Annotated in this window: 102 protein-coding genes and 1 pseudogene (1 of these 103 running past the window's edge); 60 read left to right on the plus strand and 43 right to left on the minus strand. The window is 71.3% G+C overall.

Annotated elements, in window-relative coordinates:
• Positions 1-126 precede the first annotated feature (126 nt).
• The 3 genes from MZC64_RS35385 to MZC64_RS35395 all read left to right on the plus strand — a co-directional run bounded on the left by MZC64_RS35385 (position 127) and on the right by MZC64_RS35395 (position 2,094).
• The gene (locus tag MZC64_RS35385) at positions 127-426 is read left to right on the plus strand and encodes a DUF503 domain-containing protein (protein ID WP_247760428.1); all 300 of its coding nucleotides are present in this window, start codon (positions 127-129) and stop codon (positions 424-426) included.
• 36 nt (positions 427-462) lie between these two features.
• A complete protein-coding gene (gene rbfA, locus MZC64_RS35390) occupies positions 463-972 on the plus strand; it encodes a 30S ribosome-binding factor RbfA (protein ID WP_247760427.1) in 510 nt (169 codons plus the stop codon).
• A gap of 126 nt (positions 973-1,098) precedes the next feature.
• Positions 1,099-2,094, plus strand: coding sequence for a bifunctional oligoribonuclease/PAP phosphatase NrnA (locus MZC64_RS35395; protein WP_247760426.1), 996 nt, complete (start codon positions 1,099-1,101; stop codon positions 2,092-2,094).
• Between the two features lie 516 nt (positions 2,095-2,610).
• On the opposite strand, the gene MZC64_RS35400 is transcribed toward MZC64_RS35395, so the two are convergent.
• On the minus strand, positions 2,611-3,135 hold the full coding sequence (locus MZC64_RS35400; RefSeq protein WP_247760425.1) for a CGNR zinc finger domain-containing protein: 525 nt from the start codon (positions 3,133-3,135) through the stop codon (positions 2,611-2,613).
• Positions 3,136-3,207: 72 nt separating this feature from the next.
• Between MZC64_RS35400 and MZC64_RS35405 the strand changes: the two genes are divergently transcribed.
• From MZC64_RS35405 to MZC64_RS35455, 11 genes are all read left to right on the plus strand, one after another.
• Positions 3,208-4,521: an MATE family efflux transporter gene (locus tag MZC64_RS35405; RefSeq protein ID WP_247760424.1), complete on the plus strand. Its 1,314-nt coding sequence runs from the start codon at positions 3,208-3,210 to the stop codon at positions 4,519-4,521.
• Between the two features lie 180 nt (positions 4,522-4,701).
• Positions 4,702-6,039 (plus strand): nitrate/nitrite transporter, encoded by a 1,338-nt coding sequence (locus MZC64_RS35410; RefSeq protein WP_247760423.1) that lies wholly within the window; start codon positions 4,702-4,704, stop codon positions 6,037-6,039.
• Between the two features lie 11 nt (positions 6,040-6,050).
• Complete coding sequence (truB, locus tag MZC64_RS35415; RefSeq protein WP_308301103.1) at positions 6,051-6,959, plus strand: tRNA pseudouridine(55) synthase TruB; 909 nt, start codon at positions 6,051-6,053, stop codon at positions 6,957-6,959.
• Positions 6,960-7,007: 48 nt separating this feature from the next.
• A complete protein-coding gene (locus tag MZC64_RS35420) occupies positions 7,008-7,967 on the plus strand; it encodes a bifunctional riboflavin kinase/FAD synthetase (RefSeq protein ID WP_247760422.1) in 960 nt (319 codons plus the stop codon).
• A 125-nt stretch (positions 7,968-8,092) separates the two neighbouring features.
• On the plus strand, positions 8,093-8,572 hold the full coding sequence (locus MZC64_RS35425) for a helix-turn-helix transcriptional regulator (protein WP_247760421.1): 480 nt from the start codon (positions 8,093-8,095) through the stop codon (positions 8,570-8,572).
• A gap of 41 nt (positions 8,573-8,613) precedes the next feature.
• Positions 8,614-9,093: a 2'-5' RNA ligase family protein gene (locus MZC64_RS35430; protein ID WP_247760420.1), complete on the plus strand. Its 480-nt coding sequence runs from the start codon at positions 8,614-8,616 to the stop codon at positions 9,091-9,093.
• Positions 9,094-9,226: 133 nt separating this feature from the next.
• Positions 9,227-9,496, plus strand: a complete 270-nt coding sequence (gene rpsO, locus MZC64_RS35435) for a 30S ribosomal protein S15 (protein ID WP_185008807.1) — start codon at positions 9,227-9,229, stop codon at positions 9,494-9,496.
• Positions 9,497-9,780: 284 nt separating this feature from the next.
• Positions 9,781-12,036: a polyribonucleotide nucleotidyltransferase gene (locus MZC64_RS35440; RefSeq protein WP_247760419.1), complete on the plus strand. Its 2,256-nt coding sequence runs from the start codon at positions 9,781-9,783 to the stop codon at positions 12,034-12,036.
• Positions 12,037-12,149: 113 nt separating this feature from the next.
• Complete coding sequence (locus tag MZC64_RS35445; protein WP_247760882.1) at positions 12,150-13,412, plus strand: pitrilysin family protein; 1,263 nt, start codon at positions 12,150-12,152, stop codon at positions 13,410-13,412.
• Positions 13,409-14,194, plus strand: a complete 786-nt coding sequence (gene dapB, locus MZC64_RS35450; RefSeq protein ID WP_247760418.1) for a 4-hydroxy-tetrahydrodipicolinate reductase — start codon at positions 13,409-13,411, stop codon at positions 14,192-14,194. Before MZC64_RS35445 ends, dapB begins: the two co-directional genes overlap by 4 nt.
• Complete coding sequence (locus tag MZC64_RS35455) at positions 14,191-14,631, plus strand: hypothetical protein (RefSeq protein ID WP_247760417.1); 441 nt, start codon at positions 14,191-14,193, stop codon at positions 14,629-14,631. The genes dapB and MZC64_RS35455 overlap by 4 nt, the downstream gene beginning before the upstream one ends.
• 48 nt (positions 14,632-14,679) lie before the next feature.
• Here MZC64_RS35455 and MZC64_RS35460 read toward each other — a convergent pair whose 3' ends face one another.
• Entirely contained in the window at positions 14,680-15,159 is a 480-nt protein-coding gene (locus MZC64_RS35460; RefSeq protein ID WP_247760880.1) for a VTT domain-containing protein, read from the minus strand.
• A gap of 56 nt (positions 15,160-15,215) precedes the next feature.
• A complete protein-coding gene (locus MZC64_RS35465) occupies positions 15,216-15,776 on the minus strand; it encodes a GNAT family N-acetyltransferase (protein ID WP_247760416.1) in 561 nt (186 codons plus the stop codon).
• A 91-nt stretch (positions 15,777-15,867) separates the two neighbouring features.
• Between MZC64_RS35465 and MZC64_RS35470 the strand changes: the two genes are divergently transcribed.
• A complete protein-coding gene (locus MZC64_RS35470) occupies positions 15,868-16,911 on the plus strand; it encodes a methyltransferase (protein WP_247760878.1) in 1,044 nt (347 codons plus the stop codon).
• Positions 16,912-16,969: 58 nt separating this feature from the next.
• Here the strand turns inward: MZC64_RS35470 and MZC64_RS35475 are convergent, their stop codons facing one another.
• Positions 16,970-17,845 (minus strand): trypsin-like serine protease, encoded by an 876-nt coding sequence (locus tag MZC64_RS35475; protein WP_247760415.1) that lies wholly within the window; start codon positions 17,843-17,845, stop codon positions 16,970-16,972.
• A gap of 250 nt (positions 17,846-18,095) precedes the next feature.
• Positions 18,096-18,857, minus strand: a complete 762-nt coding sequence (locus MZC64_RS35480) for a trypsin-like serine protease (RefSeq protein ID WP_247760414.1) — start codon at positions 18,855-18,857, stop codon at positions 18,096-18,098.
• Between the two features lie 181 nt (positions 18,858-19,038).
• Here MZC64_RS35480 and MZC64_RS35485 point away from each other — a divergent pair, with 181 nt between their 5' ends.
• Positions 19,039-20,274 carry a winged helix-turn-helix domain-containing protein gene (locus MZC64_RS35485; RefSeq protein ID WP_247760413.1) on the plus strand — a complete coding sequence of 412 codons (1,236 nt, stop codon included), beginning with the start codon at positions 19,039-19,041 and terminating at the stop codon, positions 20,272-20,274.
• A gap of 46 nt (positions 20,275-20,320) precedes the next feature.
• Here MZC64_RS35485 and MZC64_RS35490 read toward each other — a convergent pair whose 3' ends face one another.
• Positions 20,321-21,229, minus strand: coding sequence for a DUF4097 family beta strand repeat-containing protein (locus tag MZC64_RS35490; protein WP_247760412.1), 909 nt, complete (start codon positions 21,227-21,229; stop codon positions 20,321-20,323).
• Between the two features lie 22 nt (positions 21,230-21,251).
• Positions 21,252-21,812, minus strand: a complete 561-nt coding sequence (locus MZC64_RS35495) for a toxin-antitoxin system HicB family antitoxin (RefSeq protein ID WP_247760411.1) — start codon at positions 21,810-21,812, stop codon at positions 21,252-21,254.
• Between the two features lie 109 nt (positions 21,813-21,921).
• Here MZC64_RS35495 and thyX point away from each other — a divergent pair, with 109 nt between their 5' ends.
• The 5 genes from thyX to MZC64_RS35520 all read left to right on the plus strand — a co-directional run bounded on the left by thyX (position 21,922) and on the right by MZC64_RS35520 (position 26,581).
• A complete protein-coding gene (gene thyX, locus MZC64_RS35500) occupies positions 21,922-22,674 on the plus strand; it encodes an FAD-dependent thymidylate synthase (RefSeq protein ID WP_247760410.1) in 753 nt (250 codons plus the stop codon).
• A gap of 10 nt (positions 22,675-22,684) precedes the next feature.
• Positions 22,685-23,233 carry a GNAT family N-acetyltransferase gene (locus MZC64_RS35505; protein WP_247760409.1) on the plus strand — a complete coding sequence of 183 codons (549 nt, stop codon included), beginning with the start codon at positions 22,685-22,687 and terminating at the stop codon, positions 23,231-23,233.
• A 31-nt stretch (positions 23,234-23,264) separates the two neighbouring features.
• Positions 23,265-23,882 carry a TIGR03085 family metal-binding protein gene (locus tag MZC64_RS35510; RefSeq protein ID WP_247760408.1) on the plus strand — a complete coding sequence of 206 codons (618 nt, stop codon included), beginning with the start codon at positions 23,265-23,267 and terminating at the stop codon, positions 23,880-23,882.
• Between the two features lie 93 nt (positions 23,883-23,975).
• A complete protein-coding gene (dapA, locus tag MZC64_RS35515; protein ID WP_247760407.1) occupies positions 23,976-24,887 on the plus strand; it encodes a 4-hydroxy-tetrahydrodipicolinate synthase in 912 nt (303 codons plus the stop codon).
• A complete protein-coding gene (locus tag MZC64_RS35520) occupies positions 24,887-26,581 on the plus strand; it encodes a ribonuclease J (RefSeq protein WP_374205820.1) in 1,695 nt (564 codons plus the stop codon). The genes dapA and MZC64_RS35520 overlap by 1 nt, the downstream gene beginning before the upstream one ends.
• 229 nt (positions 26,582-26,810) lie before the next feature.
• On the opposite strand, the gene MZC64_RS35525 is transcribed toward MZC64_RS35520, so the two are convergent.
• A complete protein-coding gene (locus MZC64_RS35525) occupies positions 26,811-27,641 on the minus strand; it encodes a 1-acyl-sn-glycerol-3-phosphate acyltransferase (RefSeq protein WP_247760406.1) in 831 nt (276 codons plus the stop codon).
• A 126-nt stretch (positions 27,642-27,767) separates the two neighbouring features.
• Here MZC64_RS35525 and MZC64_RS35530 point away from each other — a divergent pair, with 126 nt between their 5' ends.
• Positions 27,768-30,251: a DNA translocase FtsK gene (locus MZC64_RS35530; RefSeq protein ID WP_247760405.1), complete on the plus strand. Its 2,484-nt coding sequence runs from the start codon at positions 27,768-27,770 to the stop codon at positions 30,249-30,251.
• A gap of 107 nt (positions 30,252-30,358) precedes the next feature.
• On the opposite strand, the gene MZC64_RS35535 is transcribed toward MZC64_RS35530, so the two are convergent.
• On the minus strand, positions 30,359-30,802 hold the full coding sequence (locus MZC64_RS35535) for a phospholipase (protein ID WP_247760404.1): 444 nt from the start codon (positions 30,800-30,802) through the stop codon (positions 30,359-30,361).
• A gap of 140 nt (positions 30,803-30,942) precedes the next feature.
• A complete protein-coding gene (locus MZC64_RS35540; protein ID WP_308301104.1) occupies positions 30,943-31,446 on the minus strand; it encodes an amino-acid N-acetyltransferase in 504 nt (167 codons plus the stop codon).
• 393 nt (positions 31,447-31,839) lie between these two features.
• On the opposite strand from MZC64_RS35540, the gene rimO reads away from it, so the two are divergent.
• From rimO to MZC64_RS35575, 7 genes are all read left to right on the plus strand, one after another.
• A complete protein-coding gene (gene rimO, locus MZC64_RS35545; RefSeq protein WP_247760403.1) occupies positions 31,840-33,285 on the plus strand; it encodes a 30S ribosomal protein S12 methylthiotransferase RimO in 1,446 nt (481 codons plus the stop codon).
• A complete protein-coding gene (pgsA, locus tag MZC64_RS35550) occupies positions 33,282-33,890 on the plus strand; it encodes a CDP-diacylglycerol--glycerol-3-phosphate 3-phosphatidyltransferase (RefSeq protein WP_374205821.1) in 609 nt (202 codons plus the stop codon). Before rimO ends, pgsA begins: the two co-directional genes overlap by 4 nt.
• Positions 33,887-34,378 carry a CinA family protein gene (locus MZC64_RS35555; protein ID WP_247760402.1) on the plus strand — a complete coding sequence of 164 codons (492 nt, stop codon included), beginning with the start codon at positions 33,887-33,889 and terminating at the stop codon, positions 34,376-34,378. Before pgsA ends, MZC64_RS35555 begins: the two co-directional genes overlap by 4 nt.
• 111 nt (positions 34,379-34,489) lie before the next feature.
• Positions 34,490-34,945 carry a helix-turn-helix domain-containing protein gene (locus MZC64_RS35560; RefSeq protein WP_247760401.1) on the plus strand — a complete coding sequence of 152 codons (456 nt, stop codon included), beginning with the start codon at positions 34,490-34,492 and terminating at the stop codon, positions 34,943-34,945.
• Positions 34,946-35,232: 287 nt separating this feature from the next.
• Positions 35,233-36,057: a PspA/IM30 family protein gene (locus MZC64_RS35565; protein ID WP_247760400.1), complete on the plus strand. Its 825-nt coding sequence runs from the start codon at positions 35,233-35,235 to the stop codon at positions 36,055-36,057.
• An 8-nt stretch (positions 36,058-36,065) separates the two neighbouring features.
• Positions 36,066-36,863, plus strand: coding sequence for a hypothetical protein (locus MZC64_RS35570; protein WP_247760399.1), 798 nt, complete (start codon positions 36,066-36,068; stop codon positions 36,861-36,863).
• A gap of 93 nt (positions 36,864-36,956) precedes the next feature.
• Positions 36,957-38,408 carry a uracil-xanthine permease family protein gene (locus MZC64_RS35575; RefSeq protein WP_282106424.1) on the plus strand — a complete coding sequence of 484 codons (1,452 nt, stop codon included), beginning with the start codon at positions 36,957-36,959 and terminating at the stop codon, positions 38,406-38,408.
• Here the strand turns inward: MZC64_RS35575 and MZC64_RS35580 are convergent.
• The 4 genes from MZC64_RS35580 to MZC64_RS35595 are packed head-to-tail and all read right to left on the minus strand — an operon-like array spanning position 38,405 to position 41,333.
• A complete protein-coding gene (locus MZC64_RS35580) occupies positions 38,405-38,986 on the minus strand; it encodes a Uma2 family endonuclease (RefSeq protein ID WP_247760398.1) in 582 nt (193 codons plus the stop codon). The two genes, MZC64_RS35575 and MZC64_RS35580, sit on opposite strands and share 4 nt — an antisense overlap.
• Positions 38,983-39,813: a DNA-formamidopyrimidine glycosylase family protein gene (locus MZC64_RS35585; protein ID WP_247760397.1), complete on the minus strand. Its 831-nt coding sequence runs from the start codon at positions 39,811-39,813 to the stop codon at positions 38,983-38,985. The genes MZC64_RS35580 and MZC64_RS35585 overlap by 4 nt, the downstream gene beginning before the upstream one ends.
• A complete protein-coding gene (locus MZC64_RS35590; protein ID WP_247760396.1) occupies positions 39,814-40,452 on the minus strand; it encodes a LysE family translocator in 639 nt (212 codons plus the stop codon).
• Complete coding sequence (locus MZC64_RS35595; protein ID WP_247760395.1) at positions 40,449-41,333, minus strand: ParA family protein; 885 nt, start codon at positions 41,331-41,333, stop codon at positions 40,449-40,451. Before MZC64_RS35595 ends, MZC64_RS35590 begins: the two co-directional genes overlap by 4 nt.
• Positions 41,334-41,414: 81 nt before the next feature.
• Here MZC64_RS35595 and MZC64_RS35600 point away from each other — a divergent pair, with 81 nt between their 5' ends.
• Complete coding sequence (locus tag MZC64_RS35600) at positions 41,415-42,134, plus strand: bifunctional 2-polyprenyl-6-hydroxyphenol methylase/3-demethylubiquinol 3-O-methyltransferase UbiG (protein WP_247760394.1); 720 nt, start codon at positions 41,415-41,417, stop codon at positions 42,132-42,134.
• 150 nt (positions 42,135-42,284) lie between these two features.
• On the opposite strand, the gene MZC64_RS35605 is transcribed toward MZC64_RS35600, so the two are convergent.
• From MZC64_RS35605 to MZC64_RS35630, 6 genes are all read right to left on the minus strand, one after another.
• Positions 42,285-42,881 (minus strand): DUF3455 domain-containing protein, encoded by a 597-nt coding sequence (locus MZC64_RS35605; RefSeq protein WP_247760393.1) that lies wholly within the window; start codon positions 42,879-42,881, stop codon positions 42,285-42,287.
• Positions 42,882-43,088: 207 nt separating this feature from the next.
• Positions 43,089-44,297: a histidine kinase gene (locus tag MZC64_RS35610; RefSeq protein WP_247760392.1), complete on the minus strand. Its 1,209-nt coding sequence runs from the start codon at positions 44,295-44,297 to the stop codon at positions 43,089-43,091.
• Positions 44,294-46,006, minus strand: coding sequence for a cation acetate symporter (locus MZC64_RS35615; protein WP_247760391.1), 1,713 nt, complete (start codon positions 46,004-46,006; stop codon positions 44,294-44,296). The genes MZC64_RS35610 and MZC64_RS35615 overlap by 4 nt, the downstream gene beginning before the upstream one ends.
• A complete protein-coding gene (locus MZC64_RS35620; RefSeq protein WP_247760390.1) occupies positions 46,003-46,383 on the minus strand; it encodes a hypothetical protein in 381 nt (126 codons plus the stop codon). Before MZC64_RS35620 ends, MZC64_RS35615 begins: the two co-directional genes overlap by 4 nt.
• 168 nt (positions 46,384-46,551) lie before the next feature.
• Positions 46,552-47,364 carry a LytTR family DNA-binding domain-containing protein gene (locus tag MZC64_RS35625; protein WP_247760389.1) on the minus strand — a complete coding sequence of 271 codons (813 nt, stop codon included), beginning with the start codon at positions 47,362-47,364 and terminating at the stop codon, positions 46,552-46,554.
• 22 nt (positions 47,365-47,386) lie between these two features.
• Positions 47,387-48,670, minus strand: coding sequence for an FAD-dependent oxidoreductase (locus MZC64_RS35630; RefSeq protein WP_247760388.1), 1,284 nt, complete (start codon positions 48,668-48,670; stop codon positions 47,387-47,389).
• A gap of 596 nt (positions 48,671-49,266) precedes the next feature.
• On the opposite strand from MZC64_RS35630, the gene MZC64_RS35635 reads away from it, so the two are divergent.
• From MZC64_RS35635 to MZC64_RS35645, 3 genes are read left to right on the plus strand one after another with little or no spacing between them, the layout of a single operon-like run.
• Positions 49,267-50,766, plus strand: coding sequence for a diguanylate cyclase (locus tag MZC64_RS35635; RefSeq protein ID WP_247760387.1), 1,500 nt, complete (start codon positions 49,267-49,269; stop codon positions 50,764-50,766).
• 53 nt (positions 50,767-50,819) lie between these two features.
• Positions 50,820-51,956: a methyltransferase domain-containing protein gene (locus MZC64_RS35640; protein WP_247760386.1), complete on the plus strand. Its 1,137-nt coding sequence runs from the start codon at positions 50,820-50,822 to the stop codon at positions 51,954-51,956.
• 29 nt (positions 51,957-51,985) lie between these two features.
• Positions 51,986-52,645, plus strand: coding sequence for a hypothetical protein (locus MZC64_RS35645; protein ID WP_247760385.1), 660 nt, complete (start codon positions 51,986-51,988; stop codon positions 52,643-52,645).
• 20 nt (positions 52,646-52,665) lie between these two features.
• On the opposite strand, the gene MZC64_RS35650 is transcribed toward MZC64_RS35645, so the two are convergent.
• The 4 genes from MZC64_RS35650 to MZC64_RS35665 are packed head-to-tail and all read right to left on the minus strand — an operon-like array spanning position 52,666 to position 56,777.
• Complete coding sequence (locus tag MZC64_RS35650; protein WP_374205830.1) at positions 52,666-53,214, minus strand: ATP/GTP-binding protein; 549 nt, start codon at positions 53,212-53,214, stop codon at positions 52,666-52,668.
• A gap of 46 nt (positions 53,215-53,260) precedes the next feature.
• On the minus strand, positions 53,261-53,710 hold the full coding sequence (locus MZC64_RS35655) for a DUF742 domain-containing protein (protein WP_247760384.1): 450 nt from the start codon (positions 53,708-53,710) through the stop codon (positions 53,261-53,263).
• Entirely contained in the window at positions 53,707-54,132 is a 426-nt protein-coding gene (locus MZC64_RS35660) for a roadblock/LC7 domain-containing protein (protein WP_185008738.1), read from the minus strand. Before MZC64_RS35660 ends, MZC64_RS35655 begins: the two co-directional genes overlap by 4 nt.
• Positions 54,129-56,777, minus strand: a complete 2,649-nt coding sequence (locus tag MZC64_RS35665; protein WP_247760383.1) for a nitrate- and nitrite sensing domain-containing protein — start codon at positions 56,775-56,777, stop codon at positions 54,129-54,131. Before MZC64_RS35665 ends, MZC64_RS35660 begins: the two co-directional genes overlap by 4 nt.
• Before the next feature lie 418 nt (positions 56,778-57,195).
• Here MZC64_RS35665 and MZC64_RS35670 point away from each other — a divergent pair.
• From MZC64_RS35670 to MZC64_RS35680, 3 genes and pseudogenes are all read left to right on the plus strand, one after another.
• Positions 57,196-58,629 (plus strand): annotated as a pseudogene (locus tag MZC64_RS35670) (FAD-dependent oxidoreductase); the annotation flags it as partial.
• A gap of 511 nt (positions 58,630-59,140) precedes the next feature.
• Positions 59,141-60,466, plus strand: coding sequence for an MFS transporter (locus tag MZC64_RS35675; RefSeq protein WP_247760382.1), 1,326 nt, complete (start codon positions 59,141-59,143; stop codon positions 60,464-60,466).
• 202 nt (positions 60,467-60,668) lie between these two features.
• Positions 60,669-61,952 carry a DNA polymerase IV gene (locus tag MZC64_RS35680; RefSeq protein WP_247760381.1) on the plus strand — a complete coding sequence of 428 codons (1,284 nt, stop codon included), beginning with the start codon at positions 60,669-60,671 and terminating at the stop codon, positions 61,950-61,952.
• A 13-nt stretch (positions 61,953-61,965) separates the two neighbouring features.
• Here MZC64_RS35680 and MZC64_RS35685 read toward each other — a convergent pair whose 3' ends face one another.
• Positions 61,966-62,856 carry a universal stress protein gene (locus MZC64_RS35685; protein WP_247760380.1) on the minus strand — a complete coding sequence of 297 codons (891 nt, stop codon included), beginning with the start codon at positions 62,854-62,856 and terminating at the stop codon, positions 61,966-61,968.
• A gap of 100 nt (positions 62,857-62,956) precedes the next feature.
• Here MZC64_RS35685 and MZC64_RS35690 point away from each other — a divergent pair, with 100 nt between their 5' ends.
• From MZC64_RS35690 to MZC64_RS35700, 3 genes are all read left to right on the plus strand, one after another.
• Positions 62,957-64,000: an agmatine/peptidylarginine deiminase gene (locus MZC64_RS35690; protein WP_247760379.1), complete on the plus strand. Its 1,044-nt coding sequence runs from the start codon at positions 62,957-62,959 to the stop codon at positions 63,998-64,000.
• A gap of 4 nt (positions 64,001-64,004) precedes the next feature.
• Positions 64,005-64,622: a TetR/AcrR family transcriptional regulator gene (locus MZC64_RS35695; protein ID WP_247760378.1), complete on the plus strand. Its 618-nt coding sequence runs from the start codon at positions 64,005-64,007 to the stop codon at positions 64,620-64,622.
• Between the two features lie 341 nt (positions 64,623-64,963).
• Entirely contained in the window at positions 64,964-65,371 is a 408-nt protein-coding gene (locus tag MZC64_RS35700) for a DUF3040 domain-containing protein (protein WP_185008604.1), read from the plus strand.
• A gap of 507 nt (positions 65,372-65,878) precedes the next feature.
• On the opposite strand, the gene MZC64_RS35705 is transcribed toward MZC64_RS35700, so the two are convergent.
• The 4 genes from MZC64_RS35705 to MZC64_RS35720 are packed head-to-tail and all read right to left on the minus strand — an operon-like array spanning position 65,879 to position 73,847.
• Complete coding sequence (locus MZC64_RS35705) at positions 65,879-69,169, minus strand: NACHT domain-containing NTPase (RefSeq protein ID WP_247760926.1); 3,291 nt, start codon at positions 69,167-69,169, stop codon at positions 65,879-65,881.
• Between the two features lie 3 nt (positions 69,170-69,172).
• Positions 69,173-72,151, minus strand: a complete 2,979-nt coding sequence (locus tag MZC64_RS35710) for an NACHT domain-containing NTPase (protein WP_247760377.1) — start codon at positions 72,149-72,151, stop codon at positions 69,173-69,175.
• A gap of 29 nt (positions 72,152-72,180) precedes the next feature.
• Complete coding sequence (locus tag MZC64_RS35715; RefSeq protein WP_247760376.1) at positions 72,181-72,921, minus strand: ABC transporter permease; 741 nt, start codon at positions 72,919-72,921, stop codon at positions 72,181-72,183.
• Positions 72,918-73,847 carry an ABC transporter ATP-binding protein gene (locus tag MZC64_RS35720; protein WP_247760375.1) on the minus strand — a complete coding sequence of 310 codons (930 nt, stop codon included), beginning with the start codon at positions 73,845-73,847 and terminating at the stop codon, positions 72,918-72,920. Before MZC64_RS35720 ends, MZC64_RS35715 begins: the two co-directional genes overlap by 4 nt.
• 185 nt (positions 73,848-74,032) lie before the next feature.
• Here MZC64_RS35720 and MZC64_RS35725 point away from each other — a divergent pair, with 185 nt between their 5' ends.
• Entirely contained in the window at positions 74,033-75,904 is a 1,872-nt protein-coding gene (locus MZC64_RS35725; RefSeq protein ID WP_247760374.1) for a sensor histidine kinase, read from the plus strand.
• Complete coding sequence (locus MZC64_RS35730) at positions 75,856-76,512, plus strand: response regulator transcription factor (protein ID WP_247760373.1); 657 nt, start codon at positions 75,856-75,858, stop codon at positions 76,510-76,512. The genes MZC64_RS35725 and MZC64_RS35730 overlap by 49 nt, the downstream gene beginning before the upstream one ends.
• Positions 76,513-76,644: 132 nt before the next feature.
• Here MZC64_RS35730 and MZC64_RS35735 read toward each other — a convergent pair whose 3' ends face one another.
• From MZC64_RS35735 to MZC64_RS35745, 3 genes are read right to left on the minus strand one after another with little or no spacing between them, the layout of a single operon-like run.
• On the minus strand, positions 76,645-79,116 hold the full coding sequence (locus tag MZC64_RS35735) for a DUF3488 and transglutaminase-like domain-containing protein (RefSeq protein WP_247760372.1): 2,472 nt from the start codon (positions 79,114-79,116) through the stop codon (positions 76,645-76,647).
• Positions 79,117-79,129: 13 nt separating this feature from the next.
• Positions 79,130-80,401 carry a DUF58 domain-containing protein gene (locus MZC64_RS35740; RefSeq protein ID WP_247760371.1) on the minus strand — a complete coding sequence of 424 codons (1,272 nt, stop codon included), beginning with the start codon at positions 80,399-80,401 and terminating at the stop codon, positions 79,130-79,132.
• A 3-nt stretch (positions 80,402-80,404) separates the two neighbouring features.
• On the minus strand, positions 80,405-81,484 hold the full coding sequence (locus tag MZC64_RS35745) for an AAA family ATPase (protein ID WP_374205824.1): 1,080 nt from the start codon (positions 81,482-81,484) through the stop codon (positions 80,405-80,407).
• Between the two features lie 451 nt (positions 81,485-81,935).
• Here MZC64_RS35745 and mraZ point away from each other — a divergent pair, with 451 nt between their 5' ends.
• The 4 genes from mraZ (at position 81,936) to MZC64_RS35765 (ending at position 86,162) form a co-directional block, all read left to right on the plus strand.
• The gene (gene mraZ / locus MZC64_RS35750; RefSeq protein WP_247760370.1) at positions 81,936-82,367 is read left to right on the plus strand and encodes a division/cell wall cluster transcriptional repressor MraZ; all 432 of its coding nucleotides are present in this window, start codon (positions 81,936-81,938) and stop codon (positions 82,365-82,367) included.
• A gap of 167 nt (positions 82,368-82,534) precedes the next feature.
• On the plus strand, positions 82,535-83,491 hold the full coding sequence (rsmH, locus tag MZC64_RS35755; protein WP_247760871.1) for a 16S rRNA (cytosine(1402)-N(4))-methyltransferase RsmH: 957 nt from the start codon (positions 82,535-82,537) through the stop codon (positions 83,489-83,491).
• Entirely contained in the window at positions 83,488-84,231 is a 744-nt protein-coding gene (locus MZC64_RS35760) for a hypothetical protein (protein WP_247760369.1), read from the plus strand. Before rsmH ends, MZC64_RS35760 begins: the two co-directional genes overlap by 4 nt.
• A complete protein-coding gene (locus tag MZC64_RS35765; RefSeq protein ID WP_247760368.1) occupies positions 84,231-86,162 on the plus strand; it encodes a penicillin-binding protein 2 in 1,932 nt (643 codons plus the stop codon). The genes MZC64_RS35760 and MZC64_RS35765 overlap by 1 nt, the downstream gene beginning before the upstream one ends.
• Positions 86,163-86,226: 64 nt before the next feature.
• Here the strand turns inward: MZC64_RS35765 and lexA are convergent, their stop codons facing one another.
• Positions 86,227-86,973, minus strand: coding sequence for a transcriptional repressor LexA (lexA, locus tag MZC64_RS35770; RefSeq protein ID WP_374205825.1), 747 nt, complete (start codon positions 86,971-86,973; stop codon positions 86,227-86,229).
• 202 nt (positions 86,974-87,175) lie between these two features.
• Between lexA and MZC64_RS35775 the strand changes: the two genes are divergently transcribed.
• From MZC64_RS35775 to MZC64_RS35785, 3 genes are all read left to right on the plus strand, one after another.
• The gene (locus tag MZC64_RS35775) at positions 87,176-87,676 is read left to right on the plus strand and encodes a hypothetical protein (RefSeq protein WP_247760367.1); all 501 of its coding nucleotides are present in this window, start codon (positions 87,176-87,178) and stop codon (positions 87,674-87,676) included.
• A gap of 212 nt (positions 87,677-87,888) precedes the next feature.
• Positions 87,889-88,377 carry a transcriptional regulator NrdR gene (gene nrdR, locus MZC64_RS35780; protein ID WP_247760366.1) on the plus strand — a complete coding sequence of 163 codons (489 nt, stop codon included), beginning with the start codon at positions 87,889-87,891 and terminating at the stop codon, positions 88,375-88,377.
• A gap of 155 nt (positions 88,378-88,532) precedes the next feature.
• Entirely contained in the window at positions 88,533-91,340 is a 2,808-nt protein-coding gene (locus MZC64_RS35785; RefSeq protein ID WP_247760365.1) for a vitamin B12-dependent ribonucleotide reductase, read from the plus strand.
• A 110-nt stretch (positions 91,341-91,450) separates the two neighbouring features.
• Here MZC64_RS35785 and MZC64_RS35790 read toward each other — a convergent pair whose 3' ends face one another.
• Positions 91,451-92,542: a hypothetical protein gene (locus MZC64_RS35790; RefSeq protein ID WP_247760364.1), complete on the minus strand. Its 1,092-nt coding sequence runs from the start codon at positions 92,540-92,542 to the stop codon at positions 91,451-91,453.
• Positions 92,543-92,779: 237 nt separating this feature from the next.
• Here MZC64_RS35790 and MZC64_RS35795 point away from each other — a divergent pair, with 237 nt between their 5' ends.
• Complete coding sequence (locus MZC64_RS35795) at positions 92,780-94,594, plus strand: serine hydrolase domain-containing protein (protein WP_247760363.1); 1,815 nt, start codon at positions 92,780-92,782, stop codon at positions 94,592-94,594.
• On the opposite strand, the gene MZC64_RS35800 is transcribed toward MZC64_RS35795, so the two are convergent.
• Both MZC64_RS35800 and MZC64_RS35805 read right to left on the minus strand, forming a co-directional pair.
• Entirely contained in the window at positions 94,524-95,246 is a 723-nt protein-coding gene (locus MZC64_RS35800; protein ID WP_247760362.1) for a response regulator transcription factor, read from the minus strand. The two genes, MZC64_RS35795 and MZC64_RS35800, sit on opposite strands and share 71 nt — an antisense overlap.
• Positions 95,247-95,355: 109 nt before the next feature.
• Complete coding sequence (locus MZC64_RS35805) at positions 95,356-96,501, minus strand: sensor histidine kinase (protein ID WP_308301105.1); 1,146 nt, start codon at positions 96,499-96,501, stop codon at positions 95,356-95,358.
• A gap of 497 nt (positions 96,502-96,998) precedes the next feature.
• On the opposite strand from MZC64_RS35805, the gene MZC64_RS35810 reads away from it, so the two are divergent.
• Both MZC64_RS35810 and MZC64_RS35815 read left to right on the plus strand, forming a co-directional pair.
• Entirely contained in the window at positions 96,999-97,379 is a 381-nt protein-coding gene (locus MZC64_RS35810; RefSeq protein WP_247760361.1) for a hypothetical protein, read from the plus strand.
• A gap of 79 nt (positions 97,380-97,458) precedes the next feature.
• Positions 97,459-98,235: an SDR family oxidoreductase gene (locus MZC64_RS35815; protein WP_247760360.1), complete on the plus strand. Its 777-nt coding sequence runs from the start codon at positions 97,459-97,461 to the stop codon at positions 98,233-98,235.
• 27 nt (positions 98,236-98,262) lie between these two features.
• On the opposite strand, the gene MZC64_RS35820 is transcribed toward MZC64_RS35815, so the two are convergent.
• Positions 98,263-99,021: a DUF4239 domain-containing protein gene (locus tag MZC64_RS35820; protein ID WP_247760359.1), complete on the minus strand. Its 759-nt coding sequence runs from the start codon at positions 99,019-99,021 to the stop codon at positions 98,263-98,265.
• A gap of 170 nt (positions 99,022-99,191) precedes the next feature.
• On the opposite strand from MZC64_RS35820, the gene MZC64_RS35825 reads away from it, so the two are divergent.
• Complete coding sequence (locus MZC64_RS35825; RefSeq protein ID WP_247760925.1) at positions 99,192-100,346, plus strand: hypothetical protein; 1,155 nt, start codon at positions 99,192-99,194, stop codon at positions 100,344-100,346.
• A gap of 424 nt (positions 100,347-100,770) precedes the next feature.
• Positions 100,771-101,709 (plus strand): GNAT family N-acetyltransferase, encoded by a 939-nt coding sequence (locus MZC64_RS35830; protein WP_247760358.1) that lies wholly within the window; start codon positions 100,771-100,773, stop codon positions 101,707-101,709.
• Here the strand turns inward: MZC64_RS35830 and MZC64_RS35835 are convergent.
• On the minus strand, positions 101,693-102,757 hold the full coding sequence (locus MZC64_RS35835; RefSeq protein ID WP_247760357.1) for a DUF2293 domain-containing protein: 1,065 nt from the start codon (positions 102,755-102,757) through the stop codon (positions 101,693-101,695). The two genes, MZC64_RS35830 and MZC64_RS35835, sit on opposite strands and share 17 nt — an antisense overlap.
• A 952-nt stretch (positions 102,758-103,709) precedes the next feature.
• The gene (locus tag MZC64_RS35840) at positions 103,710-104,114 is read right to left on the minus strand and encodes a RidA family protein (protein ID WP_247760356.1); all 405 of its coding nucleotides are present in this window, start codon (positions 104,112-104,114) and stop codon (positions 103,710-103,712) included.
• A gap of 618 nt (positions 104,115-104,732) precedes the next feature.
• Between MZC64_RS35840 and MZC64_RS35845 the strand changes: the two genes are divergently transcribed.
• Positions 104,733-105,716, plus strand: a complete 984-nt coding sequence (locus MZC64_RS35845) for a YafY family protein (protein WP_247760355.1) — start codon at positions 104,733-104,735, stop codon at positions 105,714-105,716.
• A gap of 533 nt (positions 105,717-106,249) precedes the next feature.
• Here MZC64_RS35845 and MZC64_RS35850 read toward each other — a convergent pair.
• Positions 106,250-106,948 carry a DJ-1/PfpI family protein gene (locus MZC64_RS35850; protein WP_247760354.1) on the minus strand — a complete coding sequence of 233 codons (699 nt, stop codon included), beginning with the start codon at positions 106,946-106,948 and terminating at the stop codon, positions 106,250-106,252.
• A gap of 95 nt (positions 106,949-107,043) precedes the next feature.
• On the opposite strand from MZC64_RS35850, the gene MZC64_RS35855 reads away from it, so the two are divergent.
• The 3 genes from MZC64_RS35855 (at position 107,044) to MZC64_RS35865 (ending at position 109,591) form a co-directional block, all read left to right on the plus strand.
• Entirely contained in the window at positions 107,044-108,024 is a 981-nt protein-coding gene (locus MZC64_RS35855) for a GlxA family transcriptional regulator (protein ID WP_247760353.1), read from the plus strand.
• Positions 108,025-108,259: 235 nt separating this feature from the next.
• Positions 108,260-108,691 carry a CBS domain-containing protein gene (locus MZC64_RS35860; RefSeq protein WP_247760352.1) on the plus strand — a complete coding sequence of 144 codons (432 nt, stop codon included), beginning with the start codon at positions 108,260-108,262 and terminating at the stop codon, positions 108,689-108,691.
• A 48-nt stretch (positions 108,692-108,739) separates the two neighbouring features.
• Positions 108,740-109,591, plus strand: coding sequence for an NAD(P)-dependent oxidoreductase (locus MZC64_RS35865; protein WP_247760351.1), 852 nt, complete (start codon positions 108,740-108,742; stop codon positions 109,589-109,591).
• 42 nt (positions 109,592-109,633) lie between these two features.
• On the opposite strand, the gene MZC64_RS35870 is transcribed toward MZC64_RS35865, so the two are convergent.
• On the minus strand, positions 109,634-110,308 hold the full coding sequence (locus tag MZC64_RS35870; protein ID WP_247760350.1) for an LON peptidase substrate-binding domain-containing protein: 675 nt from the start codon (positions 110,306-110,308) through the stop codon (positions 109,634-109,636).
• A 9-nt stretch (positions 110,309-110,317) separates the two neighbouring features.
• Positions 110,318-111,043: an NUDIX domain-containing protein gene (locus MZC64_RS35875; protein ID WP_282106428.1), complete on the minus strand. Its 726-nt coding sequence runs from the start codon at positions 111,041-111,043 to the stop codon at positions 110,318-110,320.
• Between the two features lie 71 nt (positions 111,044-111,114).
• Here MZC64_RS35875 and nadA point away from each other — a divergent pair, with 71 nt between their 5' ends.
• Genes nadA through nadC form a run of 3 tightly spaced genes read left to right on the plus strand, consistent with a single transcriptional unit; the run spans position 111,115 to position 114,696 of the window.
• Positions 111,115-112,134 carry a quinolinate synthase NadA gene (gene nadA, locus MZC64_RS35880; RefSeq protein WP_247760348.1) on the plus strand — a complete coding sequence of 340 codons (1,020 nt, stop codon included), beginning with the start codon at positions 111,115-111,117 and terminating at the stop codon, positions 112,132-112,134.
• A gap of 1 nt (position 112,135) precedes the next feature.
• Complete coding sequence (locus MZC64_RS35885; RefSeq protein ID WP_247760347.1) at positions 112,136-113,785, plus strand: L-aspartate oxidase; 1,650 nt, start codon at positions 112,136-112,138, stop codon at positions 113,783-113,785.
• Between the two features lie 56 nt (positions 113,786-113,841).
• A complete protein-coding gene (nadC, locus tag MZC64_RS35890) occupies positions 113,842-114,696 on the plus strand; it encodes a carboxylating nicotinate-nucleotide diphosphorylase (RefSeq protein ID WP_247760866.1) in 855 nt (284 codons plus the stop codon).
• Between the two features lie 116 nt (positions 114,697-114,812).
• On the opposite strand, the gene MZC64_RS35895 is transcribed toward nadC, so the two are convergent.
• On the minus strand, positions 114,813-115,343 hold the 3' portion of the coding sequence (locus MZC64_RS35895) for a carbon-nitrogen hydrolase family protein (protein WP_247760346.1). Its footprint extends 264 nt past the window's final position; 531 of the gene's 795 nt are visible here — the last part of the coding sequence; its start codon lies beyond the right edge, outside the window — the gene reads right to left on this strand; its stop codon occupies positions 114,813-114,815.

Genomic DNA, 115,343 nt, shown 5'->3' on the forward strand with positions numbered 1-115,343 from the left:
GGGCGCGCAACCCCTGGCCCCTTTGGGGGGGGGGGCCCCGCGGCCCGGGGGGGGGGGGGGGGGCCCGGCCCCCCCCCCGGGGGGGCCGGGGCCCGCGCCCATCGACTTACCCACTGGTGATGCCATTTGTACGTCGGGTCGCTGGAACTCGACATCCTGCTCGGCGACGTGCAGTCGCTGAAGCAGAAGCGGTCGCTGGTCCGTCCGGTGATCGCGGAGATCCGCCGCAAGTTCGAGGTGTCCGCCGCTGAGGCCGGACATCTGGACCTGCATCGCCGTGCCCTCGTCGGGGTGGCCGTGGTGGCCGCGGACGCGGGGCACATTCGGGATGTGCTCGACGCCTGTGAGCGGATGGTCGCCGGGCGCCCCGAGCTGGAGCTGCTGTCGGCGCGCCGGCGCGTGCATGGACCGGACGACGACGAGTAACAAGACAGGCAAGACCCGAGAAAGGGAGTGAGCGCCGTGGCCGACCAGGCCCGCGCCCGCAGGCTGGCCAAGCGGATCGCCCAGATCGTGGCCTCCGCGATCGAGCACCAGATCAAGGATCCGCGACTGGCGAAGGTGACCATCACCGACGCCAAGGTGACCGGAGACCTGCGCGACGCCACCGTGTACTACACCGTCCTCGGCGACACCGTGGACGCACCGCCGGACCTCGCCGCCGCGGCGGCCGCCCTGGCCAGCGCGACCGGTGTGCTCCGGTCGCTGGTCGGGCAAGGCACCGGGGTGCGGTTCACCCCGACCCTGGCCTTCATCGCCGACACCGTGCCGGACACCGCACGGCAGATGGACGAGCTGCTGGCCAAGGCCAGGGAAGCCGACGCCGAGGTCGCGCGCATCGCCTCCGGCGCCAGCCCCGCCGGTGACGCCGACCCGTACCGCGCACCGCGCGAGGCGGACGAGGACGAAGCCGAGGGCCCGGCCGAGGCGGCTGCCGCCGAGCCGGCCGACGGTGAGCTTCGCCACCGCTGAACAGCCCGGATATCGCCGGAAGGCATGGACGTGACCTGGGGTTGTGGGCGAGGCTGACCCCTTGAGGTCAGCTACAACAGCAGGATTGTCGCGGAGGTGAGCGCCCTGGCCGGCGAACGTGGAGCGGTGGCCCCACTCGAGTTCGAGGTGGCGGCGGCCGCCCGGCTGCTGGCTGAGGCCACCGACGTCACCCTGCTCGGACATGTCAACCCGGACGCCGACGCCCTGGGCAGCGCCCTGGCCCTCGGTCTTGCCCTGCACCGCCTGGGCAAGACCGTCCGGGTGTCCTTCTCCACCCCGGACCGCGCACCAGACGCGTTGGTCGCACTGGACACCGAGCAGCTGCTGGTCCCGCCATCGCAGGTGCCCGAGTCACCACCGGTGCTGGTCGCCATGGACACCGGCAGTCTCGCCCGCCTCGGCTGGCTGGGCGAACGGGTCCCGAAGATCATCGCCGCGGGTGGCCAGGTCGTGGTCATCGACCACCACGCCTCCAACACCCGCTACGGCACCCATCACATCGTCGACGACCGAGCCGAGTCCACCACAGTCCTGGTCCTGCGCCTCCTGGACGAAATGGGCATCGCCCCGGACCCCGACATCGCCCGCTGCCTCTACGCCGGCCTGGTGACCGACACCAGCTCATTCCGCCGCGCCCGCCCGCACACCCACGAACTGGCCGCCCGCCTGCTCGCGGCAGGAGTGGACGCCGAAGCCACAGCCCGCCCGTTGATGGACAACCACCCCTTCGCCTGGCTGGGCATGCTCTCGACGGTCCTGGGCGGTGCCCGGCTGGAACCCGACGGCGCCCGCGGGTTCGGGCTGGTGCACGCGGCGGTGCGGTTGCGCGACGTGGCCGGCCTGCGCAGCGAGGACGTGGACAGCGTCGTCGACGTGGTGCGCAGCACCGCGGAAGCCGAGGTGGCGGTCGTGTTCAAGGAGATCGGCGACCAGGAGTGGTCGCTGTCCATGCGCGCGGTCGGCCGGGTCAACGTGGGCGCGGCGGCCCAAGCACTGGGCGGCGGCGGACACCGGCTGGCGGCCGGCTGCACGATGCGAGGCGCACTGGACGAGGTGCTCGACGAGGTGCGCGCGGCGCTCAACGCGGCCCCGCTGCTGTAGCCGGCCCAGGCACGCCCAGTTCAGCGGCGACCAGGCCCGGTCGCGACGGGGCCCAGTCGCGACCGGGACGGACGCGGCGAGCGAGAAGGCCGGGACCTGGCTGCCGCCGTGGTTTGTGGAGCCGAACGCGAGAACGCCACTGTGGGACACAGCGTGTCGTGTGGACGAGCGGAAGGCAGGAATTACGCCGAGCTAGGGCAGGTTGCCTCCAGTCGGTGCGCGGTGCGCGGTGCGCGGTGCGCGGTGCGCGGTGCGCGGTGCGCGGTGCGCGGTGCGCGGTGCGCGGTGCGCGGTGGCGGAGTGCGCTCGAACGTGGGTGCGACTGTGGTGCCTGCACGGATCGCACGCTCAGTGGCAGTCGCTTCGACCACGTTGCCGCCGTACGCCCGATGTTGATGCGGACCAGGACCGCTGGACGTGGGTGCGAGCGGTACCCAACTTGGCGCGATTGGCAAGCCGAAACCCGATTGGACGAGATGGCTCACTGACCAACCGCAGCTCGGGTGTCCACGCTGTTCAGGTGCGTTGCCGTGCGCGGAACGCGGCCACGTGAACCCGGTTGGCGCAGCGAGCCGAGCAGAAGCGTTTGGCGCGATTCGTCGAAGTGTCGACGAAGTACGTGGCGCAGTCCTGGGCGGCGCAGTGGCCCCAGCGGTCCAGGCCGTGGCGGACGACTGCTTGGGCCAGGCCCCAGGCCGCGGCCGCGGCTACTTCCTGGGCGGGTGGGGCGTCGGGTTCGGCTACGTGGATGTGCCAGTTGGGGGCTTCGCCACTGCTGTGGCCGGACAGGCGGGGGCGGGGCGGGTGGGTGGCCAGCAGGGTGTTCACGGTGGTCAGGACGGCGTCCGCGTCGTCGTTGACCGCGGCGTCCAGGGCCTGGCGGAGGGTGGTGGCGACGGTGCGGAGGGCATCCAGGTCCGTCTCGGTGGTGCGGTCGGCCCACCAGGGCTCGTCGTGCAGGGCGGCGCGGAGGTCGGCTAGGTCGGCCAAGCTCGCGTTGGCCAGGCGGAGGGCTACGTCGAGGTAATCGGCGTTGTCCATTGTCGGTCCTTACGTCTACGCTGCCATGCGTCAGGGGTCAAATAGCTAACAGCACCTTACCGGGAGGTTGCCGTGGACCAGGTGCCGTTGCGGCGGGTGCTCTCGCTGGCGTTGCCCGCGTTGCTGGTGCTCGCCGCGGAACCGCTGTACCTCCTGGTCGACACGGCGGTGGTCGGGCGGCTCGGCGCGGTGCCGCTGGCCGCGCTCGCGGTGGGTGGCGTGGTGCTCGCGCAGGTCTCGACGCAGCTGACCTTCCTCTCCTACGGGACCACCGCGCGCGCCGCCCGGTTGCACGGCGCGGGGCGGCGGGCGGACGCGGTCGCCGAGGGGGTGCAGGCGACCTGGCTGGCGTTGTTGCTGGGTGCGGGGCTGGTGCTGGTCGGGCAGGTGTTCGCGGGGCCGGTGGCGCGAGTGCTGGCGGGGGAGGGGCCGGTCGCGGATTCCGCCGTCTCCTGGTTGCGGATCGCGTTGTTCGGGGCGCCGTTGATCCTGGTCACGATGTCCGGCAACGGGTGGATGCGCGGGGTGCAGGAGACCGCGCGGCCGATGCGGTACGTGCTGTTCGGCAACGCGCTCTCCGCCGTGATCTGCCCGGTGTTCGTGCACGGACTCGGCGAGTTCGAAGGGTGGGGGCTGGAGGGCTCAGCGATCGCCAACGTGCTCGCCCAGGCCATCTCGGCCGTGCTGTTCCTGCGGGCGCTGGCGGTGGAGCGGGTGCCGTTGCGGCCGCACTGGCGGGGCATGCTCGCGCAGCTCGGGCTGGGACGTGACCTGGTGTTGCGCAGTCTCGCCTTCCAGGCGTGTTTCGTCTCCGCGGCTGCGGTGGCGGCGCGGACCTCGGCGGCGACCGCAGCGGCGCACCAGGTGGTGTTGCAGCTGTGGACGTTCCTGGCGTTGGTGCTGGACTCACTGGCCATCGCGGCGCAGTCGCTGGTCGGGGCCGAGCTGGGGGCGGGGCGGGCGGAGCGGGCGAAGGCGCTGGCGGGGCAGATGATCCGCTACGGGCTGGTGTTCGGGATCGCGCTCGGGGTGCTGTTCGCGTCTGTGTCCGGGGTGCTGCCGGGGGTGTTCACGCCGGATGCCGGAGTGCTCGCCGAGGTGCCGCACGCGTGGTGGTTCTTCGTGGCGTTGCAGCCGGTGGCGGGCGTGGTGTTCGCGCTGGACGGGGTGCTGCTAGGGGCGGGGGACGCGGCGTTCCTGCGGACCGCGACCCTGTTGTCGGCGGCGCTCGGTTTCCTGCCGTTGGTGTGGGCGTCGATGGTCTTCGGCTGGGGGCTGCTCGGAATCTGGACCGGGCTCAGCGCGTTCATGGTGTTGCGGCTCGTCGCGGTGTTGTGGCGGGCGGGCAGCGGGCGCTGGGCAGTGGTGGGCGCCGTGCGGGACTGACACGTCGCTGACCTGTGGCGGAGCCGTTCCGGGCCGGTTCGCGCATGCCTGTGGGCCAGGCCACGTCTCGGGTTGATAACGCTTACGGGTGATCATCCGATGTCTAAGGTGGGCCAGCGTCGGCCGCACCCTTTCCGACCTCATATCTCACTGTTTTCTGCTGTTCTTTGGAGGGTTTCCTTGTCGGCCGAGCGTGCCCGCCGTCAGGCGTGGCTGGTCTGGTCCATCGCGGTAATCGTTTACGTGGCGGCGGTCTTCCACCGCACCTCGCTCGGGGTCGCCGGACCCCAGGCCGCCGAGCGCTTCGGCGTCGGTCCGGCCGCGCTCGGTGTCTTCACCGTGCTGCAGATCGGCGTCTACGCCGCCATGCAGATCCCCACCGGCCTGCTGGTCGACCGCTTCGGGCCGCGACGGGTGCTCACCGCGGCAGCGATGCTCATCGGCGCCGGACAGATGCTGTTCGCGCTCGCCGACTCCTACCCGCTCGCGCTCTCCGCCCGCGCCGTGCTCGGCTGCGGTGACGCGATGACCTGGGTCAGCCTGCTCCGCCTGATCGCCGGGCACTTCCCCGCGCGCAAGTACGCCGTGGTCGTCTCGATCTCCGCCGCGCTCGGTGGAGCCGGCAACCTGGCCTCGACCATGCCGCTGACCATGCTGCTGGACAACGTTGGCTGGACCCTGACCTTCCTCATCGGCGGCGGCCTGACCACCGCCTACGCCGCGCTGGCCGGCACCAGGCTGCGGGATGTGCCCGAGGGTGCGCCCGTCCCGGCCGCCGACCCGGTGCCGCTGCGCTCGGTCGGTCGCTCGGTGGCCGCGGCCTGGCGGATCCCGGGCACCCGGCTCGGCTTCTGGGTGCACTTCTCCACCATGTTCGCCCCGGCCGTGCTCGGCCTGCTCTGGGGTTTCCCGTACCTGACCGAGGCGCAGGGGCTGAGCCCGCACGTGGCCAGCGCGATGCTCGGGGTGCTGGTGATCGGCGCGATCGTCGGCGGGCCGTTGTTCGGCGCGCTCATCGGCCGCCGTCCCGAACTGCGCATGCCGCTGGTCGTCGGCTTCCTCGCCGCCGCCGTGCTGACCTGGGTGGTGCTGCTGGGCTGGCCCGGTGGGCAACCGCCGATCGCGCTGGTCGTGATCGCGCTGGTGGTGCTCTCGCTGGGCGGACCGGCCTCCACGGTCGCCTTCGCGCTGGCCCGCGACTACAACTCGCTGCGCACCGTCGGCACCGCGACCGGGCTGGTCAACGTGGGTGGCTTCAGCGCGACCACGGTCGCCGCGCTCAGCGTCGGACTGCTGCTGGAGGTGGCCGCGCCACTGGGTCCGGCGGCCAAGTTCCAGGTCGCGTTGTCGGCGATTCTGCTGGTGCTGCTCTTCGGCACCTGGCGGACCGCGGTGTGGTGGCGACGTGCCCGCGCGGTCGTGCTCGCCGCCGCGGCCAGGGGCGAGGAGGTGCCGGTCCAGCTGCGCGCGCGGCGCTGGGACGACCTCGCCGCCGTGCCCGTGCCCGCCGCTGCCTAGGATCGCGCCTCGTGACCCGAGCTGAACGCGCCTCACGTCCCCCCGTGCCACCCGGTCTCGTCGTGGTGGACAAGCCGAGCGGGATGACCTCCCACGACGTCGTCGCGCGGGTGCGCCGGATCATGGGCACCCGCAAGGTCGGGCATGCCGGCACGCTGGACCCGATGGCCACCGGCGTGCTCGTGCTCGGCATCGAACGCGCCACCAAGCTGCTCGGCCACCTGGCCCTGGACACCAAGGCCTACCTCGCCTGCATCCGCCTCGGCGCCGCCACCACCACCGACGACGCCGAGGGCGAGGTGACCTCGGCCGCCGACGCCAGTGCGGTGGCCGAGGACGCGGTGCGCGCGGAGATCGCCAAGCTCACCGGCGACATCCTGCAGGTGCCCAGCTCGGTCAGCGCGGTCAAGATCGACGGCCAGCGGGCCTACGCGCGGGTGCGCGCGGGCGAGGAGGTCGTGCTGGAGCCGCGGCCGGTCACCGTGGCCCGCTTCGACCTGCTCAACCTGCGCCGCGAGGGCGAGTTCACCGACCTGGACGTGCTGGTCGAGTGCTCCTCCGGCACCTACGTGCGTGCGCTGGCCCGCGACATCGGCCGCGAACTCGGCGTCGGCGGCCACCTCAACGCGTTGCGCCGCACCCGGGTCGGCCCGTTCGGCCTGGCCGTGGCGCGCACGCTGGCGCAGCTGGAGGAGGAACCGCAGCTCAGCCTGGACCTGGACGCCGCGGTCGCCGCCGCCTTCCCGCGTCGCGACGTCGACGCCAGCGCGGCCTCCGCGCTCGCGCACGGCGGCGCGCTGCCCGCGGCGGGCATCGACGGCACCTACGGGGTGTTCGCGCCCTCCGGGAAGGTGATCGCGCTCGCCAAGGACAACGCCGGCCGGGCCAAGCCGCTCGTCGTGCTCGCGCCCTCCGGCTGAGCATCGCCCAGTCCGGCTGACGATCACCGAGCCACGTAGGCTCGCCTCGTGCAACGCTGGCGCGGACTGGACAACCTGCCTGGAGGCTGGGGACGTTGTGTGCTGACCGTCGGGGTCTTCGACGGGGTGCACCGCGGTCACCAGCAACTCATCGCCCGAGCCGTGGAACTGGCCAAGGAACGCGGCCTGCCGAGCGTGGTGATGACCTTCGACCCGCACCCGTCCGAGGTGGTCCGGGCCGGTAGTCATCCGGCCCAGCTGACCACCCTCGCGCGGCGGGCCGACCTGGTCGAGCAGCTCGGCGTGGACGTGTTCTGCGTGTTGCCGTTCAGCCCGGACATCTCCCGGGTGCCCGCGGATGAGTTCGTGCACGAACTGCTGGTCGAGCGGCTGCACGTGGCCGCGGTGGTGGTCGGGGAGAACTTCCGCTTCGGCCACCGCGCGGCCGGGGACGTCGAGCTGCTGCGCTCGCTGGGCGCGCGGTTCGGGTTCGTCGCCGAGGGCGTGCGGTTGCTCGCCGAGGACTCGGTCACCTTCTCCTCCACCTACATCCGGGCCTGCATCGACGCCGGTGACGTCGACGCCGCGGCCGCCGCGCTGGGCAGGCCGCACCGGCTGGAGGGCATCGTGGTGCGCGGTGACCAGCGTGGCCGGCTGCTCGGTTTCCCGACCGCCAACCTCTCCAGTCAACTGCATTCCGCGGTGCCGGCCGACGGTGTGTACGCGGGGCGGCTGGTGCACGTGGGCCACGTCAGCCACGGGGTGCCCGGACAGGTGCGCTCGCTGCCGGCGGCCATCTCGGTGGGCACCAATCCGACCTTCTCCGGGCGGGAGCGCCGGGTGGAGGCCTACGTGCTCGACATCAACGAGGACCTCTACGGCGAACGCGTCGCGCTGGACTTCGTGCACCGGCTGCGCGCCACCGAACGCTACGACAACGTCGACGCGCTCATCGCGCAAATGCACCTGGACGTCGCGGAGACGCGGAAGCTGCTCACGAACGAGTGAACCCACCGCGGGTGCACTTGCGAACGCCTCGGCGGTTCGTGCCGGTCCCGGCTGTCCGACCTGGCAGGATTCAAGCCGCTGAACGCAGGTCGCCGGGGACCGAGCCAACTGGGAGTGCAATAGCAGTGGAGGAACAGAAGATCGTCCAGCGTAACCTCGCGCTGCAGCGCGAGTGGTACGGCGAACCGCTGGGAGACCGGGTCCGGCGGCTCGTGGTGGCCTACGACATCTCCCAGGCGCAGCTGGCCGACGTGCTCGGCATCAGCGCGCCCATGCTCAGCCAGGTCATGAGCGGACGACGGGCGAAGATCGGCAACCCCTCGGTGCTCGCCCGGATGGTCATGCTGGAGCGGCGGGTGCTGACCCCCGGTGTCGCCGCGGGTGAGAAGGCCGCCATCGACGAGGCGCTGGTGCAGGTCCGCGACTCCCGGCCCAAGGTGAGCATGGACACCCTGCCGGTGGACGAGGGCCGCGCCGAGCAGACCGCGCTCAACCGGCTGCGCGATCTGGCGGTGGCCGAGGAACTCAGCGGCGCGGCCGATCTGCTGGCCGGTCGCTACCCGGCGCTGGCCGATCTGCTGCGGCGGGCCGCGGAGGAGTCCTGAGCCAGGCCAGGCTGTTCACCGCGCTCTGGCCGCCGGCCGAGGTGATCGGTCATCTCGCCGACGGGATCGGCGCGCTCGACGGGCTCGGCCCGGGGACGCGCGCCGAGCCCGTCGAACGGTGGCACCTCACGCTGTGCTTCCACGGCCCGGACTCGATCGAGGACCGGACCCGCGCCCTGGCCGGAGCGCTGCCCGGACTGCGCGCGCCGCGACTGCGGATCGGCGGCTGGGGCGAGTTCCGCGGTGTGCTGTGGGCCGGGATCCAGTACGCGAGCCCGGCTGACGAACCCGCGCTGCGCGCGCTCGCGGTGGCCGCGGGCGCCGACCCGGAGCGCTACACCCCGCACCTGACCCTGCTGCGCTTCGCCGGGGACCGTCCGGAAATGCGTTCGCTGACCACCCGGCTGGCCGACTACACTGGGCCGTGGTGGACGCCAGCGGAGGTAGATCTGGTCCGCAGTGACCGGACCCCGCGTGGTCCCAGCTATCACTCTGTGGCGCGGCTCGCCCTGACCGGCTGAGACGCACTGCGCCGAACGGCTGCTACCCTCAATCTTTGGGTCCGGCTGCGTTCCGTGGCGGCCGGCACCGTCCAACCCCCGCCGGATCGGCGAGGGGTCCGCACGGAACGAGCGAAATACAGGAGTAACACGCGTGGCACTGTCCACTGACCAGAAGAAGACCATCCTCGGCGAGTACGGCACCCACGAGTCGGACACCGGCTCGCCGGAGGCGCAGGTCGCCCTGCTGAGCAAGCGCATCAGCGGGCTCACCGAGCACCTCAAGACCCACAAGCACGACCACCACTCGCGTCGCGGGCTGCTGCTGATGGTCGGCCGCCGTCGTCGCCTGCTCGACTACTTGAAGAAGAGCGACATCGAGCGCTACCGAGCGCTGATCGCTCGCCTCGGCCTGCGCCGATGAGTTGACACCGAGGGGGAGCGGCCGAGCCGCTCCCCCTCGGTTCATCCCGATCGCGTCCCGCAGACCGGGCGCGAACAGGCTGGATGCAGTAGAAAGCCAGCCAGAACCCACAGGGGCCCGCGCCGTCCCAGGCAGCGGAAGTGCGGACGCCGGTCCTCGGTAGTGGTTCCCGGGCAGGATGCCCGGGAGCTTCGATCGAAGACCGGCAGACATTCGTCGCGACACTTCCGCCGGGACAGCCGCGTGGTGGCCCTACACAGAGAGAACCAAAGAGGAGTAACCACGTGACCGATGTCGAGATCTACGAATCGACCGCTGTTCTGGACAACGGGAAGTTCGGCTCCAGGACCGTTCGGTTCGAGACCGGCCGCCTGGCCCGTCAGGCCGCGGGCAGTGTCGTCGCTTACCTGGACGACGACACCATGCTGCTCTCCGCCACGACGGCGTCCAAGCACCCCAAGGACCACCTCGACTTCTTCCCGCTGACGGTGGACGTCGAGGAGCGCATGTACGCCGCGGGCCGCATCCCCGGCTCGTTCTTCCGCCGCGAGGGCCGTCCCTCCACCGACGCGGTGCTCACCTGCCGGCTGATCGACCGCCCGCTGCGCCCGTCCTTCGTGGACGGCCTGCGCAACGAGATCCAGGTCGTCGTCACCGTGATGAGCCTGGCCCCGACCGACCTGTACGACGTGCTGGCGATCAACGCCGCCTCCGCGTCCACCCAGCTCGCGGGTCTGCCCTTCTCCGGGCCGATCGGTGGCACCCGGGTCGCCCTGATCGAGGGCCAGTGGGTCGCCTTCCCGACCTACGAGCAGCTCGAGAACGCCGTGTTCGACATGGTCGTCGCGGGCCGCATCGTCGGTGACGACGTCGCGATCATGATGGTCGAGGCCGAGGCCACCGACAAGACCATCGAGCTGGTCGCCGGTGGCGCCGCCGCGCCGACCGAGGAGATCGTCGCGGCCGGCCTGGAGGCCGCCAAGCCGTTCATCCGGGCGCTGTGCGAGGCCCAGCAGGAGCTGGCCGCCGACGCCGCCAAGGCCACCGCCGACTACCCGGTCTTCCTCGCCTACGAGGCCGACGTCTTCGCCGCGGTCGAGGGCATTGCCGCCGCCGACCTGACCCAGGCGCTGACCATCGCGGACAAGCAGGAGCGAGAGGCCCGGCTGGACGAGCTGAAGGTCAAGGTGCTCGACTCGCTCGTGCCCGACGCCGACGCCGAGTTCGCCGGCCGGGAGAAGGAGATCGGCGCGGCCTTCCGCTCGCTGACCAAGAAGTCGGTGCGCCAGCGCATCCTGCGCGACCAGGTCCGCATCGACGGCCGTGGCGTCAGCGACATCCGCAGCCTCGGCGCCGAGGTCGCGGTCATCCCGCGCACCCACGGCTCCGCGCTGTTCGAGCGCGGCGAGACCCAGATCCTGGGTGTCACCACGCTGAACATGCTGCGCCTTGAGCAGCAGATCGACTCGCTCTCGCCCGAGACGCACAAGCGCTACATGCACCACTACAACTTCCCGCCGTACTCCACCGGTGAGACCGGCCGGGTGGGCTCGCCCAAGCGTCGCGAGATCGGTCACGGCGCGCTGGCCGAGCGGGCGCTGATGCCCGTGCTGCCCACCCGCGAGGAGTTCCCCTACGCGATCCGCCAGGTCTCCGAGGCGCTGGGCTCCAACGGCTCCACCTCGATGGGCTCGGTCTGCGCCTCCACCATGTCGCTGTTCAACGCCGGTGTGCCGCTGAAGGCGCCGGTCGCGGGCATCGCCATGGGCCTGGTCTCCGACGAGGTCGACGGCAAGACGCGCTACGTCGCGCTGACCGACATCCTCGGCGCCGAGGACGCCTTCGGCGACATGGACTTCAAGGTCGCGGGCACCAAGGAGTTCATCACCGCGCTCCAGCTGGACACCAAGCTCGACGGCATCCCCTCCGACGTGCTCGCCGGCGCGCTCGACCAGGCCCGCGACGCGCGGCTCACCCTGCTGGAGGTCATGGCTGAGGCCATCGACCGCCCGGACGAGATGAGCCCGTACGCCCCGCGGGTGACCTCGGTGACCATCCCGGTCGACAAGATCGGCGAGGTGATCGGGCCGAAGGGCAAGATGATCAACTCGATCACCGACCAGACCGGCGCCGACATCTCCATCGAGGACAACGGCACCATCTACGTCGGGGCCGCGGACGGTCCGTCCGCCCAGGCCGCGATCGACATGATCAACGCCATCGCCAACCCGCAGCTGCCGAAGGTCGGCGAGCGCTTCCTGGGCACCGTGGTCAAGACCGCGGCCTTCGGCGCGTTCGTCTCGCTGCTGCCGGGCAAGGACGGCCTGGTGCACATCTCCAAGCTGGGCAACGGCAAGCGGATCAACAAGGTCGAGGACGTGGTCAAGGTCGGTGACAAGCTCCGGGTGGAGATCGCCGACATCGACCAGCGCGGCAAGATCAGCCTCGTCGTGGTGAACGAGGAAGACGCCGCCAAGGCCGACACCGGCGCCGAGGCGAGCACCGAGGGTGCCGCCACCCCGGAGCCGGCTGACGCGTGACGTCGCAGAACAACAGGGCAGGGGGCGCTTCCGGCGCCCCCTGCGCCGTATCGGAGGGCTTTGTGACCGAGGTGTTGGAGCGCACCTCGGAGGACTGCGCAGTGCAGCGCACCATGCTGCCGGGCGGCCTCCGGGTGATCACCGAACAACTGCCAGGGGTGCGCTCGGCGTCCGTGGGGATCTGGGTGGCCATCGGCTCCCGGGACGAGCCACAGGAGGTCGCGGGTGCCGCGCACTACCTGGAGCACCTGCTGTTCAAGGGCACCAAGCGGCGCAACGCGGTGCAGATCGCCGAGGAGATCGACGCGGTCGGCGGCGAGTTGAACGCCTTCACCGCCAAGGAGCACACCTGCTACTACGCGCACGTGCTCGACGCGGATCTGCCGCTGGCGGTGGACCTGGTCGGTGACGTGGTCTTCGACGCGGTGTGCGCCGACGCGGACATGGAACTCGAGCGCGGCGTGGTCTTGGAAGAGATCGCCATGCGCGATGACGATCCCGAGGACCTGCTGCACGAGGCGTTCTGCACGGCCATGCTCGGCGACCATCCGCTGGGGCGGCCGGTGCTCGGCTCCGAGGAGTCGATCACCGCGATGAGCCGGGACGCGCTCTACGGCTTCTACCGGGACAACTACACGCTGCCCCGGATGGTGCTGGCCGCGGCCGGCAACGTGCGGCACGAGCAGGTGCTGGAGCTGGCGCAGGTCGCGCTCGGCGACCGCCTGACCGGCAACCCGGCGCCGCTGCCGCCGCGGGTCGGCACCGCGGAGATCATCCGTGGGCAGAAGCTGGTGCTGTGCGAGGACGACACCGAGCAGGCGCACCTGATGCTCGGCGTGCCCGCGCTGGACCGGCATGACGACCGGCGCTTCGCCCTGGGCGTGCTCAACGCGGCACTGGGCGGCGGGATGAGTTCCCGGCTGTTCCAGGAGGTCCGGGAGCGGCGCGGGCTGGCGTACTCGGTGTACTCCTCGGTCGCCGCCTACGCCGACACCGGGCACCTCGCGGTGTACGCGGGGTGCCAGCCGGAGCGGCTCGGCGCGGTCGCGGGCGTGGTGCGTTCGGTGCTGACCGGCATCGCCAAGGACGGGCTGCGGCCCGCCGAGGTGGCCAGGGGCAAGGGGCAGTTGCGCGGCGGGCTGGTGCTCGGTCTGGAGGACACCAGTTCCCGGATGTCCCGCATCGGCAAGGGCGAGCTGAACTACGGCGATCACCTGACCGTGGAGGAGACCCTCGCGCGGATCGACTCGGTGACCGCCGAGCAGGTGGCCGAACTCGCACGTGAATTGTTGGCCCGCCCGCTCAGCGCCGCGGTGGTGGGGCCGTACGCTTCTGCCGACGATTTGCCCACCGAAGTGCACGAGGTGATCGCATGACGGCCCCTGCCCAGCCAGCGGGATCCGGCGCCGAGGAGCCGATTCGCGTCGGGGTGCTCGGCGCACGCGGCCGGATGGGCGCCGAGGTGTGCCGCGCGGTGGACGCCGCGCGGGACATGGAACTGGTCGCCATGGTCGACGAGGGCGACTGGCTGGCCGGTGTCGGCGACGCGGGCGCCGAGGTGGTGGTGGACTTCACCCACCCCAGCGCGGTGATGGACAACCTCCGCTTCTGCGTCGAACGCGGCATCCACTGCGTGGTGGGCACCAGCGGCTTCAGCGATCAGCGGCTGGACGAGATCCGCGGCTGGCTGCGGGAGAAGCCGGAGCTGGGCGTGCTGGTGGCGGCGAACTTCGCCATCGGCGCGATCCTGTCGATGCGCTTCGCCGAGCTGGCCGCGAAGTACTACGAGTCGGTGGAGATCGTCGAGCTGCACCACGCGCGCAAGGCCGACGCGCCCTCCGGCACCGCGTACCGCACCGCCCAGCTCGTCGCCGCGGCCCGGGTCAAGGCGGGCATGGGGTCCATCCCGGACGCCACCACGCAGGAGCAGGACGGCGCGCGCGGCGCGGACGTCGACGGCATCCGGGTGCACTCGCTCCGGCTGTCCGGCCTGGTCGCGCACCAGGAGGTGCTCTTCGGCACGGCGGGGGAGACGCTGACGATCCGGCACGACTCGCTGGACCGCAGCTCCTTCATGCCGGGTGTCCTGCTGGGCATCCGCTCGGTGCGCACCCGCCCCGGCCTGACCCTCGGCCTGGAATCCCTGCTCGACCTGTGAACGCCCGCAGAGTCGCCTACATCCTCACCGCGGTGCTCGCGGTGTACCTGGTGCTACTGGCCGAACGCGCCTACACCCTGGTCACCTCGGGCACCGCCGTGGCCTTCATCCTGGGCCTGGCCATCCTGATCCTGCCGATCCTGGGCGCCTGGATGGTCCTGGCCGAGCTGCGGTTCGGCAGCCGCACGGAGGCGCTGGCCCGTCGACTGGACGAGGCCGGTGAACTGCCCGACATCAGCGACCTGCCGCGACGACCGTCGGGCCGGGTGGAACGAGACGCGGCGGACGCCTGGTTCGCCGAACGCAAAGCCGAGGTGGACGCGGCGCCGGCGGATTGGCGCGGCTGGTTCAAGCTCGCGCAGGCCTATGACATCGCGGGGGACCGGCGGCGGGCGCGTGAGGCGATGCGCAAGGCCATCGAGCTGGGCAACACCTGACCGCTGGGGTAGCGCCCGGCCACTGGGGCTTGCGCGCGCCCTCCGGTCTCAGAGCAGCCAGCCGCTGACCAGAGCCGGTGCGGCCGCGAGGGCCGCGAAGCGGGCGAAGCGGCCGATCAGGCAGGCCGAGACGAAGTTCAGCAGGGACACCCGGGCGACCCCGGCGATCACCGCGATCGCGGCGTAGGGCGGCACGCTCGCGGTCGCGCTCAGCAACATCACCGAGTACGACCAGCCCGGCCGGCGGGCGCACACCTCGCGGAAGCGCTCCACGCGCTGGCTCCACTTGCCCTTGGGGCGGTCCGGATCGCGTTCGCGGCGCAGGAATTTCGGCAGGGTGATGTCGCCGCGGCCCGCGTAGAAGTACAGCAGCTTGCCCGCCACCTGGCCGACGGCCACTACCAGACCCATCGCCCACCAGGGCAGTTGCGGCTGGGCCAGCACCACGGCGAGCACATACGCCTCGAGCACGATGATGGGGATCAGCGCCGACGCGATGCCCATGCCCAGGCTCAGCGCCAACCACATCAGCACACCGCGCTCCCGCCTCGTCGGGCGCCAGCGTACCCGTGAGCTGCGGCGACCTACTCCACCAGGGACAACTCCAGAGAACCCGTCAGCCGGAGTTCACGCAGTGGCCTGCCACCGGCGTCCAGAGTGCGGATGGTGCCGTCGGTGTCCCAGCCCGCGGAGCGGAAGAACTTCAGCGACGCCTGGTCCGCCTCGGCCACCCAGGTCACCCCGCGCTGGGCGCCCTGCTCCCGGAGCCGGGCGGCGGCCGTGGCCAGCAGGCGGCCGGCGTGGCCGCGGCGGCCCCAGCGGGGCTCCACCAGCAGCACGCTGACCAACGCGGTCGAATCGGCGTCCACCGGCAGCGCGCCGTCCGCGGCGGCGATCTCCTCGGTGGGGGCCGGACCGGCGGCGCAGAAGCCGACCACCCACTCGCCCTCGGTGGCCACCAGCACCGTGGCCGGGCCCGTGGTGACCGCCTCCAGCCACAGCCGTTCGGTCTCCTCGACATCCAGCCCGGCCAGCACCTCGGCGGGCAGGATCGCCGCATACGCGGACTGCCAGGTGACCTGTTGGATGCGGGCGATCTCGGCGGCGTCAGTGGGGAGTGCGGGCCGGACGGCGGCGTCTGCCATGCGAGACAACCTAGCCGGTTGCCTGCCGCGATATAACTTAGGCAAGGCTAGCCAAAGCAACGTCACACTCCTGGGGGTTGTCTTGACCGAGGTGCCCGACACCGAGAACTCCGCCGTCGCGCCGCGTTCGCCCGGCGAGCTGCTGCCGATCGCCTACGGCTTCGCCTACACACACGTGCTGCGCGTGGTCCTCGAACTGCGGTTGCCCGAACTGCTCGCCGAGCGCCCCCGGGACGTCGCCGAACTCGCGACCGCGACGAGATCGCACGAGCCGTCGCTGCACCGCCTGAGCCGGTTGCTGATCGCCTTCGGGCTGATCGAGGAGCACGACGGCGTGCTGCGGCTCAGCGACCTCGGCCAGTACCTGCGCGCCGACGTGCCCGGCTCGGCCCGCGGCGCCGTCGACCTCGCTCTCGACCCGGTGCTCAGCCACGCCTGGACCGAACTCGGCCACACCGTGCGCACCGGCGAGACCGCCTTCGACCACGTGCACGGCCATGGGCTGTTCCGGCACCTGGACGCCGATCCGGCCGCCGCGGCCGCCTTCCACCGGGTGATGGCGGGCTCGACCCGGGTGGTCGTGCCCGCGGTGGTCAATGCCTACGACTTCGGGCCGCTGCGCACCTTGATCGACGTCGGTGGCGGGGACGGCACCCTGCTCGCCGCGCTGCTGTCGGCCTACCCGGCACTGCGCGGCACCGTCTTCGACACCGCGGCCGTGGTCGGCGCCGCGACTGGCGTGTTCGCCTCGGCGGGGGTGGCCGACCGCGCCGACACCCAGGCCGGGGACTTCTTCGTCTCGGTGCCCGAGGGCGCGGGCGGGTACCTGCTCAAGAGCATCCTGCACGACTGGTCGGACGCGGACTCGGTGCGGATCCTGCGCAACTGCCGCGCCGCGATGCGCCCGGACGGCCGGGTGCTCGTGGTCGAACCGGTGGTCGCCGAGGATCCGGCCGGGGCGGGCGGGCTGCACGCGGCGATGAGCGATATCCAGATGCTCGTGCTCACTCCCGGCCGGGAGCGCACGCTGGCCGAGTTCGCCCGGGTGTTCACCGACAGTGGGCTGGTCCTCGTCGGGGTGCACCCGCTGCCGGGCTCGCCCGCGCTGCGCCTGTTGGAGGCGCAGGCCGCCTGAGCCGGGGTGGTGACGGACGCGGGCCCGCGTCCGTCACCGTGACGAAAAGTCGTGTGGGTCACACTCCGGAGATCTGCTTGATCCAGGTGCGGAGTCCGGTGATGTCGGCGTAGCCGCCGAACCCGTCGTTCTGGGTCGGCTTGTGGCCGATCGAGCACACGCCGACCTGCACCCCGTTGACGATGATCGGACCGCCGGAGTCGCCGCCGGCGACCTCGCCGTTGTTGCGCACGCAGATCAGCGTGTTGTCCCCGGCGCAGCCCAGCGAGGCGACACTGCCGGTGGCGAACTTGAGGTTCTCCGGCAGCGGGCCGGACCAGTCGGACTTGTCGGCGCCCCAGCCGTAGATGGTGTCGGCGGATCCGACCCGCACCGAGCCTGCCGCGCCGAGCCGCGAGTAGGTGGTGTTGATGTCCCGGTCGAGCTGCACCAGGCTCACGTCATTGCGGCCGCTGTAGTTGACCAGGCGGGTGGCCTTGGCGGTCTGGCCGCCGCTGCTGCGCTTGAGCGAGCCGACCCGGACGGTGAAGTTGGCGACCGGGCGCTGGGTGCAGTGCCGCGCGGTGAGCACCCAGCGCGGCGCGATGATCGAGGCGGTGCAGGTGTGGCTGCCGTTGTAGGCCAGCGAGACGATCCAGGGGATGTTCTGGGTGACGGTGCCGCCGCGGACGATGAACGGCTCGGCGTCGCCGGCGGCTGGCGGGGCGGCGGCGTCGGGGGCCAGGGGGTGGGCGATGGTGGCGTTGTCCGCGGCGGCCGTGGTGGAGCCGGCGGTGGTGGAGCCAGGGGTGGTGGACTCGGCGGTGGTGGCGGCGGTGGTGGCGGCGGCGGTCGTGCCCGGGGTGGCGGTGGCGGCTGGACTGGTGGTGGCTGCGGTCGCGCAGACGAACAGGGCGAGCACGGCGGCGCGCAGGAGCTTGGTCGTTCCTCGCATGGTGGGTCCTTCGCAGGGATGGTCACGCACAGGGATGCGGCGGCGGTAACCTGGCCGCAGAGCTGAGTGTGCGAGCGCGGCGCGAGGAGCGGATCCCTTCGGAGGGACCGTGGAAATCGTCGAAAACGCGGTTCTCCAGGTAACCGTTCGTCTGGGCGGGTGCAGCCGGCCGGGACAAGCGGAGTGGCCGGGGCAGGCAGAAGGGCGCCACCCGGCAGGATGACGCCCTTCCTTGCTGCCCCTCGGTCGGTCAGACGCCCGCGTAGGAGCGGATCCAGGTGCGGAACAACGCGACGTTGGTGTAGCCGGCCCAGCCGCTGCCGGCGGGCTTGTGGCCGATGGCGCACACGCCGCCCTGGATCATCTGGCCGGTCTGCGGGCTACGCACGTACACCGGGCCGCCGGAGTCGCCGCCGGCGATGCTGCCGTTGGTCTGGGTGCACAGCACCCGCGGGTTGGCCGAGGCGCAGTTGGCGTCGGAGACCTTGCCGTCGGCGTACTTCAGGCGCTCGGGCAGCGGGCCGGACCAGTCCGCCTTCTCCGAGCCCCAGCCGTAGGCGGTGGCCGCCTGGTTGGTGGCGATGTCCGCACTGGTCGCGAGCACCGAGTAGGTGGTGTTGATGCTGCGGTCCAGCTCGACCAGGGCGATGTCGGCGTTCGGCCAGGAGTAGCTCGGGTGCTTGATCACCCGGGTGGCGTTGGCGGTGGTGCCGCCGCTGCTGCGGGTCAGCGAGCCGACCCGCACCGAGTAGGTGCCCGCCGCCTCGACGCAGTGCGCCGCGGTGAGCACCCAGCGGGCCGCGATGATGCTGGAGGTGCAGGTGAAGCCGCCGTTGCGGTGCAGGGCGGAGATCCACGGCTTGGCGGAGCTGACGAATCCGCCGCCGACGATGAGCGGGTCCACGTCCTGGGTGGTCGTGGGCGCGGCGGCGGCGGGCAGAGCGCCGAGCAGCAGGGAACCGCTCACCGCGATGGTGGCCAGGATGGAACGCAGGGTCTTCTTCCCTCGCATGGTCAAACCCCTCGATCGGCGGACCGTCGCGCGAGAGCAGGGGAGCGCGGCGGTCCGGAATGGTGAAACCGGACAGAGTGTGGGTGCCGTCACACTTTCGGCTGAACCCCTCTAACGGCGGGTGTGGCACGGAGTTTTGAACAAACGTTGGTGGCGGGCGGTCTTGTCAGGGGTGGCTGCGATGATCCGCCGGGTGCAGACCATGAGCCCGGCCGCTGCCCGGCGGACCGCCCTGGCCGCCCAGGGATTCGCCGAACCCCGCCCCACCGCGACCCCGACCCGGCGGCACCTGCAACGGGTGCTGGACCGGACCCAGCTCATCCAGCTGGACTCGGTCAACGTCGCGGTGCGCGCGCACTACGCGCCGCTGTTCAGCAGGCTCGGCGCGTACCCGACCGAACTGCTCGACGAGGCCGCCTGGTCGCACAGCGCGCGCCGGCCGCGGCTGCTGGTGGAGTACTGGGCGCATGAGGCGAGCGTGGTCCCGGTGGCCGACTGGCCGCTGTTCCGGTGGCGGATGCGGCACTACGAATCGCTGCGCGGCAGGCACTGGAAGGCCGCGGTGGACACGCCCGCGCTGGTCGAGGACGTGCTGGCCGCGGTGAAGGAGCTGGGGCCGGTCGGCGCGGGCGCGCTGGAGAAGGCGCTGGGCGGGCAGGGGCGCGGGCCGGGGGCCTGGTGGGAGCGTTCGGAGGTGAAGATGGTCTGCGAGTACCTCTTCGCCGTCGGTGGGCTGACCACCGGTACCCGGCGTTCCTTCGAGCGGCTCTACGACCTGCCGGAACGGGTGATTCCGGCGGAGTTCCTGAGCCAGGCCGAGCTGCCGGAGGCGGACGCGCACCGGGAGCTGATCCGGCGGTCCGCGGTGGCGCTGGGCGTGGCCACCGAGGCCGATCTGCGCGACTACTACCGGCTGCCGGTGGCCGGTGCGCGGCAGGCGGTGGCCGAGCTGGTCGAGGAGGGGGAACTGGAACCGGTCGAGGTGCTCGGCTGGGGCCGGCAGGCTTATCGGCACGTGCGGGCGCGGACTCCGCGCACGGTGGCCGCGCGGGCACTGCTGTGCCCGTTCGACCCGCTGATCTGGGAGCGGGCCCGCACCGAGCGGCTGTTCGACTTCCACTACCGGATCGAGATCTACGTGCCCGCGCCCAAGCGGGTGCACGGCTACTACGTGTTCCCGTTCCTGCTGGAGGAGCGGTTGTCCGCGCGGGTGGACCTCAAGGCGGACCGGGCCGCCGGGCTGCTGCGGGTGCCGGGGGCGTTCCTGGAGGACGGGCCGGACAAGCCGCCGCGGGCGCGGGTGATCGCCGAACTGGCCGACGAGCTGACGCTGATGGCGGGCTGGCTGGGGCTCTCCGGTGTGGCGGTCGGCGGGCGCGGCGACCTGGCCAAGGACCTGGCCGCCGCGCTCCGCTGATCCCCCCGACTGCCACCACCCCCGGGGCAGTCCGAACGGTGGCGACCTACCAGGAGGAGGTCGTCACCACGACGTTGCCGTAGCCGGTGCGGCCGGTGATGCGCAGCGGCAGGTCCTCCGGCGGGGTGTCGCCGCGGACCTCCAGTTCGCTGCGCGCCTGCCCGTAGCTGGACTCCAGGTCCAGCTCGGCGGCCACGCCCGGCCGGATCGCGATGCGCAGCTCACCGGAGCCGGTGCGCAGTTCCAGCTTGCCCTCAGCGGCGTCGGCCACGGTCAGGTCGCCGGTGCCGGTGCGCACCCGCACATCGGCCTGCACCGCGCCCAGCCACACGCTGCCGCGGCTGGTGGTCAGCTCGCTCGGACCGCCGACCGAGGAGACCTCCAGATCGCCGCTGCCGCTGCGGGCGCGCAGCCCGCCGAGCATCGGGCCGAGCCGGACGCTGCCGGACCCGGCGTTGACCGAGGCGGCGCCGTCGGCCCGGTCCACCGAGATCTGCCCGGTGCCGGTGTTGACGTCGAGCCGGTTCGCGGCGCCGGTGACGGTGACATCGCCGGAGCCGCTGTGCGCGGTCAGGTGCGAGCCGTTGGGCGCCTGCACCTCGACCTTCACCGGCACCAGGCGCAACGGCAGGTCCGACGGGGTGCGCACGCGCAGCCGGTTGCCGGTGAACTCCACCGTGGTGCGGCGCAGCACCTCGGCGCCGACATCGGCCGGGTCGCGGGTCGTGCCCGCCGAACCGAACTGGTCGGTTACCCAGCTGAGCAGGCCGGTGAGCTGGTTGCCGAAGCCGGTGGCCGCGGACGGGTCGTGCGTGAGCCGCACGTGCACCCCGGGTTTGTCGGTCAGTCGCACCTCGATCCGGCCGGAGCCGATCTCCACGTGCACTTCGGCCGGTCCCTCGGCGGCGAACTCCTCGACCCTGGTCGCGGCGGGACCGGTGCTGGCCTCAGTCATGATCACATCCACCCCTCTGTCCTCAGCCCTGGACCCAGCCGCGCAACCGGCTGTTGGTCGCCTCGCCCCGCTGTTCACTGCGCCGCTGCTGACGCCACTCGTGACGTCGCGACCGATCGTCCGTGCCCTGCCCGTGCAGAGCGCCCTGCACCGCCTGGGACAACCAGGAGTTCAGCGACACGCCCTGGGCGTTGGCTGCCTTCTCCGCCTTGCCCTTGAGTTCCTCGAACAGCCGCAGCGTGATCCGGCTGATGTCGCCGCCCTCGCCGAGCGGGGAGAACGGCGGTGGCGGCGGAGGCGGTGGTGGCACCGAATCCGCTGCGGGAGAACGGCGCTGACCAGCGGCGGGAGTGACCACGACGCGCACGTCCCTGCCGTCCAGGCGTACGTCCACCACCTGCCCGTCCAGTGTCGCGGTGACCTCGGCGGCCAGGTCGGAGAGCGCGTTCATGATGGCCAGCCGAGCCGCCGGCTCCAGCGCGGCGGCCAGCAGGGCCGCGGTGCGCCGGGTCTGCTCGTCCCCGGCCGAGGCGGCGGTGGTCAGGTCCTCCCGCAGTCCGTTGACGTAGCTCGTGAGATCCATGACGCCACTATGGCGTCACGACTGATGTCAGTCAAGGAAGTCGTGACGGCGAGGTGCTGTCAGCGGGGTCTGCTGCGCGCCGCTGACAAGGCGAACTACTGTGTTCGCCGTGACTCAGACGGTGCAGCCGAAGGTTCAGCTCATTGGGAAGACCGAGTTCTTCCCGCCGGCCGACGTGCCGTGGTCCACTGACGCCGACGGTGGCGAGGCGCTCGCGGAGTTCGCCGGCCGCGCCTGCTACCAGTCCTGGAGCAAGCCCAACCCGGCCACCGCCTCCAACGCCGGCTACCTGCGGCACATCCTGGAGGTCGGCCACCTGTCCGTGCTCGAGCACGGCTCGGTCAGCTTCTACTTCACCGGCCTGTCCCGCTCGCTCACCCACGAGCTGATCCGGCACCGGCACTTCTCCTATTCCCAGCTCTCCCAGCGCTACGTGCCCGAGCGGGACGCCGCGATGGTCGAGCCGGACGTCATCGCCGAGGACCCGGAACTGCACCGGATGTTCCTGGCCGCGGCCGAGGCCAGCGTGGCCGCCTACAACGAGCTGCTCGAGGGCCTGGAGCGCAAGTTCGCCGACGTCAAGAACGCCACCCTGCGCCGCAAGCAGGCGCGGCAGGCGGCGCGGGCGATCCTGCCCAACGCCACCGAGACCCGCATCGTGGTCACCGGCAACTACCGCGCCTGGCGGCACTTCATCGCGATGCGCGCCACCGAGCACGCCGACGTGGAGATCCGCGCGCTGGCCGTGGAGTGCCTGCGTCAGCTGCACAAGGTCGCGGCGAACGTCTTCAGCGACTTCGAGATCTCCGCGCTGGCCGACGGCACCGAGGTCGCCTCCAGCCCGTTGGTCACCGAGGGCTGAGTCCGCGCGGATGCGGCTGGAATCGTTGACCGGGGCCGCGCTGGCCGGGCTGGCACCGCGGGTGGCCACGGCTTACGCGGCCGCGTTCGCGCCGCCGCCGTACTCCTACGACCAGGCCAAGGTCGAGCGCGCGCTGAACACGCTGAGCTTCGCCGCGGCCCAGCCCGGCGCGACCGCGGTGCTGGCCCTCGACGCGGACGACACCGTGCTCGGCGCGGGCTGGGGCTGGGTGACCCCGCCTGGTCTGCACGTGCCGGACAGCCCGTTCGCCCGGCTCTACGCCACGGTGGCCGAGGCCATCGGCGGCGAGCCGGTCGCGCACGAGCTGCTGCCCGGCCGGTTCGAGCTGATCGAGTTGTTCGTGCACCCGGACCGGCAGGGCGAGGGGCTGGGCCGGGCGATCGCGCGGCAGGTGCTCGACGGCCGCGGCGGCTGGCTGCTGGCCTGGCCGTCCGCGCCCGCGCACGCCGCCTACCTGCGCTGGGGCTGGATCGAACGCGGCCGCTTCGGCAACCGGCACGGCGAGCAGGTGGCGGTGCTCACTGTCGAGCCGGCGTAGCGGACCGGCGGTCCGGTTGTAGGGTGGCGGCATGGGCATCGCGCGGACGGAACGCCGGGAACTGGTCGAGCTGTTCACCGCGGTCGGGCCGGACGCGCCGACCCTGTGCGGGGAGTGGACCACCCGGGACCTGGCCGCGCACCTGGTGTTGCGGGAACGCCGCCTGGACGCGGCCCCCGGCATCGCGCTGAGCGCCTTCGCCGGGCACACCCAGCGGGTGCAGGAGTCCTTCGCCGCCAAACCGTGGGCCGAGCTGGTCGACCTGGTCCGCACCGGCCCGCCCTGGTACTCCCCCTACGGCCTGCCCGGCCTGGAAGACCTGGTCAACGGGGCCGAGTACTTCATCCACCACGAGGACGTCCGGCGGGCCCAGCCCGACTGGGAACCGCGGGAGCTGGACCAGGAACCGCTGTGGCGCACGGTCCGGATGTCGGCCCGGCTGACCTACCGCAAGAGCCCGGTCGGCCTGGCGCTGGCGCGTCCGGACGGGCAGCGCGCGGTGATCAAGAACGGGCCGAGCCCGGTGACCATCGTGGGCGAGCCCGCCGAGCTGCTGCTGCACTCCTTCGGGCGGGAACAGGCCAGGGTGGAACTGCAGGGCGACCCGCGCGCGGTGGCCGTGGTGGAGAATCTCGACCGCAGCATGTGACTCGCCGGAGTATTCGCGGCGCGGCATGTGAACTGCGGCAAACGGGGGCCGCGCGGTCAGGGCGGGATCGAAAGCGTTGTAGCGTTCCAGACCATGACCGCATGCCCCACCGCACAACCTGGCCGGCCGTTCGGCCAGGTGCTTGTCGCCATGGTGACGCCCTTCGACGCCGCAGGAGCTCTCGACCTCGACGCGGCCCAGAAACTGGCCGCCCACCTGGTCGCCAAGGGTTGCGACGGCCTGGTCCTCAACGGCACCACCGGCGAATCCCCGACGACCTCCGACACCGAGAAGGCCGAGCTGGTCCGGGCCGTGGCCGACGTCGTCGGCGACCGCGCCGCGGTGATCACCGGCGTCGGCACCTATGACACCGCGCACAGCGTGCACCTGGCCATGGAGGCGGCCAAGTCGGGCGCGCACGGCGTGCTCGTGGTGACCCCGTACTACTCGCGCCCGCCGCAGTCCGGCCTGCTCGCGCACTTCAGCGCGGTGGCGGACGCGACCGAGCTGCCGGTGATGCTCTACGACATCCCGCCGCGCAGCATCGTGCCGATCGAGGTGGACACCTTCCGCAAGCTCGCCGAGCACCCGCGGATCGTCGCGGTCAAGGACGCCAAGGGCGATCTGACCGCGGGCACCCAGGTGATGGCCGAGACCGGACTGGCCTACTACTCCGGTGACGACGTGCTCAACCTGCCCTGGCTCTCCGTCGGCGGGATCGGGTTCGCCAGCGTCATCGGCCACGTCGTGCCGGACAAGCTGGTGCGCATGCTGCGCGCCTACGAGTCGGGTGATGTGGCCGGGGCACGCGCGGTGCACACCGCGCTGTTGCCGATCTATGCCGCGTTCGCCAAGCTCGGCGGCGTGATCTTCAGCAAGGCCGCGCTGCGGTTGCAGGGCATCGAGGTGGGCAACCCCAGGTTGCCGCTGCCGCCCGCCACCCCGGAGCAGGTCGAGCTGGTTGCGGCGGCTCTGCGCGCCGCGGATGTGGAGGTTTCCCGCTAGTGATCGACATCGCGGCAGTGCTGCCCACCAACAAGCCGGGCCCGCTGCCCGACGGCGGACTTCGAGTGGTCGCCCTCGGCGGCATCGGCGAAGTCGGCCGCAACATGACCGTCTTCGAGCACGCGGGGCGGATGCTCGTCGTGGACTGCGGCGTGCTCTTCCCCGAGGACGACGCGCCCGGCGTGGACCTGATCCTGCCGGACTTCCGCGCGCTGGAATCCCGGCTGGACGACATCGACGCGCTGGTGCTCACCCACGGGCACGAGGACCACATCGGCGCGGTGCCGTTCCTGCTGCGGTTGCGGCCGGACCTGCCGGTGGTCGGCTCCCGGTTCACCCTCGCGCTGCTGGCCGCCAAGTGCAAGGAGCACCGGCAGAACCCGGTGCTGATCGAGGTGGTGGAGGGCGAGCACCGCAGCTTCGGACCGTTCGAGCTGCAGTTCCTCGCGGTCAACCACTCCATCCCGGACGCGCTCGCGGTGGCCATCCGCACCGAGGCCGGGCTGGTCTTGCACACCGGCGACATCAAGCTGGACCAGCTCCCGCTGGACGGCAGGCTCACCGACCTGGCCGGTTTCCACCGGCTCGGCGACGAGGGCGTGGACCTGTTCCTGGTCGACTCGACCAACGCCGAGGTGCCCGGATTCGTCACCCCGGAACGCCAGATCGGGCCGGTGCTCGACGGGGTGATCGGCAAGGCCAAGCAGCGGGTCATCGTGGCCTGTTTCGCCAGCCACGTGCACCGGGTGCAGCAGGTGCTGGACGTGGCCGCCACGCACGGGCGCCGGGTGACCTTCGTCGGCCGCTCGATGGTCCGCAACATGGGCATCGCCGCCGACCTGGGCCTGCTCACCGTGCCGGAGGGGCTGCTGGCGGACCTGGACGAGGCCATGCAGCTGCCCGAGGACCAGGTGGTGTTCGTCTCCACCGGGTCGCAGGGCGAGCCGCTGTCCGCGCTGTCCCGGATGGCCCGCGGCGAGCACCGGCAGATCAGCATCCGCGCCGGGGACATGGTCGTGCTGGCCAGCTCGCTCATCCCCGGCAACGAGACCGCGGTGTTCGGCGTGGTCAACGGCCTGGTCCGGCTCGGTGCGCAGGTCGTGCACCAGGGCACGGCCAAGGTGCACGTCTCCGGCCACGCCTCCGCCGGCGAGCTGCTGTACCTGTACAACGCGGTCCGGCCGAGCAACGTCATGCCGGTGCACGGCGAGTGGCGGCACCTGCGCGCCAACGCCGAACTGGCCACGCTGACCGGGGTGCCCCCGGAGCGGGTGGTCATCGCCGAGGACGGTGTGGTCGTGGACCTCATCGACGGCGCGGCGAGCATCGTCGGACGGGTCGAGGTCGGGCACGTCTACGTGGACGGTCTCTCCGTCGGCGACGTCGGCGAGTCCACCCTGTCCGACCGGCTGGTACTCGGTGAGGGCGGGTTCATCGCGATCGTCGTCGCCGTCGAGTCCGCCACCGGCCGGGCGGTCACCCCGCCGACGGTGTCCGGGCGCGGCTTCTCCGATGACCCGAAGGCACTGGACCAGGTGGTCCCGCTGGTGGAGATGGAACTGGCGCGCACCGAGGCGGAGAACATCACCGACCCGCACCGCATCGCCCAGTCGGTGCGCCGCGTGGTCGGCCGGTGGGTCGCCGAGACCTATCGTCGTCGTCCGATGATCGTGCCCACCGTCATCCCGGTCTGAGCGACGGCGGACCGGCGTCTGGCTGGGACCGCCGCATGACGTTCGTTGAGGGCCGCTGGGATCCACCAGCGGCCCTCAACGCGCTGAGCGGGCGGTGCGAACGGTTCTCCAGGTAACCCGTTTTCCGGGTGCTGCGACCGAATCCACAGCGCACACCGGCCGCACTCCGGGGACGGAGGGCGGCCGGGCGCGTGATTGTGGTCAGCGGGTGTCGGTCAGCGCAGGTGGGTCAGAGCTGGTCCGGGGTCCACGGGCTGCGGGACTCGGTGGGCCGGGTCGCGTCGTGGAACTTCAGCTTGTCCAGCTCGCCGGGGCGGATGCCGATCATGCCCTTGGCGATCTCGCGCATGATCCGGTCCCTGGCGCGGGCGGCGTCGCCCGGCTTGGCCGGGGACAGGTCCGACAGGTCCGGTGGGGCGCCGAAGTGCACGCGGAAGGTCGGGCGGTTCTTCACCGCGCGGAACCAGGACATCATCAGCGGCTTGAAGTCCGTCCAGCCGCTGACCACCAACGTGCCCCAGATCACCGCCTCGTGCGCGCCGAACTGGCTCACCGGCACCACCGGCACGCCGGCGGCGAGCGCGATCCGGGCCGCGCCGGTCTTGCCGCGTTCCGGCCACAGGCCGGGGTCGCGGGTGACCCGGCCCTCGGGGTAGATGAGCAGCGAATGGCCGTCGCCGAGTGCCTGGACCGCGCTGTCCATGGCCTGGGTGACCGTGCGCTTGCCGCGGTCCACCCGGACATGTCCGCAGCGCCGCCACACCCAGCCGGCGATCGGGGCGTCGAAGATGCCGCCGGTGGACATCAGCGACGGCGCGAGCCCGGCCTTGTGACAGGCCGCGACCAGCACGAAGCCGTCGAAGACGCCGATGTGATTGGAGGCCAGCAACACCGGGCGTCCGCGCAGCTCAGCCGGGACTTCCCCGGTGACCACGAGTTTTCCGGTGAGGGCGACGAGGGCGCGATCCGCGGCCATCAAGGCCCGCCAGAGCCTGGAGGACCGACGGGCCGGAGCCGACCGGCGTGTCGGCTCGTCTGGAACCGAATGCAGAGCAACCATGACAGGTGCAGCATCGCATGCCGCCCAACCTCGCGACCCCACCACTTCCTAATTCGTCATGACTGAGGCTCCTGTGACGGGAGTGACGACTGTGACGGAAGGGGCGAGCCGACTACCGTGTGGAGCATGGCGAACCGAACAGCGGCCTCGAAGAGGGGAGGCGGCGGCTCCTCCCGTGCCCGCGCGAGTTCGTCCAGGTCACGCGGGAAGTCCACGGCCAAGGCGCCCGCCAAACGTCCCGCGGCCAAGGGCAGGCCCAAGGCGAAACCGAAGCCCAGTGGCGGCGGCGCGATCACTCGCGGTGTGCGCGGCGGCTGGGGACTGATCGCCAAGGGCGTGGGCGGCATGGCCCGCGCGATGGGCCGCACCAAGGAACTCGACCCCGGCCACCGCCGGGACGGACTGGCGCTGGTCTTCATCGCCGCCGCGGTGATCGTGGCCGCCGGGGCCTACTGGCACGCGGGCGGACCGGTCGGGCGCTGGGTGGAGATCGGCGTGCGCACCGTGGTCGGCGCGGGCGTGGTGGTGCTGCCGCTGGTGCTGGCCGTGGTCGCGGTGGTGCTGATGCGCTCGGACCCGCAGCCCGAACGCCGCCCCAGCCTGGTGGTCGGCGCGCTGCTGGTCACGCTGCCGGTGCTCGGCCTGCTGCACATCTTCTCCGGCCGCCCGGAGACCCTGGAATCGCGCTGGTGGGCCGGTGGCGAACTCGGCTACCTGGCAGGCGATCCGCTCGCCCGCGGGCTGAGCGGCTGGGTCGCGGTGCCGCTGCTGATGCTGATCGCCGTCTACGGCGTGCTGGTGCTCGACGGCACCCCGGTGCGCGAGGTGCCCAGCCGGCTGCGCGAGCTGACCGGCCTGCGCGAGGACGACGAGGACGAGGCCCCCGAGGACGAGCCCGATCTCGACGCGGCCAAGGTGCGGCTGCGCCGGCCCTCCCGTCGTCGTCAGGCCACCATGAGCGAGGACGCCGAGGCGCCCGACTCCGGCCTGGACCTGGTCGCGCCCACGCCGGCCAAACCGGCCCGGCCGAGCAAGGTCGCCGCCGCGGCCGCCGCCGAGCCGCCGCCCCCGGCGAAACCCCAGCAGACCCGGCTGGACCTGGTCCGCGAGGTCGAGGGCGACTACCAGTTGCCGCCGACCACGCTGCTCAAGGACGGCGACCCGCCGAAGGCGCGCAGCAAGGCCAACGACTCGATGATCGAGGCGATCACCGGGGTGCTGGAGCAGTTCTCCATCGACGCCCAGGTCGCCGGGTTCACCCGGGGGCCGACGGTGACCCGGTACGAGGTCGAACTCGGTCCGGGGGTGAAGGTCGAGAAGATCACCGCGCTGACCAAGACCATCGCCTACGCGGTGGCCACGGACAACGTGCGGCTGCTCGCGCCGATCCCCGGCAAGTCCGCGGTCGGCATCGAGGTGCCCAACAGCGACCGCGAGATGGTGCGGCTGGCCGATGTGCTCAAGTCCACCACCGCGGTCTCCGACCAGCACCCGCTGGTGATCGGCCTGGGCAAGGACATCGAGGGCCACATGGTCACCGCGAACCTGGCCAAGATGCCGCACCTGCTGGTCGCGGGCTCCACCGGCTCCGGTAAGTCCAGCTTCGTCAACTCGATGCTGGTCTCGCTGCTGGCCAGGGCCACCCCGGAGGAGGTCAGGATGATCCTGATCGACCCGAAGATGGTGGAACTGACCCCGTACGAGGGCATCCCGCACCTGATCACGCCCATCATCACCCAGCCCAAGAAGGCCGCCGCCGCGCTGGCCTGGCTGGTCGAGGAGATGGAGCAGCGCTACCAGGACATGCAGGTCAACCGGGTCCGGCACATCGACGACTTCAACGCCAAGGTGCGCACCGGCGAGATCACCGCGCCGCTGGGCAGCGAACGCGTGTACCGGCCCTACCCGTACATCCTGGCCATCGTCGACGAGCTGGCCGACCTGATGATGACCGCGCCGCGCGATGTCGAGGACGCGATCGTGCGGATCACCCAGAAGGCCCGCGCGGCAGGCATCCACCTGGTGCTGGCCACCCAGCGGCCCTCGGTGGACGTGGTCACCGGCCTGATCAAGACGAACGTGCCGTCCCGGCTGGCCTTCGCGACCTCCTCGCTGACCGACTCCCGGGTCATCCTGGACCAGCCCGGCGCGGAGAAGCTGATCGGCATGGGCGATGGCCTGTACCTGCCGATGGGCGCCTCCCGGCCGGTGCGGGTGCAGGGCGCCTACGTCGGCGACGACGAGATCACCGCGATCGTCAACTACACCAAGGACCAGGCCCAGCCCGACTACGCCGACAACGTCACCGCGGCCAAGCCCGGCGAGGCCAAGGAGATCGACCCGGACATCGGCGACGACCTCGAACTGCTGGTGCAGGCCACCGAGCTGATCGTGACCAGCCAGTTCGGCTCCACCTCGATGCTGCAGCGCAAGCTGCGGGTCGGCTTCGCCAAGGCGGGCCGGTTGATGGACCTGCTGGAGACCCGCGGCGTGGTCGGCCCGTCCGAGGGCTCCAAGGCCCGCGAGGTGCTGATCAAACCGGACGAGCTGGACTCGGTGCTGTACCTGCTCCGCGGTGGTGGCGGCAGCGCTCCGGCGGACGAGGACTGACCCCACCGGAGGAGAACCCCGGACGAGACGAGAACGGACCCGGACCGCGCAGGGAATGCGGCCCGGGTCTGTTCTCGTCAGCGGTTCAGCTCAGCGTTGTGCGGGGCTCACGTGCCCCAGCGGCGGACGGCCGCGTAGTACAGGTCGGCGATGCGGTTGCAGGCCCAGTTGCCCTTGCAGATGCCGTAGAGGTCGGACTTGAACTTGTTGTCCACCCGCGCCTTCGCGTCGGCGTTCCAGCGGCCCTGCTTCTTGAAATTCCGGTAGCCGAAGTCGTGCCGGTGGCAGGCCGGGGTGAAGTTGAAGCCGACCGGCTTGTCCGGCGACCACGAACAGGCGTCCGAGGACCAGTCGAGCTGGCCGTTGTACGGCCGCTGGTTGCGGATCGTGGAGAACTCGCCGAGCGACTTGCTGAACATGTAGCTGTCGGTGACCGCCCTGATGTCGACGGCCTGGGCCACACCCGACCCGGCGAGCAGGCCGAAGGTGGCGGCGATCGCGACCAGTGCGCTGGTGAGAACCTTGCGGATCCCGGCAGGGGAATTGTTCACGGTGAACCCCAGTTCTGTGGTGTGAACTACACGTGAGGTTCCTACCGGGCGGTAGCGGCCGCTGGCTGCACTCCGTTCGAAGATTGAGTGAAGGCTTGACTACGTTGTGACCTGGCTCACTTCATGATCACCTTCGCTGATCACAGCTCCAGCAGCATGCGGGTGTTGCCCAGGGTGTTGGGCTTGACGTAGGGCAGGTCGAGGAACTCGGCCACACCGGCGTCCGGGGAACGCCGGATCTCCTCGTAGATCTCCGCGGTCACCGGAGTGCCCTGGATCTCGACGAAGCCGTGCCGCTGGAAGAAGTGCGCCTCGAAGGTCAGCACGAAGATCCGCATCAGCCCCAGCTGGTTGGCCACGTCCACCAGCTGGCGCACGATCGCGCCACCGACACCCTTGCCGCGGGCGCTGGGATCCACCGCCACCGTGCGGATCTCGGCCAGGTCCTCCCACAGCACGTGCAGGGCGCCGCAGCCCACGAGCGATCCCTCCAGCTCTGCGACCCAGAACTCCTGCACCGACTCATACAGGGTCACCAGGTCCTTCTCGAGCAGGATGTCCTTGCTCGCGTACAGGTCCACGAGGGCCTTCATGGACCGCACGTCCCGCGTCCGCGCGCGGCGCACGGTGATCGCGTCACTCACGACAGATCAACGTAATCGCTTCGGCACGGAAAGGCTCCGTTCCGTTCCCCTCAAGTCTTCTTCCTCTCACTACTTTGCTTTCCGCGCCGCCCCGCGCTTCACCCTCGACGGTAGGTCCGGGGCAGGTCCGGGCCAACTCGGAGATCAACAACGCCGATCGGGCGGTGACCGCGCGCGACTAGGTAAGGCGCGGCTACTTCTTCCGCTCGGCCGGAGCCGGGGGCGCGCGGCGGAACCGGACACCCAGGTTCAGCCGGACCGGTGGTGTTCGCCGGTTTCGCCACCCGATCGAGGCAACCTCGGCACCGGCTCGAACTCCGGCCCCGCCGCCCGCGCCGCCGCGGGGTGACGCCGTGGAATTGATCATGGTGGACGACGGTTACCCTGATCGACGTGTCTTCACCGTCCACCTCCCGCCGGGTCGCGTTGCTCACCCTCGGCTGCGCGCGCAACGAAGTCGACTCCGAGGAACTCGCCGGCCGGCTGACCTCCGGCGGCTGGGACCTGGTCGACACCGGCGCCGAGGCCGACGGCGGGGCCGAGGACGCCGACGTGATCGTGGTGAACACCTGCGGTTTCGTCGAGGGCGCCAAGAAGGACTCCATCGACATGCTGCTGGCCGCCTCCGACACCGGGGCCAAGGTCGTGGCGGTGGGCTGCTTCGCCGAGCGCTACGGCAAGGAGCTGGCCGACCAGCTGCCCGAGGCCAGCGCGGTGCTCGGCTTCGACCACTACCCGGACCTGGCCGCGCGGCTGGACGACGTGGTCGCCGGGCGCAGCGTCGAATCGCACACCCCGGTGGACCGGCGCACGCTGCTGCCGATCACCCCCGTGCAGCGCCCGCAGGCCGCGGACAACCTGTCCGTGCCCGGCCACGGCTGGCTGCCCACCAACGTGCAGCGCCGCCGCCTGGACAACGCCCCGGTGGCCGCGCTCAAGATCGCCTCCGGCTGTGACCGGCGCTGCACCTTCTGCGCCATCCCGTCCTTCCGCGGCGCCTTCGTCTCTCGCACCGCCGAGGAGATCCTGGGCGAGGCCGCCTGGCTGGCCCAGCACGGCGCCCGCGAGGTCTTCCTGGTCAGTGAGAACTCCACCTCCTACGGCAAGGACCTCGGCGACGTGCGCGCGCTGGAGGCGCTGCTGCCGAGGCTGGCCGCGGTGCCCGGCATCGACCGGGTGCGGGTGTCCTACCTGCAGCCCGCCGAGACCCGGCCCGGCCTGGTCAAGGCCATCGCCACCACCCCGGGGGTGGCCGACTACTTCGACCTCTCCTTCCAGCACTCCAGCGAGTCCGTGCTGCGCCGGATGCGCCGCTTCGGCAGCACCGAGTCCTTCCTCGACCTGGTCAAGCAGATCCGCGCGCTGTCCCCGAGCGCGGGCATCCGCACCAACGTCATCGTCGGTTTCCCCGGCGAGACCGAGGCGGACCTGGCCGAGCTGGAGCGCTTCCTCACCGAGGCGCAGCTGGACGCGGTCGGCGTGTTCGGCTACTCCGACGAGGACGGCACCGAGGCCGAGAACCTGCCCGGCAAGGTCGACCCGGACGTGGTCGGCGAGCGGGTGCACCGGGTCTCCCAGCTGGTCGACGAGCTGATCGCGCAGCGCGCGGAGGACCGGGTCGGCGACGAGGTCGTGGTGCTCATCGAGCACGAGGAGACCGAGGAGATGCACTGCTCCGGCCGGGCCGCGCACCAGGCGCCGGAGGTCGACGGCGAGTGCGTGGTGCACGAACCCGAGGGGCTCAGGATCGGCGACCTGGTGCGGTGCCGGGTCATCGCGGCCGAGGGGGTGGACCTGGTGGTCGAGCAGATCGAGGTCCTGCCGCGGAGCGGGACGTGAGCTCTGCCGGTCAGGAAGCTGACCGTGGGGACCACCTGGCGGACCGGGCACTGCCCGCCGTCCCGATCCTCAACATCGCCAACCTGCTGACCATCTCCCGGCTGGTGCTGGTCCCGGTGTTCGTGGTCGCCCTCTTCGCCGGGGGCGGGCACGAGGCGGGCTGGCGCTGGGTGGCCTGGGGGATCTTCGCGCTGGCCGCCATCACCGACCGCATCGACGGGGTGCTGGCCCGCAAGCACGGCCTGGTCACCGACTTCGGCAAGATCGCCGACCCGATCGCGGACAAGACGCTCACCGGCGCCGCGCTGATCGGGCTGAGCGTGCTCGGCGACCTGCCCTGGTGGGTCACCATCGTCATCCTGGCCAGGGAACTGGGCATCACCGTGCTGCGGTTCTGGGTGATCCGCTTCGGCGTCATCCCGGCCAGTCGCGGCGGCAAGGCCAAGACGCTGGCCCAGGTGGTGGCGATCGGGTTGTACGTGCTGCCGCTGCCGCCGGTGTTCGGGCCGCTGCTGTGGACCATGATGGGCCTGGCGCTGGTGCTGACCGTGGGCACCGCGGTCGACTACGTGGTGCAGGCGGTCCGGCTCCGGGCCGGTCGGTGAGCAGCGCCGAGGAACTGGCGTTTGCGCTGGTCGGCGCGTTGCGGGCACGCGGGCAGACCGTGGCCACCGCCGAATCGCTGACCGCGGGACTGGTCAGCGCGACCCTGGCCACCGTGCCGGGCGCCAGCGCGGTGCTGCGCGGCGGGCTGGTGGTCTACGCCACCGATCTCAAGCACACCCTGGCCGGGGTCTCCTCGGGGCTGCTGGCCGCGCGCGGCGCGGTGCACCCCGAGGTGGCCGTCCAGCTGGCCGTGGGCGCCCGCGAGCGCTGTGCGGCGACCTGGGGGCTGGGGCTGACCGGTGTGGCCGGGCCGGACCCGCAGGACGGGGTCGAGCCGGGCATCGTGCACCTCGGACTGGCCGGTCCGGACGATGTGACGATGCGCACGCTCGCCCTGACCGGGGACCGGGCCGCGGTACGCGCGGGCGCTGTGCTGGGCGCCCTGGAGTTACTCCAGGATGCGCTCGGCCCCCTCGTCCGGGAATGATCGGGGCAGGAACTCCGTTCGCTCTTGGCGAAGTATCCCTGTGATCGCCACTGAGCGACCGTCGCGCTCGGTACCGTGGGCTTCACGGGCCTGGCCGAAAGGAGGCACGCGATGACCGTGCTGCTGCGTGAGGCGATCGGCGAGCGGTTGCGCCGTACCCGCACCGCCCAACGTCGGACGCTTCGCGAGGTGTCCCGGCTCGCGCGGGTGAGCCTCGGCTACCTCTCCGAAGTGGAACGCGGGCGCAAGGAAGCGTCCAGCGAGCTGCTCGCCTCGATCTGCGAGGCACTCGACTTACCCCTGTCCGCCCTGCTGGGTGAGGTCGCCGCGGATGTCCGCCTCGGCGAGTTCACCGTGCCCGACACGGTGCCCGACACCGTCGAGGCCGCCACCCGCACGCCCAGCCGGGCGGGTGCCGGCGAGTCCGGCTTCGGTGGTGGTCGGCTGGTGGCCCCCGCCCTCGGCGAGGACCTGGCCGAGCTGCGGCTGCAACCGCTGCTGCGGCACCAGCTCAACAGCCCGATCACCGGGCCGCACGCCGCGGCCGGGGTCGTGGTCGCGGCCTGAGAACGCCGTCCGAGTCATCCGCCAGGCTGAGATTCGTCTCAGCCTGGCGGTCTCATTTGCGCTGAGTCGGACCGGCGCCCATTCGAACAAGGGTATAAAAGGCGTACGCCCCAGGTTCCGGGTCAGCTCCGGCGGACCCTTGACTTGATCAGGGAGGACCCTGACTTCCGCGGGGGTCAGTGGAACGGCGTGGCGGTACCTGACACGATGGGCACCAGCACTGGGTTGAGCGCCGGTCACCTCCTGTGTGTGGGGGACGGGTCGCACGGAGAAGGCAGGCGGAGGAGATGGCCAACGCGTTCGTGAAGTTCTGGAAGTACCTGATGGCGGCATTCTCGTCGAAGATCGACGAGCACGCCGACCCGAAGGTGCAGATTCAGCAGGCCATCGAGGAAGCGCAGCGTCAGCACCAGGCCCTGTCCCAGCAGGCCGCGGCGGTCATCGGCAACCAGCGTCAGCTGGAGATGAAGCTGAACCGCCAGTTGGGTGAGGTCGAGAAGCTGCAGGCTTCCGCGCGGCAGGCATTGGTCCTCGCGGACCAGGCCCGCGCCGCCGGTGACCTGAAGAAGGCACAGGAATACGAGGACACCGCCCAGGCGTTCGCCACCCAGCTCGTCACCGCCGAGCAGTCGGTGGAGGACCTCAAGGGCATGCACGACCAGGCGATCGGCGCCGCGGGCCAGGCCAAGCAGGCCGTGGAGCGCAACGCCATGGTGCTCCAGCAGAAGATCGCCGAGCGCACCAAGCTGCTCAGCCAGCTGGAGCAGGCGAAGATGCAGGAGCAGGTGTCCAGCTCGCTCCGGCAGATGACCGAACTGGCCGCGCCGAGCAACACGCCGTCGCTGGAAGAGGTGCGCGAGAAGATCGAGCGCCGCTACGCGACCGCGCTGGGTTCGGCCGAGCTGGCGCAGAACTCCATCCAGGGCCGGATGATGGAGGTGCAGCAGTCCACTGTGGACATGGCTGGCGCTTCCCGGCTGGAGCAGTTGCGGGCCTCCATGCGGGGCGGTCCGGTCGCGGGTGAGGTCACGTCGGGGCAGCAGGCGGCAGCGCCGGCGCCTGCCCCGCAGCAGCAGACCGCCCCGTACCAGAACCCGCAGGGCCAGGCGTGAGGTAGCCGGTGACGTCGCCACGGGACGAGCTGCGCCGTCAGGTCGGGCAGCTGGTCAGCCAGCAGCTCAGTGGACCGATGGACAAGGTGCGGCGCAAGCTCGCCGCGTGGCAGGATCCGCGCGCCAAGCTGTTGCGGCGGCGGCGGCGGGCTACCCGCACGCTGACCGTGTCCAGCACCGCGGCGGCGATCACCGGCACGATCGCGTTCTTCATCGGCAGCGATCCCACCGCGCTGGAGTGGACCGAGGCCGGTTTCGGCTCGGTGGCGGTGGTCTCGCTGGTCGGTGCGGTGAGTTCCGGGCTGCGGTCGATCCGGTTGTACCGGACGCCGCTGCCCGCGGCCGCCGCGCCGCCGCCACCGCGGCTGCCGCCGACCTCCTCGATGGCGCGGGAACCCCTGCAGCGGCTGGCCGCGGCCGAGACCACCCTGGACGAGTTGCTGCGCCAGTTGTCCGCTCCGCACAACGGCCTCGCGCCGCTGTCGCTGGAGACGGTCGAGTACTCCAGGGCCACCGCCGCGGAGGCCGCTTCGGCGGTGCGAGCGGTGGGTCAGCAACTCCGGGCGGTGGAACTCGCGCGGGACACCGCGCCCGCGCTGGAGCGCGGTCATCTCTCCGATGAGGTCCGCCGGCTGCGCACCGAACTGGACGAGGGAGTCGACGGCTACTGCGGGCTGGTCGCCACCGCGGGACGAGCGGTCGCGGCGAGCAGCACGGCCGCGCCGCGACAGGCCCTGGAAGATGCCACCGACCACCTCGCCGGACTGGCCGCCGCGTTACGCGAACTGGCGAGCGGCCGGTTCTGAGCCGGCGGCACGGACTCCCTCTGGACCTCACGGGGAGTAGCTTTGTTCCGCCGAAAAGCGGGACTGCTGAGAAATGTTTCGTGCAAACGTGTGATGTCGGCGCGTCTGTTCGACCATTCCCTGTACGTCGCGTGGCAGTATCCCCCGCACGAACGGGAGCGCTGGGAGGGGATCGTGGCGCTGTGGGCCCTGCACGGCGATGGCCGTCGGGTACAAGACGGTGCCATGGTGGCGCCGGAGGAGCGGCTCAACTGGTTCCTGACCATCGGCTTTGGCGTGCAGCACGTCATGGTGATGTTCGCCGCGACCATGTTGGTGCCGGTGCTGACCGGTTTTCCACCGACGACGACTTTGTTCTTCTCCGGGCTCGGCACGCTGCTGTTCCTGCTGATCACCCGTAATCGAATGCCCAGTTACCTGGGTTCCTCGTTCGCGTTCCTGGCGCCGTTGACGGCGGCGATGCAGGACAACGTGTCGATGGCGGCGCGGGTGGGCGCGGTGCTGGTCGCCGGGGCGCTCATGCTGGTCATCGGCATCGCGGTCAAGGCGCTGGGCGCGCGGCTGCTGGAATCGCTGATGCCGCCGGTGGTGACCGGCGCGGTGGTGATCATCATCGGGCTGAACCTGGCCCGGACCGCGGCACAGGACTTCGAGAAGCAGTCCGGGCTGGCGGTGGTGACCTTCCTGGTCATCCTGTTCGTCGGGGTGGTGCTGCGCGGCACGCTCTCCCGCACGGCGGTGCTGGTCGGGGTGCTGGTCGGCTGGCTGCTGGCCGCGTTCAACGGGGAGCTGGACCCGATCCGGCTGCGCGACGTGCTGACCGCGTCGTGGTTCGGGCTGCCCGCCTTCCAGACCCCGGAGATCCGGCCCGAGCTGGTGATCGCGGTGCTGCCCGCGGTGGTGGTGCTGATCGCGGAGAACGTCGGCCACCTCAAGGCGGTGGCCGCGGTGACCGGCCGGGACCTGGACGGCAGCGCGGGTGACGTGCTGATCGGCAACGGGCTGGCCACCGTGCTCGCGGGCACCGGCGGCGGGATGGGCACCACGACCTACGCGGAGAACATCGGCGTGATGACCGCGACCCGGGTGTACTCCACGGCCGCGCACGTGGTGGCCGCGCTGGTGGCGATCCTGCTCTCGTTCTCGCCGAAGCTCGGGGCGATGATCAACACCGTGCCGCCAGGGGTGATCGCCGGGGCGAGCCTGATGCTGTACGGCATGATCGGGCTGGTCGGCATCCGGATCTGGCTGGACGCCAAGATCGACCTGTCCGATCCGGTGAACCTGATGGTCGGCGGCGGCGCGCTGGTCGCCGGGATCGGCAACCTGACGCTCAGTGTCGGCGATGTGCCGCTGGCCGGGATCGCCTGGGGCACGATCATCATCGTGGTGCTGCACCCGCTGCTGCGCTGGTTGCGGAGTCTCACCCATGGCACGGCGCGGGCGCAGGCCGCGGGGCGGGGCCTGCGTGGCCGGGAGCCGGGCACGCGGGATCAGGACGAGCAGCAGCCGGGCGGCCGGGAGTCCGACGGCGGCAAGGCCTAGCGGCCGCGCAACACCAGTTCGGCCGGGTCCAGGGTGAGCGGGAACGGGCGGGAGATCGTGGTCTGGCTGCCCGCGAAGGCGGTCAGCGTGTGCGTGTACTGGCCGCGCCGCAACTCCGAGGTGATCAGGTGCGGTGTGCGTTCCAGTTCCAGCCGCCAGTAGACCGGGATGCCCGCCTCGGCGTAGAGCTGCGGTTTGATGATCCGGTCCTGCGGGTGGGTGGACGGGCTGACGATCTCCACCACGGCGCGGACCTCGGTGGCCGGGTAGCGGGCCGGGTCGGTGTCCGCGTAGTCGCCGTTGACCACCACGATGTCCGGCACGGCGAGCCGTCCGCCGGGGATGACCACGTTGACCGCTTCGAGGATCTCCACGTCCGCGCCGGCCTGCGCCGCGGCGGTCTCCAGCAGGTTGGCCAGGGCGCGGGAGGCGCGCTGGTGCCGGGTGCCCGGGGCGGGACTCACCGTGAGGACTCCGGGCGTGAGCAGCTCGTAGCGAGTGTGGTTGCCGTTGTCGGGAAGGGCCTCGATGTCCTCGATGGTCCACGGACCGACATGGCGGACGAACGCGACACTCACGGGCTCCCTCCCTCCAGCTCGGGGTCGACTGCCTCCAGTGTGGCATCAGGCTGGCAGCCAGGACAGTGGTAGGTGACCCGGGGCATCCCGTAGCTGAGCTGCTCGCCCACCCGCACCGGACCGCCGCAGCGCAGGCAGCCCGCGCGGCCGCGCTCGAACACCCAGTGCTTGCGCGCGCCGGTGTGCCCGGTGGTGGACTGCTCGGGGTGCAGCTTGTTCCGGGCGAGCAGGCGGCGGCACAGCCGGACCGCGGCGCGCGGGTCCACCGCACCGACCGGGGACCAGGGCGAGACGCCGAGCAGGAAGCACGCCTCGGTCTTGTATATGTTGCCGACGCCCGCCATGACCCGCTGGTCGAGCAGGGCCGTGCCCAGTTCGCGGGTGGGGTCGGCGGCGAGGCGGCGGACCGCCTCGTCCTCCAGCGCGGTGTCCCAGTCCGGGGACAGCAGGTCGGGGCCGAGGTGGCCGATCAGGGTGTGTTCCTCGGCGGTGGGCAGCAGGGCCAGATCGTGCAGGCGGAAGCCGACCGCGACCCGGTCGGCCGTGCTCAGCAGGGCGCGGATCTGGTGGGCCGGGCCGCGCCAGTGCTCGCCGGGGCGGTAGAGGTGCCAGCTGCCGTCCATCCGGAAATGGGTGTGCAGCGTGTGGTCGTCGTCCAGGCGGAACAGCAGGTGCTTGCCGACCGGGCGCACCGACAACACCGTGCGACCGGCCAGCTCGGCCGCGGCGAGGTCCGGGTGGCGCAGCTCGCCCCGGGTGAGGGTCTGCCCGCTCAACGCCTCGTGCAGGCGTTTCGCGGCCAGGAAGACGGTGTCGCCCTCGGGCACCTACGGTCCCTGCAACGCCAGTCGCAGGCCGAGACCGAGCAGGATGGTCGCGGTCAGCCGGTCCAGCCAGGTGCGCACCCGGCGCCTGGACAGCCAGCGGCGGGCGCTGCCCGCCAGGCCGACCAGCACGAACTGCCAGAGGAAACCCAGGCCGACGTGGATGAGCACGAGCAGCGCGGCCCAGCCGGTGGTCGGGCCTGCCGCGGGCAGGAACTGGGGCAGCAGGCTCAGGTAGAAGACGCCGACCTTGGGGTTGAGCAGATTGGTCAGCAGGCCCGAGCGCAGGGCCCGCCAGCCGCCGAGCGCGGGCAGCTCGGGCTGGTCGTCGACCTGGGTGGGTTTGCCGCGGTCACGCCAGGAACGCCACAGCGCCGAACCGCCCAGCCACACCAGGTAGACCGCGCCGGCCAGGCGCAGCGCGTTGTACCCGAATTCCGAGGCGCGCAGCAGCGCGGTGATGCCCGCGATGCTCGCCGCGCCCCAGACCAGGCAGCCCAGGGTGATGCCGAGGCCGGTGGCCAGGCCGGTGCGGCGACCGCCCAGGACCACCGAGCGCAGGATCAGCATGGTGTCCAGGCCGGGGGTGACCACCAGGACGACCGCGGCCAGGCAGTAGGCCAGGAGTAACTCGCCGCTCACTCGACGTCCTGGTCGACCAGCTCGCGGCCGACGGCCTGCTCCTCGGCCTCGGCGATCTCCTCGTCGAGTTCCCGGCGGGCGCGGGCGTTCGCGCTGCGCGCCGAGCGCAGCACCCGGGCCAGCAGCAGGTTGAAGGCGAGCGCGACCTCGCGGGCGCCGGGCGTGCCCCACTGGTGGATCGGCATGCACGCGCCCTGCGCCTGCTGCACGGCCAGCCGGTCCGGCAGCGAGACCGGCATGACCAGCGGGCCGAAGATCTCGCGCAGCTCCTCGATCCGGAACTGGTGCTCGTGCGAGCGTGGCCGGACCCGGTTGACCACCACACCCAGTGGCTGGAGTTCCGGGTTGTTCTCCTCGCGCTCGTTCTGCACCGCCTCGAAGGCGCGCTGCACCCCGGACACGGCGAAGATCGTCGGCTCGGTGACCAGCAGCGCGCGATCCGCCGCGACCAGGGCCGAGCGGGTGAGCTGGCCCAGCGAGGGCGGGCAGTCCAGCAGCACGAGCTGGTAGGGCAGGTCGTCCTCGGCCATCAGCTCCTGCACCCGGTCGAGCACCGTGCCCAGCCGGTTGAGTTCGGTGAGGGTCGGGTTGGGCTGGTTGATCAGCTCGGCTTCCTCCGCGCCGACCAGCACGTCGACCTCGTCCCCCCAGGCGCTGGGGGCGATCGCGGCCCGCACGGCCGTCTTGGTCGGGTTGGTCAGGACATCGACGAGGGAGGAATCGGTCTCCTCTGGCTCCAGCGCCGAGGTGGCGTTGCACTGGGGATCAAGATCGATCACCAAGGTGCGCACCCCGCGCCGCATCGCTGCTGAGGCGAGCCCCAGCACCACCGTCGTCTTGCCGACCCCACCCTTGAGGCTCAACACCGCGACCGTATGCACGGGTGCAGCCTACGGGTTTCCCGATTCAAGGTCTTGTAGCCCGTTTCGGGACTCCTGAGCCAGGCGGATTAGGGTGCGGCTATGCGATCCGACGCCGTGCACCGTGTGCTGGAGGCCGAGCTGGCTGCGGTCCGGGACCGCGGGGTCAGCGCGCCCCGGGTGCTGGATGTCGGCGGTGGCAGCGGGGTGTGGGCGGTGCTGCTGGCCGCGGCCGGATGCGCGGTCACCGTGGTCGAGCCGAGCCCGAACGCCCTGGCGACCCTGCAACGGCGGGCGCGGGAGGCCGGGGTGGCCGACCGGGTCACCGCGGTGCAGGGCGATGTGGACTTCCTGCTCGACGTGGTCGAGCCTGGCGGGGCGGACCTGGTGCTCGGGCACGGGCTGCTGGAGGTCGTGGACGACGTGACCGCGGCCATCGCCGCGCTGGCTGCGGCGGCGGTGCCCGGTGGCGTGGTGTCGGTGCTGGTGGCGAACAGGTACGCGGCGCTGGTCGGACGGGCGCTGGCCGGTCGGCTGGGCGAGGCGCGGCGGTTGCTGGACGATCCGGACGGCCGGGTCGGGCCCGCGGACCAGTTGCAGCGCCGCTTCGACGCGGACAGCCTGGGCGAGCTGCTGGCCGGGGCCGGGCTCGCGATCGAGGTGCTGCAGGGGGACGGGGTGCTCACGGACCTGGTGCCCGGGGCGGTGCTGGACGCGACGCCGGGGGCGGCGGAGGCGCTGGCGGAGCTGGAGCTGGCGGCCGCGGCGCGGCCACCGCTGCGGGATCTGGCGACCCGGTTGCACGCGGTCGGGCGGCGCTGAGCGCGCTGGCCGTCGCGTGCGGTTGGCGGCGCTGAGCGCGGGTGTCTCGACCGGTGGCGGCCGGTGGTGAGCGAGGTCGGGCGCGAAACGCGGTTACCTAGATAACCGTGTTTTCCGGTGCCTGGCGGGCCTGGCCGGGACGGCGAGGGGTCACTGGGCAGCGCCGGCGGCAGGGCTGTGGAAGGTGTAGACGGCGGTGTATTTGACCGACTGCTGGGCGCCGGTGACGCAGGCGCCGGTCGGGCTGACGCCGCCTTCGGTCTTGAGTCGCTGGACGTAGCCGACCTTGCCGAAGACGCCCTCGCCGCGGGTGGCGGTGGACTTGAGCAACAGCTCGGGCACGGCGCCGGGCCGGGCGTTGCTGGCGCCGGCGACCGGGGCGGCGGCGACCGCGCTGCCGTCCAGGGTGGAGATCCACACCGGGCCGCGGGAGTGCAGGCCGATGGTCCTGCCCTCCTTGTCGGTCAGGGTGGCGGCGGGCTCCAGGGGCTTCCAGACCGAGTCGAGGCAGGTGTAGACCTGCACGCCGGTGGCGTCGTAGGTCGCGGTGAGGGTGTGGCCCGCGGGGACGGCGAGCGCGGCGGCGACCTGGCCGGCGGCCTTGACCACGCTGCTCGGCGCGCCCACCGTGGCCGACTGCGGGGCACCGTAACCCGCGCCGCCCTGATCACCCGCGCCGCAGGCGGCCAGGACGCTCGCCACGCCGAGCAGGCCGAGCGTGACCCCGAGCATCTTGAACCGGTTCATGATCTTCTCCTCGAATCGCACCATTCGGGTGACCAGGTCGTTTCCTCGTCAGCCGCCGTGAGATACGGGTGCGATGCGGGCCCGGCTCAGCACCGTGACGCTGTTCGCGATCCGGGCCGGAGCTGAACGGGCGCGCGGGACTCCTCGTGCGAGCCGTTGGTACAGAAGGGTTGTGGATGCTCAGCCAGGGTGTGGATGCTCGGCGGCTCAGTACGGCGTGTGCACCGCGGGCGGCGTCACGTGCACGCCCGCCCGGTACTTCGGCACCCGCACCCGCACCTTGGTGCCCGCGCCGAGCGCGGTCTCCACCACCAGGCCGTAGTCGTCGCCGTAGACCTGCCGGAGCCGCTCGTCCACGTTGGCCATCCCGATGCCCTCCGACGGCGCGCCCGCCCCGGCCAGGATCCCGCGCAATGTCTCCGGGTCCATCCCGGCGCCGTCGTCCTCGATCACGATCTCCGCCTCGGCCCCGGCGTCCCTGGCCAGGATGGTGACCCGCCCGGACATGTCCCGCCCGGACAGCCCGTGTTGCACCGCGTTCTCCACCAGCGGTTGCAGGCACAGGAACGGCACCGCCACCGGCAGCACCTCCGGCGCCACCTGGAAGGTCACCGCCAGCTTGTCCCCGCTGCGCGCGATGGCCAGGGTCAGGTACTGGTGGATGGCGCGCAGTTCGTCGGCCAGGGTGGTGAACTCGCCGTGTTTGCGGAAGGAGTGCCGGGTGAAATCGGCGAAGTCCAGCAGCAGTTCGCGGGCGCGTTCCGGGTCGGTGCGCACGAACGCGGCGATGGTGGCCAGCGAGTTGTAGATGAAGTGCGGGGAGATCTGCGCGCGCAGCGCCTGCATCTCCGCCTCGACCAGCCGGGTGCGCGAGCGGTCCAGTTCGGCCAGTTCCAGCTGCGCGGACACCCAGTTCGCGACCTCCTTGGTGGCCCGCACCAGGATCGGCGGACTGGAGTCGCTGTAGGCGATGAGCGTGCCGAGCACGTGCTCGTCCACCACCAGCGGCGCGATCACCGCGTGCCGCAGCGGGCAGCGGGAGTCGGCGCAGCGGGCCGAGCTGACCTGCACCCGCCCGGACCGCAACGTCTCCGCGGCCTGGGTGAGCGCGCTGGCCGCGTGTGTCTCGCAGTCGCCGGACCAGGCCAGCACCGTCTCCTGGTCGGTCAGGCACAACGCGGGGGTGCCGAGCAGATCGCGCAGCCGCCGGATCGCCTTGCGCGCGGCCTCCGCGGTCAGCCCGGCACGCAGTGGTGGCGCGGCCAGCGAGGCGGCGTGCAGGGTCTCGAAGGTGGCCCGGTCGGTCGGGGTGCCGAAGTCCCGGTTGGCCCGGGACCGGCGCACGATGACCAGCAGCGCCACGCTCAGCGCGGTGAGCAGCAGCAGGAGCACGAACAACGCGGAGGTGCGGGTCATCGGCCGGTGGTTCCTTCCGGGGCGTGCAGCCGGGCCATGGTCGCGTTCACCGAACGCGGCGCGCGTTTCCGGGTGGCCAGCGAAACTCCGATCATCACCGCGAAGCCCAGCGGCACCGACCAGGCGGCCGGCCAGGACAACAGGGTGGTGAACCAGCCGGCCCGCAACTCACCGGAGATGGTGGCCAGCACGGCCAACAGGGCAAGCCCGCCGCCGGTGAGCAACCCGGCGACCGCGCCGGCGGCGGTGAGTCCGCGCCACCAGATGCCGAGCACCAGTAACGGGCAGAACGAGGAAGCGGCGACCGCGAAGGCCAGGCCGACCGAACTGGCGATGGGCAGGTCGGTGCCGATCAGCGCGAGCCCCACCGGCACCACGGTGGCCAGCACCGCGGACAACCGGAACCCGCGCAGCCCGCGGCCGCGGAAGACGTCCTGGGAGAGCACCCCCGCCACCGACATGGCCAGTCCGGAGGAGGTAGACAGGAACGCGGCGAACGCGCCGCCGGCCACCAGCGCGCCCAGCAGTTCGCCGCCGAACCCGGGGATGAGCCGCCGGGGTAACACCAGCACCAGCGCGTCGGTGGCCCCGGTCATCAGCAGATCCGGCGCGTACAACCGGCCGAGCGCGCCGAAGACCAGCGGGAACAGGTAGAAGACGCCGAGCAGTCCGAGCACCACCAGGGTGGTCCGCCGGGCCGCCCGGCCGGTCGGGTTGGTGTAGAAGCGGACCAGCACGTGCGGCAGGCCCATGGTGCCCAGGAAGGTCGCCACCATCAGCGAGTAGGTGACGTAGAGCGGGTGGTCGTCCCGGCCGCCGGAGAGTGGACTGGCCCATTCGTCCCCGGTCAGCGGCCGGGCCGGGGTCACGTGCGGCACCGCGGCGCCCGCCGGGAACACCACCGTGGTGTCCTGGCCGAACTCGTGCGCGCCCGCGGTCAGCTCCAGCCGCGCGCCTTCATAGGTCTTGTCGTCCAGCCGTCCGCGTACGGTGACCTGCACCGGTTCGGCGTTGTGCACCTGGACCGGGGTGCGGATGGTGACCGTGGTCTGCTGGCTGAAGGCCACCGGCCGGTCCCCGTCCAGCAGCGGCGCGCCGTCCCGCTGCCAGACCATGATCAGCAGGATCGCTGGGACCGCGATCGCGGTCAGCTTGAGCCAGTAGTGGAAGGCCTGCACGAAGGTGATGCTGCGCATCCCGCCGGAGGCCAGGTTCAGCGTGACCACCACCGCCACCACCACGCCGCCCACCCACACCGGCGCGTTGGTCAGCGTGTTCAGCGTCAGCCCCGCGCCCTGCAGCTGGGGCAGCAGGTACAGCCAGCCGATGCCCACCACCAGCAGGCTCGCCACCCGGCGCACCGCCACCGATTCCAGGCGGTTCTCGGCGAAGTCGGGCAGCGTGTACGCGCCGGAGCGGCGCAGCGGCGCGGCCACCAGCGCCAGCATGATCAGGTAGCCGGCGGTGTAGCCGACCGGGAACCACAGCATGTCCGCGCCGAAGCTGAGGATCAGTCCGGCCACGCCGAGGAAGCTGGCCGCGGACAGGTACTCGCCGCTGATCGCCGAGGCGTTCCACCACGGGCCCACCGAGCGGGAGGCGACGTAGTAGTCGGAGGTGGTGCGGGAGACGCGCAGGCCGTAGGCGCCGATGAGGATGGTCGCCACCGTCACCACGCCGACCGCGATCAGACCGGAGAGCGCGTTCACGTCGAGTGGTCCTCCACGAAGTCCTGGTAGTCGCGCTCGATGCGTTCCGCGCCGCGCACGTACAGCCAGCCGATGAGCAGCAGCACCGGGTAGACCCCGCCGCCGAGCACCAGCCACGGCACCCGCACCCCGAACAGCTCGGCCGAGCGGCTGGCCGGGACCAGCGCGAACAGCAGCGGCAGCAGACCCAGCGGCAGCACCGCCAGGCAGACCGCGATCGCGGCGCGCAGCTGGCTGCGGATGAGCGCGCGCAGTGACACCTCGTCCAGGGTCGCCTTGTCGTCCCGGCCGATCCGGGCCGCGCGATTCGGCCGGGCGGACCTGGTGCGCGGGCCGGTGACCACCACCCGCCGGGGTGGCTGGCGCGGCTCGGTCACGTCGTGGTCTCCCGTGGTCGCGGAGCGTGGTCAGGCGGTGCCGGCGCTGACCCGGGTGGATGATGCCGGAGAGCAAGCCCATTGAAAGTGACCCAGGTCACGGCCGAGTCTATGGTCCGCGGATATCAAGACCAAACGGATCGAGGGAGCCCACCGGTCGGCGGCCGTTCATCGTGGCGGCTGCCGATCGGGACGGGCCTGCCGCACCAGCAGATCGCGCAGTTCGCGGGCGTGCCGCCGGCTCACCGGCAGCACCTGCGCGCCGACCCGCACGCTGAGTTGCCCGGTGTCCAGCCGCAATTCGTCGACGAAACGCAGCGACACCAGGTGGCTGCGGTGCACCCGCACGAACCCGGCCGCCCGCCAGCGTTCCTCCAGCTGCCCGAGCGAGGCGCGGATCAGGTGCGTCTCCTGCCCGGTGTGCAGCCGCGCGTAGTCCCCGCAGGCCTGGGCGTAGTGCACGTCGGCCAGCCGGACGAACCTGGTCAGCCCGCCCAGCTCGACCGGGATGACCTCATCCGGCGGTTCCTGGGTGACCGGGTGCGCGCCGGCGGGCTGCGCGGCCGTCGGTGGTCCGGCGGGGACGGGATCGAGGCGTTCGGTCCGGACCCGCTCGTCCACCCGGCGCACCGCCTCGGCCAGTCGCGCCGCCCGGATCGGTTTGAGCACGTAGTCCACCGCCTTCAGCTCGAAGGCCTGCACCGCGAAGTCCTCGTAGGCGGTGACGAACACGACCAGCGGCGGTGTGCTGAACCGGGTGAGCAGCCGGGCCAGTTCCAGTCCGTCCAGGCCGGGCATGTGGATGTCCAGGAACACCGCGTCCAGGGTGTCGCCTTCCTTGGCGACCTGGTCGATGTGGCGCAACGCCTCCATCGCGCCCTCGGCGCCGTCGGCCTGCTCGATCCGGCCGTCCGCGCGCAGCATGTGCAGCAGCTCCGCCAGCAGCGGAGCCTCATCGTCGACCGCCAGCACCCGTAGCACCCTCGGTACTGTAACGACCTGATCAAACGATCAGTAGCGGGTGCCCGGGTACTTCCCGGCGCAGACCGGTGAAGTGCCGGCGGACGAGGTCCTGGGCGTAGCCGAGCACGCACTCCACCAGCTCGAAGGCGGGCAGTCCGCCCAGGTGGTAGGTGTGCCGCCGGCCTTGCAGGGCCTCCAGCCGGTCCAGCGCGCCTGCGGCCAGGTCGGCGCTGTCGAAGTGCGGCAGGAACCGCCAGCGGCGTTGCAGGTGCAGCCGGTGCAGCTGCCCGCCCCAGGCGCGGACATCGGCGCGCAGCAGGTCGGCCACCCCCGGTCCGTCCAGGTCCGGCCGGCCGTAGGCGTGGCAGGCCAGCACGTCGGTGTCCGGGTGGCGGCGGTGGAAGGACACGCAGTGGCCCCGGCTGGCCGAGCCGGTCAGGTGCGGCTGGACCAGGGTGTGCGCGCCGGGCGGCAGGCCGCTGACGCTGCCCAGGGTGGTGTAGAGGTCCAGTCGCCGGATCCGGGCCGCCAGGGCGCGTTCCTCCTCGGTGGCGTCCAGCACCGGCAGCACCTCGTCCAGCCCGACGGCCAGCACCAGGTCGTCGAAGGTGTGCTCGGTCCCGTCCACGACCACGCGCACGCCGTCGGCGTCCCTGGTGATCCGCTCGACCCGCACGCCGCGGCGCAGGCCGGGCAGCTCCTGCGCCACCCGCCGCCACAGTTCGGCGAAACCGCCGTCGAGCGCGCGCACCTGGTCGGTGCCCAGACCGGTCAACTCGGCGTACTTGACCAGGTAGAGCGCGGGCAGGTCCAGGTCGAGGTGGCCGTAGCCGGCCGCGGTGTAGCCGGGGCCGAAGACCTCGGCCAGCGCGCTGAGCCGGTACTCGGCCAGCCAGCGCCGGGCCGGCGCGGCCAGCACCCTGGCGGAGTGCGCGAGGCCGGGATCGGCGATGCGCGGGAACAACTCGGCCCGGACCCGGCGGTAGCGGGTGAGGGTCTCCCGGCACAGCGGACCGGGGACGCGCGGCCGGGAGCGGCCGGTGGACGGGTCGAACAGCAGTGGCGGGCCGGTGTCGGTGGTGCGCAGGCCGAGTTCGGCGACCAGCGCGTCCAGCCGATGGTGTGTGGGGGAGTAGCCGTGGCCGCCCAGGTCGTAGCCGCGGCCGTCGATCTCCGCCGCCGCGCACTGCCCGCCGATGGCGTGCCTGGCCTCCAGCACGGTCACCCGGTGTCCGGCCCTGGTCAGCTCGCGTGCGGCGGCCAGTCCACTGGCGCCGGCGCCGAGCACGGCGACCGAGCGCGCGTGCTCGAAGTCTGCGGGCATGAGTTCCTCGGTGCGTTCGCGCGGGGGCCGGAGAAGAATCACTCCACGGTCAGCATGGCCTAACCTGCGGTCGGTCGGCCACTTCCACACCCAATCGGGTGAGTCGGATCAAAATAACGGTTCTGGCAATGTTCTTGATGGCTGGCAAGTTCTGCGCCCTCTAGGAACATTGCCGCTGGTGGTCGCTGGTGCGCTAGGCTCTGGTGCGAGTAGATCGGTTCATTTTCAACTACTTCGCCGAGTCGACCGATTAACGGTGAAACTGACCGCTCGTCGCCAATTCCGCGCCATTCGTCGGCGGTATAGTCCATTGGTGGCGCGCTGGCGGGAACATGTCATTCCGACCGCTATCGTGCGGAATCCGCTCCCCGTCCCCGCTGGCGCCGCCGGTGTTCTCCCCTCGATCCGGCTGAGCCGCCGCGGTCCCATGGCCCGTACGGGAAGGGGAGCGGACCGCCTGCCGTCGCCCGCCGTCCCGGCCCCGGCCGGGGGTGGGCGACGGTCTCGCGGACAACGATGTTTCCCGGTCACGCACCACAGTGGACCGCACATGGCAGGATCGGCATGGCCGAGCAGGTGCGGGGAGGAGGCGCGAGATGTCGACAGACGCGGTCACCTCGCCCGACGCGGCCGCCCCTGACCGGATGCGCGAGCTGATCAGGGAAGGCGCGCTGAGCGAGGCCATCGCCCTGGCCGACGCGGTGATCGCGCGTGCCGAGGAGCCCGCGATCGTCGGCCGGTCCCTGCTGATGAAGCTCGGCTGCCTGATGATGGACGGCCACCGCCTGGAGGCCGTGTCAGTGGCCGACCAGGCCTTCGACGTGGTGCTGGCCAGCGGCGACCCGGCGCTGATGGGCGAGTTGTACGCGCTGGCCGCCTATGTCGCGCTCACCGAGGGCTCGGTGGACCGCTGCGTGCGGCACCTGGTTCGCGGCTCGCGCACGATGGAGCTGGTGACCAGGGCGGACCTGATCGCCGCGGACGCCTGGGCCGATCTGGCCATCACCTACTCCATCGCCGGTTTCCACAACCAGGCGATGCTGGCCTCGGTGCGCGCCCGCAACACCGCCGCCGCGGCCGGGCTGCCGCCGGAGGAGTACCTGACCCCGGAGATCCCGCTGCGCTGCGCGGTGTCGCTGGACCACCGCGGCGACGAGCAGGGCGCCAGGGACATGCTGCGCGCCGCGGTCGCGCTGGCCCGGCAGTGCACGCCCGGCGGCGAGCTGCGCCCGGCCGACTACCCCTTCTACCGCTACGCCAGCGCCCGGCTGCGCGCGCTGGGCGAACCGGTCGAGCTGGCCCTGACCGAGGTGTCCCTGGAAGGCCACGAGGCCGCCGACCTGGGCGCGCTGGCCCAGGTGTGCGACGCGATCTCGGCCGGTCGCCCGCTGGACGCGCTGGCCCAGCTGGACTCGATGACGCTGGTCGCCAACACCCTCGGCCCGGCCGAGTTGTTCCGGCTGCGCGCGCTGGCCTACGCCGCCGCGGGCGATCACCGGGCGGCGCACACCGCCGACCGGCAGGCGTTCCGGCTGGCGGGCGAGCACCCGTCCCGGCTGGTCGACCGGTTCATCGAGGGCGTCGGCGCCCGGCTGGACCACGAGGACCTGCGCCGCGCGGTCGGCCGCTACGCCGCCGAGGCGCTCACCGACCCGCTCACCGGCCTGCCCAACCGGCGGCACCTGGAGCAGCGGCTGGCGATGATCGCCGAGCAGCGCGGTACCGCGGCCATCGGCGTGATCGACCTGGACGGGTTCAAGACGGTCAACACCGTGCACGGCCACCTCTCCGGCGACCTGGTGCTGGAACGGGTCGCGGCCATTCTGTCCCGCACCGTGCGCCGCGGTGACTTCGTGGCCCGCTACGGCGGGGACGAGTTCGTCGCGCTGCTGCCGGAGACCAGCGTGGTCGAGGCGGTGGAGATAGGGGGCAGGCTGGCCGCGGCGGTGGACGAGGAGGACTGGGAGGCGCTGGTCGCGGGCACCCCCATCTCGGTGACCATCGGCTGGGCGGACCTGGCGCATCCCGCGGACCTGCCCACCGCGCTGGCCGAGGCCGACCGCGCCATGCTGGAACTCAAGGGCGCCCGCCGCTAGCCGGCGCTGATGCCAGCCGGCACCGGGAGTCCGCCGACGCCAGGGAGTCCACCGTGCCCGGACCGACCAGCCACGCCGAGCACACCGCCGAGATCCGCGCGGTCAGCCGGGCCGGTCGCGAGGTGCTGGCGGCCTTCGAGCGGGTGGACCGGGGCTGGTTCGTGCCGCGCCGGATGTGGTGCTCGCCGCGCGGCAGGCTGCCCCAGCCGGTGGACCTGCTGACCGATCCGGAGCTGTGGCGGCGCTGCGTGTACGGCGACACCGTGGTGGTGACCCAGTTCGACGACGGCGCGACCCACTGGCCCGAGGTCGGCCGGGTGGCCACCAGCAGTGCCTCCCAGCCACGGCTGGTGGTGGACATGCTGGAGCGGCTGCGCCTGCGGCCGGGCACGGCGGTGCTGGAGATCGGCGCGGGCACCGGCTACAACGCGGCGCTGCTGGCCGAACTGGCCGGCGCGGAGCGGGTGACCACGGTGGAACTGGACCCCGCGCTGGCCGAGATCGCCGCCGCCAACCTGGCCCGCACCGGCCACCCGGTGCACCTGGTCCGCGGCGACGGCACCCTGGGCTGCCCGGACCGCGCGCCGTTCGACCGGGTGGTGGCCACCGTGGCCGCGGTCGGCGACGGCCTGCCGTATGCCTGGGTCGAGCAGACCCGGCCCGGCGGGCTGATCCTCACGCCCTGGGGCAACGCCTATGACAACGGGGTGCTGCTGGAACTGACCGTCCGGCCGGACGGCACCGCGGCCGGCCCGGTGGTCGGCGGGGTGGCCTTCATGCAGTTGCGCGGCCAGCGGGTGTTCACCGGCCACGCGGCGGACTTCGCCGAACTGGCCGACGCAGGCGACCCCCGGCACAGCGCGGTGCCGCCGGGCGAGGTGGCCTTCGGCGAGGGCGTGTTCGGCATCGGCCTGCGCATGCCGGAGGTGTGCTGCGAGGTCAGCTACACCGGCGAACGGGACTACGAGGTGCTGCTCTACGACGCGGGCAGCACCTCGGCGGCGGTGGCGGATGTGCGGGACGGCGTGGTCGAGGTCCGCGAGTCCGGGCCCCGGGCGCTGTGGGCGGAGGTCGAGGCTGCACACGGCTGGTGGGTCGGACAGGGGCGGCCAGGACTGCACCGCTTCGGCGTCACGGTGACCCCCGAGGGGCAGCACGTGTGGCTGGACCGCGCGTCCAACACGCTGTAGCCGCTGTCCCGGCTCAGTACCCTCCGGCCATGCGCTGGTTGCCGATCGTGCTGGTGTGCGTGTTCGCGGGCGGGTGCGGCGCGTTCGGGACCCCGCCCCGACCGAGCACCGTGCCGCCGCCGACGAGGACCGTGGGCACCCCGCTGCCGGTGGAGATCACCGGTCCGCAGCCGGAGGTCCGCGGCTACGGCACCGACCACGAGACCGAACCGCCGCTCGCCCCCAGCGCTTCGCTGCTGGACCGGATGCTCGGGAATATTCGCCTCAGCACTCTGCGCTCGGCGGGCGCCCCCGGCACCATCACCGCCTCCTGCGAGGGCGATGTCATCCGCACCGAGCCGGGGGCCGTGACCCGCTGCACCGGCACGTACAACGGCGTCGCGGTGCCCTGGACGATCCGCGCCAACGCCCGCTCCGGCGGCCTGACCGAGTTCGTGTCGCTGCCGGAGCGGACCCTGCTGACCAACAAGGTCATCTACCAGGAGTTCTTCCAGCGCAACCAGCCCAGCGAGAACCTGCGCTGCCAGGCGATTCCCGAGGTCGTGCTCGTGCACAAGCCGATCCCGGGCTCGACCACGGAGATCGACACCGGGTTCCGCTGCCAGGTCCTCTACAGCGGTCAGGACGCGCGCGTGTGGACCGAGCAGCGGCTGTTCATGAACAGCATGGGCATGGTCTGGAAACCCTGAGCCGAACGAGGCCGGCCGCCTCAGCGCGCGTACTGGGCCTGATCGGTCTGCATCCGTCGCAACAGCACCTGCTCGATCAGCGAGACCAGCACGCCCTTGACCGAGGACCGCTGCCGCGCGTCGCAGCTGACGATCGGCACGGTCTCGTCGATACCGAGGGCCTCCCGCACCTCGTCCATGGCGAAGCGCTGCGCGCCTTCGAACTCGTTGACCGCGAGCAGGAACGGGACGTCCTTCTCCTCGAAGTAGTCCACCGCCGGGTAGCAGTCCTCGATGCGTTCGGTGTCGGCCAGGATCACCCCGCCCAGCGCGCCCTCCACCAGGTCGTCCCACAGGAAGGAGAAGCGTTCCTGGCCAGGGGTGCCGAACAGGTAGAGCACCAGGCTGCGGTCCAGCGAGATGCGGCCGAAGTCGAAGGCGACGGTGGTGGTGGTCTTGTCCGGCCTGCCGGTGGAGTCGTCGACGCCGACCGACACCTCGGTCATGGCCGCCTCGGTCACCAGGGGTTCGATCTCGGAGATCGCGCCGATGAACGTCGTCTTGCCGACACCGAAGCCGCCACTGACGATGATCTTCACCGCGGACGGGATGGCGGTGGAGGACAACCCGTCGTGGTCAGAGTGCCCTGACAAGGTCACGGATCCTTTCGATGACGTGGACCGGCAGGTCGGCGCGTTCCTTCAAGGACAGCAGGCCGCCGGTGACGAGGTCGGCGATGAGCACCTGGGCCACCCCGACCGGCACGGTGAGCAGTGCGGCGATCTCGGCGACCGAGCGCGGAGTCTGGCACAGCTCGATGATCCGCCGCCGCTCGAAGGCCAGTGGCGCGGACAGCGCCGCGGGCGCCGCGCCCACCATGGTGTCCACCCGCAGCCCGTCGTGCAGCGGCCGGGTGCGACCGCCGGTGACGATGAACGGCCGGACGAAGGTGTCCTCCACGGCCGAGTCCGCCCGCACCGGCGGGGGCTGGTTCTGCGGCTGGTCACCGTGGATCGGATCGAACCAGGACCGCGGCTGGGCGGCCGGGATCATCCGTGGATCGGGCAGGCGGGGCGCGTCGCTCATTCCGGCAGGAACCTCCGCAACTCCGAGATCAGCATCGGGGTGAGCATGCCGCCCGCCCGTTCGGCCAGCACCGCGATCTCGTAGCCGATCAGGCCGACATCGCAGTTCGCCTCGGCCAGCACCCCGACACAGCTGCCGTCGGCGATGGCCGAGACCAGCAGGAAGCCCCGCTCCATCTCGATCATGATGAGCTTGAGCCCGTCGAAGTCGTAGCTCCGCGACGCGCTGCGGGCCAGGCTGGTCAGCCCGGACACCAGTGCGGCCAGCCGGTCCGCGGAGTTGCGGTCCAGGCCGTTGGACATCGCGATCAGCAGACCGTCGGAGGACACGCACACCGCGTCGCGCACACCGTCGGTGTCGCGGACGAAGTTGACGAGCAGCCAGTTGAACGTATTCCCGTTCGGGTGCAGTTCAACGGTCACCGGGGGTCCTCCTCGGAGGGTCGGGGGTGGGCCGGGGACGTGCGCGCCCCCGGCTCGGCGGACAGCTCCGCCTCGAACAGACCGCGCTGCCCGCGCCGGTGCCCGTTGCGGAAGGAGGACAGCATCGAGCGCACGTCGTCCGGGTCACGTGTGTCCACCGGCGGCCGGTCCTCGGCGGGGCGGGGGCGGCTCGCCGGTTCGGGGCGAGCGGGTGCGCGGTTCTTGGGGACGCGCTTGAGCAGGCCGTTCTTGGTGCGTGCGCCCGGGGTGGCTTCGGGGCGCGCGGGGGCTCCGGTGGGCGCGGTGGCGCTTGCCGGGGCTGGGGCCTCGGCGGGTCCTGGTGCCGTGGGTCCGGGTGCCGCGGGCGGCGGTGTCGTGCGTGGCGGCGTCGCGTCCGCGACGGGCGGCTGCGGAGCCGGTGTCGCGGCGGTACGTCCGAAGGTCGCGGGGGATTCGGACAGGCCGGTGGCGGGAGTCGCTCCGGTCGGCGCCGGTGCGGCACGGTGCGGCGCGGGTGCCGCACCGGCCTGCCGCGCGGCGGCCGGGGGCGGGCCCGACACCGGTGCCGTGGACTGCCGCGACTGCTGCGCTGGCACGTTCGCCCGGCTCCCCGCGGCGACGGCAGGCTGGCTCGCCTGCGCCTGTGGTTCGGCGGACGGTGGCTGTTTCGTCGAGGGATCCGCGATCAGCGTGCCCGGCAAGGTGATCCGGGCCGTGATGCCGGTCGCCGGCGACTCCGCCAGCTCCACCGTCGCGGACAACCGCTGCGCCAGCCGGCCCACCACGTAGTGCCCGAGGAACCGGGTCGGCGCCACCAGGAAGTTCTCCTCGCCGCGCAACCGGGCGTTCGCCCTGGCCAGCGCGTCAGCCGGCATGCCGACCCCGTGGTCGATGATCGCCAGCAGGTACTGCGAGCCGACCCGCCGCCCGTAGATCTCGACCTCCAGGTCCGGCGGTGAGAAGGACAGTCCGTTCTCGATCAGCTCGGCCAGCAGGTGCGCCACCTCGGTCACCACCGAGCCGGTGAGGTGCACGTCGTCCATCCGCCGCAGCACCACCCGGCGGTAGTCCTCCACCTCCGACAGCGCGGCGCGGATGACATCGGTGATCGGCAGCGGCGCGGCCCAGCGCCGCGGGTTGGACTCGCCGACCAGCACCAGCAGGCTCTCCGCGTTGCGGCGCATCCGGGTGGCCAGGTGGTCCAGCTCGAACAGGTTGGCCAGCGTGGTCGGGTTCAGCTCCTCCTGCTCGAACTCGCTGATGAAGCCGAGCTGGCGGCGTACCAGGTTCTGGTTGCGGCGGCCCAGGTTGGCCAGCGACTCGCTGGTGTTGCGGCGCAGCACGGCCTGCTCGGAGGCCAGCGAGAACGCGGTGTTCTGCACCCGGTCCAGGGCCGCGGCCACCGAGCGGATCTCGGTGCTGGACCGGTCCGGGGTGCGCACCGGCGGCGGAGGTTCGGCGTGCTCGCCGCCGCCCTCGCCGGTGACCGCCTGCACCCGGTCCACCGCCTCGGGCAGCCGGTGCCGGGCCATGTCGTCGGCCTCGGTCACCAGTCCGGCCAGCGGGCCGATGATCGACCGGGTGGCGCCGATGACCAGTGCCACCTCGACCGCGATGGCCAGCGCGGCCAGCGCCAGGTACCCCAGCAACTGCCAGGTCGCGTTGTTCTGCAGACCGGCCGCCACACCGCGGATGTCATCACCCACGGCCTGCTGCACGGCCCGCATGTCGTCGACCAGCCTGGTCATCGTGTTCCACCAGGCCTGTGCGTCCACCTTGCTGGGCAACGCCCCCGCCGACCCGCTGATCGCGACGCCCTCGTAGCCCGCGGCCTCGGTGGCCGGACCGGAGCGCATCGCTTCATCCAGCTTGCTGCGCTGGTCCTGGGTCGCGGCGCGGCCGAAGGCGGACAACGCGTTCTGCTTGCTCGCCCGGATCTCGCTGAAGTGCACGTACTCCTGCTGCTGGCGGAACTTGTTCGCGGCGAAGACACCGTTGAGGAATCCGCGTTCCTGCGCGGTGGCCTCCTTGGCCTCGCCCAGCGCGGTCAGCGCCAGCACCCCGCGCCGGATCACCGGGTCGGCCGACTCGCTCAGGCCCAGCTCGGTGTGCGTGAGGGTGGTGATGTTGTCGGTGTAGTAGTTGAAGGTGGTGTCCCGCTCGGCCCGGCCGCCGTCCACCGTGCCGCGCACCTGCGCCACCCCGGCCAGCCTGCTCAGCGCGGCGCGCAGTTCGCCCGCGCCGCTCAGCGCGGCGTCGGAGTTGAGCCGGTTCAACCGGTTGAGCACCTCGTCGGTGCGCCCGCGCTGGGTGTCGACCTGGGACCGGTAGCGGGTGTCGCCGCCGAGCAGACCGTTGGTCATGCCGCGTTCGCGCTGGAGTTCGTGGATGAGGTCCTGCACGCCGAGCGCGAGCGAGACGGACTCGGCGGTCTGGGTCGCCTGCCGCTGCCGCTGCACCACGTCCAGCACGATGATCACCAGCAGGGCCAGCACGATCGCCAGGGACACGGTGAGGATGCGGGCCAGCTTGGCCCGGATCGAGCGCGGCCGGACCAGCGAGGTGGCCAGCGTCGCGAACCGGGACTGTTCTGTCTGCGTCTGCTCGTCCTGCGGTGCGGTGATCGAGCGATGACGAGCGCCCACCAAACCTCCGGTCCATGGAATTCGACAGGCCGTTTCGCTCGAGCCATTCGCGTGCGGGCCGCCTGCACGTTCTCAGTTCCAGTGAACCGCGACAATACGACAACCGGGTGAACTTCCGATGTTGTCACCAAGCGTGACGGAAAACTACTGACTCGCTGGTCAGTGGCGCGGCATAAGTCGCTTCTATGCGGTTTGACCTGCCGCTATGGTCGCCTGAAAACCCATCCTACGGGTGTTACGTGATGCCCGTCCTGGTTATACAGTGATTTCTTTAGGGTAACGGAGTTCGATTTGCCCACTTGATGGGCATCTTTGTGGGTCGACACGTCTTTCTGCTATGAAACTCACCGGTTCGATTGCGCCTGGGGGATCGTCGGAATTCCCCGCGCCCCGCGCTCGTGGCCTGGAGGGGACAGCGATGAGTCCGCGGCAGGTGGTCGTCGTCGGCTACGGCATGGCCGGGGCCCGGCTCGCCGAACTCATCCGCCGCCGCGAACCCGACCCGGCCCGGATCGCGCTGACCGTGATCGGCGCCGAACCCGAACCCGCCTACAACCGGGTGCTGCTGTCCGGTGTGCTCGCCGGCCAACTGCCGCCCGTGGCGGTTCAACTGCACGAACCCGACTGGGCGGACCAGTCGGGCGTCGACCTGCGGCGCGCGGTCAGCGTCACCGCCGTGGACCGCGACAGCCGGATGCTCACCCTCTCCGACGGCGACCGGCTGCACTACGACGCCCTCATCCTGGCCACCGGCGCCCGCCCCTGGCTGCCGCCGACCCCGGGTCTGTGCGCCGCGGACGGCGCTCCGGCCCCCGGGGTTCGCGTGTTCCGCACCCTCGCCGACTGCGCTCAAATCCTTGAAGTGGCCCGCCCCGGCGCCCCCGTGGCCATCCTCGGCGGCGGCCTGCTCGGCCTGGAGGCCGCCCGTGGCCTGGCCGGCCGGGGAAGCCTGGTCACGGTGGTGCACCCGGTCGGCCACCTGATGGAACGCCAGCTGGACGCGACCGCGGGCGCCATCCTGGCCGAGGTGCTGGCCGAACTCGGCATCGAGTTCCGCCTGGGCGTCACCGCCACCGGCTACCGCCCCGGCGACGGCCTGGCCCTCTCCGACGGCAGCCAGGTCCCCGCCGACCTGGTCGTGGTCGCCGCCGGCGCCACCCCGGACACCACCCTGGCCGAGGCCGCGGGCCTGACCGTGGACCGCGGCGTCCGGGTCGACGACGCCCTGCGCACCAGCGACCCGCGCATCCACGCCCTGGGCGACTGCGCCAGCCACCCGGGCGCCCAGGGCGGTTTCGTGCAGTCGGCCTGGGAACAGGCCGAGATCCTGGCCGACCTGCTCACCGGCGCCGACCCGGCGGCCCGCTACCACGGCACCCCCGCGGTGACCCGCCTGAAGATCCGCGACGTCGACCTGGCCACCCTGGGCGAGGCCCACCTCGACCGCACCGACCCAGGAGTCGAGATCCTCCGCCTGGAGGACTCCACCCGAGGCCGCTACGCCAAGCTCGTCCTCCGCGGCGACCAGATCGCCGGCGCCATCATGCTCGGCGCCCCGGACGCCGCCGCCCGCATCACCCAGCTCTACGACCGCGGCGCCCCAGCCCCCACCGACCGTCTGGCCCTGTTGCTGGGCCGCGCCCTGCCCACCGGCGCCGAGCCCGCCGGCAACCCGGCCGACCTGCCGGACGCCGCGATCATCTGCCGCTGCAACACCGTCACCAAGGCCACGCTGACCCAGGCTTGGCACAACGGCGCCCACCAACCCGCCGACCTGGCCCGCGTCACCCGCGCCACCACCGGCTGCGGCAGCTGCCGGGAAACAGTCAAGGCCCTGGCCGCCAGGCTGGCCGAATCAGCGGCCACCGCGGCCCAGCCCGCCACCAGGGCCCAGACCCCGACCATGAAGCCCGCCGCACCCACGCCTGCGGCGCTCGCGCCCGTGCCCGCCGTGCCACCGCTGCCCGCGTCTGTGCCCGTCACGCCATCGGCTGCCACGTCCGGAGCCGCCGTGCCCATGGCTGACACGCCACCGTCCGCCGCGCCCGCAGCCGCCACGCCACCGCCCGCCACATCTGGGCCCGCCGCGTCACCGCCGACCACGCCCGTCCCGCCGACCGCCGTGCCGGAGCAGCCGGTCAGGCCGCAGCCCACGGTCGTGCCAGCCCAGGGCGCCGCGCCTCTCGGCGCTGCCCCGGCCACCACGGCCGCGCCCAACGGGACCGCGGCGCGTGCCGGCGTCACCGCGTCCGCCGAGACCACCACATCGGGGACATCTGCCGCACCCACGGCTGTCCCCGAGCCCGGAGCCGTTGCCGCCCAACGGTCCTGACCCCATGAGAGACAAGGCGGTTCCTTCGAACATGAGCGCGCAGACCACAGTTCGCCGCGGCCGGTGGATCGAGCACTGGGAGCCGGAGAACCCGGAGTTCTGGGCGAGCACCGGTCGCCGGGTGGCCAACCGGAACCTGGTGTTCTCGATCCTGGCCGAGCACCTGGGTTTCTCGGTGTGGCTGTTGTGGAGCACGGTGACCGTGTTCCTGCCGGCAGCGGGGTTCGCCTTCTCCGTCGACCAGCTTTTCTGGCTGGTCGCGCTACCCAATCTGATCGGCTCCGTGCTGCGCCTGCCCTACACGTTCGCGGTCGCCACCTTCGGCGGTCGGATGTGGACGGTCATCAGCGCGGCCCTGCTGCTGGTGCCCACCGGGATGCTCGCGTGGTGTGTCTCCGATCCGTCGACGCCCTACTGGATGTTCGTGCTCGCGGCCTGCACCGCCGGTCTCGGCGGCGGTAACTTCGCTTCGTCGATGGCCAACATCTCCTTCTTCTTCCCGGACTCGCGCAAGGGATTCGCGCTCGGTCTCAACGCCGCGGGTGGCAACATCGGCGTGGCCGTGGTGCAGCTCGCGGTGCCGTTGGTGATCTCGGCGGGCTCCGGGGTGCACCTGGCCTACGCCGGGCTGATGTGGATGCCGTTCGTGATCATCGCCGGCGTGTGCGCGCTGTTCTTCATGGACTCGCTCACCGAGGCGCGCTCGGACTTCCGGTCCTACGCCGCCTCCACGCGTAATCGGCACACCTGGGTGATGTCCTTCCTCTACATCGGCACTTTCGGTTCCTTCATCGGCTACTCGGCCGCGTTGCCGCTGCTGATCAACTCGACCTTCCCCGAGGCCAAGGCGGGCTACTTCGCCTTCCTCGGTGCCCTGGTCGGCTCGCTGTCCCGGCCGATCGGCGGCTGGCTCGCCGACCGGATAGGTGGCGGGCGGGTCACGTTGTGGACCTTCCTCGCCATGGGCGCCGGAGTGCTCGGGGTGGTGCTCGGCCTCGCTCAACACAACTTCTGGCTGTTCCTCGGCTCCTTCCTCTGGCTGTTCATCACCACCGGGGTCGGCAACGGCTCGACCTACCGCATGATCCCGGCGATCTTCAGTGCCCAGTTCGACGATCCGGCCACCGCGCGGCGGCAGGCGGCCGCGGTGATCGGCATCGCCGGCGCGGTCGGCGCCCTGGGCGGCTTCCTCATCACGCGCGCCTTCGCGATGTCGGTGACCGCCTACGGCTCCCTGGTGCCGGCGTTCCTGCTGTTCCTGGCGTTCTACGGCGTCTGCCTGGCGGTGACCTGGTGGTACTACCTGCGCCGCCGGGTGTTCGTCCGGGTGCCCAGCCTGGCCCACGCCGGGATCTGAGCGCCAGCCCGTAGCCAGGACCTGTGCGTCCCTGAGACTCCCCGTCCCAGGGACTGCCAGTCCCAGGGACGGGGAGTCTCCCCCTCAGGACCGGCGCGCTGTTTCAGGATCGGCATACTGTCGGACCTTCTGTCTAGACTCCGCGAGGATGGCTCGAACGCTCGTTCGAGGCCATGGATCGGAGCTGGTGAGGAGGTGCCGGGTGGGCCGCAGCGGTGACCTGCCGCGTGGGCTGGTCGACCGGTACCGGGCGCGCGACGGCGCCTGGCCGGACGACACCGGCTGTCCGATCCTGCACGTGGACATGGACGCCTTCTACGCCTCGGCGGAGATCAGGGAACGACCCGAGCTGAAGGACCTGCCGGTCGTGGTCGGCGGCACCGGCAACCGCGGTGTGGTGTCCTCGGCCAACTACCTGGCCCGCACCTTCGGCATCCGCTCGGCGATGCCGACCAATCGAGCCAGGGCGCTGTGCCCGAAGGCCGTGTTCATCCCACCCGATTTCTCGCTGTACACGGCGGTCTCGGCCGGGGTGATGGCGATCTTCCGCGACTTCACCCCGCTGGTGGAGCCGCTGAGCCTGGACGAGGCGTTCCTCGACGTCCGCGGCGCGCTGCGCAGGCTGCGGATGACGCCGGGGCGGATCGGCCAGGAGATCAGGGCCAGGGTCGAGGCCGAACACGGCATGACCTGCTCGGTCGGCGTCGGCTCGACCAAGTTCGTGGCCAAGCTCGCCTCCGGCCTGTGCAAACCCGACGGCATGCTGGTCGTGCCCAAGACCGAGGTGCTGCCGTTCCTGCGCCCGCTGCCGGTGGGCGCGCTGTGGGGCGTGGGCAAGCGCACCGAGGAACGCCTGGTCGACCGCGGTCTGCACACCGTGGCCGAGCTGGCCGAACTGCCGCTGCCCCGGCTGCGGCGCATCGTCGGCAACGCCCAGGCGGAGCACCTGCACAGCCTGGCCAACGGGCACGATCCGCGGACCGTGGTGCCCGAGACGCCGGAGAAGTCGATCGGCGCCGAGGAGACCTTCGAGACCGACCACCACGACCGCGCCGTGCTGCGCCGCGAGCTGCTGCGGCTGTCCGAGCGCACCGCGGGCTCACTGCGTGGCCGCGGACTGCGCGGGCGGACCGTGTCGATCAAGGTGCGGTTCGCCGACTTCAGCACGATCACCCGCTCCCGCACGCTGCCGCTGCCCACCGACGTCACCCAGGAGATCTACCGGCTGGCCTGCCAGTTGCTGGACGAGCAGACCCCGCCCGGCCCGGTCCGGCTGATCGGGGTGCGGGTGGAACAGCTCGACGACCACGGCGGCGCGGGCGATCAGCTGACCTTCGACGAACCGGAACGCGGCTGGCGGGAGGCGGACCAGGCCGCCGACGCCGCGCGGGCCAAGTTCGGCGGCGCGGCCATCAAACCGGCCTCGCTGCTCGGCGCCGCGCCCCAGCGGGCCGATGTGACCAGGCCCCGGATGGCCCGCGACTGAGCCGTGCGCCGGACTAGGAACCGGCGGCGCGGACCACCGCCACCGGCACGTGCGCGTAGTGCACGACCGCGTGGCTGACCGAGCCGAGCAGCAGGCGCCGGAACGCGCCGCGGCCGTGGCTGCCCACCACGATGAGCGCCGCGTCCTGGCCGCGTTCCAGCAGGGCGTCGGCCGGCTTCTCGGTGGTCACGACCGCCTCGACCTCGATGTCCGGGCGTTCCCGCCGGAGCGGCTGCAGCCAGCCGGCGAGCAGTTCCTGGCCTTCCCGCTGCATGACCTGCGGGTCGAAGTCCCACACCCGGACCGGGCCGAAGGCATCCAGCGGCAGATCGCTCCAGGCGTGCACGGCCACGATCCGGCGGTGATGCCGGGCGGCGAAGTCGAAGGCGAACTCCAGGGCCGCCGCGCTGGTCGCCGAACCGTCCACACCGACGATCACCGGGCCACGCTCGGGGTCGGCTGAGGCGCGCAACACGATCACCGGGCAGCTCACCCCGCGAACCACACTGGAGGCGATCGAGCCGAGCCGGATGCCGGTGGTGGCCGAGCGCCCGGCCGCGCCGAGCACCAGCAGCGCGGCCTCGCGGCTGTGCTCGACCAGCACGTCCAATGGGTCGCCGGGCACGAAGTCGCCGTGCACGTCCAGGTCCGGGTGGGCGGTGCGACAGCGCTGGACCAGCTCCGCCAAGGACTGTTCGGCCCAGTCCCGCACCGAGTCCTGCTCGATCGCGCCCTCCGGCAAGGCGGCCACCCCGTAGCCAGGGGCGGTCACCTCGTGCGCCCACACCAGCCGCAGCGGCAGTGCCCGCAGCCGCGCCTCGGTCGCCGCCCACTCGGCCGCGGCCACCGCTGAGGGCGAGCCGTCGACCCCCGCGATCACCCGTGCGCCAAGTTCCACCGTCATATCTCCGGCTACCCCATCCGGACAAGGGCAAACAGCACCGCCGACAAAGCCACCTGCCAGTGGAGTTGACTAAAATTTCAGTCAATGCCATGGTGGACCCATGCCGCCGAACAGCCAGAACACCGCACCAGATCCACCTTGGCGGATGCCGGCCGAGTGGGTTCCGCACGCTCGCACGCACCTGTCCTGGCCCGCGCACACCTCGCTGTACCGGACGGACCTGCCCGCCGTCCGCGCGGCGGTGGCCCGGCTCGCCCGAGCCATCGCCGAGTACGAACCGGTGACCCTGCTGGCCCGGCCCGAACAACAGACCGCGGCCCGGCAGGCGGTCGGCGGCGCGGTCGAGGTGCTGCCGATCCCGGTGGACGACCTGTGGACGCGCGACCACGGGCCGACCTTCGTCCGCCGTCCCGGCGAGGTGGCCGGGGTCGACTTCGGCTTCAACGGCTGGGGCGACAAGCAGCGGCCGCACGAGGACGACCACCAGGTGCCCCGGCGGCTGCTCGGCCACCTGGGCCTGCCCCGGCACGCCGCGCCGATCGTGGCCGAGGGCGGCTCGCTGGAGGTCGACGGCGAGGGCACCCTGCTGGCCACCGCAAGCTCGCTGATCAACGACAACCGCAACCCTGGTCGCGGAAAGGAGGAGATCGAGGCCGTGCTCGGCGCGCTCCTGGGTGTCCGCAAGGTCATCTGGCTGGCCGGGCTCCGCGGGGGTGACATCACCGACTGCCACGTGGACGGCCTGGCCCGGTTCACCGCGCCCGGTGTCGTCCTGCTCAACCGGCCTGCCGCCGGATCATCGCCGGATGAGTGGACGGCGGTCTGCGACGAGGCCCGGAAGTCCCTCCAAGCCGCCACGGACGCCCAGGGCCGGGCGATCGAGGTGATCGAGCTGCCGGAGCCGGAGCGCGCCCGGATCCGCGGCTCAGGGGACTTCCTGGCCACCTATCTCAACTACTACGTGGCCAACGGCGCGGTGTTCGCGCCGCGGTTCGGCGACCGGCGAGCCGACGACCACGCCCGCGGCCTGCTGGCCGAGCTGCACCCCGGCCGGACGGTGGTCCAACTCGATATCGACCCCATCGCCTACTACGGCGGTGGCATCCACTGCGCGACCCAACAGGAGCCGACCATGACAATGTGACCTTGTGAGCGAAGCCCCAGACCGACGGCAGGCCCTGCTGGAGGCGACCTGCCGGATGATCTCCCGCACCGGCGTCCGCGGCCTCCGGGTCGAGGAGGTGGCGCAGCAGGCCGGCGCGTCCACCGCGTTGATCTACTACTACTTCAAGAGCAGGAGTGGCCTGCTGGCGGCGACCATGCGGTTCGTCGACGAGCGTGCCGAGGAGTACACCCACTCGCGCCGTGGCACCGGGTTCGACCGGCTGCTGGACAACCTGCAGCGTGAGTTCCAGGACAAGCGCCGGGTGCGGGAGAACTCCGCGGTATGGGGTGAGCTGCGCGCCGCCGCGGTGTTCGACAAGGGACTGCGGACCATCGTGGGCAATGCCAACCTCCGGTGGAACAACGCCGTCACCGAGCTGATCGAGCAGGGCCGGGAGGACGGCAGCATCCGGGCCAAGGTCGATCCGGCGGCGATGGCGGTCCGATTCACCGCGCTCGTGGAAGGACTCAGCTCACGCTGGCTGGCCAAGTTGATCAGCACCGAGGAGGCGCATTCGGCGGTACTGGCCGCGGTGTCCGCCGAGTGTCGGCCGCGACAGCTGCACGCGGTCCAGCCGGAGCCGACTGCTCCGACCGTGTGACGTGTGGATCACCTGCCTGGCAGCCGTGACCTGGGGTTCCCAGGGGCGGCTGAGAGGGTGGTGGCGATGCGTGGTCCGGTCTGGGCGGAGCGATCAAGCAGATGGTCCGTCGGAGTGGGGTTAACGGACTGGAACATCATTCTGAACGGTGTTCAGTCACCCTTGGCTACTACCCCGAGCGGATGACGTCTGAGACACCACGGTCTCGACTCCGGCGACCGGGTAGTCTAGGCGTCGCACGGATCGTATTCTCAAAGTGACGCCCCACGCGGGGCGCCCGCCGGGTCCGGCGGAACCGCTGAAGCCCGGCGCCCGCTACAAGCTGTGCCGGAGGAGGAGCCATGCCACTCTCCGAGCACGAGCAGCGACTGCTCGACCAAATCGAGCGCGCGCTCTACGCCGAGGACCCCAAGTTCGCCTCCACCGTGCGCGGCGCTCGGTTGCGAAGGCCATCTCGACGGCGACGCCTACAGGGGCTTGCGGTGTTCGTGGTGGGCCTGTTGCTGCTCGTTGTTGGTGTGATCTTGCCCGTGTTGCGACCGGCCGAAATCCCGGTGCTGAGCGTCGTCGGCTTCCTGCTGATGTTCGTCGGCGCCGTGTGGGGCCTGTCCGCCACGAACAAGACAGACCCGGCCGCCGAGGAAGGTGGATCGCCACAACAGCGCTCCGCCACTCCTAGACGGAGCTCGTTCTCCCAGCGGATGGAAGAACGTTTCCGCCGCCGTTTCGACGACGGTGATCAACACTGATCGCAGCCGCAGCCACAAGATAGTCCGACCACCCAGCGGGGTGTCGCCTCCCAGCAGCCAGGGAGCCGACACCCCGTTGAGTCATGCCCATGGGCGGGTGGACCCTGAGTTGGGCAGGACCCTGACCTGGGTCGGGCCCTGAACTGGGGCAGGCACTGAGCACCGGCGCGCGTCGGTGCTCAGGGGCGGCCCTCGCCAGGGCCGACGTTTCGGCGTGCGCTCGCCACGGGGCCGGGCGTGCGGGTCGTCGCGGCGTGGGTGATGTGCGGGAGACTCGGTGTGCAGGATGGGGGCGAGCGCTCAGCTGCGGCGCGGTTGGGGTAGAAGCCAACCTGTCTGCCGGGGCCAAGCCGGAGTCGGGATGGCTGGTCCAAGGGCGAGCCGGGGCCCGGGGTGGCTCGCCAACGGCAAGTCGGTGCAGAGGGTTTGTCTCAGGGGCAAGCCGGCAGCGTTGGGCGACCTCTGCGAGCGCGTGGCACCCCACCGCCAGGGCAGGGGGCCGGCGAGTCACGGGGCTGGGTGGGGCCAGGGGTCGGTGGGGTTGAGGTGTTGCCAGATGTTGTGGGCTCGGCGGGCCAGGTCGGGGCGGGTGGCGGTCAGGGTCAGCCAGGTTTCGGGGTCTAGGTCGGCCAGTAGGTAAGTGTCGGTGGTGGGGGCTCGTTCCAGGAGGGTGATCAGGGCTTCCGCGGCGAGGGGGGTGGGGTCGTTCTGCAGGGCGTCGGTGATCAGCCTGGTGAGGGGTTCGGTCAGGGCCGGGGTGGGGGGTTCGGGGCGGGTCAGCAGGGTCAGGGCGTGGCGGAGGGTTCGGGTCTCCAGTGCCGAGGCTCGGGTGGGGAGGCGGAACAGGTGCTGGGTCAGATCGGCGAGTAGGGCGGTGGCCAGGGTGGTGGGGGACTGGTCGTCGGAGGTCATCAGGGTGAGGGCCAGGTCGAGGAGGGCCAGGCGGTCCGGGGCTGCGGGGTCTTGTGGGCGGGTTTCGGTGATCTGGATGAAGCGTTCGTATTGGGCGGCGTGGTCGGTGGTGGGCTCGCGGTAGGGCAGGGTCAGCAGGTCCAGCAGGGCGCGGGGGAGGGTGGGCAGGATCTCGCCGTCCGCGACGGGGTGCAGCGCGTAGTCGCGGGCCAGGTGGTCGAAGAGGGGTTCCAGCACGTGCAGGTGGATGTCCTCGTTGCCGCAGAGGAAATGCAGCAGGCGGCGTTGAGCGCGAGGGGTCTGGTTGGCGTACTGGAGGCCGCTGAGAGTGGGCGACAGCTCGGTCGCCGGGCGGCGGGTTGACCAGTTGAGGTCCAGGGGTGGCGGGGTGAAGGAGCCGTCGTCTAGGCGGAGTTCCAGGTCTCGGCGGGTGCCGCGCCAGGTTCGGGTCAGGGCCAGGGTTTCGACCAGGCCGGTCCAGTCGTCGGTGCCGAGTTGGGAGCGCCACAGCAGGGCGTCGGCACGCCATTGCAGGATCACGCCGGGCTGATCGTCCTCGGTGCCGTACAGCTCGCTGGCGCGCAGCTCCCTGGCGGTGATGACGGTGAGCAGGAGCAGGTTGGCGCGGTAGGCGGCGTGCTGGGCGGGGACCGTGGTGGGCCGAGGCCGGTAGTCGGCGTGACTGCGGGTGGGGTGGGCTTCGGGGGCCGCGCGGTACAGGCGGATCAGCAGCGCGGTCAGGCCGGTGCGGGTGTCCGGGGTGGCGGCCTCGGCGAGTTCGGTGAGGAAGGTGAGGATGGGGCGGCGACTGCTCAGCGGGGTGTGCGCGAGCAGGGCATGTGGGAAACCGTCGTTGAGCGGGATGACGGCGAGGGGGTTGGCGGCCGCGGCGGCGGCTATCGCGTGCAGGCCGTGCAGGGCCTGCCAGGTGAGGCGGGCGACCAGGTATTCGCCGAAGGTGGCGTGCAGGAACTCGTAGGTGCGCAGTCGGTGGTCGTCGCGCTGGGCTTCGGCGCGGTGGATGAAGAAGAACCGGCCCAGCGTGGTCTCGGCCGGACCGAGCGGGGTGCGCACGCCGGTGAGCGGGTTGCCGCGGGCGCCGAGCAGGGCGGCCAGGTCCGCGTCCAGGTCCGGCTCGGTGATCCACTGCTGGCCGCGGTTGAACATGCCGTAGGCGACCACCGACAGCCGCCGGAGTTCCTCCTCGACCGCGGCCGCCAGGTCCGGATCGGCCAGGCCGTCGCGGGTTTTGCCGACCTCGCGCCGGGCGAAGCGGCGCAGCAGGCGTTCGTACAGCTCGCTTTCCCGGAGCTGGGTGTCGCTGAGGTCGCCGCCGTCGGCGTCGTAGATGGCCAGCATCAGCAGCAGCAACGGCTGGGCGGCCAGGGCCGGGTAGCGCAACGCGGTCGCCGCGGTGAGCCGGAACCGGGAGCCGGGGTTGCTGGCCTGCCAGTGCGCCAGCCAGCGGGTCACCCGGGGTTCGTCGAAGGGCTCCAGTCGCAGGGCCACGCAGCCGTCGGGGATGCGGGCCCGGTCGGCGACCGAAGTGCGGGTGGTGACTACGACCGCGACCGGGCGGCCCTGGTCGGCTTCGCGTTGCTGGAACGCGCGGACCCGCTCCAGGTAGTCGCTCTGGCTGACGCCGGTGGTCTGCAGCAGTTCGTCGAACCCGTCCAGCAGCACCACCGGCAGCGCGTCACCGGCGGAGTTCGCCAGCTCCGGCCAGTCCAGCCGGTACCCGGTGCCGAGCCGGATTGCCTGCTCGATCTGGGTCTGCACGTCGACCTCGGTGGCCACCTCTCGCAGCGGCACCCGCACCGGCAGGAAGTCCGTCGCGGGCAGCCGGGCCGCGAGCACCTGGGTCAGCACCGACTTGCCGGATCCGGGTTGCCCGAGCACCAGCAACGGCAGCGTCACCGCCTGCGGCGAGGTGAGGTATCCGGTCAGGAAGTCCTGGATGTCTTGCCGCGGCGGCACTTCCTCCCACCACGCCTCCTGACTCGGCGTGTCGCCCTGGTGGATTTCCCTTACCCGGCCCAGCGGATCGATGTAGGCATCGCCGAGGGTGGGGATCCGGAAGTCGGCAGGCAACTCGGCGGGCTCGACGAGCGTCCGGTCCAGCCGGGCCAGGTAGCCACGGGCCAGTTCGGTCCGGCGGGCGTCCGGTTCGCGGCCGGTGGCCAGTGCGGCCAGGTGGGTTTCCAGCTGGGAGAGTCCGGCGCGGAGGAGTTCCTGGGTGCCCTGGTGTTCGGTGAGGTTGGCCCAGAAACCGAGTTCCGGGCATTCCACGGCCAGCTGCCGGAACAGTTCCTGGTACCGCGCGAGTGCCCGGGGCACCAGTGCCTTGCCCACCTGCGCGGTGAACCGGTCGCGGGTGGTCTCGTTCCACCGGTCCCACACCGCGAGTCCGGAGACGAACTGGATCAGGTCGATGGCCTGTTGGTGGTAGTGCAGGAAGAGTGTGTCGAGGTTGTCGCGGTAGGGACGCTGCGGGGTCGGCAACGGGACCCCGCTGGTCAACAGTTTGTGGATCAGTTCGGCCGTCTTGGTTCGGCTGTCCTGGACGTCGTGCGGATCCGGCCCGAACGGCAGTGCCTCGAACGCCTCGAAGAAGGCCAGGGTCACGATGACCGCGTGCGCGGCCTCCAGGCGCTGGGTGCGGTCGAAGCGGCGTAACCCGCGGACCCGGTCGGAGAGGCCGTTGACCAGATCATGGCCGTGTTTCACCAGATCCGCCTTGGCGTCGAACCAGCCGAGCACCTCCTCCACCGCGGGCGCGGTGCCGAGCATGGCCGCGCCGGTGATCCGGTCCAGCCAGGTGACGGCCTTGCTTTCCTTGCCGCCCAACAGACGGACGGCGTCGGCGTAGCTCAGGGTGCGCGGCACGGGTCAGCCTTCCGAACGGAGGTCGTCGAGGATGCGGGTACAGCGCCGGTGGATCGGGTTGCTGCTGCTGAGTTGTTTCCGCCAGGCGCGGGCGAGCAGTTCCTCCAGCGCGGCGGCGTCGAGGTCGGTGTCGGCCGCCAGCCGCTCCAGCACGAGGGTGAGGTACTGCTCTTGCTCGTTGGCGGGCATCAGCTTGCCGCCGACACCGGTCAGGAAGTCGAGTGCGTGGTGGTAGCGCGCGATCCGCTCTGGCAGGGTGATCCGGTGCGCGGACAGCGTCCACAGGTCCACGATCCGGCGGGCAGGTGAGGACTCGATGACGCCGCCGGCGCACGGGAAGTTGTTGAGCACCGAGCCGAACCGGTGCAGCAGGGGTTCCGTGGCGTGCAGCAGGGCGAATTCCATGCCGAGCAGGTTGTTCCGGCGCTGGATGTGCCGCGGGTCCTGGTCGCCGAAGCCGTAGACCGTGCCGTGGTCCTTGTCGTCGCCGAAGGCGATCCGGAGATCGATCGTCGGCGGTGGATCATCCGCCCGGATCAGGCGCGCCCAGGCGATCGGCCCCGTAGTGGACTGGCGCACGGCGACCGTGACGGTGTCCAGGATGCTCAGCCAGCCCGCGCCGCCGAGCTGGGAGTGCCAGAGGCGGGCCTCCCGGTACCAGCGGCCGTGCAGGCTGACCGGCACCTCCTCGTCGACGATCACGTTGAGCAGCAACAGGTTCACACTGTAGGCCGCGTGCCGGGCGGTGACCTGGCGTGGATCGGGCTGGTAGGCCGCGTGCCGGCGTTGCGGCCGTTCCCGGTGGGCGGCCTCGAACAGGCGGGTCAGCAGAGCCGAGGTCGCCTGCCTGGTCGGATCGTCCAGGCGGCTCGCCAGTTCGGACAGGAAGCTGATCACCGGTTTGCGGGAGCTGAGGGGTTCGAAGGAGATCAGGGCGTGCAGCAGGTCGTCGTTGACCTCGGCGGTGGAGTACGGGTCGTCGGAGATGGCGTTTTCCTGGGCCACCAGGCCTTGCAGGACTTTCCAGGTGAAGCGGGCGACCAGGTATTCGCCGAAGGTGGCGTGCAGGAATTCGTAGGTGCGCAGGCGGCGGTCGTCGCGGCTGGCTTCGGCGCGGTGGATGAAGAAAAAGCGGCCCAAGGTCTGTTCGGCCTCGGTCAGGTCGGCCTGGAGGCTTTGCGGGGCAACGGTTCTGCGCGGTGGGCCGGGCAGGGCGGCGAGGTCGGATTCCAGGTCTGCTTCGGCTATCCACTGGGTGCCGCGGTTGAACATGCCGTAGGCGACCACGGACAGGCGGCGTAGTTCCTCTTCGATCGAGCGGCGGATTTCCTTGTCGGGCAGTGAGTTCTGGGTTTTCACGACTTCGCGGCGGGCGAAGCGGAGCAGCAGGCGTTCGTAGAGTTCGCTCTGACTCAGGCCGGCCTCGGCGGTGAGCGCGCCGCCCTCGGAGTGGTACAGGGCCAGCATCAGCAACAGCAGGGGCTGGGTGGCGAGGTCGGGGTGGTGCAGGGCGACTTCGGCGGGCAGGGCGGTGAAACCGGGGCCCGCGTTGGCGGTGTTCCAGGTGTCCAGCCAGGTGCTGACCCTGGGTTCGTCGAAGGGTTCCAGGCGCAGCGCCACGCAGCCGTCGGGGACGCGGGCGCGGTCGGCGACCGAGGTGCGGGTGGTGACCAGCACCGCGACCGGCCGGCCGGTGTCGGACTCGCGTTCCTGGAACTCCTGGACCTTCTCCAGGTAGTTGCTCTGGCTGACGCCGGTGGCCTGCAACAACTCGTCGAAGCCGTCGAGCAGGACCACCGGCAGCGCGTCCCCGGCGGAACGGGAAAACGTGGGCCAGGACAGGGAATCACCGGTGTCGGCGCGGATGGCCTGTTCGATCTGGGACTGGATGTCGCTCTCCGCGGCGACATCGCGCAGCGGCACCCGGACCGGCAGGAAGTCGGTGGCGGGCAGGCGGGCGGCCAGCACCGAGGTGAGCATGGACTTGCCCGAACCCGGCTGGCCGAGCACCAGCAGCGGGAGCTGGGTGGCGACCGGGTTGGTGAGGTAGCCGGTGAGGAAGTCGTGGATGTCGGTGCGGTCCGGGAGTTTCCGCCACTCGGACTCGTGCGCGGGCGAGCGGCCCTCGGCGGCCATCGCCCGGAAAACCGGGTCCACGTAAGCCTTCTCCAGCGCCGGGATGCGCAGGTGCGCGGGCAGGTCGCCGCCGATGAGCACCGGGCGGGACAGCCTGGCCTGGTAGCGGCGGGTCAGTTCGGCGCGGCGGTCATCGGGGAGGCGGCCGGTGGCGATCTCGTCCAGTCGCCGCGACAGCGCGGCCAGGCCGGTGCTGATGGCGCCGCGGGTGGCCTGGTGGTCGATCAGGTTGGCCCAGCAGGCCAGTTCGGGGCAGTCGGTGGCGAGCTGGCGGAACTGGGCCTCGTAGTGGCGGATCGCGTTATCCGGCACCACCTTCCGCAGGGCCGTGGTGACCCGGCCGCGTTCGGTCTCGTTCCAGGTGTCCCAGACCGCCAGCGCGGGCAGTTCCTCGCTCAGCTCGGCGGCGCGATCGCGGTAGTGCCTGCGCAGGGTCGCCAGGTTGTCCTCGTAGGGGTGCTCCGGGCTGGGCAGCGGCAACGGCGTGGTCAGCAGGTGCCCGACCAGCGTGCCGAACCGGCCGGCCGGGCGGTCGCCCGCGGGCAGCGGCAGGTCGGCGCAGGCGGTGAGGAAGGCGGTGGTGACGATGATCGCGTGCGCGGCTTCCAGGCGCTGGGTGCGGTCGAAGCGGTGCAGGCCGCGCAGCCGTTCGGACAGGCCGTTGACCAGGTCGTGGCCGTGGCGGATCAGGTCGGACTTGGCGTCGAACCAGCCCAGCACCTCCGCCGAACCGGGCGCCGCGGCCAGCATGGCGGTGCTCGCGACGCGGTCCAGCCAGGCCACGGCCGGGCTCTGGCCGTCGCCGAGCAGGCGGACCGCGTCGCGGTAGTTCAGGATTCTCCGCACGCCTCACGTTATCCAGAGTGCGCGGGCGGTCACTGCCAGCGGAACAATTTCGTTGCACCGAACATGGCCGCGGCCGCGAAGCCGGCCGCCACCAGCAGGTGCAAAGGATTGGGCCAGCTGCCGGACCAGGCCGCCTGCATGGCCTGGGTGCCCGCGCCGAGCGGGCTGAACTCGCCGATCCGGCGGACCAGCTCCGGCATCAGCGGACCCGGCGTCCACAGCCCGGCCAGGAACATCAGCGGGAAGAACGCCACCGTGCCGATGCCCTGCGCCGACTTGGTGGTCGGCGCGAGCGCGGCGATCAGCAGGCCGATGCCGAACACCGCCAGCGTGGCCAGCAGGAAGGACAGCAGGAAGGCGACCGGGTTGCCGGGCAGCGGGACATCCGCGACGACCGTGCCCAGTCCGATCAGCAGCACCAGGGACACCGTCACCATCAGCAGGTGCACCAGCAGCTGCGCGGTCAGCAGCCGGACCGGCGGCGCCGGGGTAGTGGCCAGGCGACGCAGCACACCCAGTTCGCGGTAGTTGGCCAGGCTGCCGGAGAGCAGGCTCAGGCCGATCATGGCCACCGACATCGAGATCAGCGTGGGCAGGTAGAACTCGACGATCCGGGCGCCGCCGTAGGCCGCCTGTGGTTCGCGGAAGAACGGGATCGAGCCGAACACGATCAGCAGGATCGGGCCCAGCCCGAGGCTGAGCACAACGGCGGCCGGGTCACGCAGGAACAGGCGCAGTTCGGTGGTGCTCAAGCGGGTCAGGGCGGTCATCGGCCGGTTCCGTTCTGCTCGTCGGTGAGGGCGGCGCCGGTCAGCGCCAGGAAGGCATCGTCCAAAGTGGACCGTTCGATGCTCAGGTCGAGTGGGCTGAGCTGGTGTGCGGACAGGGTGGTGACCACCGCGTTGAGCAGATTTCCCTTGCCGGACACGGTGATCCCGTCGTGCCGGGTGGTCAGCGCGGACACCTCCGGCAGTGCCCGCAGTGCTTGCTCCGGGAGGGTGCCGTCGAGCCGGAAGGTCAGTCGTTGCTCACTGTCCACAGTGGACACAAGTCCGGCTGGGCTGTCCACCGCGAGCACCCGGCCGGCCTCGATCACCGCGAGCCGGTCGCAGAGCCGTTCCGCCTCGGCCATGAAGTGGGTGACCAGCAGGATGGTGACGCCGCGGTCGCGGACCTGCTCGATCAGCCGCCAGGTGTCCCGGCGGGCCTGCGGGTCCAGGCCGGTGGTCAGCTCGTCCAGCACCGCGACCTCCGGGTTGCCGATCAGCGCCAGCGCGATGGACAGCCGCTGTTTCTGGCCGCCGGAGAGCTTCTTGAACGGGGTGCGGCGGTGCGCGGTCAGGCCCAGGGTGTCCAGCAGCGCGGCCGGATCCGCAGGCGCGGGGTAGAAGGAGGCGTACAGCTCGACCGCCTCACCGACCCGGAGTTTGTCCGGCAGCGCCGCTTCTTGGAGCTGCACGCCGACCCGCTCGCGCAGCTTCGCGCCGTCCCGGGCCGGGTCCAGGCCCAGCACGCGCAGCCGGCCGCCGTCCGGGGTCCGCAACCCGGTCAGGCACTCCACCGTGGTGGTCTTGCCCGCGCCGTTGCGGCCCAGGATCCCGAAGATCTCCCCACGTTCGACGTGGAAGGACACCTCCTCGACCGCGACCCTCTCGCCGTACCGCTTGTGCAGGTTCGCGACCTCGATGACCGGCATCTCCGGTAGCTCCCTCCAGGTTGGTGTTGCTGACTGGGGGAACGTTAGGAAGTCGCTGACCTGCGGAGAATCCGTCTGGGTCCCCAGCGGGGGTTGTGCTAGCCCCACCCCCGACACGGTGTCTGGGCGGAGCGCGCGCGGCAGGCGGACTCGGTCAGACTGGGCCGGTCGAAGGAGGTGCGCGGATGGGCCGCGAGTACGTCACCGCACTCGGCCGCGCGCTCCGGCTGCTCGGGCTCGCGGTGGCGGGGCTGGCGGTGCTGCTGTTCGGGCTGCTGTGTTTCCTGCCCGCGATGGCCGGGCTGATCTTCTACTACGGCTGGGGGCTGCGGAACTGCCGCCCGTTCCTCAACCGGGTGCGGGCCGTGGTGAGCCAGTGGTCCGGGACGGAGATCGTGCCGCCGTACCGGCCGCGGCCGCCGCTGCCCGAACGCGACGCCGATGGGCTCTACCGGTTGGGTGACAGCCTCTACCGGTCCCGGCGCCGGCTGGTCTTCCAGCACAACCTGGCCTGGGTGTCCGACGATCCGGCCACCTGGCGGGACCTGCGCTGGCTGCTGGTCAACCCGGTGCTCGCCTTGCTCACCGCGCTGGCCACGGTGCTCGCGGGGCCTCGTGCACTCCGGGTATACAGCCGGTGGACCGCGCATATGCTCGGTGTGCACCAGCCGTCCGGCGAGAACCGGTTCCTGCAGTGGCTGTTCCGCGGCTGGGAGGTGTCCTGGCGCGGGTTCCTGCTCGGCCTGCTCGCGCTGGCCGGACTGCCGATCCTGGTGGCCAACCTGCTCGGCTTCCTCCTCTACCACGTGCTCGGGATGTGGCAGTTCTGGTGGCCGCCGCTGGTGGAGTACACCCGGCAGTTCACCGACCTGCACCGCCGGTTGCTGCGCGAGTGGGCCGGGATCGAGGTGCCGGACCCGTACCTGCCGGTGCCGCTGCCGCCCCGGCCGGAGCCCGACGGCAAGTACCGCTACGGCAACCAGCTCTTCAGCACCGCCGGGCCGGTGCGGCGGATGCGTCGTTACGTCTGGGTGATGACCGACCGGGCCGCCTGGCGGGACCTGTTGTGGTTGCTGGCCAACACCATCGTGGCCCCGGTGCTGGTGCTGCTGCCGCCACTGGCCGCCATGGCCGGGCTGCTGTTGGGGGCGTGGCTGCCGCTGGTGATCTCGCCGGTGCTGTCGCTGTTCTTCGACCGGGACATGCTGCCCACGATGTACCAGTGGATGCCGCTGGACCCGGTGCCGACCACGCTGTTCCGCACGCTCGGGCCGCTGATCGGCCTGCCACTCGCGGTATGCGTGGTGTATTCCGCGCCGGCCCTGCTCACCGGTTACGGCCGGTGGTGCGCGCTGCTGCTCGCGCCGACCAAGGCGGCGCTGCTGGCCCAGCGGGTGCGCAGGCTGACCGAGAGCCGAACCGAGGCGGTGCACGGCCAGGCCGCCGAACTGCGCCGGATCGAACGCGATCTGCACGACGGCGCGCAGGCCAGGCTGGTCGCCCTCGGCCTGTCCCTGGGCACGGCCAAGGCGCTGGTGGACACCGATCCGGCGCGAGCCAAGGAGATGCTGGACCAGGCACTGGCCTCCTCCTCGGCCGCGCTGACCGAACTGCGCGATCTGGTGGCAGGCATCCACCCGCCAGTGCTGGCCGAACGCGGCCTGGCCGACGCCGTCCACGCGGTCGCGCTGGATGCCGCGCTGCCGGTGCGGCTGGAGGGATCGCTGCCCGGCCGGTTCGAGCCGCCGGTGGAGTCCGCCGCCTACTTCGCGGTGTGCGAGCTGATGACCAACGCGATCCGGCACGCGGGCGCGGATACCGTCGTCGTACATCTTGCATACAGCGCGGATACCTTGCGTATCAGCGTGGTGGACAACGGGTGTGGCGGCGCGGACCCGGCCGGTGGCAGCGGGTTGCGGGGCATCCGGCGGCGGCTGGGAGCATTTGACGGTCAGCTCATCCTGGACAGCCCGCCGGGCGGTCCCACGACGGTCAGCCTGGAGATCCCGTGCGCGTTGTCCTCGCCGAGGACCTCTACCTCCTCCGAGACGGCCTGACCCACCTGCTCACCGCACACGGTTTCCAGGTGGTCGCCGCGGTGGAGACCGGCCCCGAACTGCGCGCCGCGCTGACCGAGCACCGCCCGGACGTGGCCGTGGTCGACGTCCGGCTGCCGCCCACCCAGACCGACGAGGGCCTGCAGGTCGCCCTGGCCGCCCGCACCGAGACGCCGGGCCTGCCGATCCTGGTGCTCTCCCAGCACGTGCAACAGCTCTACGCCAGGGAACTGCTGGCTGACGGCACCGGCGCGATCGGCTACCTGCTCAAGGACCGGGTGTTCAACGCCGAGCAGTTCGTGGACGCCCTGCGCCGGGTCGCCGCCGGCGGCACCGTGATGGACCCGGAGGTCATCGCGAAGTTGCTGGACAGCTCGCCACGCCGCTCCGGCGTGGACCGGCTGACCCCGCGCGAACGCGAGGTGCTGGAGCTGATGGCGGAGGGCCGCTCCAACGCCGCCATCGCCCAGCGCCTGTTCGTCAGCGAGGGCGCGGTCGGCAAACACACCGCGAGCATCTTCGGCAAGCTCGACCTGGCCCCGTCAGACGACGACAACCGCCGGGTGCTGGCCGTGCTCGCCTACCTGCACGGCACGACCGGCGCCTGACCCCGTCCCACAACGGCCAACACCCTGTCCCACAACGGCCAACACTCGGTACGACAACGGCCAACACGCGGTGCGGTGCGGCCGTGCGCCGGGGGTGGTGACGGCGCGCGCTCCGGTGGGGGAGCGGGTGGGTCAGCGGGCGGGGCGGAGGACTGATGGGGGGAAGAGGCGGGAGCGCCAGCCCAGGGGTGAGCTGGCGGTGAGGCTTTCCAGGACCTGGCGGACGGCGGCGAACAGTTCCGGTTCCGGGCGTGGGGTGCCGCTGTACCAGGAGCGCTCCACCGCGCCGATGATCGTGCGCAGCCCGTTCTGGGCGCGTTCGTCCAGCTTGTGCTCGCGCACCAGCTTCCGCGCGGCCGCGCGCACCGTCTCGGTGCCGGCCACCGCCGCGCCCCGGTCCACCGAGGCGGCCATCAGCTCCTGCCAGGCCGCACCGGCCGCGTCCGGACCGCCCAGGGCGACCGCGTGCAGCCGCCGGTCGCGCAGGTACCGGCGCAACCAGGACGGCACCGCCAGCGCGACCCCGGCCACGCCGAGGGCCAGCAGCAGCCACCACACGATCGGGTGGACCAGGAACCACAGCGGCACCAGCACCGCGATCCCGCCGCACAGCGCGGCCAGGCCCCACCACAGTTCCGGTGGTTCCTTGCCGCCGGAGGCCACCCCGGCCCGCCGTTCCCGCCTGCGGGCCTGGCTGACCGAGGCGCCGCGGGCGGCGGCGGCCAGCGCCAGCAGGGCCAGCGGGCCGGAGGTGAACCAGACCCACACCGGCACGATGCTGTCGTCGCGGTTGTTGTCCTTGTTCCCCTGATCGCCCTGGTTCTGGCCGGGGAGCCCGGTGGTGGTCGGCGCGGCGCTGGTGGTGCGGCCCGTGGACGGGACGATCGCGGAGCTGGTCGGCGCACCCGGGTTGGGCTGCTCGTAGGTGGCCGCGGAGCCGCGGCTGTCCGGCAGCGGGGTCGGGTCGAACTGGATCCAGCCGACGCCGTTGAAGAACACCTCGACCCAGGCGTGCGCGTCGTTGGTGGTGATCGAGTAGTAGCCGCTGTTGTTGTAGCCGGGGGTGAACCCGACCGCGACCCGGGACGGCACGCCCACCGAGCGCAGCATGGCCGCCATCGAGGAGGCGAACTGCTCGCAGTAGCCGGTCTTGCCGTTGAACAGGAAGTCCACCAGCGGGTCGCCCTGCCCGGTGCCCGCGGTGCGCAGCTGGTACTTGAACCCGCCGCTCTGGGCCAGGAAGTGGCGGATCGCGACGGCCTTGTCGTAGTCGGTGCCCGCGTTGCGGGTGATGTTGCGGGCCAGCGATTCGACCTGCGGGTCTACGTTGTGCTCGAAGTAGCGCTCGCCGATGAGCCCCGCGGTGCGGGACCGCCCGCCGGGCGCGGCGCGCATGGACTCGATGCTGGGCTCGGGCAGCACCGCGGACTGCAGGTACTTCCCGGCCTGCCGTTTGCTGGGGGCGTGCACGATGCCGGCGCCCGGGTCGTAGTTCCAGTCCTCGGAGATGTTGGCCAGCTGCATCGGCACGCCGTAGACCGGCAGCCACGGGTCCAGGAAGCCGATCGCCTCGATCTCGACCTGCATCGGCCTGCCCTCGGCGAGCAGCCGCTGCCGGGTGGTCCCCGGCGGCATCGCCAGCTCACCGCGGGTGGACTGGTTGTCCAGCCTGCTGTCCACCTCGAAGCCGCGGGCGGTGTCGAACTTGCTCAGCGTGGTCACCCGCAGGTACGGCGGCTTCTCCGGCAGGCCGCGCACCCGGAACAGCTCGATGCTGCTGTCGCGTTCCAGCTGCCCGCGCAGCGAGGTGAACGTGTTGAGCCCGATGGAGGCGGTCGAGTCGGCCGCGCCGCCGCCGGGCAGCCTGCCCGCGGTGCCGACCATGGTCAGCACCGCGCCGGCGACCAGCGCGATCGCCACCGCGGAGGCGGCGACTCCCGCGGCGGCCGGCGCCGAGCCGTCCCCGGAACGCAGCGCGGGCAGTCCGAGCCTGCCCCGCCACAGCCGGTGCCGCTGACGTTCGTCGATGACCAGCAGCAACGCGAACCCGGCCGCGCCCGCCGCGAAGGACCACCAGGGCAGCAGTTCATCGGCCAGCGAGGCGGGCACCGCGAACACGCACAGCAGCACCAGTCCGGAGGCCGCGGGCGCGGCGGCGGCCACCGCGAGAGTGTCCACCACGATCGCGACCAGGCCCAGCGCCACGCAGACCAGGCAGAGCATGGCCGCGGTGGCGGTCACCGGGGCCACCCCGGTCTGCACCTGCGCCATCGCCTGCCGCAGCACGCCGAGCAGATCGCCCAGCGCGCCCGGCCCCGGCAGCACGACCAGGATGCCGCTGCGGGTGAACACCGCGGTGAGGAAGCACAGCAGCCCGGCGAACTGGCCGAGCGCGACCAGTGGGGTCGGCGTGCGGACCGAGCGCAGCGCGATGCCGGTGCCCACGATCACCGCCACGGTGACCGCCACGAACACCAGCCAGCGCATGCCGCTGATGACCCCGGACAACGAGGTCGCCGCGGTCAGCACGGCCAGCCCGGCGGCACTGGGCACCACCGGCCCGGTCCAGCCGACCGGCGCGGTCACCGCCCTTCGCCTGTTCACCATCAGTCCTCGCTCACCATGGCCCAGCCCCGGCCACATGGCCGCTGGACATCCGTTCCGGCACGGTGTTGCACAGCAGTGACCACACCGCGGCCATGCCCTGTTCCGGCCGGGCCACCACCGCGCCCCAGCCGGCCGAGTTGAGCAGCCGCACCGCGTCGGCGGGGTCGTTGCCCCGGTCCTCGCGGGCGCTGGCCCAGCCGTTGACGTCGAGCACGATCGCCAGGCTGCGCACCCCGCGCGGCCGGAAGCGCACCAGTTCGGCGATCGAGGCCGGGGTGACATCGCCGAGCACCGCGATCATCTCCCGGCCCGCGCCGGGGTCGCCGGTGACGGCCAGTTGCGCGCGGTGCGCCGGGTGCAGCGCGGCCAGCGCGTCCAGCACCGGCACGTCGCTGAGTCCGGCCGAGGCGGAGCCACCGGCGAGCAGCACGCCCTCCTCGGTGCTCAGCCGCACGTGCTGGCCGTGTTTGTGCAGGTGCAGGCAGATGCTCGCGGCCAGGGAGATCGCCCATTCCAGGCTGGAGGTGGGGCCGTTGCCGCGGTGCGCGGCGGCCCGGGTGTCCAGCAGCACGGACACGCCGCCGTGCCAGGGGCTTTCCTCGACCCGCACCATCAGCTCGTCCCGGCGCGCGGTGGACTTCCAGTGCACCTTGCGCAGGTCGTCGCCGTGCCGGTACTGCCGGATGATCGCGTCGTCCTCGCCCTGCCCGGCGCGCAGCCGGACCGCGCCGTCATCGCCCGCGCCCAGCCCGGAGCCGTGCGGCAACCCGTGCAGCGTCATCACCTTGGGCACCACGACGAGCCGGCTGCGGCCGCCGAGTTCGCGTTCGAATTCGGCCAGGCCGAAGGGGTCGGTGACCCTGGCGCGCAGTGGTCCGAGCTGGTGCACGCCGCGCATGACGGGCTGCAGCGGGTAGCGCAGCACCGCGGCGCTGCGCCGGGGCAGTCGTTCCACCACGAACCTGGGCTTGTTGCCCAGGGCGTAGGGCACGCCGTCCTCCAGCATCAGCCCGCCCGCGGGCAGCCGTCCCGAGCTGCGCACTTCCAGCCGGACCTCGGAGGCGGCGCCCACCTGCACCCGGTCGGGCACCAGGTGGCGCAGCGCGGCCAGGCCGATCCGGGCGTTCGCGGCCATCACCGCGGCGATGATCGGCAACGCGACCACGAACACCGCGATCCGCAGCAGGTCACGTTCGTCGAGCAGCAGCGCGCACAGGGCGGCGGCGAGTCCGGCGGCGAGCAGGCAACGGCCTCTGGTGGTCAGTCCCGCCAACGCGCCCATGGATCACCTGGCTCCGCGCAGGCCCGCGTGCCACTGCTGGCTCTGGTTGCCCGCCGGGCCCTGCGGCACCGGCACCCGCTGGACGAGTCCGCGGACCAGGTCGGCGGGGGAGCGGCGGGCGGCCTGGGCCTCGGCGGTGAGCACCAGGCGGTGCGCGAGCACTGGCACGGCGACCGCGTGCACGTCATCGGGCACCACGAACTCGCGGCCGGACAGCGCAGCCTGCGCCCGCGCGGCCCGCACCAGGTGCAGGGTGGAGCGCGGCGAGGCGCCCAGGCGCAGCTCGGGCAGGCGGCGGGTGGCCGAGACCAGCTCGACGCTGTAACGCCTGATCTCCGGCGAGAGATGTACCCCCCGGACGGTGGCGACGAGCTGGCGCACCCGTTCGGCGTCGGAGACGGGTTTGAGGTCGGCCATGGGGTCGTGTCCGGCGTGCTCGTCGACCATGGCCAGTTCGGCCTGCGGGTCGGGGTAGCCGATGGAGACCCTGGCGGTGAACCGGTCGCGCTGCGCCTCGGGCAGGGCGTAGGTGCCCTCCATCTCCACCGGGTTCTGGGTGGCGATGACCATGAACGGCGAGTCCAGCTCGTAGCTGCGGCCGTCCACAGTGACCTGGTGCTCCTCCATGCATTCCAGCAGGGCGGACTGGGTCTTCGGCGAGGCGCGGTTGATCTCGTCGCCGACCACGATGTTGGCGAAGACCGGGCCGGGCCGGAACTCGAACTCGCTGTTCTGGCGGTTGAAGATGGACACGCCGGTGATGTCGCTGGGCAGCAGGTCCGGGGTGAACTGGATGCGGCTGACCGAGCAGTCGATGGAACGCGCGAGGGCCTTGGCCAGCGAGGTCTTGCCGACGCCCGGCACGTCCTCGACCAGGAGGTGGCCTTCGGCGAGCAGGGTGACCAGCGCGATCCGCACCACCTCGGGCTTGCCGACCAGCACCCGCTCGACGTTGGCCGCGATCCGTGAGGCCGTGGCGTGCAGCTCCGGCAGTCCGCCGCCCGACTCGCGCGCGTTCACCGTGGTCCCGTCCTCACCGAACTGGTGGCCGGATAGCGCGGCGGGCTGGGTACTGGGCGTCACACGTCCTCCTGCTGAAATCATTCTGCCCCGTCGCTCCGCTCGCCCCGGACCCTGTGCGGCAGCCTGCCACGCAGTGTGTCAAAACCGGGCGAAGGCGGTTGTCGGTCAGGGTCAGTCTTACCGCACGCCTGGTTCGCCACATCGTCCCCCACTTCTCACCACCGTGGACGGCCGATAGGCCAACTGGTTGCTCTCCGGCCCGGGATTCGTGGGCGCAGGGTGATCGGATGGCTGTCAATCCCGCCCGCCGCGGCTGCCTCTCCGGGCAGGTCCCCTCACCACCCCCCACCCGGCCCCACCGCCGTTTTCCTGCGAAAACGCCGACACACCCGGGGGATATCGGGTCCGTTTCGCGTTGACTGTGGGGGAAAGTGGGGTACTGTGGCGGCCGGTGGGGCAAACGGGGGCCCCGCTGCCGGTCCCGTCGGGTCGGTTGGGAGGTGCGTGGCCGATGTTCCTCGGCACACACAGCCCAAAACTCGACGACAAGGGGCGGCTCACCCTGCCGGCGAAGTTCCGGGACGCACTCGCGGGGGGTCTGATGCTCACCAAGGGCCAGGACCACTGCCTGTTTGTCTTCCCGCGAGCGGAGTTCGAGCAGATGGCGCGGAAGGTGGCCGAGGCGCCGTTCACCAACGAGGCGGTCCGCGCGTACCAGCGCTACCTGTTCGCGGGCACCGACGAACAGCGACCTGACTCGCAGGGCCGGATCTCGATCACGCCGGAGCTTCGGCGTTATGCCTCACTGACCAAGGAGTGCGTGGTCATCGGGGCGATCAACCGGCTGGAGATCTGGGACGCCACCGCCTGGGAGCGCTACCTCGAGGAGAACGAGGAGAACTACGCGCAGGCACGCGAGGAGGTGCTCCCCGGCGTCTTCTGACGTGTGAGGCATTCGGATGCGGCTTGGCCTCGGTCCGCTCGGCTTTCGACCCTGGTGCACCTTCCCCGGCACCAGGTGCGACGGGCGGGCGGGGACCTGGCGGCATCGGGAGACGAACAAGGCACCTGCTTGTCGCGCATGGGCGGGTAAGAGAGGTAGTGACCGCCATGACGGGGCAGCCGCAGCACGTGTCGGTCCTGTTGGACCGCACGCTTGAGCTGCTCGCACCCGCGCTGAGCGGACCGGACGCCGTGGTGGTCGACGCCACGCTCGGTCTGGGCGGGCATTCCGAGGCCCTGCTGGCCGCACACCCCCGGCTGACGCTGATCGGCCTGGACCGGGACACCCAGGCGCTCAAGCTGGCCGGCGAGCGACTCGCGGTATACAACTCGCGTACCCACCTTGTGCACGCGGTGTACGACGAGCTGCCCGAGGTGCTGCTCGATCTCGGTATACCGCGGGTGCACGGCGTGCTCTTCGACTGCGGTGTCTCCTCCCTGCAGCTGGACGCGGTGGAACGCGGGTTCGCCTACTCCAAAGACTCCCCGCTGGACATGCGGATGGACCCGAGCGGCCCGGTCACCGCCGCGGACATCCTCAACACCTACAGCGCCGGCGAGCTGTCCCGGATCCTGCGCGACTACGGCGAGGAGCGCTTCGCCGGCCGGATCGCCGCCGCGGTGGTGCGCGAGCGGGAGAAGGAGCCGTTCACCACGAGTGGACGCCTGGTGGACCTGCTGTATGCCAGCGTCCCCGCGGCCACCCGGCGCACCGGCGGGCACCCGGCCAAGCGGACCTTCCAGGCGCTGCGGATCGAGGTCAACGCCGAGCTGGACGTGCTGCGCCGGGCCATCCCGGCCGCCGTCGACGCGCTGCGACTGGGCGGCCGGATCGCGGTGATGTCCTTCCAGTCGCTGGAAGACAAGATCGTCAAACGGGTGCTGGTCCAGCGGGCCACCTCGACCACACCGCCGGGACTGCCGGTGGAGCTGCCCGGCCACGGCCCCGAGCTGAAGCTGCTCACCCGAGGGTCGGAACAGGCCGGTGAACAGGAACAGGCGGTCAACCCGAGGGCCGCCTCGGTGCGGCTGCGGGCCGCGGAGCGGATCAGGGAGGCGACATGACCGCACCAGCACGGCAGACCCCACCCGAGCTGCCGGAGCACGCGAGCCCGGCCACGCCGGGCGACCGCGGCCGGTCCACCGCCGCCGAACGCGCCTACGCCCGCCGCGAGCAGCGCAAGGACCGCTGGCTGCGGCCGGTGCAGGAACGCGCCGCCGCGACCGGCTTCCGCGCGCCGTTCGTGCTCATGGTGATGTCGCTGCTGGGCATCGGCCTGGTCACCTCGCTGTGGCTGACCACGGCGGCGGCCGCCGACTCGGTGAAGCTGGAGCAGATCAAGAAGGACGCGCGCGCCCAGGCCGAACTGGTCGAGCTGCTGCGCCGGGAGGTCGCCACCAAGGAGTCCCCGGCCGAGCTGGACCGCAAGGCCAGGGAGATGGGCCTGCTGCCCGCGATCGACCCGGCCATGCTGGTGCAGCGGCCGGACGGCAGCTGGGGTGTGGTCGGCGAGCCGAAGGCGGTCAAACCCGCGCCCCGGCAGCAGCCGAACCCACCGGCGCAGAACCCGAACCCGCCGGCGCAGAACCCCGCCCCGCCGAACAACCCGCCCGCGCAGAACCCGCCGCCCGACCAGGGCCAGCAGGGTGGCGCGCCGGGTCAGCCCGGTGGCCAGAACCCGCGGGGCCAGGGTCAGCCCGGCGCTCCGGACCAGCAGGGACAGCCCGGCGGGCAGCCCGCGCAGGGCCAGCAGCAACCGGGTGGCCCGGCCGAGGGCGCGGGTCAGCCAGGAGGAGCCGGCTGATGCAGCGTTCGCGCACGAGCCGCCCGGTCCGGTCGCGGTCCGTCCGCGGCGCCCGGACCAGCCGCCCGCCCGGCGGCATGGGCAACCACCGCACCCGCGCCGTGGTCGGCCGGATCATGCTGGTCATCGCGCTGGTCGCGGCCGGGGTGAAGCTGATCGAGGTGCAGGTCATCAACGCGGGCGAACTCTCCGCGGCCTCCCAGCGCCAGCGCAGCACCCCGCAGGAGCTGCCCGGCCCGCGCGGCTCGATCACCGACCGCAACGGCGCGCTGCTCGCCTTCTCCAGCCAGGTCCGCGCGCTCTACGCGCTGCCGCAGCGGATCAGCCAGGAGTGGGACAAGGCGGCCGAGGACGCCAAGACCAAGGGCGCCAAGGAACACGTGCCCAACGGGGACGAGCGCAAGCGCAACATCGCGGCCAAGTTCAAGCAGGTGCTCGGGAACCAGGTCAACGAGAACGAGATCCTGGAAAAGCTGCGCAGGGACGTCAAGTACGTGGTGCTGGCGCCCAACGTGGAGCCCGGCAAGGCCAGGGAGATCACCAAGGCGTTCTCCGACATCGGCGCCGAGTCCCGGGAGGAACGGCAGTACCCCGGCGGCACGCTGGCCTCCGACCTGCTCGGCTTCGCGAACTGGCGGATGGAGGACAAACCCAACCGCCTGGCCGGGATCGAAGGCCTCGAGAACATGCGCAACGACCTGCTGACCGGCAAGAACGGCAAGCGGATCGTGGACACCGTGGCCAACAACGAGGACGCGGTCATCCCCGGCAGCGAGCGCGAGCTGATCCCGCCCACACCCGGCTCCGACCTGGAGCTGACCATCGACGCGGACTTGCAGTACCGGTTGCAGCAGCAGCTCACCGACTACGTCCGCCGGGTGGGCGCGCGCAACGGCTCGGCCGTGGTCCTGGACGCCAAGACCGGCGAGGTCTACGCGCTGGCCGATGACAAGCCGTACGACCTGAAGAACTTCCCCACCGCGACCAAGGACCAGCTCAACCGGTTCGCGGTCACCTCGCCGTTCGAGCCCGGCTCGGTGAACAAGATCGTCACCGCCGCGGCCGCGATCGAGTACGGCCTGGTCACCCCGACCACGGTGCTCAGCGTGCCGGGCAGCATCAGCTACCCGGGGCACGTCGTCTCCGACGCCTGGGACCACGGCACCGAGCGGATGACCTTCACCGGGGTGCTGGCCAAATCCTCCAACGTGGGCACCCTGCTCACCGCCAAGGAGGTCGGCGAGGACCGCTACGCCGACATGCTGGCCAAGTTCGGCCTGGGCAAGCGCACCGGCGTCGGCCTGCCCGGTGAGTCGCCGGGCACGGTGCCGCCGCGCTCGCAGTGGTCCCAGTCCACCTTCGGCAACCTGCCGATCGGCCAGGGCCTGAACATGACCGTGCTGCAGATGGCCGGGATGTACCAGACCATCGCCAACGACGGGGTGCGCGTCCCGCCGCGGATCGTGCGCGCCGAACTCGTCTCCCCCCCCGGCGGCGGGGCCGATGCCAAGCAGCGCCGCGAGGAGAAGCGCCCGGACGGGGTGCGGGTGGTCTCCCCGGAGACGGCCAAGACCGTGCGGGACATGATGCGCGCGGTGGTGCAGCAGGTGCCCGGCAAACCGGACCTGCGTGGCACCGGGCCCGCGGCGGCGCTGGAGGGCTACCAGATCTCCGGCAAGACCGGCACCGCGCAGCAGGTCGAGAACGGCCGGTACAGCCAGAGCCAGTACTGGATCACCTTCGCCGGCATGGTGCCTGCGGACAACCCGCGGTTCGTGGTGGGGCTGATGCTGGACGCGCCCACCGAGGGCGGCGCGGAGGGCAAGTCCGCGGCCCCGCTCTTCCACGAGGTCGCCTCCTACCTGGTGCAGCGCTACCGGATCCCGGTCTCCCCGGAACCCAGCCCGATCCAGAGCCTGATCGTGCGCTGACCGCCCGGCACCGACGCGAAAGCCCCGCTCCGGCGAGCGGAGCGGGGCTTTGTCAGCGGGTGGGTCAGAGGCGGCGCAGCACCGCGACGACCTTGCCCAGGATCTGCGCCTCATCGCCCAGGATCGGCTCGTAGGCCGGGTTGTGCGGCATCAGCCAGACATGCCCGTCCCGGCGCTTGAACGTCTTCACCGTGGCCTCGCCGTCGATCATCGCGGCCACCACGTCCCCGTTGTCCGCGTCGGGCTGCTGGCGCACGGCCACCCAGTCCCCGTCGGTGATGGCCGCGTCGACCATCGAGTCGCCGACCACCTTGAGCAGGAACAGCGAACCCTCGCCGACCAGCTCCTTGGGCAGTGGGAAGACCTCCTCCACCGACTCCTCCGCCAGGATCGGGCCACCGGCGGCGATGCGACCGACGACCGGCACATAGGTCGGGACCGGGCGGGCGAAGCCCTCCGGCTCCTCCTCACCCTCCGGCGTGCGCACGCCGTAGGCGCGCGGGCGGTTGGCGTCGCGCCGCAGGTAACCCTTGCGCTCCAGCGCACGGAGCTGGTGGGCCACCGAGGAGGTGGAGTTCAGTCCGACCGCCTCGCCGATCTCCCGGATGCTGGGCGGGTAGCCGAAGCGCTCCAGCCAGTCCTTGATGACCTCCAGGACCCTGGTCTGCCTGGGGGTCAGGCCCACGAGTTCGGCGCCCTCGGCCACCGGCGCCGGTAGGACGTGCACCTCGGCCCGTCGCGCCGCCTCCCCCGCCTCGGCAGCGGGTTCAGCGCCGGTAAGAACAGGCTCCTTGGTCGTCTCGCGTGCCACGGGGGTGCCCTCCAGATCCCAGGTGAACTCAGGTTCGAACGGTAGTCGCACAGCGTGCCCAGATCAAACGCGTGTTCGAACGACACGCCGGAAATGCTTCAAATCAGCGCGCCGTGGTGGTAGACATTCGCACGGACGTTCGATCGAACAGGCGTTCGATCGACGTTCGAGCCAGGGACCGCTCGCGTTGGATGGAGACGTCATGTCGGCGCTCACGCACACCGAAACCGCGCAGCAGCAGGCCGGGACCGGCCACGTGCCCGCCCACGTCGCCTGGCAGCGGCGCAGCCTGCGGGTCCGCCGGGCTGGGGACGGCGCCCGGCCGCACGGGCGCCCGGACAGCGAGCTGTCCGCCGAGGAGGCCGGCCGGGTGATCGCCACCTGCGGACCGGCCCGGCGCCGCGCCACCTGGGTGGACGTGGTGCTGGTCGCCCTGGTCACCGCGCTGGCCGTGCTCGGGCTGGGCCTGCTCGCCGAACTACGGATGGGCGGTGACACCGCCCCGCTGCCCGCCAAGACCATGCTCACCCAGCTCGGCGCCGGCGAGACCCTGACCGACCTGGCCCGCCGGGTCGCCCCCGGCCGCTCCACCGCCGAGGTCGTCGCGCGCATCCACGAGCTGAACTCCTCGCTGTCCAACGGTCCGCACGCCGGTCAGCCGCTGTGGGTGCCCGACCTGGACGCCGACCCCGCCCGGCCCTGAGCCCGGCCGCGATCCGGCCCTGAACTGGGCCGTCTTTCACCTGATGGCGTGATCCCGCTCGCATGTCCCCCCGACGCGTGATGACATGCGCCTGTCAACTTGCTTCCTTAACCCGCTCGGCCTAGTTTCTACCCCTACATCTAGTAGTTACACCGCTGTGTTTGTCCCACTGATTGGGTCGAGGCGGCTGGTGCGGGGAAGGGGCGAGGACCGTGCGGTGTCCATTCTGTCGGCATGCCGACTCGCGGGTGGTGGACTCCCGCGAGGTGGACGAGGGCCAGGTCATCCGCCGTCGCCGGTCCTGCCCGCAGTGCAGCCGCCGGTTCACCACGGTCGAGGAGGCCGTGCTGGCGGTGGTGAAGCGTTCCGGCGTCACCGAGCCCTTCAGCCGGGAGAAGGTGGCCCGCGGGGTCAGCCGCGCCTGCCAGGGCCGTCCGGTCGACGAGGACAAGCTGCAGCTGCTGGCCCAGCAGGTGGAGGAGGCGATCCGCTCCACCGGCGTCGCGGAGGTGCCCAGCCACGAGGTGGGCCTGGCCATCCTCGGCCCGCTGCGCGAGCTGGACGAGGTCGCCTACCTGCGCTTCGCCAGCGTGTACCGGTCCTTCACCTCGGTGGAGGACTTCGAGAAGGAGATCCTCGACCTCCGCGAGGCCAAGGCGCCCGAGGCCGGGGACGAGCAGGAAGCGGCGAAGAGCGAATGACCAGCCAGGAACGGCGTCCCGGTCAGCGTGCCAAGGGCGCGGCGGCCAAGACCCCGGCGGCGAAGAACAAGAAGAGTCTTGCCGGACCGAATCGGACGGGGACACCGGACGGGGCCAGGCGTGCAGCAGCAGCGAGCGAGGGAGAGCAAAAGGTCATGACGGAGACCGTCGGGACCCCGGCCGCCGGGGAGCAGGCCACCGGCCTGCGCATGGAGCGCGTCTACACCACCGCCGGTGTGCACCCCTATGACGAGGTCAGCTGGGAGCACCGCGACGTCGTCATGACCAACTGGCGCGACGGCACGGTGAACTTCGAGCAGCGCGGAGTGGAGTTCCCCGACTTCTGGTCGGTGAACGCGGTCAACATCGTGACCAGCAAGTACTTCCGCGGCGCTGTCGGCACCGACAAGCGCGAGAGCAGCCTGCGCCAGCTCATCGACCGGGTGGTGCTGACCTACACCAAGGCCGGGGTGGACAACGGCTACTTCGCCACCCAGCAGGACGCGGAGATCTTCGAGCACGAGCTGACCTGGATGCTGCTGCACCAGGTGTTCAGCTTCAACTCGCCGGTCTGGTTCAACGTCGGCACCGCCTCCCCGCAGCAGGTCTCGGCCTGTTTCATCCTCGCCGTCGACGACACCATGGAGTCGATCCTCAACTGGTACAAGGAAGAGGGCCTGATCTTCAAGGGCGGCTCCGGCGCCGGGGTCAACCTCTCCCGCATCCGCTCCTCCCGCGAACTGCTCTCCTCCGGCGGCAGCGCCTCCGGCCCGGTCTCCTTCATGCGTGGCGCGGACGCCTCCGCGGGCACCATCAAGTCCGGCGGGGCGACCCGGCGCGCGGCCAAGATGGTCATCCTCGACGTGGACCACCCCGACGTGGAGGAGTTCATCGAGACCAAGGCCCGCGAGGAGGAGAAGATCCGCATCCTCCGGGACGGCGGCTTCGACATGGACCTCGGTGGCAAGGACATCACCAGCGTCCAGTACCAGAACGCGAACAACTCGATCCGGGTCTCGGACGAGTTCATGCGGGCGGTGGACGGCGGCGGCAGCTACCACCTGCGCTCCCGCACCACCGGCGAGGCGATCGACTCCAGGGACGCCAAGGAGATCTTCCGCAAGCTGGCCAAGGCCGCCTGGGAGTGCGCGGACCCGGGCATCCAGTACGACGGCACCATCAACGACTGGCACACCTGCCCGGAGTCGGGCCGGATCAGCGCGTCCAACCCGTGCTCGGAGTACATGCACCTGGACAACTCCAGCTGCAACCTGGCCTCGCTGAACCTGATGAAGTTCCTCAACGAGGACGGCAGCTTCGCCGGCGAGCGCTTCGCCAAGGCAGTCGAGTTCGTCATCACCGCGATGGACATCTCGATCTGCTTCGCCGACTTCCCGACCGAGCCGATCGGCGAGACCACCCGCAAGTTCCGCCAGCTCGGCATCGGCTACGCCAACCTGGGCGCGCTGCTGATGGCCACCGGCCACGCCTACGACTCCGACGGCGGACGCGCGCTGGCCGCCGCGATCACCTCGCTGATGACCGGCACCGCGTACAAGCGCTCCGCCGAACTGGCCGGGGTGGTCGGCGCGTACGAGGGCTACGCCCGCAACGCCGACGGCCACCAGCGGGTCATGCGCAAGCACGCCGCGGCCAACGACCTGGTCCGCACCATGCACAGCAACGACAAGGCCGTGCACAAGCTGGCCACCATCGCCTGGCAGGACTGCCTGGCCACCGGCAACCGCAACGGCTGGCGCAACGCGCAGGCCAGCGTGCTCGCCCCCACCGGCACCATCGGCCTGATGATGGACTGCGACACCACCGGCATCGAACCGGACCTGGCGCTGGTCAAGTTCAAGAAGCTGGTCGGCGGCGGCTCCATGCAGATCGTCAACCAGACCGTGCCGCGCGCGCTGACCGCCCTGGGCTACCAGGACGAGCAGGTCGAGGCGATCGTGGAATACATCGGCGAGCACGGCCACGTGGTGGACGCGCCGGGCCTGCGGCTGGAGCACTACGAGGTCTTCGACTGCGCGATGGGCGAGCGCTCCATCGCCGCGATGGGCCACGTCCGGATGATGGCCGCGGTGCAGCCGTTCATCTCCGGCGCCATCTCCAAGACGGTGAACATGCCGGAGACGGCCACCGTGGAGGAGGTCGAGAAGATCTACTACGAGGGCTGGAAGCTCGGCCTCAAGGCGCTGGCGATCTACCGGGACAACTGCAAGGTCGGCCAGCCGCTCTCGGCGGGCAAGAGCGCGACCAAGTCCGGCGAGAAGCAGCCCGAGACGATCATCGAGTACCGCCCGGTCCGCAAGCGCCTGCCGAAGAAGCGCCCCAGCCAGACGGTGTCCTTCACCGTGGGCGGCGCCGAGGGCTACCTCACCGCGGGTTCCTTCCCGGACGACGGTCTCGGCGAGATCTTCGTCAAGCTCGGCAAGCAGGGCTCGACCCTGGCCGGTGTCATGGACGCCTTCTCCATGTCCATCTCGGTGGGCCTGCAGTACGGCATCCCGCTGGAGTTCTACGTCTCGAAGTTCATGAACCAGCGCTTCGAGCCGGCGGGCATGACCGACGACCCGGACGTCCGCATCGCCACCAGCGTGCTGGACTACCTGTTCCGCCGCCTGGCCCTGGACCACCTCCCAGCCGCCAAGCGCGCCGAACTCGGCATCTTCACCGCCGACGAGCGCTCGGCCCAGGTGGAGGCCGAGTACGGCACCGGCGAGGTCGACCTGACCGCCCTGCGCACCACGGTCGAGGCCAAGCCCGCCGCGGGCAAGGGCGAGGTCGCGGCCAAGCCTGCCGAGGTCACGGCGGGCAGCTCGACCGAGCTGATCGAACTGCAACTGGGCATGGCCGCCGACGCGCCGCTGTGCTTCACCTGCGGCACGAAGATGCGCCGCGCGGGGTCCTGCTACGTGTGCGAGGGCTGCGGCTCGACCTCCGGCTGCAGCTGACCACCAGCACCGGCTGAACGCGAAAGGCCCGGTCAGGGTGGGCGACCCCCACCCTGACCGGGCCTTTCACCGTCGTTCGCACGGCACCCGTCGGGTCAGCACCTGGCGGCTCAGTACCCGTCCGCGGCCAGCCGACTGGCTTCCTGCACCGGCATCAGGTCCTGGACGCCCGCGAAGTAGGGCGCGGCCTCGGCCGGTTCCAGGATCTCCTCCAGGTCGAGGCGTCCGGGCACCCGCGGCAGGAAGCGCACGGCCTGGTAGGCGTGGGTGAACACCGGCGGATCCAGCACCAGCCTGCGGATGCCGTCCACGACCGGGATCCGGCTGGGCGTGGACTCGCCCCAGATCCAGCGGCCGGAGGGTTCGGCGAAGTTGAAGCACTCCACCGTGTGCGGCAACGAGTCCAGCGCTTTCATGTCGATCTCCGCGACACTGCTCAGCGCCACCGCCTCGGCAGTCGGCGCCTGCCCCGGCAGGTGCCCGCCCCCGATGAGCGCTCCGGCCAGCAACGTCTGGAGCTGGTAGTTCCCGGCGATCCCGCTCATCCGCATGCGGAAGGCCCGTCCGGAGGCGCGGTCCAGCACCAGCAGCGGCTCCTCGTCGAGCAGCAGCAGCGCCCACTGGACACAGCGCAGGTCACCGTAGTCCGGTTCCAGCCGGTCGATCAGCTCCAGCAGTTCGGCGCGGTTGGTCAGCCCCCGGCGCACGCGGCGATCGGCGAGCACGGCCACCGCGGCCATCTCCCACTTGTGCACGGTGTGCCAGCCGAAGTACGGCGCGTGCCAGACGTCCCCGAAGTCCGGCCCGAGCCGGTCCTGCACCTCTTCGCTGGGCATCTCGGTCGGCTCCGGCAACTCGGCGTCCGCACCGAACCTGTTGCGCCACAAGCGGGCGAACTCGATCGCGTCTTCCAGGCTCTCCTGCAGACCGTCGAGGATCGGCGGCGCGCAGGCCACCGCGTCCGCCTGCCATTCCACCAGCGCGCCCACGAACACCGCGTACACGGCCGAATGCCACTGCGGCATCTCGGGCAGCAGGGCGGTCAGCCGAGGGCCGATCGCGGCCGAGTGCGCGGCCAGCACGTCTGTCGGGGCCGTGGCGAGGTCGTGATAGGCCGCTTCCAGCAGCGAGAGCTTCTTCGCCGCGATCGCCGCCTCTACCGCCTCGACCGCGGTGTCGACCGAAAACCCATCGGGTGCCATCGCCGCAGTCTAGGTGGGCGCCCGTCCGCCCCACGACGCTTCCCACCCCACACCACCCACCCGCCAACCCCCAAGATCGGATCCTGGTCCGATCCCCAAGCCCCAGCCCCACCCCAAACTCGCCTCGTGCCCCTACGTCCCTTCCTCCTGACCGCGATCACCGCACTTGTCAGCACCCTGCTCCCCACACCCGCCGCCCCGCCGTCTGCGGCATCAACCGCCGTGACATCAACCGCCGTGACACCGGCCGCCATCGACACGATCGTCCGCGAGTACCTGGACGCCACCGGCCTCCCCGGCGCCGCGGTGACCATCACCCACGGCACCCGGGTCCTGCACGCCGCGGGCTACGGCCGCACCCCGTCCGGCGAACCGGTCACCGCCGCCACCGCGATGCCCATCGCCTCACTCAGCAAGTCCTTCACCGCCTTAGCCGTGGCACAGCTGGTGGAAGCGGGCCGCCTCGACCTCGACCGCCCGGCCCACACCTACCTGCCCGAGTTCAGCATGGCGGACCCCCGGGCCGGCTCGATCACTGTGCGCCAGCTGCTGGACCAGACCTCAGGCCTGTCCGACACCACGTTCCCGTCCTTCACCCGCCCCCAGCCCAACACCCTGGCCGAGTCGGTCGCGTCCATGCGTGCGGCCAGGCTGGCCGCCGACCCAGGCACCCGCTGGGAGTACCACAACCCGAACTTCCAGGTGGCCGCCCGCCTGGTCGAGGTCGTCAGCGGCCAGCCCTTCGCCGACTACCTACGCCGGCACATCCTCACCCCACTGGCCATGACCAACACCCACACCCTCAACACCGCCCGGGACCTCCCCGGTCCAGTGGGCCATCTGCTGATCCTGGGCTTCCCGCTGGCTCTCCCCGAACCCCCGGCCTTCGGCAACGGCTCCGGCGGCATGCTCAGCTCCGCCCAGGACCTGGCCGCCTGGCTGATCACCCAGACCGGCAACGGCCGCAGCCCCACCGGCGCCACCATCGCCACCCCGGCGACCATCACCGCCACCCACACCCCGTCTCCCACCTCGGGCAACTACGCCCTGGGCTGGTCAACCGGCCGAACCGACTCAGGCGCGAAGCTGATCGCGCACAGCGGCGACCTGTTCACCGCCACCGCCTATCAGGCCCTGCTCCCCGACACCGGCTACGGCATCGCCGTCCTGGCCAACACCGGCACCACCCACGCCGACGCCCCCGCCCTGGCCCACCGCCTCATCGCCCTGTTGGAAGACCGCCCCCAACCCACCCCACCGACAAACCCCTTGCTCATCACCGACACCATCCTGCTCACCCTGGCCGCCGCAACCCTGCTCCTCGCCGCTCGAGGCATCCGCAGATCGCGCCGCTGGGCCCGTTCCCGCACTGGCACATCGCCGCCCGCGACCACGGTCAGCCCCACACCGGTCACGGCCCTCGCCATCCCATCCGAGACCACATCCGCCGCCAAGCCTGCACAGGCCGAACCGCAAGCCAGTCCACAAGAAACCGCCGCCGGCTCCCCACATGGCGCAGCCCCCGCCAGCCCACCACGCCGGGCGCCCAGCTCCAGCCCGCCGCACCTGGCGGTCAACCCCAGCCCGTCGCATCGGGCAATCAACCCCAGTCCCAGTCCCAGCTCGCCGCACCGGGCGATCAGCTCCGGCGCCAGCTCGCCGCACCAGGTGCCCAGCCCCAGTCCCAGCCCCAGTCCCAGCCCCAGTCCCAGTCCCAGTCCCAGTCCCAGCCCCAGTCCCAGTCCCAGCCCCAGTCCCAGTCCCAGTCCCAGCCCCAGTCCCAGCCCCAGTCCCAGCTCGCCGAACCGGCCCGCCAGCCCCAGTCCGCTGCGCCTGGCCGCCCGGCTCCTGCCCAATCTGCTGCCATTGCCGCTGTTCCTGCTCATCCACCGCGTTGTCGGCCTGCTGTTCCGCGGTCGCGACATCGCCTGGCTCCAGGTCGCCTACCTCTACCCGACCTTCATGGTGTTCCTGGCCGTGCTTACCGTTGGCTGCCTGCTCGTCCTGCTGACCAGGGTTGCCGCGCTAGTCCGGCTTCGTAGCCCGCGATGACCAGTTGCGCCCGGTCCCGCGCGCCGAGCTTGGCCAGCAGCCGCCCGATGTGGGTCTTTACCGTGCCCCGGCTGAGGAACAACCTCTCCTGGATCTCGACGTTGGACAGACCGTGGGTGATCAGCGTCAGCACCTCGCGCTCCCGCTCGGTCACCCCGGTGAGTTGCCGGAGCGGTTGCCGCTGTCGCCATTCGCCGGTGAACTCGGCGATCAGCTTGCGGGTGATACTCGGCCCGAGCAGCGACTCCCCGGCGGCGACCACCCGGATTCCGGCCAGCAGATCCTTCGGCGCGGTGTCCTTGAGCAGGAACCCGCTGGCACCCGCGGACAACGCCCGGAACACGTAGTCGTCCAGGTTGAAGGTGGTCAGCACCAGCACCTTGGGCGCCCCGGGACGGGCGGTGATCCGGGCGGTCGCCTCGATCCCGTCCATCACCGGCATCCGGACATCCATCAGCACCAGGTCGACCTCGTGTGCGGCGACCAGGTCGAGTGCGACCTGCCCGTTCTCCGCCTCGCCGACGACGACCACGTCCGATGTGGCCTCCAACAGCAGCCGCAGCGTGCTGCGCAGCATCGGCTCGTCATCGGCCAGCACCAGCCGAATCGGCCCAGTCTTCGGTGGCTCTGTCGTGACGGGCCCAGTCGCCATGCGCCCAGTCGTCCCCGGCTCAATCGTCCCCGGCCCCGTCATCACGTCCTCCGTCAGCACGGCCTCTGCCGTCACGGGATCAGTCCTCGTCGGCTGGGGCAGCATCGGCTCAGTCATCGCCGTCCCCTGGCCGCAACGGCAGTCGGGCCCGGACCGCGAACCCGCCCTCGGCGCGCGGTCCGACCACCACGCTGCCCCGATGCAGCGCGGCTCGCTCCCGCATGCCGACATGTCCGTGCCCGGACGGCCCGATCGGGCCACGAGCGGGACCATCGTCCTCGATCTCCACCAGCAACTCGTTCTCCTCGACGGCCAGCCGGACCCGGCATTCCCGGGTCTGAGCGTGCCGCACCACATTGGTCAGCGCCTCCTGCACGATCCGGTACGCCGAGACCCGCACCGACTCCGACACCACGGACAGATCAGGTGCCACCAGACGGACGTCCAGGCCCACCAACCGGCTGTCCGCGACCAGCCGCTCCAGCGGCCGCGCGTCCGGCTCCAGATCAGCCGGGTCACGCAGCGCGCCGAGCACCGTGCGCACATCCGCCAGCGCCCGGCGGCTGATCGTCTCGATCTCGCTCAGCGCTGTGTGTCCGTGGTCGGCCAGGTGGTTGGCCACCGCGGCCCGCAGTGCGATCAGGCTCAGGCTGTGCCCGACCACGTCGTGGATGTCCCTGGCGATCCGCAGCCGTTCCTCGGCCACTGCTCGCAGTGCCCGCAGCTCAGCCACCTGCGACGCATGGTCTCGCCGTGCCCGCACCGCCCTGGCCAGTGCCCACCCCACGCCCACCACCACGCAGACGTAGAGCAACACGCTCACCGGAGTCCGGCCGAACGACTCGACCCCCGGCGGGCTCGCCACCGGAAGCACCGCACGGACCAGTCCCGCCGCGACGACCACACCCAGCGTGACCACCAGCGCCACGGTCGCCCGCCGACCCGATGCCGCCAGCGCGACCGGGTACAGCGCGAACGCCACCGCCGGCGCCACCAGGTCTCCGGCAACCTCCGCCAAGGTCGCCAGCGTCGCGGCCACCAGCACCACGCCCAGCACTGGTGTCGGCCACCGGCGTCGTACCGCCAACGGCGCGCCGACCGCCACGGCGAGTACCCAGCCCGCAGCCAGGCCGCCCACGGGTGTGAAGCCGTAGGCTGTCCGCATCCCGGCCACGACCACCACGACGACCGCCACCAGGGCGTCGGTGACCAGTAACGCTCGCGACCCGAAACGCGGGATGCAGGACTCCGACACCACAGGACCGTAACCGGAGTTCGGCGGGGTGACATCGGACCAGGGTCCGATCTCATGGCTCGGTCACTGGCGGCTGGGTTTCAGGCTGTCCGCAAGGGAACCGCGAGTAGTTGTCGATACCGGCACCGGCTGTGCCGGCGTTCGCCAGGTTGCTGCCCAGGGCGAGCACGTGCCGACTGTCGGCCGCAGCCAGGAACCGTTGGCAGACACCGCCGCCGGGCGTCAGGGCGCCTGTGCAGCGACCCCGCCCGCGCCCGAGGGGCCGCGCGAGGCGAACCGGTTGGCCACGCCGGACGTCCGCGTCATCGCCCAGACCGACGCCCGTGACCGCCTCGCCGTCGCCCACCGCGAGGTCTGCCTCCCCTGTGGACAACGCGCCCCACCAACGCCGCGCCCCGGCTAACGTCCCAGGCATGGACGCGCTGCGGAAATCAGGACCCCTGGGCTTCAGGTAGTTCCGCCAGGAGATGCCTGGCGGTGCTCACCAGGGGAGTCCCATGTCCCGCACCGCTGCCCACATCAGGTCCACCCGCGCCCGGACCGCTCATCACCGGGCCTGGCACGCGGTGGCCGTCAGAGACCTGCGCTACAGCACGGCGATCCGCACCGAGGCCGAGCACCAGGGCCGTCGGCCGCGGCCGGTCGCGTTCCGGCGGGTCGTCGCGATCTACTCGTATTCGCGTGCCCACAACGGGAATCGGGAGATCGCCCGGCTGGCCCGCATCGCGGAACGACGCGCCCGCCAGGACCTGCGCCGCGCCATCACCACGGTGCTGCGCGAGGTCAACGCGGCCGCTCGCCTGCACTCTGGCCCGCTGGCCGAGGCAGACATTCCGCCAACCCGGCACTGGCACTCCGGCCGCTGGCACGCCTGGTGACCGGGACCACGTCGAGGGCGGTCACACCCGGACGGGGTGGCTCGTCCTCAAAGTGAACCCGAGAACAGGAGGCCCAGCGATGAGTGTGGTTCTGGTGACCGGCGGCAGCGGCACCCTCGGCCGAGCTGTGGTGCGCGGACTGGTGCGCGAGGGCCATCAGGTCAGGCTGACCAGTCGAAGCCCGCGCCCGGCCGAGTCCGATCCGGGAGTCGAGTGGCACACCGTCGACTACGCCACGGGACAGGGGCTGGACGCCGCCTTCGCCGGGGTCGAATCGATCGTGCACACCGCCACCGTTGTCAGCGGCAAGCGGGACGTGGCCCTGACGCGCACGGTGGTCGAGGCCGCGGTCCGCGCGGGCGCGCCGCACCTGGTCTACATCTCCATCGTCGGCGTCGACCGGATCCCGTTCTCCTACTACCAGGGCAAACTCGCTGCCGAAACGGTGGTCCGCGAGTCCGGGCTGCCGTGGACGATCCTGCGCACCACCCAGTTCCACGACCTGGTGCTCCGGGTTCTCAGTGGGCTGGCGGCGTTGCCGATCATGCCGGTGCCGTCCGGGATCCGGGTGCAGCCGGTGGAGGTCACCGAGGTCGCCGAACGGCTCGTCGCGCTCGCCACCGGCACGCCCGCCGACAACGTGCCGGACCTCGGTGGCCCGGAAACGCACCTGGTGAGCGACCTCGCCCGGCTGTACCTGCGTGCGCGGGGTAAGCGCCGCTTGCTGTTGCCGGTGCGATTCCCGGGCAAGGTGTTCACCACGTATCGAAACGGTGAACACCTCGCACCGGAACACGCACACGGCACGGTCACATTCGCCGAGTTCCTCGCCGAAGAGACCGGAAAAAGCCGGTGAAACCGGACATGGGATGATTCAGCAGGGTCAGCGCAACCGGTCCAGGGCTGAGCTGAATGCGTCCGGATCGACCTTGACACCACCGCTGAACGGGTTTTCCAGCTGGTAAATCGCGAACAGCAGCAGAGTCAGTGCGGCGGTCAGGATCACTACGATAACGATATGTGGAATTATCTTCGGGCCGCCGAACAGGAACGGGAACAACGCTGACATCACCGCGCCGAGAATGAGCGCGAACCACATCACCGTGCTGACCCCGCCGCTGGCGGCGTCCAGTCGCGACTGTCGTGCCTGGTAGGCCTCCCAGAGCTGGCTGGACGCCTCGGTCTTGCGGTTCTCCAGCCAGTGACCCTCGGCCGGTGCCTCCGCGATGACCTTGCGCAACTCGTCCAGCTTCTGCCAGCCGTCCTCGTCGACCTCCTGCTCCTGACGGAGCTTCGGCCACTCGTCGTTGAGCACGGTGCCGAGGTAGGACCTGGTCAGTTCCTCGACCTTGCCGCGCACCGGATCCGCGAAGGAGGTCGCGGCCCAGTTCACCGCGACGATGCTGTTGGCCTCCTTGGTCGAGTCGTCACCCACCGACTTGACCGTGTCCAGCAGGGAGATCAGCACAAACGCGGTGACCACCGCATGCAGTCCGCCGACAATGGTGAAAACCAATCCGGCTGACTCGTTGTTGCTCAGTCGTTCCTCGTCGGAGCCGAATCTGCGGAACAGGACGGCCAAGGCCGCGACCACCACAGCGACTCCGGCGACCCAGAGCAAGCCCGACAGGTAGAGGTTCAATTCAGCTCCTTTCTGGTCCGGGATTACATCACGGTCTACTGTGAGGAGTACAGTCCGGTCCAGTCGCGAAGCGATGACGATCCGATGCTGTAAGCAGAGCGAATCAGTGCGATCCTGAAAGGAGTACCCGATTGTCGTATTCAGTTGCTCCGATACGGTGGTCGCGCCATTTGGTTGCACTGTGCATTACCTCGTTTCTGCTCTTCCTCAGCAGTGGCGGGCTCAGCCCGATCGAGGCCGACGCGGCCAGCGTCTGCACGGCCTACCAGGTACGCGCCACCTCCCACGGCGGCCTGTCCACCCTGTTGCGGGTCACGCTGCCGTCCGGTCTGCCCAACCGTGCTCCACAGCCATTGGACCTAGCCGTTAACTCGATCGGGTACGCCCCGGCGCAGGGCCTTGTGTATGGGATCGCCTCCCGGGACCGGACCGGCAAGTTTCGTGACGGCGGTCACGTCGTCCGCATCGACCAGAACGGAGCGGTCAAGGACCTCGGCCCGGTGCGGCGCACGGGCAGTGTGCCGGTGCCGTGGAGTGGTCTGATCGACAGTTTCGCGGGCACGGTCGTCGGCAACCGGTTGTACGTGCGCGAATGGGACAAGCTCTACGCGATCGACATCGATCCGCGAAGCCCCAGCTACCTCGGCCTGGTGCACTCGGTCCGTCTGGACTGGCACTGGCTCTCCGACGACCTGGACGACTTCGCGCACAACCCGGCCGACGGCAAGCTCTACGGCATCTCCAACACCGGCCACGGCAACGGCACCTTGGTCAAGGTCGACCCCGGCAACGGCAAGGTCACCAAGGTCAAGGTTCTCAAGGGCCTGCCCGGCTCCAGCACCTACGGCGCGGTCGTGCTGGACCCGGCCGACAACGGCCTGTGGGTGCTGAACAACGACCATCGCCGCGCCAGCCGTCTGTACCGCATCCAACTGGGTGACAACACCTTCACCGAGGTCAACACCGGCCCCGCCCTGTCCAGCACCGACGGCGCTGGCTGTGTGAAGTCAACCCCAGCCCCCACCACACCTCCCACCACCACACCCCCGCCCCCCGCCGTGATCCCCCCACCCCCACCTGCCCCGCCAACCCCCACCACGACCACCCGCCCGGCCCCCGTCATCCCACCCCCGCCGCCAAGCCGCGTCACCCCACCCCCGCCTCCGGCTAAGCCGATCGTCGCCCGAGCCCCGGCCCGCCCCACCCCAAGGGCCCAGGCCTCGTCGTCACTGGTCCGCGACCAGCGACGCTGGACTGTGGTGACCGTGGTGATGATCATCTTCGGCTCAGGCGCCGCGCTCCGCGTTGTCCGCTCCCACCGCTGACCGCGGCCCGGCCCCACACCTCGGCGCCACTGTGCTGCTCCGGATGTCGGTGACCGCTTGCCAGACCCGTCAGTCGGCGACCGTGGCCGGGTCCGCCCCGCCTCATGCGGACCCGGCCACGGACCGGCGCTCGAACCGGTCCGAGGCACCGGCAAGTTGGCGAGCCTGCTGACCTGCCGGCGCCCCGAGAATCTCGCGAGCCTGAGTACCCACCGACGCGCTCGCGAGTCCGCCCGCGCCCGGCCGTAGCCGGAAAATCCCGGCGGCCGGGCGCGGGCATGTCCTAGACTGTGCCCGGCCGCAGCGAGCGGCCCCTGTGCAGGGAAAGGAGGCCAGAGATGTACGCGTTCCCTCCGGCGCCTCCGCGGATCGCCTGACCGATCCAGCGCGCGCCTCCTGATCTTCGCCTCGGAGGCAGTTCCACATGAAGTTCCGTTCCATCGCCGCGGCCGACTTCGACCGCGCCCCGCATCGCACCGCTCCGTTCGACTGGGCCACCGCCGTTCAGTACGACGAACGCCGCGCCACCGGCCAGTACCGTCCCCAGTGGACCTGGTTGGCCGAGGACGGCGACCGTGTCCTGGCCCGCGCCATGTGGTGGGGCTTCGGTGACGGCAAACACCCGCTCGCCCTGGACTACCTGTACGTGCACCACTCCGTTGCCGACCCCGCCACCCTGGTCGGTGACCTGCTCAACACGGCACACGAGACGTTCCTGGCCGAAGGCGCGCCGGAACTGCCCGCCTACCACCTCAAGCTGCCGTTGAACTGGCACGCCGACCCGGAGTCCGTGGCCGCGGTCGACTGGCGGCGCACCGCCGCCGCCCGCGCCGGGCTGACCGAGGACAACGAACGCCTGCGCTACGAGTGGACCCCGGCTGACGGCCTGCCGGAACCACCCGCACGCCTGGACTTCCGCCCCGAACCCGACGACGAGGTGATGCTGTCGGTGTTCCGCAGCCTGACCGAGGGCAGCCTGGACACCGAGACCCGGCGCGGGGTCACCTCGGTCGGCGTGGACGCGCACGCTCGCGCCGACTTCGAGTTCTACCGCGACCAGATGCCTGGCCCCCGCGAGTGGTGGCGGTTGGCCTACACCGCAGGCGGCGACCTGGTCGGCCTCGCCCTGCCCTCGCGCAACGCGAGCAACGCCGTCGTCGGCTACCTGGGCGTGCTGCCCGAGTACCGCGGCCACGGCTACATCCACGAACTGCTGGCGCACATCACCCGCCACCACGCCGAACTGGGCGCGCCCAGGGTGGTCGCGGACACCGACCTGGTGAACCAGCCGATGGCCGCGGCCTTCACCCGCGGGGGCTACCGCAACATCGAGATGCGCCTGGTGTTCAGCGCACCCCGCTGACCCAGCGGTCCAGCACGTCGTCGATGGTGTCGCGAATCCGTTCCCTGGCAACGGTTCGCGGCACCCCGGCCATCAGCATCGCGTCGTAGCCGGTGTCCTCGTGCCGGATCGAGGCGATCACCGCCCGCCGGGTCGCGCCCTCGTCCAGGGCCTGACCGGCGGCGGACCGCCCGACCCGGCCACTGCTGCGGGCGCCGGCGTGCCGAGCGATCGCCTCGGCACGTGCGGAGGCGCAACCCGGGAACAGTCGCAGGATCTCCGCGGCGAGCCGGGCCTGGAAATCCAGGTCTTGCTCACCCCGGCGAACCGCGTCCCGCTCCCGTCGCCGCGAGCGCACCTCAGCGTCGGCGAAGCACTGCTCCTCCGCCGCCTCCAGCGCGTTCTCCTCGACGAGCAGGCCCAGCCGGTCGAACCGCTTGCGTGACCGGTTGAACCGCTGCACCACCGCGGACAACGTGCTCGCCTTCTTCGCCCGCCGGGTCAGGGTGGCGTCGCCGGCCGGCAGGAACACCAGGTGGTCCAGGTCCGCGCATTCCAGGCAGTACGGCCGCTTCTCCTCGACGAACTGGTAGGTGTCCGAACCACCGCAGTCCGCGCAGACCCAGCCGCCTTCGGCACGCAGGACCACCAGATCAGGTGCCGACTTCTGTCGTTGGACCACCCGATCCCGTTGCGCCTGCGAGAGTCCTGCCGCCAGCCAGTGCGTGCTGAACCGTTGTTCTGTCGAGGAGGAACCGGATCCGGTGAACCGCAACGGTCGCCGATCCCGGGTCGCCGCAACGTAGTCCACCACCTCAGTGGTCAGACCTTGTTGCCGCGCCCAGTGCTCAAGGTGCCCGAGTACGGCGTCCACCTTGTCCGGCGGCACCGTCATCGCCTCGGCGAGTGAGCCGATCCGCCCCTGTTCCCAGTCGTCGATCCGCCTGTCGGTCAGCCAGCCGAGCCGGTTGAGCACGAGCACCGGGGAGACGAACTTCTTCTTCGCCAGCAACGCCACGGCCGCCTCGGTGACGCGCCGTTCGAGCTTGGACTTGACTGCCTGGACCACCACGCCAGTCTGTCAGGCCGGTGCGGCGACTGGAGAACGGGACAAACTGATCACATACCTCCGGGTGTGGGTGAGAAGGTGTGGGGAAATGCTGGGCAGGGGCGGCGCTGCCGGGTTCGCTGGCGCCGGACGAAGCATACCGCCGTTCGCGCAGTCGGCCTCCCGGCTATCCACAGGCATTCCGCGGCATGATCACGCAAAATTGCGGACCAATAGCGTTGACCTGCAAGGAATGTCGACGCTCGGGCCGGAGTGTGTCGAGTGTTGTCAACGGATCGGGTGATGAACGGCCGATTCGGCGCACATCGCCCGTAGGATGAACTCGTGGCCGCGCTACCTGTGGTCGCTGAAGTTGTTGCGGCACAGTCGAATTGATCCAGCGGAGCCTCTGGGGCGTGCGTGTTCCGGGGTGGAACTCGATCATCAGAAACTGCGCTACGATGCGTCCAGGCGGGCCGAGACTCGGGACTCAACCGCTGTGCACGCCGAACATGAGCATCCCGAGCATATTCAGCAACATCTTCCCGGCGACCTCATGTCGCGGGACTTCGGGCACTATCTGTGGCCCCATATCTCTGTGAACTGAGCATCAACCGTGCCGGGCAGGTGCGTGTGTGGTCACTCGAACATCTCTACAAGCTTTCCCTGGAGGCGCAATGCATTGATATGTCCACAGTGGACTGTCATTCGACACCATGCGAACTGACGTCAGCCGGGTTCCCGGCGCGCGTCGCCCAGCTTGCGTGATTGCCCGGACTGACCCGGCTGACTTGTCCAGCTCTGCCTATTGAGGAGGTGAAAACGCCGGCAGAGCTGGACATCCAGGGCGGAACGGTCAATCGCAGGCGACAGTGACGACCGCGTGCCATTGATCGACTGCCGATGTGGCTCGTGGCCACCACGTGGGCCGGCACCACGTGGCTGCCCGAGGCGCTTGAGCGGTCGAACTGGCTCACGGATTTCGCACGGTGGCGATGACATCCACCTCCAGCAACGCCTCCGGCCGGAACAACCGGGACACCTGCACGGTCGTGCTTGTGGGCGGGTCGACTGGGAACAGTCGGCGGCGTACCGCGCCATAGGCAGGCAGGTCGTCCATATCCGTCAGGTACGAGCGGATGTTGACGACATCGGCCAGGGTCGCGCCATGCGCGTCCAGCAGGGCGGTGATGGTGGCGAAGACGTTCTCCGCCTGAACCCGCATGTCCCGGTCCGGCAGGGGCCGGCCATCGTCGGCGACCGCGATCTGTCCGGACAACACCAGCAACGCGCCACCGCCCAGGTCGATTCGGGCGACCTGCGAGTAGTTCGCGAAGGGGCCGGGTGCGTTGGCCGGATTGTCGAAGGTGGTCCGCATGGCGGTGACGCTAGGCGCGCGGTCGACATGTGACCAGCGACTGTTGCGCACAGGTGCGATGCGCTACGGGCATGGCATTTGTGCGGGCAGCACGTTGCTGTCGAGCGTGCTCTGGCGAGGCGCGGGCCCTTGCGCCGAGCGCTGTCTGGGCTGGATTGTTCCGGCTGGGCGAGGCTGCGCTGCTTGAGCGACGCCGCGAAGGCCGCGCTGCCGCACTGGCTGAACCGGGCCGTGTTGCCTCCACGGAGTCGTGCTTTTTCAGCGGTGCCGCTGCGGCTCCGCTGAGCCACGGTGACATGGCTGGGCCGAGCTGACTTGGCGCCGCTGTTCCGCCTGATCGGCGTCGTGCTGGTCGAGCGACTGCTGCGCGGATGAGTCGATTCCGCCTACGCGTCTAGGTTCGCGATGCCCTGGGACGGAGCTTGGGTTGCCCGGGAAACCCTTGGTGCCCAAGGGTGACCGGTCCTCGGCGGGATGTCCCCGTGCTGGAGACCTTGTCGGGACAGGAGGCTTTGGAGCTGGGACTGGCTGCGTGTGCCGGACCACGGGCTGTTGACGTGGTGGCCGGGATCGTCGTGGTGTGGCGATGCCAGGTGGGTGGCGAGGTAGGTTGCGGGGATGCGTGCCAGTCGGTTGTTGTCGGCTTTGCTGTTGCTGCAGACGCGAGGGCGGATGTCGGCCAGTGAACTGGCTGCTGAGCTGGAGGTCTCGGTGCGCACCGTGTACCGGGACATGGAGGCGTTGTCCTCGGCTGGGGTGCCGGTGTACGGCGACGCCGGGCGGTCTGGCGGGTACCAGTTGGTGGATGGGTACCGGACTCGGTTGACGGGGTTGACCGCCGCGGAGGCGGAGTCCTTGTTCCTCACCGGGATTCCGGGGCCTGCGGCGGAGCTTGGGCTCGGGGGTGTGCTGGCGGCGGCGGAGTTGAAGTTGCTGGCGGCGTTGCCTGGGGAGTTGCGGGTTCGGGCGGAGGCGTTGCGGGGGCGTTTTCACCTGGATGCGGCGGGGTGGTTTCGGCCGGCGGACCGGGTGCCGATGCTGGGTGGGATCGCGGCGGCGGTGTGGGAGGGGGAGCGGATCGCGGTGCGGTACCGGCGGTGGCGGGAGCCGCGGGAGGTTGATCGGGTGCTGGAGCCGCTGGGGCTGGTGGTGAAGGCGGGGCTTTGGTACCTGGTAGCGCAGGGAGTGGATCAGCCTGGGCAGGTGCGGACCTATCGGGTCGCGGAGGTGCTGAAGCTGACGCGGTTGGGAGAGGAGTTTGTGCGGCCGGGGGACTTTGACCTGGCCGTGTACTGGGGTGAGTGGGCCCGGCGGTATGAGCGGGAGATGTTGGTGGGGACGGCGGTGGTTCGGTTGTCGCCCAAGGGAATGTCTCGGTTGGCGTATGTGTACGGGGACACGGTGGCCGCGGCGGTGGTGGGTAGCGCGGGGGAGCCGGATGAGCGGGGGTGGGTGGTCGCGGACATGCCGATAGAGCAGGTCGCCGTGGCGCATGACGACCTGCTCAAGCTCGGTGCGGAGGTGGAAGTGCTTGCGCCGCAGGAGCTACGGACCCTGCTGGCGGAGTCCGTGCGTGCGCTGGCGGCGGCGTACCTCGGGTGATCTCAACGTGCGGCGGCTGTGTCCCAGCCTTGGAGCAGCAAGGTGTTTCGACTCCTTTCTGTTGACGACAGGTACTGGGTGCGACCAAGTGGATTTGGCCCGTGGGGACGGTCGCGTGGGACACGAACGCCGGACGGGAGAAGACATCGGTCCACAGCGGAGGGTGGGGCGGCGGAATTTCGCGCGGCCTTGTACACCGTGGAGCCGATGGCGGGGAGCGCTGGAATCGTGGGTATTTCTCCGGAGTGATGACCGGAAACCCACGAGGGGCCGGTCAACGGCCTGGGCGGGACTCGCCCTTTCGCTTCAGCAGCATGACCGAATCATCCCGGATGTTCCGCGCCCTCCGCAAGGGAGTTCTTCCCGGGCGAACAGCAAAATGGGGCGGTCGGGTTGGATGGGGGCCGGATTGGCTGGGGAGCTGGGGAGCTGGAGTGGCGGAGTGGTGGGGCGCTTGGGCTGGCTGGAGAGTTTGGTGGTGGGGCGGCTGGGTTCGTGGGGTGCTTGGGGCGGCTGAGGGGTGGGTTGGCGGGTTAGCCGATTAGCTTGGCGAGCAGGGCCGGGTGGTGGGACAGGCCCTCCTGGATCATGGCTTTGCTCCACTGCTTGCCCTGCTCGAAGTCCACAGTGGACCAGTCGATGCCGCCGAGCGGAGGCCGCGGGTCGTACTCGATGCCGGTTTGCACGCCCCGGGCGACCTCCGGGCCTGCCAGCACCTGGACCACGTGCAGGGCGGCGTCGATACCCGCGGCGACGCCGGCCGCGGTGATGAACTTGCCGTCGGTGACCCAGCGTTCGGCCACGGGGGTCGCGCCGAATCGGGGCAGCAGGTGGCGGCAGGCCCAGTGGGTGGTGGCGTTGCGTCCTTCGAGCAGGCCGGCGGCGGCGAGCAGCAGGGAGCCGGTGCACACCGACAGGGTCAGCTCGGTCTGGGGGCTGGTGGTGCGGAGGTAGTCCAGCAGGGCTTCGTCGGCCATGGCGCGGAAGGTCGGGCCGCCGCCACCGGGGACCAGCAGCGCGTAGGGGGCGGGGGCCTCGGCGTAGGTGTGCGTGGCGGACAGGCTCAGGGGCAGGTCGGTGGGGAGGGGGTTCTTGGTGGCGGACACCGTGATCGTGCGGTAGGGCAGGCCGAGTTGGGTCAGGGAGGTGAGCACCTGGAGTGGGCCGACCAGGTCGAGTGGGGTCAGGCCGGGGTAGAGGACGAACGCGATGGTGCGGACTTCGGTGGTCATGGGGCCAGCCTGGCGGGTGGTGCGGGCAGGGCGCTGGGCGATGTCCGAAAACCTGCGCTCCTTGTCTGACGGACACGGGGCGTTAGGTTGGCGGTATGGCGACTGGGCCCCGGCGGGTGGTGATCATTGGCTATGACCAGGCGGAATTGCTGGACATCGCGTGTCCGAGCGATGTGCTGGACGCGGCCAATCGGCTCGGAGCGACGCCGGGGTACGAGATCCGGCTGGCCAGCATGGGTGGGCGGGCGGTCCGGTGCGCCTCAGGACTGACGCTGGCCGCGCAGGTGAAGTTGGAGCAGGTGGCCGGGCCGGTGGACACGATGATCGTGGTCGGTGGCTGGACCTATCTGGAGCAGGCCGGGGACCAGCGGTTCGTGGACCAGGTGCGGCGGGTGGCCCGGTTGAGCAGGCGGGTCGCGTCGGTGTGCGTGGGGTCGACCTTGCTGGCCGCGGCGGGGTTGCTGGACGGGCGGCGGGCGACCACGCACTGGTTCTACGCGGACAAGATGGCCGAGCACTATCCGGCGGTGACCGTCGATCCGGCGCCGTTGTTCATCAAGGACGGGTCGGTCTACACCTCGGCGGGGGTGACCAGTGGGCTGGACCTGACGCTGGCCCTGGTCGAGGAGGACCACGGGGCCGTGCTGGCGCGGGCGGTGGCCCGGAACCTGGTCACCTACCTGCAGCGGCCGGGCAACCAGGCGCAGGTGAGCGTGTACGTCGCCGCGCCGCCGCCGGAGCACGCGGTGGTGCGCGAGCTGATGAACCTGATCGAGGCCGATCTGGCCGCTGACCTACGGGCCGGCACCCTGGCCCGCCGGGCTGGGCTGAGCACCCGGCACCTGGCCCGGTTGTTCGAGCAGCAGCTGGGCAGCACGCCGGGCCGGTATGTGCGCACCGCGCGCACCCGGGCCGCGGCGCGGCTGCTGGAATCGACCCGGTTGCCGTTGACCGCGGTGGCGGCGCGCTGTGGGTTCAGCTCGACCGAGACCCTGCGGCAGGCCTTCCTCGACCTCTTCCAGACCTCGCCCTCGGTCTATCGGATGGTGCATCGCAGGCGGGCCGCGGCGAGCTGACCTTGGGCGGGCCGACCTGGGCTGACCTGGGCGGGGCCGGTTGTAGGGATCGCGCGGGTGCGGGCCCGCGGGTAGGGGGCGGGATCGCGTCGGCGAGGGGTCGAGGATCGGGCAGTGGGCTGAGCTGGTGAGGGGCCGGGTTGGGCCGGAAGAACCACCGTTGGGGGCGCTGCGCGTTCGGCTGTCCCCCGTTAGCCTGAAGCGGGTCGGCCGGTGTCGATCGAAGGGTGTTGCCATGCGGATCGCGGATGTCCTGCGCACCAAGGGTTCCACTGTTGCCACGGTCGAACCGGGCAATACGGTCACCGAGTTGCTCACGGTGCTCGCCGAGCACAACGTGGGCGCGCTGGTCGTGGTGGGACCGGACGGGACCGTGGTGGGCATCGTGTCCGAGCGGGATGTGGTCCGGCGGCTGCGGGAACGCGGGGCCGAACTGCTCAGCGGCACGGTCGCGGAGATCATGACCGCCGCCGTGGTGACCTGCACACCGCAGGACACCGTGGACAACCTGACCGTGCTGATGACCGAGCGGCGGATCCGGCATGTGCCGGTGCTCGTCGACGATCGGCTGGCCGGGATCGTCTCCATCGGGGACGTGGTGAAGTCGCGGATCAGCCAGCTCGAAGAGGACCACGAGCACCTTCAGGCCTATATCGCCCAGGGCTGACCAATTCGCGGTGGCGCGGCCGCTGGGCTGGTCCTAGCGTTCGTTGTCATGTCACGTATCGCTTTTCTCGGACTTGGCCGCATGGGTGTGCTGATGGCGGGCCGGCTGCTGGCCGCGGGGCACGAACTGACCGTGTGGAACCGGACCGCGGCCAAGGCCGACCCGCTCGTCCAGCGTGGTGCGCGGGTCGCGGACAGTCCCGCCGCGGCGGTGGACGGGGCGGAGCACGTCATCACCATGCTCGCCGACGGCGACGCGGTGAACGAGGTCATCTTCGGCACCGGTGGCGCGGCCGGGAAGCTGGCCACCGGGGCGACCGTGGTGGAGATGTCCACCAGCGGGCCCGGGGCGGTGCGCGATCTCCGCGCGCGGATGCCCGAGGGGACCACGCTGGTCGACGCGCCGGTCAAGGGCACGTTGCCGCAGGCCGAGGGTGGCACCCTGGACATCTACGTGGGTGGCACCGAGGCCGAGTTCGCCGCGGTCGCCGAGGTGCTCTCGGTGCTGGGCAACCCGGTTCGGGTGGGTGAGGCCGGGGCGGGGGCCGCGTTGAAGCTGGTGGTCAACGCGATCACCGCGACCGTGCCGGTGCTGGTCGGCGAGGCGATGGCGCTGGCCGACCAGCTCGGGGTGGACCAGGGCACGGCCTGGGACGCGCTGGCCGGGTCGGCGGTGGGTGGCATGGCCGCGCGGTTGCGGGAGCAGAACGAGACGGCGGGGCTGCCGATCACGTTCTCGCTGGAGCTGGCCGCGAAGGACCTGCGGCTGGCGCTGGAGGCGGGCGCGGCCGAGGCCGGGGTGATCGCGGCGGCTCGGCGGGAGCTGGGTGCGGCGGCGGAGGCCGGGCTTGGTGGGCGGGATTTCAGTGTCGTGGTGGCACATCTGCGCGCCAAGGACTGAGGAGGGAGCGGCAGACCAGGCTTGTCGCGAGGGCTGGGCTGACTAGTTCTCGCTGTGTTTCTGGGCGAACTCGGTCAGCGGCACCGGGACCGCGCGCAGCGTGCGCAGGATCTCCGCCTCCCTGGTCAGCATCCGGCGGATCAGTCGCAGCCGCCGGATCGGGCAGGTCTCCTCCAGCAACCGCTGCTGGTCCTCCAGGGTGAGCATGCAGTCGGCGGCCAGTTCGTGGGACAGGGAGGCGACATCGGCGGTGCCGCTGGGTTCCTTCCAGTCCTCCTGGCGCCAGGCCGTGGTGCAGTAGCGGCGGTGGGCGGCGCGGGCGGCGTCGGCGAGCACCGTGGGTTTGGGGCCGAGGGCCGGTTCCGCGTCCGGCATCCACTCGACCTGGCCGATCAGGTAGGGCGCGCTGGTGCGGTCGACCTCCAGCAGCCGGAACCGGCGCTGGCCGCGGACGACCACGTCGTACTGGCCGCCGTCGAGTCTGCGGACCTCGCGCAGCAGCGCGGTGCAGCCGATGTCGTGCACGGCTTCCAGGTTGTCCTCGCCGATCTCCCAGCCCTGCTTGACCGCGACCACGCCGAAGCTGCGACCGGGCACGGCGCCGGTCACCAGGTCCACCATCAGCTGCCGGTAGCGCGGTTCGAAGATGTGCAGTGGCAGCGAGGCGCCCGGCAGCAGCACCGTGCCCAACGGGAACAGCGGCAGTGTGTCGGTCACCCGTTCACGTTACGACGAGCCGGTCGAGCCCGCTGGCCGATTTCCCGCTGGCGGACGCAGCACCGCGAACGGATCGGTCACCTCCAAGCCCTTGCCGGGGAACCGGAACAGTGCTGCTGGGCGGCCTCCGGACGGGCCCGGTGGGGCGGTGTGGCCGGTGGGTTCCAGCAGGCCGCGGCGGGACAGCACGCGTTGCAGGTTGGTCGCTGACACCCGGTAGCCGAGTGCCGCTGAATAGAGCGAACGCAGCGCCGAGACGGTGAACTCCGGCGGGGCCAGCGCGAAGCCGACGTTGGTGTAGGACAGCTTCGCGCGCAGCCGGTTGCGGGCGCGGTGCACGATGGCCTCGTGGTCGAAGGCGGTCGGCGGCAGCGCGTCCACCGGATGCCAGGCGGTGTCGGCCGGGATGGCCGGGTCCACGTCGTAGGGGACCAGGCCGAGGAAGGCCGTGGCGACCACCCGTTCGCCCGGCACCCTCTCAGGGGCTGAGAACACCGCGAGTTGCTCGACGTGCGGCACTCCGCGCACATCGACCTTCTCACCCAGCTGCCGCCGGACCGAGGTCTCGACGTCCTCGCTGGTCCCGAGCCTGCCGCCGGGCAAGGACCACCGCCCGGCATGGGGTTCGCGGGCTCGTTCCCAGAGCAGCGCCTGGAGTGATCCTGCTCGCACCTGGAGTACCGCGGCCAGAACCTCATGTGCCGCATGACCCTTTTGGCTGATACCATCACCCATAGTTTTCGATTCTAAGGCGAAAACCTGGTTGACGGCCACTCGGCACGCTCGGGTGGAGCAAGGAGGACGACATGGCCGCTACTGCGTGGTTGGAGCGGACCGACCTGACTCCCTACGGCGGCGTCGAGCCGAACGCGGAGTGGGCCGCCGAGGTGCGCAGGCTGGCCGAGGAGCGGGACGCGGTGCTGCTGGCGCACAACTACCAGCTCCCCGAGATCCAGGACATCGCCCACCACACCGGTGACTCGCTCGCGCTCAGCCGCATCGCGGCCGAGAGCGAGGCCTCGACCATCGTGTTCTGCGGTGTGCACTTCATGGCCGAGACCGCGAAGATCCTCAGTCCGGAGAAGACGGTGCTGATCCCGGACGCGCGGGCGGGCTGCTCGCTGGCGGACTCGATCGACGCCGACCAGCTGCGGGCCTGGAAGGCCGAGCACCCCGGCGCGGTGGTGGTCTCCTACGTCAACACCACCGCCGAGGTGAAGGCGGAGACCGATATCTGCTGCACCTCCTCCAACGCGGTGGACGTGGTCCGCTCGATCCCCGAGGATCGGGAGGTGCTGTTCCTGCCGGACCAGTTCCTCGGCGCGCACGTCCGCCGGGTGACCGGCCGGGACAACCTGCACATCTGGGCGGGCGAGTGCCACGTGCACGCCGGGATCAACGGTCCCGAACTCGCCGAGAAGGCCGCCGCCAATCCGGAGGCGGACCTGTTCATCCACCCCGAGTGCGGCTGCGCCACCTCCGCGCTCTACCTGGCGGGCGAGGGCACCGTGCCGGCCGAGCGGGTGCACATCCTCTCCACCGGCGACATGGTCAAGGCCGCCCGGCAGACCAAGTCGAGCACAGTGCTGGTGGCCACCGAGATCGGCATGATCCACCAGCTCAAGCTGGCCGCGCCGGAGATCGACTTCCGCGCGGTGAACGACCGGGCCTCCTGCCGGTACATGAAGATGATCACCCCGGCCGCCCTGCTGCGCGCGCTGCGCGAGGGCAAGGACGAGGTGCACGTGGACCCCGAGATCGCCGCCCGCGGGCGCGCCTCGGTGCAGCGGATGATCGAGATCGGGCAGCCGGGCGGGGGCGAGTGAGGTGCCGCGCTGGGAAGCAGCCGCGGACCTGGTGGTGGTCGGCACCGGGGTAGCCGGGCTGACCGCCGCGTTGCGCGCCACCGAACTCGGGCTGCGCGTGCTGGTGATCACCAAGGCCAGTGCCGAAGCGGGCAACACCCGGTGGGCCCAGGGCGGCATCGCAGTGGTCCTGGAGGGCGAGCACGAACCCGGGGACAGCGTCAGCGGGCACCTGAGCGACACGCTCACCGCGGGCGCCGGGCTGTGCGACGAGGTCGCCGCGCGCACCATCCTGGCCGGTGGACCGGCCGCGGTACGGCGGTTGCGGCGGCGTGGCGCGATCTTCGACGCCCGGCCGGACGGCACCCTCGCGCGCACCAGGGAGGGCGGGCACTCCGCGTTCCGGGTGGTGCACGCGGGCGGGGACGCCACCGGCGCCGAGGTCGAGCGCGCGCTGCTGGCCAGTGCCCGCGACGGGCGGCTGACCATCCTGGAACGGCACACCGCCGTCGACGTGCTGCGGGCCGAGCCGGTGCAGGTCGGGCCGCGGCCGGGCAGCGCGGTCAGCGGGCTGCTCGTGCTGGACGAGGCCGGCAACCTCGGCGTGCTCGCCGCGCCGGCCGTGCTGCTGGCCACCGGCGGGCTCGGTCAGCTCTACGCGGCCACCAGCAATCCGGAGGTGGCCACCGCGGACGGGCTCGCGCTCGCCCTGCGCGCCGGGGCCATCGCGGCCGACCTGGAGTTCACCCAGTTCCACCCGACCGTGCTCTACACCGGACCGGGGGCCCGTGGGCGCCGTCCGCTGGTCACCGAGGCGGTGCGCGGGGAGGGCGCGGTGCTGGTGGACGGCGCCGGCGAGCGGGTGATGACCGGCGTGCACCCGCTGGCCGACCTCGCGCCGCGGGACGTGGTGGCCGCCGCGATCACCCGGCGGATGAACGCCACCGGGACGAGCAACGTCTACCTCGATGCCGCCAGGCTGGGCCCGGACACCCTCGGCATGCCCTTCGCACAACGGTTCCCGAGCGTGCACGCGGCCTGCGTGGCGGCCGGGATCGACCCCGCCGTCGAGCCCATCCCGGTCGCGCCGGCCTGCCACTACGCCTGCGGAGGTGTCATGTCCACAGTGGACGGACGCACCGGGGTGACCGGGCTGTACGCGGTCGGCGAGGTGGCCAGGACCGGACTGCACGGGGCCAACCGGCTCGCCTCCAACAGCCTGCTGGAAGGCCTGGTCGGCGGTGAGCGGGTGGCCGAGGCGGTCGCGCTGGACCTGGGCACCGGCCTGGCCGACGGGCACCGCGGGCCGGTGCGGATCGGCAACCCGGTCGCCCGGATCGCCGACCGGGACACCCTGCAACTGACCATGAGCAGGCACGGCGGGATCGGGCGCACCGCGGCCGGACTCGCCGCGGCCGTGGAGACGATCGGCGCGGTCAGCGTGGACTCGCTGCTGCGGACGCGTGCGGATGTGGAGGACGCGGCACTGACCCTGGCCGCCGCGGTGCTGCTGGACAGCGCCGCCGCGCGGACCGAGACCAGGGGCTGCCACGTCCGGTACGACCATCCGGCCACCGACGACCTGGCCTGGCGGCGCAGCATCGCCGTCCGGCTCGGCGCCGACGGCAGGCCGGAGTTGATGCGGTGGACCGCGATGGGAGGTGCGGCGTGAGAGCCGTTGGCGGGGTCGAGTACTGGCGGAGCTGTTCACACCGGGTCTCGGCCAAGCTGGGCCGGGCCGGGCTGGACGTTGACGACGTGCAGCGGGTGATCAGCCTGGCCCTCGGCGAGGACCTACGGTACGGCCCGGACGCGACCACCGACGCGACCGTGCCCAGGGAGGCGGTCGCCGAGGCCGACCTCAACCCGCGCAAGGGCGGGGTGCTGGCCGGGGTGGTGGTCGCGCTGGCCGTGTTCGACACGGTGATCGGCGCGGAGAACTACGAGGTCCTGGAACTGCGCAAGGACGGGGAGAAGCTGTCGCCGGGGGAGAGCGCGCTGCGGTTGCGCGGCCCGGTGCGCGGCCTGCTCACCGCCGAGCGGACCGCGCTGAACCTGGTCTGCCACCTCTCCGGGGTGGCCACCGCGACCGCGGCCTGGGTGGACGCGGTCAGCGGGACCGGGTGCGTGGTGCGGGACAGCCGCAAGACCATGCCCGGGGTGCGGCTGCTGCAGAAGTACGCGGTGCGCTGCGGCGGTGGGGAGAACCACCGGCTGGGCCTTGGCGACGCGGTGCTGATCAAGGACAACCACGTGGTCGCCGCGGGCGGGGTGGTGCAGGCGCTGAAACTGGCCCGCCAGCACGCGCCGCACCTGCCCTGCGAGGTCGAGGTGAGCACGCTGGAGGAGCTGGACCTGGTGCTCGGTGAGCAGGCATCGCTGGTGCTGCTGGACAACTTCACGCCGGAGCAGTGCGCCGAGGCGGTGCGCCGGGCGGCCGGGACCGGCACGAAGCTGGAGGCGTCCGGTGGGCTGACGCTGGATGTGGCGCGGGAGTACGCCGAGACCGGGGTGGACTACCTGGCGGTGGGTGGGTTGACGCACTCGTCGCCGGCGTTGGATCTCGGGCTCGATTTGCGCTGAGGGGCTTGGGGGAGGAAGCGGAGGGGCGCCTGTCCGGGGGGAAGGCGCCCTTCCGCTTGTCCGGGGTGGGGGCGAGGCGGGGCTCGGGTGGCGAGAAGCCGGGGCCGGGGTGCGGGTCAGAGCCTGCGGTTTTCCAGGACCGGGATGGCCTCGCGGGCCTGTTCGACCATGAACGGGTCGATGCTGACCACCAGGACCTCCGGTTCGGCGCCCAGGCCGGCGTGCACGTTGCCGAAGGGGTCGACGACCGCGCTGTAGCCGACGCCGGTGGGGGCGTTGCCGCTGGTCTCGACGCCGGTGGTGGCCGGGTCGGCCTGGCCGCAGGCCACTACCCAGGTGGTGGAGTCCAGGGCGCGGGCCCTGGTCAGGAGTTCCCACTGTTCGCGCTTGCCTTCGCCGGCGCCCCAGGAGGCGGCGGTGATGATGACGCTGGCGCCGTTGTCGGCCAGGGCCCGGTACAGCTCGGGGAAGCGGACGTCGTAGCAGGTGGTCATGCCGACGGTGACGCCGCCGATCTCGATCGCCACCAGGTCGTCGCCGGGGGCCACCGTCTTGGACTCGGTGAAGCCGAAGGCGTCGAAGAGGTGGATCTTGTTGTACCCCACCGGGTCGTCGCCGCCGGCGACCAGCAGGGTGTTGTAGACCCG

It is taken from the genome of Crossiella sp. S99.2, assembly GCF_023094165.1.
In the GTDB taxonomy this organism is placed as follows: domain Bacteria; phylum Actinomycetota; class Actinomycetes; order Mycobacteriales; family Pseudonocardiaceae; genus Crossiella.

Bases quoted from the DNA above. Each gene is read 5' to 3' on its own strand.
- MZC64_RS35445 (WP_247760882.1), top strand. From the start codon at position 12,150: ATGCTGCCGGGCGGCCTCCGGGTGATCACCGAACAACTGCCAGGGGTG.
- MZC64_RS35760 (WP_247760369.1), top strand. From the start codon at position 83,488: ATGACCGCACCAGCACGGCAGACCCCACCCGAGCTGCCGGAGCACGCG.
- MZC64_RS35510 (WP_247760408.1), top strand. From the start codon at position 23,265: ATGGGCATCGCGCGGACGGAACGCCGGGAACTGGTCGAGCTGTTCACC.
- MZC64_RS35400 (WP_247760425.1), bottom strand. From the start codon at position 3,135: ATGGACAACGCCGATTACCTCGACGTAGCCCTCCGCCTGGCCAACGCG.
- MZC64_RS35605 (WP_247760393.1), bottom strand. From the start codon at position 42,881: ATGAACCGGTTCAAGATGCTCGGGGTCACGCTCGGCCTGCTCGGCGTG.
- dapB (WP_247760418.1), top strand. From the start codon at position 13,409: ATGACGGCCCCTGCCCAGCCAGCGGGATCCGGCGCCGAGGAGCCGATT.
- MZC64_RS35485 (WP_247760413.1), top strand. From the start codon at position 19,039: ATGATCCGCCGGGTGCAGACCATGAGCCCGGCCGCTGCCCGGCGGACC.
- rsmH (WP_247760871.1), top strand. From the start codon at position 82,535: ATGACGGGGCAGCCGCAGCACGTGTCGGTCCTGTTGGACCGCACGCTT.
- MZC64_RS35765 (WP_247760368.1), top strand. From the start codon at position 84,231: ATGCAGCGTTCGCGCACGAGCCGCCCGGTCCGGTCGCGGTCCGTCCGC.
- MZC64_RS35785 (WP_247760365.1), top strand. From the start codon at position 88,533: ATGACGGAGACCGTCGGGACCCCGGCCGCCGGGGAGCAGGCCACCGGC.
- MZC64_RS35850 (WP_247760354.1), bottom strand. From the start codon at position 106,948: ATGACCACCGAAGTCCGCACCATCGCGTTCGTCCTCTACCCCGGCCTG.
- MZC64_RS35725 (WP_247760374.1), top strand. From the start codon at position 74,033: ATGGGCCGCGAGTACGTCACCGCACTCGGCCGCGCGCTCCGGCTGCTC.
- MZC64_RS35815 (WP_247760360.1), top strand. From the start codon at position 97,459: ATGAGTGTGGTTCTGGTGACCGGCGGCAGCGGCACCCTCGGCCGAGCT.
- MZC64_RS35630 (WP_247760388.1), bottom strand. From the start codon at position 48,670: ATGCCCGCAGACTTCGAGCACGCGCGCTCGGTCGCCGTGCTCGGCGCC.
- MZC64_RS35480 (WP_247760414.1), bottom strand. From the start codon at position 18,857: ATGCGAGGGAAGAAGACCCTGCGTTCCATCCTGGCCACCATCGCGGTG.
- MZC64_RS35810 (WP_247760361.1), top strand. From the start codon at position 96,999: ATGTCCCGCACCGCTGCCCACATCAGGTCCACCCGCGCCCGGACCGCT.
- MZC64_RS35490 (WP_247760412.1), bottom strand. From the start codon at position 21,229: ATGACTGAGGCCAGCACCGGTCCCGCCGCGACCAGGGTCGAGGAGTTC.
- MZC64_RS35560 (WP_247760401.1), top strand. From the start codon at position 34,490: ATGACCGTGCTGCTGCGTGAGGCGATCGGCGAGCGGTTGCGCCGTACC.
- MZC64_RS35715 (WP_247760376.1), bottom strand. From the start codon at position 72,921: ATGACCGCCCTGACCCGCTTGAGCACCACCGAACTGCGCCTGTTCCTG.
- MZC64_RS35860 (WP_247760352.1), top strand. From the start codon at position 108,260: ATGCGGATCGCGGATGTCCTGCGCACCAAGGGTTCCACTGTTGCCACG.
- MZC64_RS35465 (WP_247760416.1), bottom strand. From the start codon at position 15,776: ATGGCAGACGCCGCCGTCCGGCCCGCACTCCCCACTGACGCCGCCGAG.
- MZC64_RS35775 (WP_247760367.1), top strand. From the start codon at position 87,176: ATGTCGGCGCTCACGCACACCGAAACCGCGCAGCAGCAGGCCGGGACC.
- MZC64_RS35855 (WP_247760353.1), top strand. From the start codon at position 107,044: ATGGCGACTGGGCCCCGGCGGGTGGTGATCATTGGCTATGACCAGGCG.
- MZC64_RS35575 (WP_282106424.1), top strand. From the start codon at position 36,957: ATGTCGGCGCGTCTGTTCGACCATTCCCTGTACGTCGCGTGGCAGTAT.
- MZC64_RS35720 (WP_247760375.1), bottom strand. From the start codon at position 73,847: ATGCCGGTCATCGAGGTCGCGAACCTGCACAAGCGGTACGGCGAGAGG.
- MZC64_RS35655 (WP_247760384.1), bottom strand. From the start codon at position 53,710: ATGAGCGACGCGCCCCGCCTGCCCGATCCACGGATGATCCCGGCCGCC.
- MZC64_RS35505 (WP_247760409.1), top strand. From the start codon at position 22,685: ATGCGGCTGGAATCGTTGACCGGGGCCGCGCTGGCCGGGCTGGCACCG.
- MZC64_RS35790 (WP_247760364.1), bottom strand. From the start codon at position 92,542: ATGGCACCCGATGGGTTTTCGGTCGACACCGCGGTCGAGGCGGTAGAG.
- MZC64_RS35740 (WP_247760371.1), bottom strand. From the start codon at position 80,401: ATGGGCGCGTTGGCGGGACTGACCACCAGAGGCCGTTGCCTGCTCGCC.
- dapA (WP_247760407.1), top strand. From the start codon at position 23,976: ATGACCGCATGCCCCACCGCACAACCTGGCCGGCCGTTCGGCCAGGTG.
- mraZ (WP_247760370.1), top strand. From the start codon at position 81,936: ATGTTCCTCGGCACACACAGCCCAAAACTCGACGACAAGGGGCGGCTC.
- nadA (WP_247760348.1), top strand. From the start codon at position 111,115: ATGGCCGCTACTGCGTGGTTGGAGCGGACCGACCTGACTCCCTACGGC.
- MZC64_RS35635 (WP_247760387.1), top strand. From the start codon at position 49,267: ATGTCGACAGACGCGGTCACCTCGCCCGACGCGGCCGCCCCTGACCGG.
- MZC64_RS35565 (WP_247760400.1), top strand. From the start codon at position 35,233: ATGGCCAACGCGTTCGTGAAGTTCTGGAAGTACCTGATGGCGGCATTC.
- MZC64_RS35600 (WP_247760394.1), top strand. From the start codon at position 41,415: ATGCGATCCGACGCCGTGCACCGTGTGCTGGAGGCCGAGCTGGCTGCG.
- MZC64_RS35865 (WP_247760351.1), top strand. From the start codon at position 108,740: ATGTCACGTATCGCTTTTCTCGGACTTGGCCGCATGGGTGTGCTGATG.
- MZC64_RS35525 (WP_247760406.1), bottom strand. From the start codon at position 27,641: ATGGTTGCTCTGCATTCGGTTCCAGACGAGCCGACACGCCGGTCGGCT.
- MZC64_RS35800 (WP_247760362.1), bottom strand. From the start codon at position 95,246: ATGGCGACTGGGCCCGTCACGACAGAGCCACCGAAGACTGGGCCGATT.
- MZC64_RS35645 (WP_247760385.1), top strand. From the start codon at position 51,986: ATGCGCTGGTTGCCGATCGTGCTGGTGTGCGTGTTCGCGGGCGGGTGC.
- MZC64_RS35830 (WP_247760358.1), top strand. From the start codon at position 100,771: ATGAAGTTCCGTTCCATCGCCGCGGCCGACTTCGACCGCGCCCCGCAT.
- MZC64_RS35495 (WP_247760411.1), bottom strand. From the start codon at position 21,812: ATGGATCTCACGAGCTACGTCAACGGACTGCGGGAGGACCTGACCACC.
- MZC64_RS35610 (WP_247760392.1), bottom strand. From the start codon at position 44,297: ATGACCCGCACCTCCGCGTTGTTCGTGCTCCTGCTGCTGCTCACCGCG.
- MZC64_RS35475 (WP_247760415.1), bottom strand. From the start codon at position 17,845: ATGCGAGGAACGACCAAGCTCCTGCGCGCCGCCGTGCTCGCCCTGTTC.
- MZC64_RS35530 (WP_247760405.1), top strand. From the start codon at position 27,768: ATGGCGAACCGAACAGCGGCCTCGAAGAGGGGAGGCGGCGGCTCCTCC.
- MZC64_RS35675 (WP_247760382.1), top strand. From the start codon at position 59,141: ATGAGCGCGCAGACCACAGTTCGCCGCGGCCGGTGGATCGAGCACTGG.
- MZC64_RS35845 (WP_247760355.1), top strand. From the start codon at position 104,733: ATGCGTGCCAGTCGGTTGTTGTCGGCTTTGCTGTTGCTGCAGACGCGA.
- MZC64_RS35690 (WP_247760379.1), top strand. From the start codon at position 62,957: ATGCCGCCGAACAGCCAGAACACCGCACCAGATCCACCTTGGCGGATG.
- MZC64_RS35840 (WP_247760356.1), bottom strand. From the start codon at position 104,114: ATGCGGACCACCTTCGACAATCCGGCCAACGCACCCGGCCCCTTCGCG.
- MZC64_RS35685 (WP_247760380.1), bottom strand. From the start codon at position 62,856: ATGACGGTGGAACTTGGCGCACGGGTGATCGCGGGGGTCGACGGCTCG.
- MZC64_RS35700 (WP_185008604.1), top strand. From the start codon at position 64,964: ATGCCACTCTCCGAGCACGAGCAGCGACTGCTCGACCAAATCGAGCGC.
- MZC64_RS35460 (WP_247760880.1), bottom strand. From the start codon at position 15,159: ATGTGGTTGGCGCTGAGCCTGGGCATGGGCATCGCGTCGGCGCTGATC.
- MZC64_RS35875 (WP_282106428.1), bottom strand. From the start codon at position 111,043: ATGGGTGATGGTATCAGCCAAAAGGGTCATGCGGCACATGAGGTTCTG.